Annotated in this window: 103 protein-coding genes (2 of these 103 running past the window's edge); 48 read left to right on the top strand and 55 right to left on the bottom strand. The window is 62.7% G+C overall.

Annotation, left to right across the window (positions count from 1 at the left end):
* A protein-coding gene (locus tag RLO07_RS14495; protein ID WP_462292846.1) for an NAD(P)/FAD-dependent oxidoreductase crosses the window boundary here: on the top strand, window positions 1–1,096 show its 3' portion. It extends 206 nt beyond the left edge of the window; the window shows 1,096 of its 1,302 coding nt (coding positions 207–1,302); its start codon lies off the left edge, out of view; its stop codon occupies window positions 1,094–1,096.
* Here RLO07_RS14495 and RLO07_RS14490 read toward each other — a convergent pair.
* The 4 genes from RLO07_RS14490 to RLO07_RS14475 all read right to left on the bottom strand — a co-directional run bounded on the left by RLO07_RS14490 (window position 1,093) and on the right by RLO07_RS14475 (window position 7,375).
* A complete protein-coding gene (locus RLO07_RS14490; RefSeq protein WP_462292845.1) occupies window positions 1,093–2,685 on the bottom strand; it encodes a phytoene desaturase family protein in 1,593 nt (530 codons plus the stop codon). The two genes, RLO07_RS14495 and RLO07_RS14490, sit on opposite strands and share 4 nt — an antisense overlap.
* Window positions 2,682–3,905, bottom strand: coding sequence for an MFS transporter (locus RLO07_RS14485; protein WP_462292844.1), 1,224 nt, complete (start codon window positions 3,903–3,905; stop codon window positions 2,682–2,684). The genes RLO07_RS14490 and RLO07_RS14485 overlap by 4 nt, the downstream gene beginning before the upstream one ends.
* Before the next feature lie 39 nt (window positions 3,906–3,944).
* The gene (locus RLO07_RS14480) at window positions 3,945–5,714 is read right to left on the bottom strand and encodes a sodium:solute symporter family protein (RefSeq protein ID WP_462292843.1); all 1,770 of its coding nucleotides are present in this window, start codon (window positions 5,712–5,714) and stop codon (window positions 3,945–3,947) included.
* An 80-nt stretch (window positions 5,715–5,794) separates the two neighbouring features.
* Complete coding sequence (locus RLO07_RS14475; RefSeq protein ID WP_462292842.1) at window positions 5,795–7,375, bottom strand: phytoene desaturase family protein; 1,581 nt, start codon at window positions 7,373–7,375, stop codon at window positions 5,795–5,797.
* Between the two features lie 157 nt (window positions 7,376–7,532).
* Between RLO07_RS14475 and RLO07_RS14470 the strand changes: the two genes are divergently transcribed.
* Window positions 7,533–8,915, top strand: a complete 1,383-nt coding sequence (locus RLO07_RS14470) for a glutamine synthetase family protein (protein ID WP_462292841.1) — start codon at window positions 7,533–7,535, stop codon at window positions 8,913–8,915.
* A gap of 52 nt (window positions 8,916–8,967) precedes the next feature.
* On the opposite strand, the gene RLO07_RS14465 is transcribed toward RLO07_RS14470, so the two are convergent.
* From RLO07_RS14465 to rpmH, 23 genes are all read right to left on the bottom strand, one after another.
* Window positions 8,968–11,457, bottom strand: coding sequence for a TonB-dependent receptor (locus RLO07_RS14465; RefSeq protein ID WP_462292840.1), 2,490 nt, complete (start codon window positions 11,455–11,457; stop codon window positions 8,968–8,970).
* A gap of 189 nt (window positions 11,458–11,646) precedes the next feature.
* Window positions 11,647–13,245, bottom strand: coding sequence for a tetratricopeptide repeat-containing sulfotransferase family protein (locus RLO07_RS14460; protein ID WP_462292839.1), 1,599 nt, complete (start codon window positions 13,243–13,245; stop codon window positions 11,647–11,649).
* Window positions 13,242–15,158 carry an NAD(P)-binding protein gene (locus RLO07_RS14455; protein WP_462292838.1) on the bottom strand — a complete coding sequence of 639 codons (1,917 nt, stop codon included), beginning with the start codon at window positions 15,156–15,158 and terminating at the stop codon, window positions 13,242–13,244. The genes RLO07_RS14460 and RLO07_RS14455 overlap by 4 nt, the downstream gene beginning before the upstream one ends.
* Window positions 15,159–15,511: 353 nt before the next feature.
* Window positions 15,512–17,341: a glutamine--fructose-6-phosphate transaminase (isomerizing) gene (gene glmS, locus RLO07_RS14450; protein WP_462292837.1), complete on the bottom strand. Its 1,830-nt coding sequence runs from the start codon at window positions 17,339–17,341 to the stop codon at window positions 15,512–15,514.
* Window positions 17,342–17,344: 3 nt separating this feature from the next.
* Window positions 17,345–18,712: a bifunctional UDP-N-acetylglucosamine diphosphorylase/glucosamine-1-phosphate N-acetyltransferase GlmU gene (gene glmU / locus RLO07_RS14445; protein ID WP_462292836.1), complete on the bottom strand. Its 1,368-nt coding sequence runs from the start codon at window positions 18,710–18,712 to the stop codon at window positions 17,345–17,347.
* Between the two features lie 188 nt (window positions 18,713–18,900).
* Window positions 18,901–19,329, bottom strand: a complete 429-nt coding sequence (locus tag RLO07_RS14440) for a F0F1 ATP synthase subunit epsilon (RefSeq protein WP_462292835.1) — start codon at window positions 19,327–19,329, stop codon at window positions 18,901–18,903.
* Window positions 19,330–19,353: 24 nt separating this feature from the next.
* Window positions 19,354–20,751, bottom strand: a complete 1,398-nt coding sequence (gene atpD, locus RLO07_RS14435; protein ID WP_462292834.1) for a F0F1 ATP synthase subunit beta — start codon at window positions 20,749–20,751, stop codon at window positions 19,354–19,356.
* A gap of 86 nt (window positions 20,752–20,837) precedes the next feature.
* On the bottom strand, window positions 20,838–21,701 hold the full coding sequence (gene atpG, locus RLO07_RS14430) for a F0F1 ATP synthase subunit gamma (RefSeq protein ID WP_462292833.1): 864 nt from the start codon (window positions 21,699–21,701) through the stop codon (window positions 20,838–20,840).
* Window positions 21,702–21,717: 16 nt separating this feature from the next.
* Window positions 21,718–23,262, bottom strand: coding sequence for a F0F1 ATP synthase subunit alpha (gene atpA, locus RLO07_RS14425; protein ID WP_462292832.1), 1,545 nt, complete (start codon window positions 23,260–23,262; stop codon window positions 21,718–21,720).
* Between the two features lie 16 nt (window positions 23,263–23,278).
* Window positions 23,279–23,815, bottom strand: a complete 537-nt coding sequence (locus RLO07_RS14420; protein WP_462292831.1) for a F0F1 ATP synthase subunit delta — start codon at window positions 23,813–23,815, stop codon at window positions 23,279–23,281.
* Between the two features lie 13 nt (window positions 23,816–23,828).
* Window positions 23,829–24,299 carry a F0F1 ATP synthase subunit B gene (locus tag RLO07_RS14415; protein WP_462292830.1) on the bottom strand — a complete coding sequence of 157 codons (471 nt, stop codon included), beginning with the start codon at window positions 24,297–24,299 and terminating at the stop codon, window positions 23,829–23,831.
* 72 nt (window positions 24,300–24,371) lie between these two features.
* Window positions 24,372–24,608 carry a F0F1 ATP synthase subunit C gene (gene atpE, locus RLO07_RS14410; protein WP_027949997.1) on the bottom strand — a complete coding sequence of 79 codons (237 nt, stop codon included), beginning with the start codon at window positions 24,606–24,608 and terminating at the stop codon, window positions 24,372–24,374.
* Between the two features lie 38 nt (window positions 24,609–24,646).
* A complete protein-coding gene (gene atpB, locus RLO07_RS14405) occupies window positions 24,647–25,525 on the bottom strand; it encodes a F0F1 ATP synthase subunit A (RefSeq protein WP_462292829.1) in 879 nt (292 codons plus the stop codon).
* A 35-nt stretch (window positions 25,526–25,560) separates the two neighbouring features.
* Window positions 25,561–25,950, bottom strand: coding sequence for an ATP synthase subunit I (locus RLO07_RS14400; protein WP_462292828.1), 390 nt, complete (start codon window positions 25,948–25,950; stop codon window positions 25,561–25,563).
* A gap of 239 nt (window positions 25,951–26,189) precedes the next feature.
* Window positions 26,190–27,071 carry a ParB/RepB/Spo0J family partition protein gene (locus tag RLO07_RS14395; protein ID WP_462292827.1) on the bottom strand — a complete coding sequence of 294 codons (882 nt, stop codon included), beginning with the start codon at window positions 27,069–27,071 and terminating at the stop codon, window positions 26,190–26,192.
* Window positions 27,071–27,886 carry a ParA family protein gene (locus RLO07_RS14390; RefSeq protein ID WP_462292826.1) on the bottom strand — a complete coding sequence of 272 codons (816 nt, stop codon included), beginning with the start codon at window positions 27,884–27,886 and terminating at the stop codon, window positions 27,071–27,073. The genes RLO07_RS14395 and RLO07_RS14390 overlap by 1 nt, the downstream gene beginning before the upstream one ends.
* Before the next feature lie 22 nt (window positions 27,887–27,908).
* Complete coding sequence (rsmG, locus tag RLO07_RS14385) at window positions 27,909–28,562, bottom strand: 16S rRNA (guanine(527)-N(7))-methyltransferase RsmG (RefSeq protein WP_462292825.1); 654 nt, start codon at window positions 28,560–28,562, stop codon at window positions 27,909–27,911.
* Window position 28,563: 1 nt separating this feature from the next.
* Window positions 28,564–30,462: a tRNA uridine-5-carboxymethylaminomethyl(34) synthesis enzyme MnmG gene (gene mnmG / locus RLO07_RS14380; RefSeq protein ID WP_462292824.1), complete on the bottom strand. Its 1,899-nt coding sequence runs from the start codon at window positions 30,460–30,462 to the stop codon at window positions 28,564–28,566.
* A 499-nt stretch (window positions 30,463–30,961) separates the two neighbouring features.
* Entirely contained in the window at window positions 30,962–32,341 is a 1,380-nt protein-coding gene (gene mnmE / locus RLO07_RS14375) for a tRNA uridine-5-carboxymethylaminomethyl(34) synthesis GTPase MnmE (protein ID WP_462292823.1), read from the bottom strand.
* 43 nt (window positions 32,342–32,384) lie between these two features.
* Window positions 32,385–34,112, bottom strand: a complete 1,728-nt coding sequence (yidC, locus tag RLO07_RS14370) for a membrane protein insertase YidC (protein WP_462292822.1) — start codon at window positions 34,110–34,112, stop codon at window positions 32,385–32,387.
* Between the two features lie 18 nt (window positions 34,113–34,130).
* Entirely contained in the window at window positions 34,131–34,358 is a 228-nt protein-coding gene (gene yidD, locus RLO07_RS14365; RefSeq protein ID WP_462292821.1) for a membrane protein insertion efficiency factor YidD, read from the bottom strand.
* A complete protein-coding gene (rnpA, locus tag RLO07_RS14360) occupies window positions 34,358–34,762 on the bottom strand; it encodes a ribonuclease P protein component (protein WP_462292820.1) in 405 nt (134 codons plus the stop codon). The genes yidD and rnpA overlap by 1 nt, the downstream gene beginning before the upstream one ends.
* 15 nt (window positions 34,763–34,777) lie before the next feature.
* Window positions 34,778–34,912 carry a 50S ribosomal protein L34 gene (rpmH, locus tag RLO07_RS14355; protein WP_462292819.1) on the bottom strand — a complete coding sequence of 45 codons (135 nt, stop codon included), beginning with the start codon at window positions 34,910–34,912 and terminating at the stop codon, window positions 34,778–34,780.
* Between the two features lie 542 nt (window positions 34,913–35,454).
* Between rpmH and dnaA the strand changes: the two genes are divergently transcribed.
* The 6 genes from dnaA (at window position 35,455) to RLO07_RS14325 (ending at window position 43,821) form a co-directional block, all read left to right on the top strand.
* Window positions 35,455–36,957, top strand: a complete 1,503-nt coding sequence (gene dnaA / locus RLO07_RS14350; protein ID WP_462292879.1) for a chromosomal replication initiator protein DnaA — start codon at window positions 35,455–35,457, stop codon at window positions 36,955–36,957.
* Window positions 36,958–36,982: 25 nt separating this feature from the next.
* On the top strand, window positions 36,983–38,089 hold the full coding sequence (dnaN, locus tag RLO07_RS14345; RefSeq protein ID WP_462292818.1) for a DNA polymerase III subunit beta: 1,107 nt from the start codon (window positions 36,983–36,985) through the stop codon (window positions 38,087–38,089).
* A 9-nt stretch (window positions 38,090–38,098) separates the two neighbouring features.
* The gene (gene recF, locus RLO07_RS14340; protein ID WP_462292817.1) at window positions 38,099–39,256 is read left to right on the top strand and encodes a DNA replication/repair protein RecF; all 1,158 of its coding nucleotides are present in this window, start codon (window positions 38,099–38,101) and stop codon (window positions 39,254–39,256) included.
* A gap of 77 nt (window positions 39,257–39,333) precedes the next feature.
* Window positions 39,334–41,751, top strand: coding sequence for a DNA topoisomerase (ATP-hydrolyzing) subunit B (gene gyrB / locus RLO07_RS14335; RefSeq protein ID WP_462292816.1), 2,418 nt, complete (start codon window positions 39,334–39,336; stop codon window positions 41,749–41,751).
* A 554-nt stretch (window positions 41,752–42,305) separates the two neighbouring features.
* A complete protein-coding gene (locus RLO07_RS14330; protein ID WP_462292815.1) occupies window positions 42,306–43,001 on the top strand; it encodes a PEP-CTERM sorting domain-containing protein in 696 nt (231 codons plus the stop codon).
* A 370-nt stretch (window positions 43,002–43,371) separates the two neighbouring features.
* Complete coding sequence (locus tag RLO07_RS14325; protein WP_462292814.1) at window positions 43,372–43,821, top strand: MOSC domain-containing protein; 450 nt, start codon at window positions 43,372–43,374, stop codon at window positions 43,819–43,821.
* Here RLO07_RS14325 and RLO07_RS14320 read toward each other — a convergent pair.
* The 3 genes from RLO07_RS14320 to RLO07_RS14310 are packed head-to-tail and all read right to left on the bottom strand — an operon-like array spanning window position 43,805 to window position 47,885.
* Window positions 43,805–45,094: an MgtC/SapB family protein gene (locus RLO07_RS14320; protein ID WP_462292813.1), complete on the bottom strand. Its 1,290-nt coding sequence runs from the start codon at window positions 45,092–45,094 to the stop codon at window positions 43,805–43,807. The two genes, RLO07_RS14325 and RLO07_RS14320, sit on opposite strands and share 17 nt — an antisense overlap.
* An 11-nt stretch (window positions 45,095–45,105) precedes the next feature.
* Complete coding sequence (locus RLO07_RS14315) at window positions 45,106–46,473, bottom strand: multicopper oxidase family protein (protein WP_462292812.1); 1,368 nt, start codon at window positions 46,471–46,473, stop codon at window positions 45,106–45,108.
* Complete coding sequence (locus RLO07_RS14310; protein WP_462292811.1) at window positions 46,473–47,885, bottom strand: TolC family protein; 1,413 nt, start codon at window positions 47,883–47,885, stop codon at window positions 46,473–46,475. Before RLO07_RS14310 ends, RLO07_RS14315 begins: the two co-directional genes overlap by 1 nt.
* 71 nt (window positions 47,886–47,956) lie before the next feature.
* Here RLO07_RS14310 and RLO07_RS14305 point away from each other — a divergent pair, with 71 nt between their 5' ends.
* On the top strand, window positions 47,957–48,298 hold the full coding sequence (locus tag RLO07_RS14305; protein WP_462292810.1) for a hypothetical protein: 342 nt from the start codon (window positions 47,957–47,959) through the stop codon (window positions 48,296–48,298).
* Between the two features lie 117 nt (window positions 48,299–48,415).
* Window positions 48,416–49,162 (top strand): TSUP family transporter, encoded by a 747-nt coding sequence (locus RLO07_RS14300; RefSeq protein WP_462292809.1) that lies wholly within the window; start codon window positions 48,416–48,418, stop codon window positions 49,160–49,162.
* A 12-nt stretch (window positions 49,163–49,174) separates the two neighbouring features.
* On the opposite strand, the gene RLO07_RS14295 is transcribed toward RLO07_RS14300, so the two are convergent.
* Window positions 49,175–49,582: a Zn-ribbon domain-containing OB-fold protein gene (locus RLO07_RS14295; RefSeq protein ID WP_462292808.1), complete on the bottom strand. Its 408-nt coding sequence runs from the start codon at window positions 49,580–49,582 to the stop codon at window positions 49,175–49,177.
* A gap of 2 nt (window positions 49,583–49,584) precedes the next feature.
* Window positions 49,585–50,796 (bottom strand): thiolase family protein, encoded by a 1,212-nt coding sequence (locus tag RLO07_RS14290; protein ID WP_462292807.1) that lies wholly within the window; start codon window positions 50,794–50,796, stop codon window positions 49,585–49,587.
* 327 nt (window positions 50,797–51,123) lie between these two features.
* Here RLO07_RS14290 and RLO07_RS14285 point away from each other — a divergent pair, with 327 nt between their 5' ends.
* From RLO07_RS14285 to RLO07_RS14235, 11 genes are all read left to right on the top strand, one after another.
* The gene (locus RLO07_RS14285; protein ID WP_462292806.1) at window positions 51,124–54,396 is read left to right on the top strand and encodes an LAGLIDADG family homing endonuclease; all 3,273 of its coding nucleotides are present in this window, start codon (window positions 51,124–51,126) and stop codon (window positions 54,394–54,396) included.
* 14 nt (window positions 54,397–54,410) lie between these two features.
* Window positions 54,411–55,127, top strand: a complete 717-nt coding sequence (locus RLO07_RS14280; RefSeq protein ID WP_462292805.1) for a TSCPD domain-containing protein — start codon at window positions 54,411–54,413, stop codon at window positions 55,125–55,127.
* A gap of 4 nt (window positions 55,128–55,131) precedes the next feature.
* Entirely contained in the window at window positions 55,132–56,409 is a 1,278-nt protein-coding gene (locus RLO07_RS14275) for an AAA-type ATPase lid domain-containing protein (RefSeq protein WP_462292804.1), read from the top strand.
* Window positions 56,402–56,998, top strand: coding sequence for a hypothetical protein (locus tag RLO07_RS14270; protein ID WP_462292803.1), 597 nt, complete (start codon window positions 56,402–56,404; stop codon window positions 56,996–56,998). Before RLO07_RS14275 ends, RLO07_RS14270 begins: the two co-directional genes overlap by 8 nt.
* Before the next feature lie 101 nt (window positions 56,999–57,099).
* The gene (locus tag RLO07_RS14265) at window positions 57,100–57,510 is read left to right on the top strand and encodes a response regulator (protein WP_462292802.1); all 411 of its coding nucleotides are present in this window, start codon (window positions 57,100–57,102) and stop codon (window positions 57,508–57,510) included.
* Window positions 57,511–58,071: a chemotaxis protein CheW gene (locus tag RLO07_RS14260; protein ID WP_462292801.1), complete on the top strand. Its 561-nt coding sequence runs from the start codon at window positions 57,511–57,513 to the stop codon at window positions 58,069–58,071.
* A complete protein-coding gene (locus RLO07_RS14255; protein ID WP_462292800.1) occupies window positions 58,068–59,306 on the top strand; it encodes a methyl-accepting chemotaxis protein in 1,239 nt (412 codons plus the stop codon). Before RLO07_RS14260 ends, RLO07_RS14255 begins: the two co-directional genes overlap by 4 nt.
* A complete protein-coding gene (locus RLO07_RS14250; RefSeq protein WP_462292799.1) occupies window positions 59,299–61,425 on the top strand; it encodes an Hpt domain-containing protein in 2,127 nt (708 codons plus the stop codon). Before RLO07_RS14255 ends, RLO07_RS14250 begins: the two co-directional genes overlap by 8 nt.
* 26 nt (window positions 61,426–61,451) lie before the next feature.
* A complete protein-coding gene (locus RLO07_RS14245; RefSeq protein WP_462292798.1) occupies window positions 61,452–64,592 on the top strand; it encodes a hybrid sensor histidine kinase/response regulator in 3,141 nt (1,046 codons plus the stop codon).
* Window position 64,593: 1 nt separating this feature from the next.
* Window positions 64,594–65,028, top strand: coding sequence for a hypothetical protein (locus RLO07_RS14240; RefSeq protein ID WP_462292797.1), 435 nt, complete (start codon window positions 64,594–64,596; stop codon window positions 65,026–65,028).
* Between the two features lie 195 nt (window positions 65,029–65,223).
* Entirely contained in the window at window positions 65,224–65,559 is a 336-nt protein-coding gene (locus RLO07_RS14235; protein WP_462292796.1) for a hypothetical protein, read from the top strand.
* A gap of 3 nt (window positions 65,560–65,562) precedes the next feature.
* Here RLO07_RS14235 and RLO07_RS14230 read toward each other — a convergent pair whose 3' ends face one another.
* The 3 genes from RLO07_RS14230 to glyQ all read right to left on the bottom strand — a co-directional run bounded on the left by RLO07_RS14230 (window position 65,563) and on the right by glyQ (window position 70,012).
* Entirely contained in the window at window positions 65,563–66,915 is a 1,353-nt protein-coding gene (locus RLO07_RS14230; RefSeq protein WP_462292795.1) for a DNA recombination protein RmuC, read from the bottom strand.
* A 74-nt stretch (window positions 66,916–66,989) separates the two neighbouring features.
* Complete coding sequence (glyS, locus tag RLO07_RS14225) at window positions 66,990–69,071, bottom strand: glycine--tRNA ligase subunit beta (RefSeq protein ID WP_462292794.1); 2,082 nt, start codon at window positions 69,069–69,071, stop codon at window positions 66,990–66,992.
* Window positions 69,068–70,012, bottom strand: coding sequence for a glycine--tRNA ligase subunit alpha (gene glyQ, locus RLO07_RS14220; RefSeq protein WP_462292793.1), 945 nt, complete (start codon window positions 70,010–70,012; stop codon window positions 69,068–69,070). Before glyQ ends, glyS begins: the two co-directional genes overlap by 4 nt.
* 128 nt (window positions 70,013–70,140) lie before the next feature.
* Here glyQ and djlA point away from each other — a divergent pair, with 128 nt between their 5' ends.
* Window positions 70,141–70,932 carry a co-chaperone DjlA gene (gene djlA, locus RLO07_RS14215; protein WP_462292792.1) on the top strand — a complete coding sequence of 264 codons (792 nt, stop codon included), beginning with the start codon at window positions 70,141–70,143 and terminating at the stop codon, window positions 70,930–70,932.
* A 136-nt stretch (window positions 70,933–71,068) separates the two neighbouring features.
* Here the strand turns inward: djlA and RLO07_RS14210 are convergent, their stop codons facing one another.
* The 7 genes from RLO07_RS14210 to def form a co-directional block, all read right to left on the bottom strand.
* Window positions 71,069–71,926, bottom strand: a complete 858-nt coding sequence (locus tag RLO07_RS14210) for an OmpA family protein (RefSeq protein ID WP_462292791.1) — start codon at window positions 71,924–71,926, stop codon at window positions 71,069–71,071.
* Between the two features lie 30 nt (window positions 71,927–71,956).
* A complete protein-coding gene (locus RLO07_RS14205; RefSeq protein WP_462292790.1) occupies window positions 71,957–72,355 on the bottom strand; it encodes a DUF4398 domain-containing protein in 399 nt (132 codons plus the stop codon).
* 323 nt (window positions 72,356–72,678) lie between these two features.
* Window positions 72,679–74,127 carry a TrkH family potassium uptake protein gene (locus RLO07_RS14200; RefSeq protein WP_462292789.1) on the bottom strand — a complete coding sequence of 483 codons (1,449 nt, stop codon included), beginning with the start codon at window positions 74,125–74,127 and terminating at the stop codon, window positions 72,679–72,681.
* Window positions 74,128–74,137: 10 nt separating this feature from the next.
* A complete protein-coding gene (gene trkA, locus RLO07_RS14195) occupies window positions 74,138–75,514 on the bottom strand; it encodes a Trk system potassium transporter TrkA (protein WP_462292788.1) in 1,377 nt (458 codons plus the stop codon).
* A 96-nt stretch (window positions 75,515–75,610) separates the two neighbouring features.
* Entirely contained in the window at window positions 75,611–76,900 is a 1,290-nt protein-coding gene (gene rsmB, locus RLO07_RS14190) for a 16S rRNA (cytosine(967)-C(5))-methyltransferase RsmB (RefSeq protein WP_462292787.1), read from the bottom strand.
* Window positions 76,897–77,883 carry a methionyl-tRNA formyltransferase gene (gene fmt / locus RLO07_RS14185; RefSeq protein WP_462292786.1) on the bottom strand — a complete coding sequence of 329 codons (987 nt, stop codon included), beginning with the start codon at window positions 77,881–77,883 and terminating at the stop codon, window positions 76,897–76,899. The genes rsmB and fmt overlap by 4 nt, the downstream gene beginning before the upstream one ends.
* Window positions 77,884–77,886: 3 nt before the next feature.
* On the bottom strand, window positions 77,887–78,393 hold the full coding sequence (gene def, locus RLO07_RS14180; RefSeq protein ID WP_462292785.1) for a peptide deformylase: 507 nt from the start codon (window positions 78,391–78,393) through the stop codon (window positions 77,887–77,889).
* A gap of 216 nt (window positions 78,394–78,609) precedes the next feature.
* On the opposite strand from def, the gene RLO07_RS14175 reads away from it, so the two are divergent.
* The 7 genes from RLO07_RS14175 to aroE all read left to right on the top strand — a co-directional run bounded on the left by RLO07_RS14175 (window position 78,610) and on the right by aroE (window position 84,752).
* Window positions 78,610–79,644: a LysM peptidoglycan-binding domain-containing protein gene (locus tag RLO07_RS14175; protein ID WP_462292784.1), complete on the top strand. Its 1,035-nt coding sequence runs from the start codon at window positions 78,610–78,612 to the stop codon at window positions 79,642–79,644.
* A 75-nt stretch (window positions 79,645–79,719) separates the two neighbouring features.
* Window positions 79,720–80,835: a DNA-processing protein DprA gene (gene dprA / locus RLO07_RS14170; protein WP_462292783.1), complete on the top strand. Its 1,116-nt coding sequence runs from the start codon at window positions 79,720–79,722 to the stop codon at window positions 80,833–80,835.
* 90 nt (window positions 80,836–80,925) lie between these two features.
* Window positions 80,926–81,687 (top strand): hypothetical protein, encoded by a 762-nt coding sequence (locus RLO07_RS14165; protein ID WP_462292782.1) that lies wholly within the window; start codon window positions 80,926–80,928, stop codon window positions 81,685–81,687.
* 178 nt (window positions 81,688–81,865) lie between these two features.
* Window positions 81,866–82,369 carry a 5-(carboxyamino)imidazole ribonucleotide mutase gene (gene purE / locus RLO07_RS14160; protein WP_462292781.1) on the top strand — a complete coding sequence of 168 codons (504 nt, stop codon included), beginning with the start codon at window positions 81,866–81,868 and terminating at the stop codon, window positions 82,367–82,369.
* On the top strand, window positions 82,369–82,929 hold the full coding sequence (tsaC, locus tag RLO07_RS14155) for an L-threonylcarbamoyladenylate synthase type 1 TsaC (protein WP_462292780.1): 561 nt from the start codon (window positions 82,369–82,371) through the stop codon (window positions 82,927–82,929). Before purE ends, tsaC begins: the two co-directional genes overlap by 1 nt.
* 78 nt (window positions 82,930–83,007) lie before the next feature.
* Window positions 83,008–83,919: an oxygen-dependent coproporphyrinogen oxidase gene (gene hemF, locus RLO07_RS14150; RefSeq protein WP_462292779.1), complete on the top strand. Its 912-nt coding sequence runs from the start codon at window positions 83,008–83,010 to the stop codon at window positions 83,917–83,919.
* A complete protein-coding gene (aroE, locus tag RLO07_RS14145; protein WP_462292778.1) occupies window positions 83,916–84,752 on the top strand; it encodes a shikimate dehydrogenase in 837 nt (278 codons plus the stop codon). The genes hemF and aroE overlap by 4 nt, the downstream gene beginning before the upstream one ends.
* Here the strand turns inward: aroE and RLO07_RS14140 are convergent.
* Window positions 84,749–85,312: a gamma carbonic anhydrase family protein gene (locus tag RLO07_RS14140; protein ID WP_462292777.1), complete on the bottom strand. Its 564-nt coding sequence runs from the start codon at window positions 85,310–85,312 to the stop codon at window positions 84,749–84,751. The two genes, aroE and RLO07_RS14140, sit on opposite strands and share 4 nt — an antisense overlap.
* A gap of 61 nt (window positions 85,313–85,373) precedes the next feature.
* Here RLO07_RS14140 and RLO07_RS14135 point away from each other — a divergent pair, with 61 nt between their 5' ends.
* Window positions 85,374–85,652, top strand: a complete 279-nt coding sequence (locus RLO07_RS14135; RefSeq protein ID WP_462292776.1) for a YheV family putative zinc ribbon protein — start codon at window positions 85,374–85,376, stop codon at window positions 85,650–85,652.
* A gap of 6 nt (window positions 85,653–85,658) precedes the next feature.
* On the opposite strand, the gene RLO07_RS14130 is transcribed toward RLO07_RS14135, so the two are convergent.
* Window positions 85,659–86,888: a cytochrome P450 gene (locus tag RLO07_RS14130; RefSeq protein ID WP_462292775.1), complete on the bottom strand. Its 1,230-nt coding sequence runs from the start codon at window positions 86,886–86,888 to the stop codon at window positions 85,659–85,661.
* Window positions 86,889–87,366: 478 nt separating this feature from the next.
* Here RLO07_RS14130 and coxB point away from each other — a divergent pair, with 478 nt between their 5' ends.
* The 4 genes from coxB to RLO07_RS14110 are packed head-to-tail and all read left to right on the top strand — an operon-like array spanning window position 87,367 to window position 91,685.
* Entirely contained in the window at window positions 87,367–88,521 is a 1,155-nt protein-coding gene (gene coxB / locus RLO07_RS14125; RefSeq protein ID WP_462292774.1) for a cytochrome c oxidase subunit II, read from the top strand.
* A 15-nt stretch (window positions 88,522–88,536) separates the two neighbouring features.
* Window positions 88,537–90,099, top strand: coding sequence for a cytochrome c oxidase subunit I (gene ctaD / locus RLO07_RS14120; RefSeq protein ID WP_462292773.1), 1,563 nt, complete (start codon window positions 88,537–88,539; stop codon window positions 90,097–90,099).
* 10 nt (window positions 90,100–90,109) lie between these two features.
* Entirely contained in the window at window positions 90,110–90,670 is a 561-nt protein-coding gene (locus RLO07_RS14115) for a cytochrome c oxidase assembly protein (RefSeq protein ID WP_462292772.1), read from the top strand.
* Window positions 90,671–90,713: 43 nt separating this feature from the next.
* Complete coding sequence (locus tag RLO07_RS14110) at window positions 90,714–91,685, top strand: cytochrome c oxidase subunit 3 (protein ID WP_462292771.1); 972 nt, start codon at window positions 90,714–90,716, stop codon at window positions 91,683–91,685.
* 5 nt (window positions 91,686–91,690) lie between these two features.
* Here RLO07_RS14110 and RLO07_RS14105 read toward each other — a convergent pair whose 3' ends face one another.
* Window positions 91,691–91,948, bottom strand: a complete 258-nt coding sequence (locus tag RLO07_RS14105) for a DUF2909 domain-containing protein (protein WP_462292770.1) — start codon at window positions 91,946–91,948, stop codon at window positions 91,691–91,693.
* A 92-nt stretch (window positions 91,949–92,040) separates the two neighbouring features.
* Between RLO07_RS14105 and RLO07_RS14100 the strand changes: the two genes are divergently transcribed.
* The 5 genes from RLO07_RS14100 to polA are packed head-to-tail and all read left to right on the top strand — an operon-like array spanning window position 92,041 to window position 97,778.
* A complete protein-coding gene (locus tag RLO07_RS14100) occupies window positions 92,041–92,796 on the top strand; it encodes an SURF1 family protein (RefSeq protein WP_462292769.1) in 756 nt (251 codons plus the stop codon).
* 15 nt (window positions 92,797–92,811) lie between these two features.
* Window positions 92,812–93,462, top strand: a complete 651-nt coding sequence (locus tag RLO07_RS14095) for a hypothetical protein (RefSeq protein WP_462292768.1) — start codon at window positions 92,812–92,814, stop codon at window positions 93,460–93,462.
* Entirely contained in the window at window positions 93,463–94,371 is a 909-nt protein-coding gene (gene cyoE, locus RLO07_RS14090; protein ID WP_462292767.1) for a heme o synthase, read from the top strand. It abuts the gene before it with no gap.
* Window positions 94,372–94,384: 13 nt separating this feature from the next.
* On the top strand, window positions 94,385–95,047 hold the full coding sequence (locus tag RLO07_RS14085) for an SCO family protein (RefSeq protein WP_462292766.1): 663 nt from the start codon (window positions 94,385–94,387) through the stop codon (window positions 95,045–95,047).
* A 7-nt stretch (window positions 95,048–95,054) separates the two neighbouring features.
* Window positions 95,055–97,778, top strand: coding sequence for a DNA polymerase I (gene polA / locus RLO07_RS14080; protein ID WP_462292765.1), 2,724 nt, complete (start codon window positions 95,055–95,057; stop codon window positions 97,776–97,778).
* Between the two features lie 156 nt (window positions 97,779–97,934).
* On the opposite strand, the gene yihA is transcribed toward polA, so the two are convergent.
* On the bottom strand, window positions 97,935–98,612 hold the full coding sequence (yihA, locus tag RLO07_RS14075; RefSeq protein WP_462292764.1) for a ribosome biogenesis GTP-binding protein YihA/YsxC: 678 nt from the start codon (window positions 98,610–98,612) through the stop codon (window positions 97,935–97,937).
* 113 nt (window positions 98,613–98,725) lie between these two features.
* Between yihA and RLO07_RS14070 the strand changes: the two genes are divergently transcribed.
* From RLO07_RS14070 to RLO07_RS14055, 4 genes are all read left to right on the top strand, one after another.
* Entirely contained in the window at window positions 98,726–99,019 is a 294-nt protein-coding gene (locus RLO07_RS14070; RefSeq protein WP_462292763.1) for a c-type cytochrome, read from the top strand.
* A gap of 35 nt (window positions 99,020–99,054) precedes the next feature.
* On the top strand, window positions 99,055–99,690 hold the full coding sequence (locus RLO07_RS14065; RefSeq protein WP_462292762.1) for a c-type cytochrome: 636 nt from the start codon (window positions 99,055–99,057) through the stop codon (window positions 99,688–99,690).
* Window positions 99,691–99,801: 111 nt separating this feature from the next.
* A complete protein-coding gene (locus RLO07_RS14060) occupies window positions 99,802–100,455 on the top strand; it encodes a thiol:disulfide interchange protein DsbA/DsbL (protein ID WP_462292761.1) in 654 nt (217 codons plus the stop codon).
* A gap of 53 nt (window positions 100,456–100,508) precedes the next feature.
* Window positions 100,509–101,741 carry a GGDEF domain-containing protein gene (locus RLO07_RS14055; RefSeq protein ID WP_462292760.1) on the top strand — a complete coding sequence of 411 codons (1,233 nt, stop codon included), beginning with the start codon at window positions 100,509–100,511 and terminating at the stop codon, window positions 101,739–101,741.
* A gap of 45 nt (window positions 101,742–101,786) precedes the next feature.
* Here the strand turns inward: RLO07_RS14055 and RLO07_RS14050 are convergent, their stop codons facing one another.
* Together RLO07_RS14050 and RLO07_RS14045 are read right to left on the bottom strand one after the other, a co-directional pair.
* Window positions 101,787–102,407, bottom strand: coding sequence for an NADPH-dependent FMN reductase (locus RLO07_RS14050; protein WP_462292759.1), 621 nt, complete (start codon window positions 102,405–102,407; stop codon window positions 101,787–101,789).
* Window positions 102,408–102,426: 19 nt separating this feature from the next.
* Entirely contained in the window at window positions 102,427–103,434 is a 1,008-nt protein-coding gene (locus RLO07_RS14045) for a cysteine synthase A (RefSeq protein WP_462292758.1), read from the bottom strand.
* Between the two features lie 130 nt (window positions 103,435–103,564).
* Between RLO07_RS14045 and RLO07_RS14040 the strand changes: the two genes are divergently transcribed.
* Complete coding sequence (locus tag RLO07_RS14040; protein WP_462292757.1) at window positions 103,565–104,608, top strand: GGDEF domain-containing protein; 1,044 nt, start codon at window positions 103,565–103,567, stop codon at window positions 104,606–104,608.
* Here RLO07_RS14040 and RLO07_RS14035 read toward each other — a convergent pair.
* From RLO07_RS14035 to RLO07_RS14020, 4 genes are all read right to left on the bottom strand, one after another.
* Window positions 104,574–105,794 (bottom strand): multidrug effflux MFS transporter, encoded by a 1,221-nt coding sequence (locus RLO07_RS14035; RefSeq protein WP_462292756.1) that lies wholly within the window; start codon window positions 105,792–105,794, stop codon window positions 104,574–104,576. The two genes, RLO07_RS14040 and RLO07_RS14035, sit on opposite strands and share 35 nt — an antisense overlap.
* A 56-nt stretch (window positions 105,795–105,850) precedes the next feature.
* Window positions 105,851–106,633: an SDR family NAD(P)-dependent oxidoreductase gene (locus RLO07_RS14030; protein ID WP_462292755.1), complete on the bottom strand. Its 783-nt coding sequence runs from the start codon at window positions 106,631–106,633 to the stop codon at window positions 105,851–105,853.
* Between the two features lie 111 nt (window positions 106,634–106,744).
* Window positions 106,745–107,233: an Lrp/AsnC family transcriptional regulator gene (locus RLO07_RS14025; RefSeq protein WP_462292754.1), complete on the bottom strand. Its 489-nt coding sequence runs from the start codon at window positions 107,231–107,233 to the stop codon at window positions 106,745–106,747.
* On the bottom strand, window positions 107,230–107,709 hold the full coding sequence (locus tag RLO07_RS14020; RefSeq protein WP_462292753.1) for an EVE domain-containing protein: 480 nt from the start codon (window positions 107,707–107,709) through the stop codon (window positions 107,230–107,232). Before RLO07_RS14020 ends, RLO07_RS14025 begins: the two co-directional genes overlap by 4 nt.
* Window positions 107,710–108,002: 293 nt before the next feature.
* Between RLO07_RS14020 and leuA the strand changes: the two genes are divergently transcribed.
* Window positions 108,003–109,676, top strand: a complete 1,674-nt coding sequence (gene leuA / locus RLO07_RS14015; RefSeq protein WP_462292752.1) for a 2-isopropylmalate synthase — start codon at window positions 108,003–108,005, stop codon at window positions 109,674–109,676.
* A gap of 20 nt (window positions 109,677–109,696) precedes the next feature.
* On the opposite strand, the gene cuyA is transcribed toward leuA, so the two are convergent.
* Genes cuyA through RLO07_RS14000 form a run of 3 tightly spaced genes read right to left on the bottom strand, consistent with a single transcriptional unit; the run spans window position 109,697 to window position 112,776 of the window.
* Entirely contained in the window at window positions 109,697–110,692 is a 996-nt protein-coding gene (gene cuyA / locus RLO07_RS14010) for a D-cysteate sulfo-lyase (RefSeq protein WP_462292751.1), read from the bottom strand.
* Window positions 110,693–110,695: 3 nt separating this feature from the next.
* A complete protein-coding gene (gene cuyB / locus RLO07_RS14005; RefSeq protein WP_462292750.1) occupies window positions 110,696–111,418 on the bottom strand; it encodes a cysteate racemase in 723 nt (240 codons plus the stop codon).
* 11 nt (window positions 111,419–111,429) lie between these two features.
* On the bottom strand, window positions 111,430–112,776 hold the full coding sequence (locus tag RLO07_RS14000) for an alanine/glycine:cation symporter family protein (protein ID WP_462292749.1): 1,347 nt from the start codon (window positions 112,774–112,776) through the stop codon (window positions 111,430–111,432).
* A 63-nt stretch (window positions 112,777–112,839) separates the two neighbouring features.
* Between RLO07_RS14000 and RLO07_RS13995 the strand changes: the two genes are divergently transcribed.
* The 3 genes in view from RLO07_RS13995 to RLO07_RS13985 are tightly spaced (at most 43 nt apart) and all read left to right on the top strand, a layout consistent with a single transcriptional unit that may run on beyond the window.
* Window positions 112,840–113,559, top strand: a complete 720-nt coding sequence (locus RLO07_RS13995; protein ID WP_462292748.1) for a Frag1/DRAM/Sfk1 family protein — start codon at window positions 112,840–112,842, stop codon at window positions 113,557–113,559.
* On the top strand, window positions 113,559–114,497 hold the full coding sequence (locus tag RLO07_RS13990; RefSeq protein WP_462292747.1) for a pyridoxal-phosphate dependent enzyme: 939 nt from the start codon (window positions 113,559–113,561) through the stop codon (window positions 114,495–114,497). Before RLO07_RS13995 ends, RLO07_RS13990 begins: the two co-directional genes overlap by 1 nt.
* A gap of 43 nt (window positions 114,498–114,540) precedes the next feature.
* Window positions 114,541–115,343, top strand: the 5' portion of a protein-coding gene (locus RLO07_RS13985) for a DUF6279 family lipoprotein (RefSeq protein ID WP_462292746.1). 94 nt of this gene lie beyond the right edge of the window; only the first 803 of its 897 coding nucleotides appear in the window; its start codon is at window positions 114,541–114,543; the stop codon falls past the right edge of the window.

The raw sequence follows: 115,343 nt of genomic DNA, 5'->3' as shown, positions 1-115,343 counted from the left end.
GCTCGGCTGGGGCGCTTCCGGGCGCAATGGCGGCCAGATCATTGGCGGCATCGGTCACGACCCGGAGCGGTTCCAGCGCCACATCGGCCGCAACGGCGTCCGCCGTATCTACCAGCTGGGTATCGAGGCCCGGGACATCATCCGCGAGCGGGTCGAGCGCCATGGCATCGACTGCGATCTCAAGTGGGGCTATTGCGATGTGGCTCTGAAACCGCGACATCTGCGGCAGTTCGCCGAGTGGCGGGACCACGAGGCAGCCATCGGCAACCCTCATGAATACCGACTCCTGGACCGGGAGGAATTGCGCGACTACGTCAATGCCGAAGTCTACCTGGGCGGCTTGCTCAACTACGGCAACGGCCACCTGCACCCGCTCAACCTGTGCCTTGGTGAGGCTCGGGCCGCCGCATCCCTGGGCACGCGTATCTTCGAGCAGTCGCGGGTGACCGCAGTGATACCGGGGCCACGCCCCCGGGTGGTAACGGCGCAGGGAAGCGTCCGGGCCAACAAGGTGGTGCTGTGCGGCAACGCCTACCTGGGCAACGTGGTTCCCCGCCTGGCGAGCCGTGTCCTGCCCTCGAACAGCTCCGTCATCGCCACCGAGCCATTACCTGTCGAGCTCGCTCAGGCAATTATCCCGGGGGATGTGGCGGTCTGTGATCCGCGCACAGCCCTGGACTATTTCCGTCTCTCGGCCGACAGGCGCCTGCTCTTTGGTGGCCTGTCGAACTACACGGGTCTGGAGCCACGCGACCTTGTCGGCACCCTGCATCGCAAGATGTTGCGGGTTTTTCCGGCGCTGGCGGATGTTCGTATCGATTACGGCTGGAGCGGGCAGATCGGCATCGGCCTCAACCGCATGCCACAGCTTGGGCGCCTGGACGGTAACATCATCTATATCCAGGCCTACTCGGGCCACGGCGTGGCACCGACGCATGTCATGGCGCGCATCACGGCCGCCATGATCGACGGCTCGCCGGCGGACTTCGATCTGTTCGCGCGCATCCCGCACTATCCCTTTCCCGGCGGCAAGCTCCTGCGGCGACCGGGGCTGGCACTCGGTATGGCCTGGTTCAAGTTGCGCGACGCGCTTTAGCGCCAGTCCTTGAGAATTCGCCGGGCAGCATTGTAGCCCGGGGCACCGGTAACGCCGCCGCCCGGGTGCGACCCGGAGCCACAGAGATAGAGGCCCGGCACGGGGGTGGCGTACTGCGCCGCATCCGGGTGTGGGCGCATGCTGAAGAGCTGGTCCGGTTCCATGCGGCCGTGGCAGATGTCACCACGGGGCAGGCCGAAGTCGCGCTCAAGATCCAGGGGCGTCAGGCACTGGGTGGCCACGAGAACCTGGCGCAGGTTGGGTATGAAGCGCTCGGCCCAGCTCAAAACGTCCTCGAGGACTCGGGGTTTCTCCTTGTCCCAGTGCTGCCCATCGGTGAGGTCGTAGGGCATGTATTTGCACAGCATGCTCATCACATGGGTCCCCTCGATATCCGTTAGCGTGTCGTCGATGACACTGGGGATCACCGCCTCGATGATCGGCGGCGACGCTGGCTGGCCGGCACGCGCGCTGCGGTAGGCGGCGTCCAGGTGCTCCTTGCTCTCGATGAAGGTGATGGTCGCCTCGTGCTCGGGACCGGGGCCTTCGCCACCGAGGGCCGCGAAACGCGGCAGGTCACTGAGCGCCAGATTGATGCGCAGGGAGGCGGACTCCTGGCGGAAAGCCCGCAAGTCACGGACGAACGCCTCCGGTAAATGCTCTTCCCCGAGAAATTCCAGCAGCGTACGCTTCGGCTCCGTGTTCGCAGCTACCAGCGGCGCTGAAATCTCTTCGCCACTTTCGAGCCGAACACCGCACACTTTACCGCGCGCAACCAGAATGCGTTGCACAGGCGCCTGCGTGCGGATCTCCACACCCTTGTCCCGCGCCGACGCCGCCATGGCGCTGGTGATACCGCCCATCCCGCCCCGCACGATGCCCCAGGCCCCCTTGCGACCGTCAATTTCGCCCACGGCATGATGCAGCATGGCCAGGCTTGCGCCGGGCTGGGATAGCGGCGCGAAATTCGCGGGCATGATGTGCGCGGCCACCATGGCCTTGACCTTGTCGCTCTCGAACCAGCGGTCGATGATTGTTTCCGGCGCGCCGAGGAAGAACTGCATGAGACGCCAACGCTGGTCGGCGTCCAGCCTGCGCGCACCCAGCCCGAGGCGCAGCGCGGAGAGCAGATCGCCGATGCCACCGCCGTGGAGCTTTGGCGGCTCACGCAGCCACTGGCTCGCCAACAGCTCGCCGACCACGTCCACCGACTCCTCGAAAGCAAGGTAGGCATCGTAGTCACGCGCCGAGTAACGACCAAATTCGGCTCGGTCGTGGGCCTCGTCGCCATTTAGCAGCAGGTAATCACCCCGCGAGTCGAGGTATAGCGAATTGCGCAGCAACAGCGGCTCGTAGCCGTAGCGCTGGAGCTCAAGATCGCGCACCACTTCCGGCCGCAGCAGGCTGACAACGTAGGATGCCACGGAATTGCGGAAGCCGGGGTGAAATTCCTCGCTCACGGCGGCGCCCCCAACCACGTGCCGGCGCTCAAGCACGCAGACCTTCAAGCCTCCCCGTGCGAGATAGTTGGCGGTGGTCAGGCCGTTGTGGCCCGCACCGATGACAATTGCGTCATAGGCCGCGGTCACGATGCGTCCGCCAGGGCCGGCAGTGTGTGCCGCAGACGGAGATACAGGCCTGCGTAGATCGCGAAAGCGGCCAGTGATGCTGCCGCACACAGCAGGAACACCGGGTCATAGCCATTGCCGAGGGCGAGCGCCGAAGCCGCCAGATTGGGGCCAATGATCTGACCCAGGCCCTGCGCCGCCGGCAGCAGCGAGGCAAAACGCCCCGAGTGGTCCACATTCGCCACCGTGGCCATCTGGTAGACGTCGATAAAGATCCAGAGGAAGTTGAACGTGTATACGCTAATGAAAAAAGTGATGTTGGTGATACCGAAGGCCAGCATGCCGACGACCGTGGCGTGCACCAGCAATGTCACCAGCAGCGGGCGCACCAGCCCGAAGCGATTGCTGATGACGGTGGCGACCAGGCAGCCAAGAATACTCATGAGCGATACCCAGACCAGCACACCGGAAACCCAGGATGCCTCGAGGCCGGCGCGGGCCGTGGCCAGTTCAATGTAGGTCCAGTAGGCGCCGATGTTCACATAAGTCAGCGCGATCGCGGCAAGGCACAGCCAGGGAACCATCGGCGGCACATGCCGGTGCTCGACAATCACGCCAGCCACCGGGTCCGGGACCTCGACCTCCACGTCCAGCCCCGGCTCCACCGGCCGGGCGGGCACCCAGCGCAGGAAAAGAAGCCCAAACGCATAGGCGGCGATAAAGACGCCGTAGATGCCGTCCATGGACAGGCGCGGCAATGTGTACATTTCGGCCGCCTGGGTGAAAGCAAAACAGAACAGCATGATATTGTAGGCGCGCGCGGGGCGGGAGCTGGCGCCGAGATTTGCCACCGCGATCGCCGTATAGACGCCACTGCCTGAGCCGGCCAGAAATCGCAGCCAGACAACCTGCTCGTAGTCCACAAATACCATGCACATGGCATTGGCGCCCATGGCGACCGCCGCCGCGATGACGACCAGTAAACGCCGGTTGATTCGCGCCACCAGCAGGGAAGCGAGAACGGCGCCAAAAGAGAGCCCCCCGAGGTCCGCCCCAGCTACGCGTCCCGTTTGCACATCCGTGAAGCCCAGCTGGGTCGCCCAGGCGGTACTGATAACGGGAATGCCCGCGAGCACGCCATAGCCGACGAGCGTCATGTAGAGCGAGATCGTTTGCGAACGCCAACCGTCGAACAGCGTCCGTTCATGGTGCAGCGCGGTATTGGCAGCGTTCCCTGGCATCGATTCAGGAAACCGTAGTCCGGGATTGAAGATTGATCATCATGAGGTAACAGACTTCTCCTGAGACTGAAGTGTAGACGCTGTTGCGCTGGGGCTGTAGCGGCGCCAGATCACGGCAACCGCGATCAGACCCAGCGGCACGAACAACAGTGCCGGACCGAGGGCAAACCAGGGCTCTGCCTGGCTCCAGTCAATAGTGCCATCCGCCCCCACGAGTCCTCGTCCACGCTGATACGGTAGCACGTACCAGTGCAGCAGAAGCGCCGGCATGAGTACGCCGTAGACTACCAGCAGAGCCGGCGCGACCAGCGTCAGCAGGGTCTTGCGCCGATCCCGGTCCCCCGCGGGGGTCATGTGAAGTCGCTCTCGGAAGGACTGCTCCTGCGGCGACGGTGCAGCGCGAGACGAGACAAGGTAGATGGCTGCCAAACTGGTCAGCGCGCCGAGGAGCGCGGGGTTGAGGTAGCTCGGGAGCCGGATCAGCCCGGCGTAATCAAGCGCTGCCGGGATCACATTGCCGGCAAAACCCGCAACCAGTCCCCAGAAGGCACCCGCGGCGGTGATTCGTGAACTCCAGACACTCATGAACGCCACCGGGCCCCAGGACGAAGCGAATACGGTACCGATAAAAAGCATTATCCAGAAAACATTGGCGGGAAGTGTCAGGCTCAGGGCGAGCACCACGATCGCGACGCCGCCCATGAGCAGCCGCGTTGTGCCCAGACGCGGCGCCCGGTCGCGGCTGCCCAGATCATTGCTGACACTGAAACCCACGAGAGACAGGAATGTGGAAGCGGAGGACAGCGCTGCAGCAACGATTCCCGCCAGCAGCAACGCGCCCAGGAAACCGGGCACAAGGTGCTGCGCCGCCCAGAGCAGCACCGTCTCCGACGGCGCGATGTCTGTGCGCGCGAGATTCACCAGACCACCAGCGCCGTAAATCAGATACTGCATGATGATCACGGCAAAGCAGGCGTAGATTGATGCACGCAGAACCACGTGCTCGTCACGGGCCATGAGGTGCCGGCTTGCCTGCCAGGGACTGACGGCGTAGACCACGCTCCACGACAGGTCGATAATTACGAACCAGATAAGGAAGTCCACTGCCCTGGGCCAGGGCGTGCCCTCGCCGATAGTGCCGTGCCAGGCGGCGATATCCGGCTTGATGCCCTGGCTCGCGAGCGCCTCCACCGCCGTGGCGACACCGCCAAAGCCGCCGACCAGCTTGCCCACGAAGAGCACCGTGGCCACGGTGAAAAGCAGGAACATGAGCGTATCGGTGATGATTACCCCGCGGGAACCTGCATAGAGCGTGAAAATCGTATAGCTCAACCAGGCGACCAGAACCGCTTCGACATAGTTCAGCGCCGTCAGGTCCGCGAGCAGCAGCGCTGCGCCCTGGGTGACCACCAGCAGGTAACCGCCCAGACCGAAGACGATGGTCACCCCTGCCGCCTGCTGCACCCGCCGGCTGTTGAAGCGATGGCCGAGGTAGTCGGCCACGGTGGGCGCGCGACTGCGGCGCAGGAAGGTACCAAAGAACAGCGCGCCGTAGATATACCCCGTGACGGCGATCCCCGGCAACAGCAGGTAGGGCCCCATCTGGCCATCGTAGGTGAAGCCCGCCTCGCCGAGAAACAGGGAGGTGCTGAAGACACTGGCAACCAGCGTACCCAGTATCAGCAGTGTCGGTGCGCGGCGACCGGCCACGAAGTAGTCTTCCACGGTGTGCACGCGGCGGCCGGCGTAGTTTCCCACCACAATGAAGAGCAGCACGCTGATGGCGATCGTCAGGGTATAACTATCCATGGCCTGCAGATACCCGTGCGGCACTTGGGAGGCATCGCGCTACCGCAGCTGGCTGAACTGGCTGAGAACCTCCGTGCGGATCAGCGGTCACGAAGAATCACGCGCGCGGCATTGTAGCCGGGCAGGCCGCTAACGCCACCGCCGGGATGCGCACCGGATCCGCAGAGGTATACCCCGGCCGTGGGCATGCGATAACCGGCATGACCGGGAATCGGACGCATGCAGTAGAACTGGTCCAGGTGCAGTGCACCGTGAAAGATATCACCGCCGACCATGTTCAGGTCCCGCTCGATATCCAGCGGGGTCTTGATCTGTCGACCCACTACAGATGCACCAAAGTTTGGCGCCTGGGCGTCAATGGTGGCGATGACAAGGTCTGCCACCTCGTCGCGGACCTCGTCCCAGGAGCGGCCGTCCGGGAGGTGTCGCTGGAAGTGCTGACAGAACAGGCTCGCCACATGCGCCCCGGGCGGTGCCAGACTGTCGTCCTGGGTGCTGGGAATCTGCATGGAAATGACCGGACGCTGCGACCAGCCCTGGTCGCATGCATCGCGATAGGCGTTCTGCAGGTAGGGCAGAGACGGGCAGAACTCGATGGCGCCGAGGAAATGCGAATCGTCACTGCCTTTGAGGCTGGTGAAGCGCGGCAGTTCCGACAGGGCAACGTTCATCCGCAGGGTCGCCGAGTGACTGCGATAGTTGTCGACGCGCCGTTGGTCGTCATCATCGAGGCCGTGCCCATCCAGCAGCCGCTTCAGCAGCACTTGTGGATGGACGTTAGCCGCCACCATTGGCGCGCGCAATTCACGGCCGTCTTCGGTCACAACACCACAGGCGCGGTCGTTCTCTACGAGAATCCGCGCCACAGGTGTCTCCAGCTCCATGCGCACGCCGCGGGCCCGGGCGGAAGCGGCCATGGCCTCGGTGATGGCACCCATGCCACCGCGCGCAATACCCCAGGCCCCTTCACGGCCCTTGACCTCGCCGAAGGCGTGGTGCAGGAGCACATAGGCCGTCCCGGCCTGGTACGGATCCGCAAAGTTGCCGATCACGCCCTCGAGACCGAGCACCCCCTTGAGCGCTTCGCCTTCGAACCAGGCATCAAGATGATCGCCGATAGAGCGCACCATCAGCTCCCCCAGTACCATCTGGTGCTTGCTGCTCAGGCGACGCAGGGCATTACCGCCCTTGAGCAGCGCCAGTGCATCGCGCCAGCCGCCGCCAAAATTGGGCGGTGCTTCGGTGGCCAGGGCTCGCAGTGCCCGGGCCACCGAAGCGATCTCGCTCTCGAAAGCCTCAAGGCGCTCAGAGTCTCGCCGTGAAAAGCGGGCCACCGCGGCCCGCGCCTGCTTGCTGTCCCGTGTCAGCTGCAGGTGGTCGCCGTCCAGAATACTGAGCGTGCCCGCAGGCCGCTCCATGATCTCGAGGCCGTGTTTCTCCAGCTCCAGGTCTGCGATCACCTTTGGGTGCAGCAGACTGATGGAGTAGGAGTAAACCGAGTTGCGAAAGCCGGGGTGGAATTCTTCCGTTATTGCCGCGCCGCCGACCCGGTCCCGGGCCTCGAGGACGGTAACGTTGAGACCGGCAGCCGCCAGATAGCCAGCGCAGACCAGGCCGTTATGACCCGCCCCAATGACGATGACATCCGACTGCTCGCTCACGCCTGCTCCCCCCAACCGCCAGGATTTTCGCATCAGTCTAGAATGGGCAGGGAGGAGGAACCTCCGAGCCGATGGGCTAGGAAGCGCCAATAAGGAGCGCTACTGCATAGTTCAAGGGCATCTGCCCTGCGAGGCAGGCAATCAATCGGATAGCCGCATGAACTTCGCTCAACCGCAAGAACTGGATGACTACCTCCGCGAGCACCCCGAGACACAGATGCTCGAGCTGTTGATACCCGACATGAATGGCCTCCTGCGCTGCAAGCGGATCCAGCGTCGCGAATTCGCCGACTTCTTTGCCGGTGCCTTCTCTGTGCCGCGTACTATCCCGTTCCTGGGTATTCGGGGCGACATGTATGGCGGCCAGGATCAGGCAGTGATTGGCGGCGACCCGGACCAGACCCTGCGGCCGGTTGCCGGCACTCTTGCCCCCATTCCCTGGCTGGCCTCGCCCACGGCGCAGGTGCTCACGGGCTTTGCCGACAACGATGGAAGTTTCTGCTGGACCGACCCGCGGGCACCACTGCTGCGGGTGCTGGAGCATTTTGGGGCAGACGGCCTGGCACCCGTAGTGGCCACGGAACTTGAATTCTACCTGTTGGCCGATGGCGACGGTGTGCGCCCGCAGCCGCTCATGGGCCGTGTGCCTGGCACCGGACTGCGCCAGAGCGGCATCCAGTACTGTATGCCCGATGATCTGCTGGACTGTGACGCGTTCCTGGAGGACGTGCGCCTTGCCTGCGAACTGCATTCGGTGCCACTTACCGCGATCCACAGCGAGTTCTCGCCGGGGCAATGGGAAATCAACACGCACCACCAGCAGGACGCGCTGCTCGCGTGCGATCATGCACTTCTCTTGCGCAGACTGGTGAAGGGTATCGCCCGACGCCATGGCCTTGCCGCAACGTTCATGGCAAAACCGTTCGCGGAGCTGGCCGGCAGCGGCCTGCATATTCACGCGAGCGTCTACGACGGCAAGGGGGTCAATGTATTCGCCCATCGGGAACCCGCTGAGCCACCGCAAATGACCTCGACGCTACTCGGCGGAATCGGTGGTCTTGCGAATACCGTCAACGAAGCGATGGCGATTTTCGCGCCAAATCCCAACTCCTATCGCCGCTTCAAGGCTGGCGCCTATGCGCCCGCGGGTCCCACCTGGGGTTACGATCACCGTGAAGTAGCCCTGCGTGTTCCGGTGTCGTCGGAACAGAATCGACGCATCGAACACCGCATCGCCGGTGCCGATGCGAACCCGTATCTCGTCCTCGCGGCGGTGCTCGCCGGTATCCACCATGGCATGCGCAGCGGCGCAGACCCGGGTGAGCCCGTAACACGGGAAGCAGATCTCTCCCAATCCGCTGTCAGTTTCCCCACCCGTCTCGACGGGGCGCTGGAGCTGTTTCGGGCCGGGAAAGTCATTCCCGGCTATCTGGGCGAGCGCTATGCCCAGGCCTATGCGGTACAGCGCCAGGGGGAGAGCGACCTCTATAACGGTGAGGTGCCCGACCTTGACTACGAGTGGTACCTCCGGGCGTTGTAGCTACCGCTGTGCAGCGCGAGCCTCGCTGGAACGCGAGGCTGCGGTTCATCCATCAGAACGTATAGTTCACTCTCACGCCCGCAGTCCTCGGCCGGGAGGGACCGAAGGTATGCTGCACGAAGATCGTGCTCGCACTGGGATCGTCAGCGTAATTGCCGTCGTACCAGATATCGTCGAACACATTTTCCACGTAAGCGCTCACCTGCCAGCTGGACTGGCGATAACCCACGATAATGTCGGTTTGATTCAGCGCCTTGATCCGCTGGAAGATCAAATCCTCATCTGGCCAGTCTCCACGATAGTCATCCTCCCAGGACCAGGCGATAGTGCCAAAGGCCTCGCCATCGCCCAGCGGGTAGTTGGCATCCAGAACCGCGAACGCCGTGTACTCCGGTGCCCAGGGGACAGAATTGCCCTCACAGGCATCGGCGGAACCTGTAAGCACTTCGCCCGCACCACAGAAAGCCTGGACGTTGGTTGCTTCTGAATCGAACCAGGAGCCTCCCGTCCTGAACCTCAGGTGATCGGTAAGCGCCACGCTGGCTTCCACCTCCAGCCCCCAGCCATCGACCTGGCCAACGTTGTCAACGACGGTACGTGGACCCTCGCCAAAAATCGCCTGCAGGTCTTCGTACTCGTAGTAAAACGCCGTTGTTGCCACCTGGGCTCGGCCGTCCGCCAGGGTTCCCTTGTAGCCAATCTCGTAGGAAATGACGGTTTCCGGACCGAAATCCCCAGGGCGATCGCGGCCCGGCAGGCCGACACAGAGCCCGAAGGGGCAACCCTCGCTGCCGGGTCCCTCGATATTGAAGCTGCCAAACCCGCCAGGTTTGTAACCGGTTGCAGCACTGGCAAAGAGCAGGGTATCCATATTGGGGCGCCAGTTGAGGACTGCGCGCCAGGTCACCTCGTTCCAATCCTGCTTGTCGCGTAACGCGCCTTCCGGGGTGGAAAATCCGGTCTGGACCTTGTAATTAAGCAGGGAGCCACCCGAATCGGGCAGGGCTTCCTGGGAAAAATCCTTCTCGTCGTAACTGTAGCGGACACCCAGAGAAGCGTTGAGAGTTTCGCTGAACTGGTAGCCCAGATCCAGGTAAGCTGAATACCCCTGGTATTTACCGATGACGCGGTTGCGATCATTGATCAGCCCGGTGGGCGAAGGTGTCCAGTCGCAGCTGCCAAAGTAGTAATCCAGGTAGTAGTCGCAGTAGGTGGTCTGACCGTAGTAGCTGTCCAGCCCGTTGTAGTAGTCAAACAGATCGGCGCAGGTATTGAACCAGTAACCGAGGCAGTACACATCCTCTTCCTGCTGGCCGAGAAAGATCGTGTCGATGTCCTCGTCGTAGAAGGAAGCGCCCGCGTACCAGTCCAGCGGGCCTTCACTGTTGGACGCCAGGCGGACCTCCTGCTCGAAGTACTCCCCCGACTGGCTCTGCCCGTAGTTGAAGGTGATCGTGGGCAGCCCATCGTAATCCTCTACGTACTCGTAATCGTGGTCCTTGTAGCCCGTCATCGAGGTCAGCGTTGCCCAGCCGAGATCAACGTCGACAAGCAGACCGATGAAAAAGATCTCGGAGTCATCACGGGGCGTCAGCGAATTGTCGTTGTTGACCGTGCGGCCATCCGGGGAGGTTGCGATGGGTACGCCCCCGTTGATGCGTGTCTGGTTGACCTCGAATGCCGTGCCTTCACCGGTAGCCCGGTAAACACTACCGAACTGGTTGCGGTCATCGTATTCAACAATCAAATCGGCGGTCAGTCTTTCGTTTTCATAGCGGGTAGTGATACGCAGCGACTGGTTGTCGTGGGAAATGAGGTCATCGCCGCCAGCGATATTGTCGACATAGCCGTCCTCTTCGGAATGAAACCCGGCAATGCGTACAGCGAGGTTGTCGTTAATGGGCAGGTTGACCGCACCCTCGAAGGTGAACACGCCGCGCTCACCAACGTCGACCTCAGCATAACCCTCGGTCTCTGAGACATTCGGTTTCGCGGTAATGATGTTCATGGCGCCACTCACGGAATTGCGCCCGAACAAAAAGCCCTGTGGCCCGCGCAGTACCTCAGCGCGCTCAATGTCGTAAAGGCTGGAAACGGCGGCCCCGTTTCGACCCTGGTAGAGACCGTTCTTGTAAAGGCTGACGGACGGATCGCCGCCGTTACCAAAGTCGATGGTGCGAATGCCGCGAACACTGACAAAATCGAGGAAGCTGTCCTTGCTGTTGCCGCTGATACCCGGGGTGAAGGATATCAGGTCCTTGATGTCGCTGAGATTGACCTTGCGGATTTCCGCGCCGGACATCGCCGTAATTGCAATGGGCACGTCCATCACCGACTCCGCGCGTTTCGTCGCGGTGACAATCACCTCCTCGAGCTGCTGTGCCGCCGCAGGCGTGGCGGCGGCGCCGCTCAGCATGGCGACTGCCACAGCTCGCGACAACAGACGGCGCCGCGCGCTCGGCACCTGCGATGTTGCTGCGCTGCGCCAGGCCACGCCTGTCGTGCTGGCTCCGGGAGTATACGAGGATGATTGGGGCTCCATGTCTGTCTCCTCTGCGGCTTTTGCGACACGCGCACATTATTTTCGTTTAAAAATAGCGAAAAATGGCGCTTTTACAAACTTTCCATGACTATAGTCCACAGAGAAACTCGCGCTTCGCAGCCTACAGGGGCAATATGTGCACCACATTGAGACAGCGTGCGCACCGTTCTTGCACGGCGCGCCTGTGTGTCAGAGCGTTTCCGGGACCCCGGCAGCAGCCAGCGTTTCGCGCATGATCGAAAGCCGCTCTGCATAGCGACGCCAGCGGCCGACGGAGCGCGTGTGCGCCGGCTGGCGCACCTGTACCACGCTTGCCGTGGTGACCGCGGCTTTCTGCTCGTGGAACAGAAGGCAATCGTCTTCCCAGGGCAATCCGAGAAAATCGATGAGTGCGCGCGCGTTCGGCTCGACGTTGGCGGCCGTGTCTTCGTAGGAGATGTCGAAGAAGCGGTCGCCGAAACGCTCTCGCCAGGTTGCCATGAGGTGATAGTAGCGGGCGTGATGGCGCGCCATTTCCGCCTGGTCGTAGGAATGCGGGTAGGCATCGGCAAAGAGTTGCTTGTAGCTTGCGAAGCAGGCATCCATGGGGTCGCGGCGCAAGTGCACGATCTTCGCCTGCGGCAGGGCCTTGAGGATCAAAGGCAGATAGAGATAGTTGGGCGGTAACTTGTCGACGAAGCGTGGCAATGTTCCCTGCAGCTTGCGGGTCGACTGCAAATAGGCATTGCCCAGCTGCTGCGGATCGATTGCCGCGCCGATTTCCGCGAGCTTCGCGGATTGGCGCCGCGGCTCCCGGTAATCCCCCAGGCGGCGAACACAGTGCCCGAACTGTTTCAGCTCTCCCGCCGAATGCACCTGCGAATGACTGGTGATGATGCGCTCGACGAGTGTGGTGCCGGTGCGGGGCTGTCCGATCACGAAGATCGGCGCCGGGTCGTCGTGCCCGTGAGCGCCATCGTAGAGCCAGGACTCCGTGAAGGTGTCGGCGAAGGCCGCGTACATTTCTTCCTCCGCGGCCTCATCGAAATCGATGGTCTTGCGACGCGCCCGGGCGCCGCGCTCAAAGGCCTCGAACGCCCGGTCCCAGTCCTCGAGATCCTCGAGCTCCTTGCCCAGCGCATAACAGAGAAAGGCGAGCGCACGCGGGTTTTGTGACTCATCGCCAATCAGTCGCTCGAGTTGCTCGACATGTTCCCGGTCCTGCACTCGCCTCAGGCCGGACAAAAGCCAGTGCGCATGGGGATGCGAGGGACTCTGAGCCAGCACCCGGGCCAGGTCTGCTTCGGCTTCCTCCAGGCGATCAAGGAACATGTGATTGTTGGCCCGATTGAGAAGGAAGGGAATGCTGTCGGGCCGCTTTTCGAGGGCACGGGCGATCCAGGCCCCCGCCTCCTGCTGGTCGCCCAGAAGACCATGCACAGCCCCGATCAGGTCCATCACGGTCGGGTTGCCGTCGTTGTGCTCGACTGCCATGACGAGCGCTGCATCTGCCCGCGCCGGCTGACCCGCCTGCATGAAAAGGCGGGCGAGATTGGCCCACGCCGCCGCATGATCTGGCTGTAGTTTGGTCACCGAACCAAAGGCCTGGACGGCACGCCAGGTCTGCTTGAGTTCGAGGGCGATCAGGCCGACCAGGAAGTGGGCCTCGACAAGATCTCCCTTGGCGCCAAGCAGACGTTTACAACAGGCTGATGCCTCGTTGAGACGCCCTGCGGACAAGTGTGCAAAACCCTCGTGGAGGACATCCTGCATCCAGGCTTCTGCAGGCACCTTCCCGACCGTGGTCAAGGCTGCGCAGCCTCTTCGCTGGCGTCGACGGGGCCTGGTGTCGGCAACTCCTGCACTGAGCGCCAGGCCTGCTCGATCGCAGTGTGTGTATAGGCGGTTGCGGCCGCATCGGTATTGGCAATCGCAATCCTCCCGAATGGCTTGCGCGCGATCTCATGTGGCGCCTCGCCCCGGGGCCAGTCCGGGTCCCAGAGGTCGAGATACTCATAGGCGTAACCATGCGGCCAGCGATTGACGGTAATCGCGAGGACGTCGCGCCGCACATCGAAGCCGGCGGGGCCGAGCAAGCCATCGAGCACGGTGCGCACCTCGCGCTCGTAGTCCTCAAGGGTCAAACCCAGCATGATTGCCCGGGAGGCACGCAGCTGGCTCTTGATATCCACAGCGTCCTCTGGTGGCGAAATACTGCCCCAGAAAATCAGCGATACCGAGCCGCTGTCATCGATGGCGTGTTCGTAACCCCCGGTATTGATGCCACGGAAGGTAAACAGTCGCTCCATAAGCCGACCCGGGCAGCGCACAAGGTCAACGCCAAGCCTGTCGAGAGCGTCGGTGTTTCGGATCAGCACGTTGGTCAGTAATAGGGGGTGCTTGACCTGGTATTCCAGCGCCTCGCGCTGGGACTGCGGCAACGTCGGACACAGGTGCGGAATGACACTGTGATAGCAGGCCAGCACACAGTGTTCTGCCGTAACGCGCAGCACCGTACCGTCATTGACATAGCTCACGGCAACGCCGTCTTCCGTGTTCGCGGTGTTGATTACCGTCGAATTCAGTCGCAGGCGCACGGGATTGCCTGCGCGATCGAGAGCAGCGTAGTTGAAGCGCGCCAGCGCCACGTTGGCAGCGGTGGTACCCGGTGCGACATCCGGAATCAAGGCAGCCACCTGCAACCGCGCCAGGCTGGCATTGCCGTCCGGCCACATGGCCACGGGATAACTCCAGCGCTCGCTGTCCCAGCTTTCACCCAGCAGGTGTGCACCCGGAGAACCGCTCTCCATCGCCTCCATCGCCGAGAGCGCGCGCATCTCCACCCCCCAGCCACCGTGCTCCAGCTTGGCGAACAGCTGCACGGCGTCCTCCGTGAGGCCGCCATGGCGGCGCAGGAACTCGGGGTAGGAAATGCTGCACAGGTAATCTTCGGCTTGGGCCTCGTCGAGATGTTCAAGCACATCCTCGTTAGCGGCATAAAAACGCTTGAATGACTCGCGGCCCGCCTCGGAGATCGGCATCTGATCAATGGTGGCGGCGTCGAGGCGATCGCTCAGGTCACATTTTACAACCAGGCGGTTCTCACCATACGTTGCGGCGTCGAACCACATCGCAGGGCTGTTTGTTGCGCCGTGGCCGTAACTGAACTGTTTGCGTTCGCGCATGAGTTCCACATCGACCCCATGGTCCTTGAGAAATGCCTGCACCGTTGCACCGAAATTCCACCATTCGAGGTTGTGGGTACCACCCATGGACAGCACCATGCGCCCGCTCTGGTGAAACTCGTTGCGCCGCGCATGACCACCAAAATCGTCGTGGTTCTCAAGCAGGAGAATTCGCTTGTCGGCACCGAAACGCTGCCGGTAAAAGTGTGCCGCAGCGAGCCCGGAGATACCCGCGCCGACGATCACCAGATCAAAGTGCTGATCCAGATCCACGGGCTCGGGAAAGCTGCGCCCCTCCCGGGCCAGCGCATGGGCGGACTCGAAGGCGCCCGGGTGGGACCCGCGCAAACCCGTTCTGACTGGAGGGTAATCAGTGGCAGATGGTTTGCTTGCGGCCGCGGCGCCGTCGGCCGGTGCTGCGGCAACGATACCCGGACCCAGCGCCATCGCCAGCGTGGCCACGCCCGCATCGTGGATCAGGTCGCGGCGAGTAATCACCGCATCCATACCGAGTTCAGTGTCTGTCTTTTTGCTCACCAGCCACACTCCCTCACGTCGTCCGCCAGGACATTCAGGCGAGTGTACCAGACCGCGGCCCGCCTACGGGCAGGCCCCGCCGCCCGGCCATAAAAGCCAATCGTGGCGCCGGCCTGGAGGGTGGTTATCTCGCGCATTCCCTGGTCTCAAGTAGCTCTTCGCTCCCACTCTTCGCCAAGCTCAAGCGATCGTCGCGCTGGCCTATAGGCTAGCAGAACATCGTATCTGGGCTAAAGGTGCGAGGAAGATCTTGAGAATTGCTGCTGGTGCGAAGAATCGGCTTCACTCAGGGAAACATGGTTGCAGGTACCTGGGAGTGCGAGCCCGGCACACTGCAGCTTCCCTGCAGCGCCCTACTCCACCGTCACCGACTTCGCCAGATTCCGCGGCTTGTCGACATCCGTGCCCTTCTGCACCGCGACATGATAGGCCAGCAGCTGCAGGGCAACCGTGTAGATGATCGGTTTGAGCAGTTCCGAGCAGCTGGGCAGTGCCAGTACGTGGACCCTGGCCTCGTCGGCGAAGTGGTCCTCGCTGTCGGCAAACACGTACAGTTCGGCGCCGCGGGAACGGACCTCCTCCAGATTTGACTTGAGCTTTTCCATCAGTTCGTCGCCGGGTGCTACCGCCACTACCGGCATATCGGCGTCCACCAGGGCCAGCGGCCCGTGTTTCAGCTCCCCCGCGGGGTAGGCCTCGGCGTGAATATAGGAGATTTCCTTGAGCTTGAGCGCACCCTCCATGGCGATCGGATAGTAAATACCACGCCCCAGGAACAGGGCGTGCTGGCGCTGAATGAAAGCACCCGCCATGCGCTTGATCGCCGGGTCAAGCAAAAGGGTGCGTTCCACGCAGTCTGGCAGCCGGTGCAGGGCTGAAACCAGGTCGGCCGCCGCCTCCGGTTTCAGGGCATGGCGGCGGCCGAGCACCAGGGTCAGCATCAAAAATGCAGCGAGCTGGGTGGTAAAGGCCTTGGTCGAAGCGACGCCGATTTCCGCGCCCGCCCGGGTCAGGAATACGAGGTCGGATTCCCGTACCAGTGAACTGTGATCCACGTTGGCGATCACCATCCGCGCCACAAAGGCCTCCTCGGTGGCATTGCGCAGGGCGGCCAGGGTGTCTGCCGTCTCACCGGACTGGGAGACGGTGACCAACAGGGTACCGGGATGCTGTACCCGCTTGCGGTAGCGGAACTCGGAGGCCACTTCCACCGCGCAGGGAATCCCCGCCAGCTCCTCCAGCCAGTAGCGGGCCACCATGCCCGCGTGGTAGCTGGTGCCGCAGGCGACGATCTGCACGGCCTTCACCCGGTCAAACAGGGCGCCCGCATCGGCACCAAAGACGCTGTCTTCGATCTCCCGGGTGCCCGCCACGGGAATGGTGGCCGCCAGAGCGCGGGGTTGTTCGTGGATCTCCTTGAGCATGTAATGCTCATAATCACCGAGCCCGCTGCTTTCCTCCACCGCCGAGATCAGCGACATCTTGCGCCGTACCGGCTCTCCGGCAAGGTTGGTGATTTCCAGAGAGGTGGCGGTGATCCGGACCAGGTCACCCTCTTCCAGGTAGATGAAGCGGTCTGTCACCTGTCGCAGCGCCAGCTGGTCCGAGGCGAGGAAGTACTCACCGATCCCCACCCCCACTACCAGCGGGCTACCCTCGCGGGTACCCACCACTTCGTCCGGATGCTCGACATCAATGGCAGCGAGGGCATAGGCACCCTGCAAGCGGGGCACCACCGCCAGCATCGCCTGCTGCAGACTCAGCCCGGATTCCAGTTCGCGATGCAGCAGGTGCACGATCACTTCGGTATCCGTGCCCGACTGGAATTCATAGCCGGCTGCCTGCAGCTCCCCGCGCAACTCCGCGTGATTCTCGATAATCCCGTTGTGAACGACGGCAACACGCTGGCCGGATATATGCGGGTGGGCATTGACCGCGGAAGGTGCGCCGTGGGTTGCCCAGCGGGTGTGGGCGATGCCGACGCAGCCGTACTTGGGGTCCATGGCCTGGGCCTGCTCCAGCTCTGCAACCTTGCCCTGGCGCTTGTGCAACAACAGGTTGTGGTCACTGTCGATCAGCGCCATCCCGGCGGAATCATAGCCCCGGTACTCCAGCCGTCGCAGTCCCTCAAGCAGAATTTCGGATACTTCGCGACGGGCCGCCGCGGCAACAATTCCACACATGCATCAGTCCTTGTCTGTTTTCCCGGGGCGGGTCCAGCCCTGAATATTGCGCTGTTTGCCGCGGCCAACTGCCAGCTCCGCGGTGGCAACCTGGCGGGTTATGGTGGAGCCGGCGGCGACAAAGCCGTCGGCGCCAATCTCGACCGGAGCCACCAGTGTCGCGTTGGAGCCCACGAATGCGCCATCACCGATACGGGTAATATGCTTGTTGACTCCGTCGTAGTTGCAGGTAATGGTGCCGGCGCCGATGTTCACACCGGCGCCCATTTCGCAATCGCCGACATAGGACAGATGATTGACCTTGCTGCCGGGGCCAATGGTGGCTTTTTTGGTCTCCACGAAATTACCGACCCGGGCCTCGTCGCCCAGGCAGGTGCCGGGCCGCAACCGGGCATAGGGTCCGACCGTGCAGGCACTGCCGACACTGGCGGACTGCAGGTGACTCATGGCGCAGATTTCGCTGCCGTCTCCGATGGTGGTGTCCCGGAGAAAGCAGTTGGGGCCTACGGTGACTCCGTCACCGAGCACCACGTCTCCAGTAAAGACGCAATTTACATCAATATACACATCGCGGCCGCACTGCAGGCTGCCGCGAATATCAATCCGGGCGGGGTCTGCCAGCCTGACACCCGCCCGCATCAGGGCCTCGGCACGCAGCCGCTGCAATTCGCGCTCCACCTGGCTCAACTGCAACTGGTCGTTGACTCCCATCACCTGCAGCGGGTTGGCGGCGGAGGCGGTATGAACCGCCACGCCATCGGCCACGGCAAGCGACAGCACATCGGGCAGGTAGTATTCCTGCTGCTGGTTACTGTTGCCCACACGGGGCAAATACCGCTGCAGGAGTCTGGCCGGTGCCGCGAGGATGCCGGTATTGACCTCCCCCACCGCGCGCTCGGACGCGCTGGCATCCTTGTGTTCCACCACCGCCATGAACGCGCCGTCGGCGTCGCGCAGCACCCGGCCATAGCCGGAGGGGTCCTCCAGGTTTGCTGTCAGCAGCGCCGGCGCATCCGCGGCCGCGGACACCAGGGCTTGCAGGCTGCTCGCGGACACCAGCGGCACATCGCCGTACAGCACCAGTACCGTGCTCTCCTCGCCAATGGCGGGCAAGGCCTGCAGCACGGCGTGGCCCGTGCCCAGTTGTTGTCGTTGTTCGACCCAGGACAGGGGCTGCTCGCCGAAGGCCGAGCGGACCTGATCCGCGCCGTGGCCAATGACCACATGAATGACCGCGGGGGACAGTTCCTGCGCACTGTCGATGACATGCTGCAGCAGGGGTTTGCCCGCCAGTTGATGCAGCACCTTGGGCAGGCTGGAACGCATGCGCGAGCCCTGGCCAGCGGCGAGGATGACAACTTCTAGTGACATTACAGTATCCCGTTCTCAGGCAAACCAGCGGCCCAGAACCGCTGCTACGCGCTGGTACCGGGTTTCAACACAGGGCATATTAACGCCCGGGCACAGCAAAACAACCCGATTGACAGGGTAACAGACAGAACTGTGATGCAGTACAAGCTATGCGGCCCCGCCAATCCGGGGCCGGGGGGAATGGAGCCTCAGCCGCGACCGGCGCGGTTTCTCATCTTGCGCAGGGTCGCCAGCTGGGCGGCCGCCTCCGCAAGCTGCGCAGAGGCGCGGCCGTAGTCGAAATCACCTGACTGGTTGGTCAGCGTATGCACGGCCTCGCGACGGGCTTCCTCGGCGGCGGCCTCGTCGACATCACCGGCACGCAGGGCCGTGTCGGCGAGAATGGAGACGACGCCGGGCTGGACTTCAATAAAGCCGCCGGAAACGTAGTACACCTCTTCCTCGCCGCCCTGCTTGACGATGCGCACGGGACCGGGAATCAGTGACGACAGCAGCGGGGCGTGGCCGTAGGTCACGCCCATCTCACCCAGGTCCGCGGTAGCCACCAGCATCTCGACCAGCCCGGAAAAGATTTCCTCTTCCGCGCTGACGATATCGCAGTGAATTGTCATTGTCATCTCAAGCCCCTCTGTCGCGACGCCTTACAGCTTGGCCGCTTTCTCGACCGCTTCGTCGATGCTGCCGACCATGTAGAAGGCCTGCTCCGGCAGGTGATCGTACTCACCCGCCAGAATACCCTTGAAGCCGGTGATGGTTTCCTTCAGCGACACGTACTTGCCCGGCGCACCGGTAAAGATTTCCGCAACGTGGAAGGGCTGTGACAGGAAGCGCTCGATCTTGCGCGCCCGGGCCACGGTTTGCTTGTCTTCCTCGGACAGTTCATCCATGCCCAGAATGGCGATGATGTCCTTCAGCTCCTTGTAGCGCTGCAGTACCGACTGCACGCCCCGGGCAACATCGTAGTGCTCGTGACCGATGATCAGCGGGTCCAGCTGGCGCGAGGTGGAGTCCAGCGGATCAACTGCGGGGTAGATACCCTTGGCGGCGATGTCGCGGCTCAGCACCACGGTGGAGTCAAGGTGGGCAAAAGTGGTCGCCGGCGAGGGGTCGGTCAGGTCGTCCGCCGGTACGTACACCGCCTGGATGGACGTGATGGATCCCACCTTGGTCGAGGTAATCCGCTCCTGCAGTACGCCCATTTCTTCCGCCAGGGTCGGCTGGTAGCCCACCGCGGAGGGCATCCGGCCCAGCAGCGCCGATACCTCGGTGCCGGCGAGGGTGTAGCGATAGATGTTATCGATGAACAGCAGTACGTCGCGGCCTTCGTCGCGGAACTTCTCGGCCATGGTGAGGCCGGTCAGGGCCACGCGCAGGCGGTTTCCTGGCGGCTCGTTCATCTGGCCGTAGACCATCGCCACCTTGGAGTTGCCGAGATTCTCGATATCGACAACCTTGGATTCCTGCATTTCGAAGTAGAAGTCGTTGCCTTCCCGGGTCCGCTCACCGACACCGGCAAACACGGACAGGCCGGAGTGCTCGGTGGCGATGTTGTTGATCAGCTCCATCATGTTGACGGTCTTGCCCACGCCGGCGCCGCCGAACAGGCCAACCTTGCCGCCCTTGGCAAACGGACAGACCAGGTCGATCACCTTGATGCCGGTTTCCAGCAGTTCATTGGATGCGGCAAGCTCTTCGTAGCTGGGCGCCTTGCGGTGGATCGAGGCGCGATCCTTTTCACCGATGGGGCCGCGCTCGTCGATGGGGTTGCCGAGCACGTCCATGATGCGGCCGAGGGTTTCGACACCCACAGGCACCGAAATCGGCGCGCCGGTATTCTCCACCGCCAGCTCCCGGCTCACTCCCTCGGAGGAACCCATGGCGATCGTGCGCACAACGCCGTCGCCCAGCTGTTGCTGGACTTCCAGGGTGAGGCCTTTTTCGGTAACCAACAGTGCATCGTAAATGCTGGGTACCTGGTCGCGTGGAAATTCCACATCGATAACGGCACCGATAATCTGTACGACTCGTCCGCTGCTCATGTTCGGATCCTCTGCATCAAAGTTCAATTCTGTCTGGCGCCAGCCGGACTCTCCTGCCGACACCGAATGTACTGCGATTGTGTGTGTCAGCTTATGGCCGCTGCACCGCTGACGATTTCCGACAGCTCCTGGGTAATCGATGCCTGGCGCGCCTTGTTGTAGATCAGCTGCAGGTCATCGATCAGGTCGCCGGCGTTGTCCGTCGCATTCTTCATCGCCAGCATCCGCGCAGCCTGTTCACAGGCACCGTTTTCAACCACGGCCTGGTACACCTGGGACTCGATATAACGGGTCAGCAGGCGCTCCAGCAGCACCATCGCATCGGGCTCGTAGATATAGTCCCAGTGGTGCTTCATCTCGGCGTTGTCTTCAGCCTCCAGTGGCAGCAGCTGCTCGACGGCGGGGCTTTGAGTCATGGTGTTGACAAACTCGTTGCTGACCAGGAACAGGCGGTCAATCTGCCCGTTCTCGTAGGCATCCAGCATGGTCTTGACGCTGCCAATCAGGTCCGCCAGCGTAGGCTCTTCACCGATATCACGCACCGCTGCAGTAACATTGCCACCATAACTCTTGAAAAAGGCAGCCGCCTTGGCACCGATCAGGCACAGGTCGATCCCGACGCCCTGGTCGGCCCAACCCTTCATGGCCTTGACCGTGGCTTTGAACAGGTTGATGTTGAGGCCACCACAGAGACCGCGGTCGGTAGAAACGACAACAAAGCCGACCCGCTTTACCTCGCGCTCCACCATGTAGGCGTGGCGGTATTCCGGTGCGGAGTTGGCAATGTGACCCACCACCGACCGCATGCGGCGCGCGTAGGGCTTGCCCAGAGCCATGCGCTCCTGGGCCTTGCGCATTTTGCTCGCCGCAACCATTTCCATGGCGCTGGTGATCTTCTGCGTGCTCCGGATACTGGTGATCTTGGTCCGGATTTCTTTTCCGACTGCCATCTGGTTTTCCTCGGGCTTACCAGGTTTGCGTGGCTTTGAACTTCTCCAACGCTGCTTTGAAACTCGCCCCGATGTCGTCGCTGTAATCACCGGTCTCGACGATGGTCTTCATCAGATCGCCGTGCTCCGCATGCATGTAGGACAGCAGTGCGGTTTCAAAGTCACCGATCTTGTCGACTTCGACGTCACGCAGGAAACCTTCGTTGGCCGCGTACAGCACGATACCCATCTCGGCGATGCTGAGGGGGGCGTACTGGCCCTGCTTCATCAGCTCGGTAACGCGAGCGCCCTGGTCCAGCTGGGCCTTGGTGGCTTCGTCCAGGTCAGAGGCGAACTGGGAGAATGCCGCCAGTTCACGGTACTGGGCCAGCGCGGTACGGATGCCGCCAGACAGCTTCTTGATGATCTTGGTCTGGGCCGCACCACCCACCCGGGACACGGAGATACCGGCATTCATCGCCGGGCGGATGCCGGCATTGAACATGTCCGCTTCCAGGAAGATCTGGCCATCGGTGATGGAGATCACGTTGGTCGGTACGAAAGCGGAAACGTCACCGGCCTGGGTCTCGATCACCGGCAGGGCGGTCAGCGAACCGGTCTTGCCCTTCACTTCGCCCTTGGTGAACTCCTCGACATAGGCGGCGTTGACCCGGGCCGCGCGCTCCAGCAGGCGGGAGTGCAGGTAGAAGACGTCACCGGGGTACGCTTCGCGGCCCGGAGGACGGCGCAGCAGCAGGGAGATCTGGCGATAGGCCCAGGCCTGCTTGGTCAGGTCGTCATAGATGATCAGGGCGTCTTCGCCGCGGTCGCGGTAGTACTCGCCCATGGTGCAGCCGGCAAACGGGGCCAGGTACTGCATGGCCGCCGGATCAGACGCCGTGGCCGCAACCACGATGGTATGTTCCATGGCACCGTGTTCTTCCAGCTTGCGCACCACTGCGGCGACCGAAGACGCCTTCTGGCCAATGGCGACGTAGATGCACTTGATGCCGGTGCCCTTCTGGTTGATGATCGCGTCCACAGCGATGGCGGTCTTGCCCACCTGGCGATCGCCGATAATCAGTTCGCGCTGGCCGCGGCCGATCGGCACCATGGCGTCGATGGCCTTGAGCCCGATCTGCACCGGTTGATCAACCGACTGGCGGGCAATAACACCCGGGGCAACCTTTTCCAGCGCGTCGGTCATGGCAGCGTTGATGGCGCCCTTGCCGTCGATCGGAGTGCCCAGGGCATCAACGACGCGACCCTGCAGTTCGGGGCCGACGGGCACTTCCAGAATGCGGCCGGTGCAACGGCAGGACTGACCTTCGGCGATACTCTTGTAGTCCCCCAGGACCACTGCACCGACCGAGTCGCGCTCAAGGTTCAGCGCCATCCCGAAAATGCCGCCCTCGAATTCGATCATCTCCCCGTACATGACGTCGGTGAGGCCGTAAATACGGATAATGCCGTCGCTGACCGACACCACGGTGCCTTCATTACGCGCTTCAGAAGAGACATCAAGCTGGTCGATGCGCTGCTTGATCATCTCGCTGATTTCTGACGGATTCAGTTGCTGCATGCTCTGTTCCTCAATCCTACGAATTCATCGCCGTCGCCAGCTTGTTCAGCCGACCACGCACGGAACCATCGATCACCAGATCGCCGGCTCTTATTAACACACCACCCAACAGGCTTGCGTCGGTCGTGTTGTGCACGTTCACTTCCCGTTCCAGGCGCTTGCCCAGTGCAGCCGCCAGCTTCTGGGTCATTGCATCCTCGAGTTCAAAGGCGGACACCACTTCCACATCCACCGATTTCTCGAAGTTGGCCTTGTAACCGGCAAACAGCACTGCAATCTGGGGCAACAGGCTCAGGCGGTTGTTTTCAGCCAGCACTGCCAGGAAGTTGCGGACCGATTCGCCGATAACATCGCCACACACATCTGCCAGTATGCTGGCCAGCTCCTCCCCGCTCCTGGAGGGATCCCGCAGCAGCGCCTGCACTCGACTGTCAGACGCCACAGCGGCAGCAGTCTGCAGCTGTGCATGCCAATCGCCCAGGGTCTTGCTGTCGCGGGCATATTCGAAGGCCGCCCTGGCATAGGGGCGAGCCAGTGTGGTCAGTTCCGCCATAAGGTCCTCACCATCAGAGCTCTGCAGCCAGTTTGTTGACCAGGTCAGCGTGTGCATCGTGGTCGATCGTGGCACCCAGCACCTTCTCGGCGCCGGCCAGGGACAGGGCCGCAACCTGTGACCGCAGGGTTTCCCGAGCCCGGTTGGTTTCCTGCTCGATCTCCGCTCGCGCCGAAGCTTTCACCCGTTCCGCCTCGACCATGGCCGCGGCCTTGGCTTCATCGACGATCTGGTTGGCACGCTTGTTGGCGGAATCGACGATGCCGGAGGCTTCATGCTTCGCTTCCTTCAGGCGCTCGAGGGCCTTTTCCTGCGCCAGCTCGAGATCATGACTGGCGCGGTCGGCTGCAGCCAGGCCGTCTGCAATTTTCTTTTCGCGCTCATGCATGGCCGCGATAATCGGCGGCCAGACAAACTTCATGCAGAACCACACGAAGCCAAAGAAGGCGATTACCTGTCCGATAAGCGTAAGGTTGATGTTCACGCCGTACTCCTCACAGATATGAAGGGGCGGCCAGTACGGCGGCCCCGCTCACGATGGTGTTGCAGGGCTTGCTCAGGCCATACCGGGTGCAACAACGAAGATCAGGTACATGGCCAGACCAACGCCGATGATCGGAATCGCGTCTACCAGGCCAGCGCCCAGAAAGAAGGTCACCTGCAGCTTGGGGGCCAGTTCGGGCTGGCGGGCAGAGCCTTCGATGAGCTTGCCGCCCAGCATGCCGATGCCAATCGCGGCGCCCAGACCACCGAGGCTGATCATAATTGCGGCAGCAATAAGAACTAATTCCATGATTTTCTCCTAGCGTTAATGAGCAAAGTTAAAGTGAATCAGTGGTCTTCGTGGGCCATGCTGAGATACACGATCGTCAGCACCATGAAGATAAAAGCCTGCAGGGTGATTACCAGAATATGGAAAATCGCCCAACCAATCTGCAGGAAGCCGGCAGGCACCATCCAGGCCAGACCGGCACTGAACAGGGCAGCAATCAGGATAAAGATCATCTCGCCGGCGTACATGTTGCCGAACAGACGCAGTGCAAGGGAAAAAGGCTTGGCCAGCAGGCCCACAATCTCCATGAACAGGTTCACGGGGATGAAAAGCGGATGGTTGAAGGGGTTGAGCGCCAGCTCTTTGGCAAACCCGAAGCCCTTGACCTTGATCGAGTAATACAGGATCAGGATCAGCACGCCTATGGACATGCCAAATGTGATGTTGGGATCCGTCGAGGGGACTATCTTGTGGTATTCGACTCCGAGCAGCATCATCAGCTCGGGCACGATGTCCACCGGCACCAGATCCATCAGGTTCATCAGGAAAATCCAGACGAAGATGGTCAGCGACAGGGGTGCAATCAGCGGATTGCGGCCATGAAAGGTGTCGCGGACTGTGTTGTCGACAAACTGGACGATCATTTCAATTGCATTGACGAAGCCGCTGGGGACGCCGGAGGAAGCCTTTCTGGCGACACTGTAGAACATCCAGCTGAAAACGATGCCAAGGCCGATGGACCAGGCCATGGAGTCGACGTGAATCGCGGTAAAGCCCATGGCGGCGGCTTCGGCACCGCCGTGCGCCATCACCCAGGCGCCGCCGTCGCCGATAACGGAGCCGTCATAGCGTTCGTACCCTTCCGGCAACTTGCCATAGGTCAGGTTGGTCAGGTGGTGGACAATGTAATCTGAAACGGTCTGGGTTTCGCCTGCCATCGATCACAACTCTTGTTACGGTTCGTTTCTGCGAGCTACGTTTTCAACAGCAGCCAGCTTCCTGTCATTTGTACCGCCAACATGGCGATGTACCCGCCAAACACGGCGACCGGGGCTATCGGTCTCAGCAGGGCGAACACCGCGGCGAACCCCGCCACGCTCAAGAGGAACTTCCCGATTGCTCCACCCAGTGCCGAACGCGCCAATTCCGGCGCCGACTGCGCTCCCCTTGAGCGAAACAGTCTTGCGGCAAACCACGCCTGCGGCGTCACCGCCACAGCCCCTCCACACAGGACCGACAATGCCATCGTCTGGTCCAGGGCCAGCCACACCAACAGGCATAGGGGAACAAGCGTGGCCAGTTGAGCCAGGGTTACGCGGTGGATCGGGGGGACCGGTATCGTGTTCACTTTCTCGCGAACCACAGGCCGGGCCTCTCGCCATTCGCCACGCGACAGTTCCTCGTTTTGGGCGGCGGCATTATAGGAGTATTACCGAACAGGTTCAACCACAGCCGGGGGTAACCACTGTCGAAATTTCGCTGTAGTTGCCGGCAAGATTGCGACATATTCACCAATTTTGGAGCACTGGGCGGGATTTTTCACAGTATCTGGTAGTCGTTTTACAGCAGACCACTAGATGCTGTGGTAACCACCAACCGACACTATTTAATATGGCCGAGGATGCCGTCCAGTTCATCCAGACTGTTGTAGCTCAGCACCAGCTTGCCCTTGCCTTTGGCTGTGTGCTGGATCTGGACCCTGGCGCCCAGTTTCCGCGACAGATCGTCCTGCAGCTGGCGGATATTCGGATCCAGCTGCGCCGGCGCCGGGGCGGAGGCTTCCTGCCGCTCCTGCAGATTGCGTACCAGGGCTTCCGTCTGCCGTACCGACATGCCCTTGCCGACCACCGTGCGCGCCGCCTGCGACTGCTGCATGCCGTCCAGGGCAAGCAGCGCCCGGGCGTGGCCCATCTCCAGGTCCCCGCGCTCCAACAGCAGGCGCACGTCGTCCTGCAGCGACATCAACCGCAGCAGGTTGGCGATGGTTGACCGCGACTTGCCCACTGCGTCGGCGACTTCCTGCTGGGTCAGTTCAAACTCCTGCTGCAGGCGCTGCAGGGATACCGCCTCCTCGATGGGGTTGAGATCTTCCCGCTGGATGTTTTCAATCAGGGCCATCGCGATCGCCGACTCGTCACTGACGTCGCGGATAACCGCCGGCACCTGGTCCAGCCCGGCGAGTTGAGCGGCGCGCCAGCGGCGCTCGCCGGCAATGATCTCGTACTTGCGGTCGGAAATCGGCCGCACCACGATGGGTTGCATGATGCCCTGGGCACGAATGCTCTCGGCCAGCTCCTGCAGGGACTCCGGATCGATATCGCGCCGCGGCTGGTACTTGCCGCGCTGGACGAGGTCGACAGGGATTTCTTTCAGTATCTGCTGTTCAGCAGAGCCTTCCGGCACAGCGCCTGGTGTCCGGCTGGATTCACCTGCTCCCAGCAGCGCATCCAGGCCACGGCCCAGGCCTTTTTTTCTTGCCGACATCACCCTCTCTCCTGATCAACTGCCAGCTCGCTGGCAGGAACGTACTGGCGTTTTTCTTCGCGACGGATAATTTCACCGGCGAGTGCCATGTAGGCCTTGGCGCCCCGGGAATAGCGATCATAGTACATCGCCGGGAGCCCGTGGCTCGGAGCTTCGGCCAAACGCACATTGCGCGGGATGACCGTGCGATAGACAGCGTCGCCAAAGTGCCGGTGCAACTGGGTGGAAACCTCATTGGTGAGACTGTTGCGGGGATCATACATGGTGCGCAGGATTCCCTCGATCTGCAGCTCCCGGTTCACGGACTCGCCGATCCGCCGGATGGTACTGATGAGGGCGGACAGGCCCTCCAGGGCAAAGTACTCGCACTGCATCGCTATCAGCACGCCGTCTGCCGCTACCAGGGCGTTCAGGGTGAGCATGTTCAGGGATGGGGGGCAATCAATCAGAATGTAGTCGTAGCGGTCACCGAGTTCCCGCAGGGCCACCTCGAGACGCCGCTCCCGATGCTCGAGTCCAATCAGCTCGACTTCCGCCGCGGTGAGATCGCTGTTGGCTGGGAGCACATCGAACTCCCCTTCCGGAACGCGCTGGGTGATCAGGTGTGCCGGCGCCCGGTGCACCAGCACATCGTAGACACTGCGTTCAACCGCATGCTTGTCCACCCCGCTGCCCATGGTAGCGTTGCCCTGGGGGTCGAGATCCACCAGCAACACGCGTTTTTTCATGGCCGCAAGGGATGCGGCGAGGTTCACACAGCTGGTGGTTTTACCGACCCCACCTTTCTGGTTTGCAATTGCAAGAATTCTGGCCAAAACACTTTCCCCGGTTGATCAGCTAGTGCGGGTTGAGGATATCAGTGGCGGCGAGGGAAAGCTCCACCAGATGGCGTTGTTCATCCAGCCCGGGTACCGACAACGGGTGCACGCCCTGCACCCGGTAGTCCCCCGCCAGGGCTGCAATCTCGTCATCGGGGCAAGCGCCTTTCATGGCAAGGAGTACGCCTTGCGGCTGCAGCAGATGCCGGGTGGCGGCGACCATGTCCGCCAGCGAGGCAAACGCCCGGGACAGCACCACATCGAAACGCCGCACTGGCCTGAAAGCCTCTACCCGAGTCTGATGAATGGTGATATTGGGCAGTGCCAGCCCGGTTTTCACCTGAAACAGAAACCGGGTTTTCTTGCCATTGCTGTCAAGCAGGTGAAACTCCCGTTCCGGAAACATGATCGCCAGCGGGACCCCGGGCAGTCCGGCACCGGTGCCGACATCGATGCAAAAAGAGCCATGCAGCCAGGGCGCTACCGCCAGGCTGTCGAGCAGATGGCGGGTAACCATGGCGGCGGGGTCGCGGACCGCCGTCAGGTTGTAAGCCTGGTTCCACTTGCACAACAGGGCCAGGTAGGCCAGCAATTGTGCCTGCTGCTGTGAACTGACAGCGAGACCGAGTGCAGTGGTTCCCCGGGACAGCAGAGTGTCTAGTTCAGCGTCCAAATCAGGCAGATTTGCGGTCGGTTGCGCGGTCCAGTGCACCGCGCTTTTTCAGGTAGATCAGCAACAGTGACACCGCGGCCGGGGTAACACCGGGGATACGCCCCGCTCGGGCAAGGGTATCGGGACGGGCCTCGCTCAGTTTCTGCCGCACTTCGTGGGACAGCCCATCGACCGCAGCGTAATCCAGGGAAGCGGGCAACACCGTGTTTTCATGCCGGCGCAGGCGCGCGACCTCCTCCTGCTGGCGGTCGATATAGCCCGCATACTTGGCCTGGATCTCGACCTGTTCGGCCGCCTGCGGGTCAGCCAGGGCCTCGCCCTTCAGCCCGGCGATGTCGCCATAATTGATTCCCGGGCGTTTCAGCAGATCGGCCAGCGAATACTCCCGCGTGAGCGGGGCATTGAGCTTTGGTTCCAGGGCCGCGGCTTCCGGGGTCGACGGGTGCACCCAGGTGCTGGCCAGGCGGCGGGTTTCCTGTTCAATCGCATCGCGTTTGCGGGCAAAGCGCTCCCAGCGCGCAGCGTCCACCAGCCCCAGTTCCCGGCCTTTGGTGGTCAGGCGCAGGTCGGCATTGTCTTCCCGCAGCAGTAGCCGGTATTCAGCGCGCGAGGTAAACATGCGATAGGGCTCGCGGGTACCCATGGTGATGAGATCGTCCACGAGCACACCGATATAGGCCTCATCCCTGCGCGGGCACCAGGGCTCACTGCCCCGCACCGCCAGCGCGGCGTTCAGGCCCGCAAGCAAGCCCTGTGCCGCCGCTTCCTCGTAACCCGTGGTGCCATTGATCTGGCCAGCGAAGTAGAGGCCGGGCACGGCGCGGGTCTGCAGCGAGTAGTCCAGGTCGCGAGGGTCGAAGAAATCGTACTCGATGGCGTACCCGGGGCGGGTAATGTGGGCACTCTCGAACCCGCGGATGGAGCGCACCAGAGCGTACTGGACATCGAACGGCAGGCTGGTGGAAATGCCATTCGGGTACAGCTCGCTGGTGGTAAGCCCCTCCGGCTCCACGAATATCTGGTGCGAAGTCTTGTCGGCGAAGCGGTGAATCTTGTCTTCGATACTTGGGCAGTAGCGCGGCCCGATACCTTCGATCACCCCCGAATACATGGGCGACCGGTCCAGGCCGCCGCGGATAATATCGTGGGTGGCAGCGTTGGTATGGGTAATCCAGCAGCAGCGCTGTTGCGGGCGCTGTTCAGGGCTGCCGAGGAACGACATCGACGGCGCATCGTGGTCGCCCCACTGTTCCTGCAGCTGGCTGAAATCGACGCTGCGCGCGTCGATGCGCGGCGGGGTGCCGGTTTTCAACCGTTCCACCCGCAGTGGCAACTGCCGCAGTCTCTGGGCCAGGGCTATCGAGGGAGGATCCCCGGCGCGGCCTCCGGCGCTGTTCTCGAGGCCAATGTGAATCTTGCCACCGAGGAAAGTACCTGTAGTCAAGACCACCGTCGGTGCCCGAAATACCAGGCCCATCTGGGTAATCGCACCGGCTACGCGGCCATTTTTGATCAGCAGGTCGTCCACCGGCTGCTGGAAAATGGACAGGTTGGGCTCGGATTCCAGTATTTCGCGGATGGCGTTGCGATACAGAACCCGATCCGCCTGGGCGCGAGTGGCCCTGACCGCGGGACCTTTGCGCGCATTGAGGACGCGAAACTGGATACCGGCACGGTCAGTGGCGCGAGCCATGGCGCCGCCAAGCGCATCCACTTCTCGCACCAGGTGGCTTTTGCCAATACCGCCAATGGCGGGGTTACAGGACATCTGGCCCAGGGTATCGACACTGTGGGTCAGGAGCAGGGTGCGGCAGCCCATGCGCGCGGCGGCCAGGCATGCCTCGGTCCCGGCGTGGCCACCGCCGATAACGATCACATCATATTTTTGCTGGTATTCCACGCCTGCCCGCCTCTGCTTGGCCCCGGGTAGAGTCGACCGGGTGGCGGATTATACGGCCGCAATGGCACTTGTTCAAAATTTGTTCCGGCATTTGACTGCCTGTCGGTGGATTATCTGCATCCCGTTCCAGGCAGGTCTTGCAGTCAGGTATTACTTATTTCTTGTATAGAGAGATATATAATTAATGTTATTACTAATGGGCTTGCGGAGTTCTGTGAGTATCCGTATTTTAATCAACAAAATCAATATCTTGTGGATGGCACAACCCTGCTGAAAAGCCCTGTTCCTGACGCCCGCAAACGGTGTGCGGGCTGGGGAGGGAATTCCAGGATACTGCGCCCGCTCGCCCCGATGGCTGAGTTATCCCATTGTCAACGGAGTGCTGCACACACGGCTATCCACAGTGTTATGCAGATGTGGGCTTGTGCACAGTGGATTGGGGATAAGCGGTGCGGCTGCAGCGGGCAACCTGTGTGCAGGGTGTGATCAGTGAGTTTGGCTATTTACCGATGCAGAAACTGGAAAAAATTTCACCGAGCAGTTCATCGCTGCTGATTTTTCCGGTGATTGCTCCCAGCGCTTCGTGACAGGCCCTGAGATCTTCCGCCAGTAATTCTCCAGCTCCGGCTTCTTCAAGCTGGAGCCGGCCATTCGCCAGAAAATCGGCTGCCTGCTGCAGTGCCTGCAGGTGACGGCGCCTGGCGCTGAAGGTGCCGCTATCGCCTTCGTGGTAGCCCATGCTGTCCTTGAGGTGTTGTCGCAGCAGATCAAGGCCGTGTCCCTGTTTTGCGGACAGCCGGATTACTGTGTCCTTACCCACTTGCTGCAGAGCTGGTGGCAGCGCCGCCAGGTCACACTTGTTGTGAATGACGGTGACAGGGATGGTCCCTGGCAGGCTACCTGCTTCTGTTGGCCACAGCTCGGACGGAGCTGCCTGCAAATCCTCATGCGTCATGTCCAGCACCAGTAAAACCCGGTCCGCGCTGGCAATTTCGGCCTGGGCACGGCGTATTCCCTCCTGTTCGACGGCGTCGTTGCTGTCGCGCAGGCCCGCGGTGTCGACAATGTGCAGGGGCATGCCGTCGAGCTGGATATACTCCCTCAGTACGTCGCGGGTAGTGCCGGCAACCGGTGTGACTATGGCGGTATCCTGTCCGGCCAGGGCATTCAGCAGACTTGATTTACCGGCATTGGGCCGCCCCGCAATCACCACTTTCATACCTTCCCGCAAAAGGCTGCCCTGGCGGGCACTGTCGAGGACGCCCTGCAACCGCTGGATCAATACCTGCAGTTCGCCAGCAACTCGGCCATCGGCGAGGAAATCAATTTCCTCTTCAGGGAAGTCGATGGCAGCTTCGACATAGATTCGCAGCCTGGTCACCTCCTCTACCAGCTCATTCACCAGACGCGAGAATTCGCCCTGTAGCGAGCGGTGCGCATTGCGTGCTGCCTGTTCCGTGGTGCTGTTGATGAGGTCGGCTATGGCTTCGGCCTGGGTCAGATCCAGCTTGTCGTTGAGATAGGCCCGCTCGGAGAACTCCCCAGGTCGGGCCTGGCGGGCACCCGCCGCAAGGCAAGCGCGAAGCAGGAGGTCCAAAATGACAGGTCCGCCGTGGCCCTGGAGTTCCACCACATCTTCTCCGGTGAAGGAGCGAGGGCCGGGAAAGTACAGGCTGATGCCGGTATCGAGAGCGTCACCTGCAGCGTCGCGAAAGGTACAGAAGTGGGCGTGTCGGGGCCGCAGTGTGGTGCTGGCAATGCCTTCGGCAATGGATCTGGCAGCGGAACCGGACAAGCGAATGATGCCAATGCCGCCGCGGCCGGGGGCGGTCGCGACGGCAGCGATGGTATCGTCATCCATGCCGAGTGTAGAAATCATGGTGCCAGTATAGGCTGGCCCGGGTTGGCGGCATACCGCGGTGTCAGGCTCCGGGCTTGGCGGCCCCCTTCTCGATCTGTTTCGTGATCAGGTACTGCTGGGCCATCGACAGCAGGTTGTTGACCACCCAGTACAGCACCAGCCCTGCCGGGAACCAGAGGAAAAAGAAGGTAAAGATGACAGGCAGCCATTGCATGATCTTGGCCTGCATCGGATCCGGTGGTGGCGGGTTGAGTTTTTGCATGAACCACATGCTGGCCCCCATCAACAATGGCAGCACGAAGTAGGGGTCCATGACCGAGAGATCATCGATCCAGAGCGCAAACGGTGCATGGCGCAGCTCCACACTCTCCATCAGCACCCAGTACAAGGCGATGAACACGGGCATTTGCACGAGAATGGGCAGGCAGCCGCCCATCGGGTTGATCTTTTCCTTTTTGTACAGCTCCATCATGGCCTGGGACTGCTTGGTTTTGTCATCCGCATGCTGCTCGCGGATATCCTGCATTTTCGGCGCCACCCTGCGCATATTGGCCATGGACCGGTAACTGGTGGCGGACAGCTTGAAGAAAGCGGTTTTGATCAGCACCGTGAGCGCAATAATGGCTACACCCCAATTTCCCACCAGGCTCTGGATTTTGGTCAGCAACCAGAACAACGGCTGTGCAATCCACCACAGCCAGCCGTAGTCGACACTGAGTTCCAGATAGGGCGATATCTCCTGCAGCCGATACTGGTCCTTCGGCCCGGCGTAGAAACTGGCCCCCACGGAGCCCTGTTGGCCCGGGTCCAGGACCAGGGCGGGGCTGGTAAAGCCGGCGATGTTGAAGCCGCTGGAGGTGACCCGGGTACTGTAGGTGTGGCTCTGCTCGGGATTCGGTATCCAGGCACTGAGGAAATAGTGCTGGATCATGGCAATCCACCCGCCCGGCAATTGCTTGCGGAAGGGGTCTTCGCGCATGTCCTTGAAACTGAACTTGGTGAAGCGCTCGTCGGGCTGGGTGATGGCGGCGCCGAGAAACGGTTGCAGGCCCATGCCGCTGGAATCCGCAGTGGGGTCCTTGCTGCTGTCGCGTTTGATTTGCCCGAACAGGTTGCCCTGCCAGCGCTCGCTACTCTGGTTTTCGATGATGTAGCTGACGTCCATCAGGTAATCACCGCGGCGCAGCGTGAAACGTTTGCTGACATCGATACCGTTCGATCCCTGCCAGTGGAGGTCGACAACCAAGGTGTCTTGCCCCGGGGTGAGTTCATAGTGTTGTTTGCTGGCGGTGAAGCGGGCTCTGGCATCACTGTCGATCCCGTCGGGTCCTATCAGGCCGCTCTGGGCAACGTAGGTGCGGCGGTCATTTTGCTCCAGCAGGACAAAAGGCTGGTCCGGTTGGTCGATGTCTTCCAAATGCTCGGGCAACGCCAGTTCGATGATGTCGCCGCCAACGAGATCAATGGCCAGCTCCAGTACATCCGTGCGAACCAGGACAATGCGCTGGTCCGGGGTGTCTGTCGAACCGGGACTGGCAATCGGTTCTTCGTCTGCAGATTGCGGTGCCTTGGGCAGGTCCTCGTTGTCGACGGCGGCAACTGCCGGACTGTCGAGCGCGGGCAGTTCAGGTACCGGCGCAGTAACACTGCCATCGGCGCCATTCAGCAACCGCGTAGCGGTCGGCTGGGACGCTGTGGTTTTTTCGTCCTTGAAAGCCACCCATTCGGTCAACAGCATGAATGACAGCAGGGCGAAGGCGCCGATCAACAAAGTACGTTGCAAATCCATAATAGGTGGTCAGCTTTGTCAGTGAGTGTGTTTGCAGGGTGGTACCGGGTCGACTCCACCTTCGTGCCATGGATGGCACTTGCCGATGCGACGCAGTGTCAGGTAGCTGCCCTTGAGGATCCCGTGCAGGGCAATGGCATCCTGGGCATAGTGGGAGCAGCTGGGGTAGAAACGGCAATTGTCCCCGAGGAAGGGACTTACGGTGTAGCGATACAGAGAGATGATGGAGATGAGGAGCTTGCGCATCAGTTGCCTCGCGTTTGCGGGGTTCTGGCAGCATTGCGGGCCAGCTTCTGCCATTGTTCCCCCAGGGCTGCGAACAGCGCGGTGTTGTCTAGTCCGTCCAGACCCCGACGAGCCAGCAGGACAACGTCCAGCGGTGGGTCTGCCGGGGGCAGCTGCCGGAACAATTCGCGGGCAACGCGCTTGATCCGGTTGCGTTGTACGGCCTTGCGCACGTTTTTCTTGGCAATGACCAGGCCCAGCCGGGATTGCGGATGGTCAGTGATCCGCGCCAGCAGCAGCAGGTTTCGGTGCGATACCTTGACGGCGGCATCATCGAACACTGCCCGGTACTGGCTTGCTGTGAGCAGGCGCCTGGACTTGCCAAAGGAGGCGGAAGTCCTGTCGCGGTCAGCGATGGCGCCCACGCAGCAAACAGCTCATCAGGCGGCGAGGCGCTTGCGACCCTTTGCCCGCCGGCGGCTCAGGACCAGACGGCCGTTCTTGGTAGCCATCCGCGAGCGAAAACCGTGGGTGCGCTTGCGCTTGATGACGCTGGGCTGGAAGGTTCTTTTCATGACTTGAATCCAATAGTGGGTAATAAATAGAAGGCAGAGACTTCTCTTCGCTCCATGATGCTCGCGTGGGCGGAAAAGTAAGACTGCAAAAAAGGTTGGGTATTCTAGAGAAACGCCGGGCGTAATTCAATGCGTGCGCGGCTCTTTATTTGCCTTTCCGGGGCGGGACCGGGGACCGCATCGGGGACCCTCGCGGGGGGGCTGGCGAGCGCGGGTCAAAAGCCAGCAGTGGTGCGGGTTGTGACCATCAACACACATGTTCCCCAAAAGATATAAACAGGTTATACACAGAAAAACAAACCGCCGTATATTTTCTGTTTGGGTGGTTAGAAAACGTTCAAAAATGTTCCAACCTATTGAATTAAAAAGATAAAACATCTTGTATTAAATTCGCCAGAGGTGTGGATAACTCGCCGCAAGGGGAGTATGATCAGCGCACCGGCCAGCAGAAAACCGGGTTGCTAACAGGATACAATGTTCGCGGGTCAACAAATCGTTTTGCAAGCAGGGCCAGAGTTATCGAGGGTCCCAAGGGGAAGGTTTTGCCTGATGTAGTATGGCAGCAATGCGTGAGCAGGCTTCAGGATGAATTGCCCTCGCAGCAATTCAACACCTGGATTCGTCCGCTGCAGGCGAGCCAGAGTGGACAGCAGCTCACATTGTTTGCCCCCAACCGCTTTATCAAGGATTTCGTCAACGACAAGTTTGCGCCACGTATCCACCAGTTGCTGCGGGAGCTTGACAGCGGCGCCTCGCTGAACCTGGTGCTGGAAATCGGCACTGTGCAGGGTGCCGAAGTGAGCAGTCAAAGTCGCCAGCGTTCGGTCTCTCAGGGCTACACAGCGTCAATGGCGCCCGCGGTCTCGGGCTACGCGGTAAGCGGCAGCAACATTGCCGAGTTGCGGCCAGCCGCTCCGGTGCAGGCCGTGCCTTCGGTCATGCCCAATCGTGAACGCTTTGCCGGTTCCGCAGCGGGTCGCGAAGCACTGCAGCAGCGGTCCAGGGCTGCGGACGAGCCGGGGCAACAACACCATCTGGTAGATCACTACACATTCGACAATTTCGTGGAGGGCAAGTCGAACCAGTTGGCATTGGCGGCTGCGCGGCAGGTCGCCGAGAATCCGGGTGAGTCCTACAATCCCCTGTTTCTCTACGGCGGCGTGGGCCTTGGCAAGACCCACCTCATGCATGCTGTCGGCAATGCGTTGAAGCAGCAGAATCCGGAAGCCAAGGTGGTTTACCTGCATTCGGAGCGATTCGTGGCCGACATGGTCAAGGCATTGCAGCTCAATGCCATCAGTGATTTCAAGCGCTATTACCGCTCAGTAGACGCTCTGCTGATCGACGATATCCAGTTTTTCGCGAAGAAAGATCGCTCGCAGGAAGAATTTTTCCACACGTTTAATGCCTTGCTTGAGGGCGGGCAGCAAATGATCCTCACCTGCGACCGGTATCCGAAGGAAATCGATGGCCTCGAAGAGCGCTTGAAATCCCGGTTTGGCTGGGGCCTGACGGTCGCGGTGGAGCCTCCGGAACTCGAGACCCGGGTGGCGATTCTGATGAACAAGGCCGGCCAGGCGAGGATTGACCTGCCGCCGGATGCGGCCTTTTTTATTGCGCAACGGATTCGGTCCAACGTCCGAGAGCTGGAAGGTGCGCTCAAGAGGGTGATAGCGAGTGCTCACTTCACAGGGAAACCAGTGGATGTAGAGCTGATCAAGGAGAGCCTCAAGGATCTGCTGGCCCTGCAGGACAAGCAGGTCAGCCTTGATAATATCCAGCGGACAGTGGCGGAATACTACAAGATCAAGGTGGCGGATCTGATGTCGCGCCGACGCAGCCGCTCGGTCGCCCGGCCTCGTCAGGTCGCCATGGCTTTGGCCAAGGAGTTGACCAACCATAGTTTGCCGGAAATTGGGGACAGCTTTGGTGGCAGAGACCACACGACAGTGTTGCATGCATGCCGTAAAATAAAGGAGCTTCGCGAAACCAATTCCGATATTCGGGAAGACTACAAAAATTTGCTGCGCTCGCTGACGACGTAGGCGCGTATGGAAGGAACCTGGATCTATGAAGTTCTCGATTTCACGGGATGCATTGCTGAGGCCGCTCAACCTGGTGGCGGGGGTGGTAGAGCGGCGCCAGACGCTGCCAATCCTGTCCAATGTACTTTTGGTTTTGGAGGGAGACCAGCTCTCCCTCTCGGGTACTGACCTTGAGGTAGAGCTGGTGGGGCGGGTCAAGCTTGCGGAGCCGGCGACCACCCCGGGCGAGGTGACGGTACCGGCGCGCAAACTGGTAGACATCTGCAAGTCGCTACCGGAAGGCAGCGATATCGCCTTCACCGTTGAAGAGAGCAAGGTTACGGTGCGCTCTGGCCGCAGTCGCTTCACCCTGTCCACGCTGCCCGCCCGCGATTTTCCCAGCGTGGAAGAAGGGGCAGGCACGCACCGGTTCACGATCAAGCAGGGCCAGCTCAAGCGCCTGATCGAGCGCACCGGGTTTGCCATGGCGCAGCAGGATGTTCGCTATTACCTCAATGGCATGTTGCTGGAGGTCAAGGGTGGCCGACTGCGCGTGGTTGCGACGGATGGCCACAGGCTGGCGATGTGCACACTTTCCGAACCGATTCCTGTCGAGGAGGACATCCAGGTAATCTTGCCGCGGAAGGGTGTTCTGGAACTCTCCCGCCTGTTGCTGGATGAAGCCGAGGATATTGCCGTTGTTCTCGGGACCAATCACCTGCGCGCAACGACCACCGACTTCACCTTCACATCCAAGCTGGTGGACGGCAAGTTCCCCGATTATGAGCGTGTCCTGCCGCGCGCGGCAGACAAGGTTATTATCGGCTCGCGGCTGGACCTGCGGCAGGCATTTACCCGCACCGCTATCCTGTCCAACGAAAAATACCGCGGCGTTCGGTTGAAGCTGGCGCCGGACGTTATCGAGATCGTTGCCAACAACCCCGAGCAGGAGCAGGCAGAGGAACAGGTTTCTGTCGAGTACCAGGGCGATACAGTGGAGATTGGCTTCAATGTCAGCTATCTGCTGGATGTCCTGGGTGTGCTCAGTGGAGAGAAGGTCAAGCTTTCCATGTCCGACCCAAACAGCAGCGCGCTGCTGGAAGAGTCAGACGATGGCGATTCTCTGTATGTCGTCATGCCAATGCGGCTCTGACGGGGTGTTTTGTTAACCCAACTCCAGATCCACCATATCCGGAACCTGGAGCAGATAACGCTGCAGGATCTGGCGCGCATTAACATTTTTTTTGGCGCCAATGGCAGTGGCAAGACCAGTGTGTTGGAGGCGGTTCACATGCTGGGGATGGCCCGCAGTTTTCGCCAGGGCGCCACTCGCTCCCTGATCACGCATGGCAAACAGGACTGTACGGTATATGGGGCGACCACGCCCTCCGGGAACCGAGGTCGGGTTCCTGTCGCGGTTCAGCGTTCCCTGTCGGGCGAGGTACAGATCAAACTCAGGGGCCAGGCCGTGCGGTCCGTTGCAGAGCTGCTCGAGCATTTACCTCTACAGGTTATCAACGCTGCCAGCTTTGACTTGCTTACCGGAGCCCCATCAGCGCGTCGACAATTTCTCAATTGGGGTGTGTTCCACGTGGAACAACGCTTCTTCGCGGAGTGGCAGAGATTTCAGCGTTGTCTGAAACAGCGCAACAAGCTACTCCGGCATGGTAAACTTGTCCCTTCGGAGTTGTCGGTATGGACTCGTGACCTGGCCGCCAGCGGTGAACGGATCCATGAGTTCCGGCTCCGGTATTTTGAAGCGCTGGCCCCGAGTTTCCGGGCCATTATGGAGCGCCTGGCCCCCTCACTGGGTGGGTTGGAGTTGAGATACCGAAAGGGCTGGGAGAAGTCGCTGAGTTACAGAGAGGCACTCGAGGTCGGGGCCCAAGCGGATATTGAGCAGGGTTACACCCATATTGGACCGCAGCGCGCAGACATCAAGGTCACTGCCAAAGGGTATTCTGCCGCAGAGACACTGTCTCGCGGCCAGCAGAAACTCGTGGTCTGTGGGCTCAAGCTGGCCCAGGGCCAGCTGATGTCTCTCATCCGCGAGGATGTATCAGCGTGTGTGTACCTGGTCGATGACCTGCCTGCGGAACTTGACGCACGTCATTGTGCGCTGGTCTGTGAAGCGCTGGAAGAATTGCAGGCGCAGGTGTTTATTACTTGCGTCGCGAAGTCGGATCTTGAGGGGCTGTGGCCAGCCGGCGTGGCTCCCGCCATGTTCCACGTGGAACATGGCGGTGTGCACTCGGCGGCGATTCCCGAGATTGAGGTTGGGGGTGCCGAGATTGCGACTCGAGAACACCAGGACTTATGAACGGGTTAATTGCCGCTCCCGTAGAAAAGCCGCCAACAAAGGGTTATACCACCTGAAAGCTGATGTGAGAATTTTTGATGAACGAGAATGAGCACAGTTACGATTCCTCCAGTATCAAGGTCCTCAAGGGCCTGGATGCGGTTCGCAAGCGACCGGGCATGTATATCGGCGACACCGATGACGGTACAGGCCTGCACCACATGGTGTTTGAACTTGTTGACAACTCCATCGACGAGGCTTTAGCTGGCCACTGCACCAGGATCGATATCATTATCCATCCTGATGAGTCGGTGACGGTCAGTGATGATGGCCGCGGTGTGCCCACCGAAATGCATGAGGAAGGAGTATCCGCCGCCGAGGTCATCATGACGGTGCTGCACGCCGGTGGTAAATTCGACGACAACTCCTATAAGGTCTCAGGTGGCCTGCACGGCGTTGGTGTTTCAGTGGTGAACGCCCTCTCCGAGGAGTTGACACTCACTATCCGCCGGGAAGGCAAGCGCTATGAACAGGTCTATATCCATGGTGTGCCGCAAGCTCCGCTGGCCATCATCGGCGAAACCGACGGTTCTGGCACAGCTATCCGGTTCCGGCCTTCCCCCGAGACCTTTACCAATATTGAGTTTCACTTTGACCAGCTGGCAAAGCGGGTGCGGGAGTTGGCATTTCTCAATTCCGGGGTCAATATACACCTCAAGGACGAACGCTCGGGTCGCGAGGAGAATTACCAGTATGAGGGTGGTTTGCGGGCTTTCGTCGACTATTTGAACCACAACAAGGCTACGGTCAACAAACCTTTCCACTTCCAGTTGGATACAGAAGACGGCATTGGCGTGGAAATCGCCCTGCAGTGGAATGATACCTTTGCAGAGAATATCTACTGCTACACCAACAATATCCCGCAGCGGGACGGTGGTACCCACCTCGCAGGCTTCCGCGCTGCCCTCACCCGCAGCCTGAACGGCTATATTGAACGCGAAGGTCTGGCCAAGAAGGCCAAGGTGTCGACCACAGGCGATGACGCCAGGGAAGGCCTGACCGGAATTATCTCGGTCAAAGTGCCGGACCCCAAGTTTTCTTCCCAGACCAAGGACAAGCTGGTGTCATCGGAGGTCAAAACCGCGGTGGAGCAGGCCATGAATGCCCGCTTCAATGACTACCTGCTGGAAAACCCGGGTGAGGCCAAGGCCATTGTTGGCAAGATGCTGGATGCCGCCCGCGCTCGCGAGGCGGCCCGCAAGGCTCGGGACATGACCCGGCGCAAGGGCGCACTGGATATCGCCGGTTTGCCAGGAAAGCTGGCTGACTGCCAGGAAAAAGACCCTGCCCTGTCGGAACTCTACCTGGTGGAGGGTGACTCTGCGGGTGGCTCGGCGAAGCAGGGGCGGAACAGGAAGTTCCAGGCAATCCTGCCGCTGAAAGGCAAGATCCTCAACGTCGAGAAGGCGCGGTTTGACAAGATGCTGGGTTCAGCGGAAGTCGGAACCATTGTCACCGCGCTGGGCTGCGGGATCGGCAAGGACGAGTTCAATGCCGACAAGTTGCGTTACCACAGCATCATTATCATGACTGACGCAGATGTCGACGGTTCTCATATTCGCACTCTGCTGCTGACCTTCTTTTTCCGCCAGATGCGGGAGCTGATCGACCGTGGTCATATATTCATTGCCCAGCCGCCACTCTACAAGATTTCCCGCGGCAAGCAGAGCCAGTACCTCAAGGACGACGAAGCGCTGAACAGCTATCTCACCCAGGGCGCGCTGGAGGGTGCGGCGATTATCGTCAACCCGGAGGCGCCGCCCGTGACCGGCGCGGGACTCGAGGAGCTGGTTGCCCGCTTCCGCAAGGTGGCGGCCACCATCGAACGGTTGGGTCGCCTGTACGCTCCGCCGGTACTCTGGCAGCTGGTGTACGGTGGCACCCTGATGCCGGAAGAGATGCAGGATGAAGCCGCTGTCATCGCCTTCGCAAAGCAGCTAAGTGAGCGCTTACTAGCTGTGGCGCCCAAAGGTGCCGAGTATACGGTGACCGTGCGCAAGGATCATGAGCGCCAGAGCCACTACCCGGTGGTCAAGCTCATGGCACACGGTGTGGAGACCGAGAAGGAATACCGCCACGAGTTCTTCTCTTCAGGCGAATACCGCAGCATGGTGGCCCTGGGGCAAACCCTCAATACCCTGATCGACGAGGACGGGTACTTCCAGCGCGGCGACAAGACCCTCGTCACCCGCAGTTTTGAAGAAGGGCTCAGCTGGCTGATGAGCGAGGCCCGCAAGGGCTACAACATTCAGCGCTACAAGGGCCTCGGGGAAATGAACCCGGATCAACTGTGGGAAACCACCATGGACCCGGAGGCTCGTCGCATGCTGCAGGTTACCGTGGAGGACGGCATGGCGGCTGACCTGATATTCACCACCCTGATGGGTGACCACGTAGAGCCCCGACGCGAGTTTATCGAAGAGAACGCGCTGTCGGTTGCCAACCTGGACGTTTGAGCCACGCCACTTTTCTGATCAGTTTCACGTTCAGCCGAGCTGGATCAGCTCGTAAAGTTGAGATTCAGCTGTGAGAAAGGGCAGCTTGTGAAAAAATAACTAATAGTATGGACCTAAGGTGTTCCGCTTAATGTTTTAGGTCCACACTCATTTCACACTGGACCTAAATCATGGCACCGCGGTATATAGCTCACTCTCCGTCAGCGCTGCACTTCGATAGCGGGCCTTCTAGCTCACCTAAATGTAACGACTGCAGACAGGCGATAGCGGATCTGGCCGCTTCCACCTCATAAGCGACATGGCAGGTGTCAGAAAATTTTTCACATGGAAAAGCCACTTATGCCTTCCATATAACCACATCTGAACCTTCTGGATCGATTTTGTTCGCTTTCACTATTCAGGCGCTATTTAGGGCTTTAATAAAGCTGCACTTTTGGTTAATCGTTTTATGTGAAGTGGCTATATAAGGGATTTTGTCTTATAAATTATAGGCATAACAAGTGTCAGGTTATTTTACATGCCGACAAACATTTGAAATCAAGATAGAGGACTCTATGTACATATATCTGATTTTAAAAGATTATTTACTTTTTGGCTCGATTTATGCCGATACTGAGTCACGCAATTACATAAAATGGTGGACGGGTACAGGCATGAATACAAAATTTAGATTTTTGTTTCTTTTCGTCGCACTTACTGCGTTTTCCGGAACGACGTTTGCGGCTTTAATTCTCGACATTACCGATGCTGGCAGTAGTCAAACAAGGTGGCAGTTTTCGGGTTCCGATACCATTCTCTCAGGCAACTCTAGTACGAGAAATGGATATTGGTTTGATGAAAACAACACTACCGGCTTCAACACGATTGTAGGTGCCTCGTGCATAAGCGCCGTTTCAGGGACATTTTCAGGAACATCAAACGGTATTTCGAGGAGCTTAAGCGATATTTGCGTTGAAACAGGTAGAATCGGTATTAGGGTTAGCCCCACCCCCATCGGGTTCGCTACGGGCAGTGAACTCTCATGGATTGGCGATTTAGTGATGAATGTGTCGATAACGAATTTTGCTGTAGGTGTATTTACTGGAACCACCATCGGGACCTCCAGCGATTTTCAAACGATGACACAAGGTTTTGAGTTCAGGGTTGGTCAATCTAGGCCCGATCCTGATCCAGTTCCAGTGCCTGCGACTTTAGCCCTGTTCGGCCTAGGTCTCGCCGGCCTTGGTTGGTCAAGGCGCAAGAAAGCGTAAGCAGTACTTCTGATACAAGCCCACTTCGGTGGGCTTTTTTCTTGCCTGAAATTTGTGATGGCTAATGTCTCAAAATAGGCGATAGCGGCCGCTGTAACGAGGTCAGACAACTCCACAGGTGGTTTCCGCCGGTCAGGGGCTCGGCAGCGTCTGGACAGGCGGGACCGCGGCTTTTTTCTTCCATTACCGTTTCTGGCGCCGGCTTGAGGCGGGGCGCCGAACTTGTGGCAAGCAGGCCCGTCGGGAACAACTCGCGCTGGCAGCCTGGGACGTGGTGGCTGCAGCGAAACCGGGACACTTGGTAAAAGGTGCGCGACTGGGCTTTAATAGCCGCTCTGCAACGATGACTGGCGACCGGGAGCTGATGCAGATGATAGAACTTTGTGGTATAGCCATTCGTGCCCGCTCCAGGGCGCCGATGGTGGCCTGCGACCGCGCCCTGGTGACGCCAGAGCGCGGCGTCGAGGGGGACTTCCGCGGCAAGCCTGGCCGGCGCCAGGTGACCGTGCTGAGCAGTGAGAGCTGGGCCCGGGCCTGTGCCGAGTTGGGCGAAGCGTTGCCGTGGATGACACGCCGGGCGAACCTGCTTGTCAGCGGCCTTGAGTTTACGCCAGCGCACGTGGGAAGTAGTTTGCGTATCGGCGACCTGGTGCTGCAGATTACCCGCGAAACCGATCCCTGTGAGCGCATGGATCAGGCTCGGCCCGGGCTGCGGGCCGCACTGGACCCGGATTGGCGCGGCGGAGTCTGCTGCCGGGTTATCGTCGGCGGAGAAATCACCCTCGGCCAACGCGGCGATTTGCTCAGCCCAGGGTTGTGACTGCCGCCGCCAGAGCGATGACCAGCACCGCACAGGCAATTGTTGGCAACAACACCCGGTTACCGAGCTTCGCCCCGCCCAGGATGCGGCAGTAAACCCCTTTCATCACGGTATTGCTTGCCGCCGCCAGGCAGATACACATCAGTACCAGCCCGCTAGACAGCTGTGCGTCTGCCTTCGGTGCCAGCGACAGCACTATCGGGTCGACATCGGCGACTCCGGTCACGATCGACAGCAGGTAGAGCCCCTGTTCGCCAAACCACGCCAGCAGTCCCTCAACCGCCACCATGACCACCGCGAGCAAAACACCGAACTGCAGTGCCGGCAGCAGTTGAAACGGGTTGCTGACGGTCGGTTGCCTGACCTCGCCCTTCTGCGGATGTCGCAAATGCCACAGGGCCATGCCCAGCAGCATCAGCATGCCGCTGCCGAGAGGCAGCAAGGCAGGCAACAACAGGTCGCGCTTGAGGACAAAAATAACCACCAGCACCCGGCTGAACATGGTGCTGCAGGCGACCAGTATGCCCGCCGTGAGTGCCCTGGTCTGGCTGTCGTGCTGGTGCAGGCGTGACAGGCTGACGGTCACCGCCGTTGAGGAGGCGAGCCCCCCTGCCAGCGAAGTGACCAGAATCCCGCGCCTGGGGCCGACCAGGCGCATCGCAAAGTAACCCAGCAACGACAGGCCCGAGATCAGTACCACCATCCACCACAGGCGCCAGGGGTTGATGGCGCCCCAGGGTCCGAAATCCTGGTCTGGCAGTAGCGGCAGCACGACCACGGAGACCACCAGAAACTGGAGGGTACCCGTCAGCTCCTGGCGATCCAGCACTTGTACCCAGTGGTGCAATGTCTCCTTCAGGTGCAGCAGCAGCGCCAACAGCACAGCGCTCGCCGCCGCCGGCAATGCCAGCTCAAACGCCGGCATGGCTCCCAGCCAGTAGGTCGCCATTGCCGCAACGGCCGTGGTGATACTCACATCCCCGTCGCGGCGGGACTCCTGTACATAGCCCGCGGCCAACAGCAGTCCCAGGGGAATGAATACCAGCGCACAGATCAGCGCCGCCTGCTGCGGGACCAGCGCCGTGGAGACCACCGCGACCACCGCGCCCAGTAGCGCCAGCAGGGTAAAGGTGCGGATGCCCGCGACGCGGCCGCCTTCAGAGTGGCCCCGATGGTGCCAGCCGCGTTCGCTTCCCACCAACAGGCCAATACCGAGAGCAATCCCCAGACTGCTGAACTGGCCGAGCAACTGTGAGTAGTCTGGTATGTCCATTGGTTCCTGTATCAGTGCTGGTGGCCCTGCCGTTTGGGGACCGGCAAGGTCTCGCTCTTCGGACCCGCCAGTTTACCCCGTCGTGCCGGTTGACCGTAGTCCGGATCGGCGCTGACGCGGCGGGCAACTTCGCCCTCCGGGTGCCGATACCAGCCGGGGTCCCGGAAGTCCCCTGCGGCCAGGCCGTCCCGGACCTTCACCACAGTGAACATGCCGCCCATTTCAATATTCCCGAACGGCCCCTTGCCCATCATCATCGGCAGGGTATTTGGCGGTCCGGTCATGTGCCCGCTGTCGGTATGGTCCTGGTGTTCGCCCATGCCGTGCTTGCCCATCGCCATATAGCCCGGTAACAGCGTGCGTATCTTCTCCTCTACCCCATCCTGGTTCACGCCCAGGGTGTTGGGCAGATCGTGGCCCATGGGGTTCATGGTGTGATGCGACATGTGGCAGTGGAAGGCCCAGTCACCAGGCACCCCGACAAACTCGATATCGCGCATCTGGCCGACGCCGATGATTTCCGTCACCTCGCTGCGCCACTGCTCCCGGGGCCAGCGCCCGCCGTCGCTGCCAGTCACCTGGAATTGCACGCCGTGCAGGTGGATCGGGTGGTTCCACATGGAGAGGTTGCCCAGCCGGATACGCACCCTTTCGCCGCTGGCTGCCACCAGCGTGTCTATGGCCGGGAACACCTTTGAATTCATGGTCCAGAGGTCAAACTCCACCATGACCGCCGGGTCCGGCCGGGAGGTGCCGGGATGCATCGCCCAGTTGTGCAACAGGATGGCGTAGTCGCGAGCTATGGGTTCGGGCTCACCGTCTTTGGGATGAATAATGAACAGCCCCATCATGCCCATGGCCAGTTGCACCATTTCATCCGCGTGGGGGTGGTACATGTGGGTCCCGTGCTGCTGCAGGGTGAATTCGTAGACGAAGGTTTCACCCGGCTGGATGGCGGGCTGGGTCAGGCCGGAGACGCCGTCCATGCCGGATGGCAGGATCAACCCATGCCAGTGGATACTGGTGTGCTCGGGCAGCCGGTTGCTGACATAAATCCTGACCCGGTCCCCTTCCACGGCCTCCAGGGTCGGCCCCGGGCTGGTGCCATTATAGCCCCAGCACTTCGCCCTGGAACCCGGGGCGAACTCGTGCTCGATTTCTTCTGCCACGAGGTGGAATTCCTTGACCCCGTCGACCAGGCGATGCGGTAGCGTCCAGCCGTTCGGAGTGTGCACGGGCCTGTAGCCCTGCGGGTCGCGGACGCTCGCTGAGGGCTCGCCCTGGTTGTGGTGCACGTGGCCGCTCTCGGCCATTGCCCGGGTGATGGCCAGTGCCGGCAATACGCTGCCGCTGGCCAGAAGGAAGTCTCTGCGCTTCATCAGTGGTGTCTCCCGTGGTGCTGGTGCTGTTCATGTCGCCCAGGGACCGGACTGCCAGGCTGCGGCGGCGCCACAGCCGACACATCCAGCAGGCCAGCGCCCGCCGGTGTGGCAGCGCGTCCCGCTGCGCGCGCGAGTTCTACCCGCTGTTGCCAGTATTCCCCGAGCGTGGTGACATGGTCGCGCCAGGCGTTGAGTTCGGCCTGTTTGCTGGCGAGGAGGTTGAATACGCCATCGAGCATGAAATTGACCCGGTCCTGGCGGGCTGCGACCTCCTGCGCCAACGCTGGCAGGAGCGCGTTCTCCCTGATCTCTACCGCGGCTCTGATCCGGGACAGCGCTTCCAGATGCAGGCGCAATTGCCGCGGCAACTGGTCGCGCAGGGTCGCCTCCCGTGCTGCCAGCAGCTCCAATTCAGCGGCCAGCGCCAAACGGGTGCCTGCGTTGCGGTGCCAAAGAGGCAAACGGATCGTGAGTTCGGGTCCTGTTTCCCGCTCGTCGCCAGAGCGCTCATGCTCCACGCCCACTTCCGCGCCGTCCAGCCAGCTCTCCCCTCTGGTGTTGTCACCCACGCTCAACAATCGCCGTTGTTCCCAGGCCAGTCTTTGCAGCGCGGGATGGGTATCCAGAACGTGTGTGATTAGCTGGTCCGGATCGGGATCTTCTGCCGCAGGCAGTGGCAACGAGGCAGGTACCGTCCAGTCCTCATGGGGCAGCGCCAGTTGTTGCGCAAGCAGGATTCGAGCCCGGTCCCGCTGGCGCTCGGCGTCCAGCAACTCGAGGCGAGCCTCAGCGGCGCCGCGCGCGAGTTCAGCGCGCTGCAGGGGTGTGATGTTGCCGGCAGCATCGAAGCGAGTGCCCAGTTCGTCGGCCCACAGGGCAGTGTCGGAAGCGCGGGCCTGCACCTGCAACCCCTGCTCCGCGGCAACCGCCGCGAACCAGGCTGACTCGGTGTCCAGAGCCAGCTCCTGCAGGGTCTCGGCCAGTGACAATACCGCGAGCTCGTAATCGGCCGCGGCTATCCGCTCGCGTGCGGGTCGCAGCATCGCACCCGCCAGACTCTGGGCCAGACCCAGCGTCAGCTTGTTGCTGCCACCGCTGACATCAAGCCAACTCAGGGACAGGCTCGGATTGAGCAGTTCACTGGCGCGCACGACATCGGCGGCAGCGATATCGAGGCGGGCATACTCGGCCCTGACGGAAGGGTGGAACAGGATGGCTGCCTGGACCGCCTGTGGTCGCGTCAGCTCGCCCCGGAACTGCTTCCGGGTGACACTGGCATCCAGCCCGCGGGCCAGTAGCGCCTCCCGTGCCCGCTCTGCTCCATGGTCCGGTGGCTGGCTGGCGCACGCTGCCAGGGTCGCCAGTACCAGCGCCAGCACTATTCGGCGGGCGCAGCTTGCGTGTTTCATCTGTTGGTTCTCCAGCTTAGAGAGTAGTCTCCGGCTATGTGCCGGGGATGTCAGGAAAATCAGGCTGGAGCGTGAGCGGGTGGTCTGAGCAGTGGCAATGGGTGTGGATTGAGCAGGCTGGCAACGACGCTGCCGGGGACCAGGGTAGCGGGTGGTGGGGACTCAGCGGCCTGTTGCGCGGTCAGAGGCAGGGCAATCGCGGCACAGGTCACCTTGCAGGCAAGGTCGCAGCTGCCGCAGTCTCCTGCCGGCACGAATATCGCGGGCGAATCGCTGCTGTCGACATGGTCGGCATGATGACTCTGGGCACCTGCATGATGCTGTGCGGAATCGCCGGCAACGGCTTTTGCAGCGGGCGTCGGCTCACAGCGCTGATGCTGCCCGGCCGACAGGCCGGCAGGCAGAACCAGTAACAACGCGAGTAGCAGACGAGGTATCATGTATCAATGCTAGCACGTCTATATCTGCACTCACAGCTGGCCTGGCCTCCGGCCGCGGTTGTCTAGCATATGATCCCGCTGGAGTCTCTGTTGCCACCCGCTCTGGAGCCGACAGTGGCCCTGCTGCTGGTCGCCTGTTCGGTACTCTCCTCAATGATTACCGCCAGTCTCGGCGCGGGTGGGGGCGTGTTACTGCTGTTGTTGATGGCGCTGTGGTTGCCGCCAGCGGCGCTCATCCCGGTTCACGGCATTATCCAGCTTGGCTCCAATGGCGGCAGGGTGCTGCTCACCTGGCGCCACATCGACTGGCGCCTGATAGCGTTCTTTGCGCCGGGAGTCGTCGCAGGTGCGCTGCTTGGGGCGTGGCTGCTGGTGGAGTTGCCCATGTGGCTCTGGCAGTCCACCATCGCCTGCTTTGTCTTGTATCTTTGCTGGGGGCCGCGCTTGCCACGCATGGCTCTGGGGGCTCCCGGGACCTTTGTTGCGGCGGCGCTGACGAGCTTTGCCAGCATGTTCGTTGGCGCCACCGGGCCCCTGGTCGCGGCATTCGTCAAACAGGTCCAGCGCGACCGTTTTGCCACTGTAGCGACTTTTTCTGCGGCGATGACGCTGCAGCACGCGCCCAAGGCGCTGGTATTCGGCTTTGCGGGCTTTGTCTTTCTGGATTGGCTGGTCTTTATCGCGGTAATGATCAGCGCCGGGCTGGTGGGTACCTGGAGCGGGATTCATCTGTTGCGATATATCAGTGACCGCCGCTTCGCCGTGGGGCTGAACCTGTTGCTGACGCTGCTGGCCCTGCGCCTGCTGTGGCAGGCGACCGCGGAGTTCCTGGTGTGAGTCCGCTCCGCGTCAGGCGTCTGCAGCAGTAAACAAAAGGCGCGTTGCGCCGCTGTCGTCGATCACATCGAATACCGGCCGCAATGCCATGCCGATGCGCATGGCACTCGGTTCCACCCCGACCAGCGCGCTGTTCATGTTGAAACCCTCCGCCAGGGTCACAATCGCCAGGTTCTGTGGTGCCGGCTGCGCGAACTCGGCCAGGGTGGGAACGCGTGCCAGGGTGAAACTGCAGAGGCTGGCTTGCCCTGAAATCTCTTTCCAGGTCAGCGCGGTGGAGCAGCAGCGTGGGCAATGCAGGCGTGGGCAAAAGACCCAGCTGCCGCAGTGGTCGCAGTGGGGAACGAGGATACGCCGATCCCGCAGGCCGTCCCAGAACGGCTTGCTGATGGCGGTCGGGCGGGGTACCGGTTGCTGCATGATCACGCTCCTGCCAGGACCAGGGCGCCCTGCTCGCTCATGACCCCCCCGGTGCCGGAAACGAAGGCGGTGTCGTGCACTGGCAGCTGCCGATCGCCGGCTTGACCGCGGATCTGGGTGACCGCCTCTATCAGCTGCGACATGCCCCCGGCGGTGCCCGCCTGCCCGAACGACAGCTGCCCACCGTGGGTATTCAGCGGGAAATCTCCCCGCCAGGTCAGGTCGTGCTCGCGAATAAACGCCATGCCCTCGCCCTTGCCGCAAAAGCCGGCATCTTCCAGACTCAGCAACACGGTGATGGTATAGCAGTCATAGATCTGGGCCATGTGCATGTCGGCGGGCCGCAGGCCGGACATGGCAAAGGCGCGCCGGGCCGCAGCCGCGATCGGGGTGACGGTCATGTCCCGTGCGTAACTCGGCGACTTGAAATCCAGTTGCTCGCCGCAGCCGCGAATAACCACCGGCCGCTGCGGGCAGTTGCGGGCGACATCGCTGCTGGCAACAATGAAGGCCGCGCCCCCGGCCACCGGCATGACGATTTCCAGCAAACGCAACGGATCCGCCACCAGCTTGCTTGCCAGTACGTCGTCGATGGTCAGCGGCTGGCCATGGAACAGCGCCTCGGGGTTGACCTGTGCGTTGCTGCGTTGGGCAACCGCGATTGTGGCCATGGCGACCGGGTCGTAGCCATGGCGATGGCCATACTGCTGGGCAATCATGGCATAGCCGGTATTCTGGCCGACGTGGCCATAGGGGATGTCGAACTCGGCTTCGGGTGCGCCGTACTGGTTGCTGTGGGCGCCGAAGCGCATGGCCCGGGCGCGGGCGGCTGGGTCTGCATCGGGATCCTCGGGTGCCAGGCGCGCGGGCAGCACGCAGAGCACGGCCCGGCACAGCCCCAGCTCGATCGCTGCGGCGGCGCGCCAGGCCATGGCCACCGCGCTGGTGCCGCCGAGATCGACGACTTCGGCGAAGCCGAGCCTGATCCCGAGGTACTCTGCGACTACCGCCGGCACGAACGCCGAAGCCTCGTTGAAATGGGCGCCGTTGACTGCCAGGCCATCCAGGTCCTGCAACCCCAGGCCGGCGTCCGCCAGCGCCTGGCCCGCGAGATCGGCAATCTGCTGCAGATGAAACATCCGCGGCGCGGTCGCGTATTTCTCGGGTTTGTACTGAGCGCAGCCAACGATGGCTGCCTGTCCTCTAAGTCCCACTGGCGTTCCCTGTTGATCCCGGTGTGCCGATGATGAAGCAGATTCCTGCGCAATTGAACTCCACCGCCCCAGGCGCGCTGAGGAAACCGGCAACTGGCTTGGGCGGGTAAACCAGAGCCGCCGGAGGCATCGCAGCGGTCAGCGGGTTGGGCGTTTTCTTGATCCTGCGCATGGCAATATCGGGCGCCGGTGTTACCGCGGCCGGCCCTGACACAATATCTGGTAGGCCCAGGGCAAAAAACGCCCGGTATGTGGTTGTCCGGCTTGCCACCGGCGGGGACCTTCGCGCACACTAGGACGGGTCTGCAGGTCACGGGAGCAAGAGTCATGGGGGAAGTCGTCAAGGCTTTGCACACGGTAGTCGATATTGGCCTGCAGGATGCTTCGCTGGATATCTGGGACCGGAAATATCGCCTCCAGGATCGCGCCGGCAAGCCGGTTGATCGCGATATCGCGGACACCCTGAAACGGGTCGCCCGCGCCCTGTCCGAGGTCGAGGAAACCGACAGCGCCCGCAAGCAGTGGTACCAGCGTTTCCTCTGGGCCCTGCAGCACGGCGCCCTGCCCGCGGGCCGGATCATTTCCAACGCCGGTGCCGAGGCCTGGAAACCGTCCACCTCGACCATCAACTGCACGGTCTCGGGTACCATCACCGATTCCATGGACGACATCCTGCAGAAGAACCACGAGGCCGGCATGACCCTCAAGGCCGGCTGTGGCATTGGCTATGAATTCTCCACCCTGCGGCCACGGGGCGCCTACGTCAGCGGCGCCGGCGCCTATACCTCCGGGCCGCTGTCGTTCATGGATATCTACGACAAGATGTGTTTCACCGTGTCCTCGGCCGGCGGGCGCCGCGGCGCCCAGATGGGCACCTTTGACATCCATCACCCGGATGTCATGGACTTCATTCGCGCCAAGCGCGAAGACGGCCGCCTGCGGCAGTTCAACCTGAGCCTGCTGATCACCGACGAATTCATTGAGGCCGTGAAGAGCGACGCGGACTGGTCGCTGAGCTTCCCGGTGACCGCCAGGGAAGTAGAGGAATCGGGCATGGACCTGGCCAACGACCCGCTGGTGCTCTGGCGGGCGTTCCCGGTCACCCGCGGCTATGTCAGCAATGAACGCGGCGAGGTTGCCTGCCGGGTCTACAAGACAGTGCCGGCGCGCAGGCTGTGGGACATGATCATGGCCTCCACCTACGATTTTGCCGAGCCGGGTTTTATCCTCATCGACCGGGTCAACCAGATGAACAACAACTGGTGGCTGGAGAACATCCGCGCGACGAATCCTTGCGTGACCGCCGATACCTGGGTCCAGACTGCCGACGGTCCGCGGCAGGTTGCGGACCTGATCGGCCAGCCCTTCTGCGCCCGTGTGGATGGACGCGACCATGCCACAGGCGCTGAAGGCTTCTTTCGCACGGCAACCAAACCCGTGCTGCGGCTGCAGACTCGCGAAGGCCCTGCGCTGCGGCTTACCGCTGACCATCGCGTGCGGCGGGTGTCGGCCCTGACCCGCTGGCGCCTGGAAACCGAGTGGTGTGAGGCCAGCGCGCTCGTCGCTGGCGACCAGGTGTTGCTCAACGACCATCGCAGCGGTGCGGAGTGGCAGGGAGCCTGGTCCCGGGATGAAGGCTATCTTATCGGCCTGCTGCTTGGCGATGGCACGCTGAAGGCAGACAAGGCGGTACTATCTGTCTGGCCGCGGCCCCTGGCGGTGAACGAGGGTGGTGCTGCAGACGGTGTCGAGGGTGTTATGGCGGCGGCGCTGGCGGCCGTACGCAGCCTGCCACATCGTGCAGACTTCGCCGGCTGGCAAAAAGTGGCCGGGCGCGACGAATACCGCCTGGCCACCGGCGCCCTGCGCCAGCTGGCGCTCGGCCTGGGCATGGCGCCGGGGAAAAAGACCATCACCCCGCAGGCGGAGGCGTCCTCCAGCGAATTCCACTGCGGCCTGCTGCGGGGGCTGTTCGATGCCGACGGATCGGTGCAGGGCTCGCAGGAGAAAGGCGTCAGCGTGCGTCTTGCCCTGTCCGATATGGCGACCCTCGAAGCGGCACAGCGAATGTTGCTGCGCCTGGGCATCAACTCGACGCTGTACCGCGAGCGGCGCAAGGCCGGTGCAGCGCTGCTGCCCGACGGCCGTGGGGGCAGAGCGACCTATGCCACCCGTGCACAACACGAATTGGTCATCAGTGGCGCCAACCTGGTTGGATATGCCGAGCGCATAGGGTTTGCCGATACCACCAAGCAGGCGCGACTGGACGCCGCGTTGGCGGGTTATTCCCGCAGCCTGAACCGGGAGCGGTTTGTGGCCACGGTAGTCTCTGTCGAACCGGACGGCGTCGAGGACGTCTACGATGTGCAGGTTCCCGGCATCAATACATTCGACGGCAATGGTCTGCACGCGCACAACTGTGGCGAACAGCCCCTCCCCCCCTACGGCAGCTGCCTGCTGGGCTCCATCAACCTCACCCGGCTGGTGCTGGATCCCTTTACCGACAAGGCCCGCTTCGACTGGGACCGCTACCGCGAGGTGGTCGCCGTGTTCACCCGCATGCTCGACAACGTGGTGGAAATCAACGGTCTGCCGCTGGAGCAGCAGCGCCACGAAATCCTCCACAAGCGCCGCCACGGCATGGGCTTCCTGGGTCTGGGCTCCACCATCACCATGCTCGGCATGTGCTATGGCGACGAGGCCTCGGTGGAGTTCACCGAGGAAGTGTCCCGGGAAATGGCCCTGGTAGGCTGGCAGCAGGGCATTGCCCTGGCCGAGGAGAAGGGGCCGGCGCCGATCATGGAGGAGCTGTTCGAGGTGACCCCGGAAATGCTGGCCGCGCGACCGGAAATGGCGCGGGACGGCGTCAGCGTCGGCGACCGCCTCCCCGGCAAGGTCCTGCACGCGCGCTACAGCCGCTATATGCAGCGGGTGGCGGAGGTTGCACCGGAACTGGTGGCCGAGCTGGCAGCCAAAGGCTCCCGCTTCACCCATCATTCATCCATCGCCCCCACCGGCACCATCTCCCTTTCGCTGGCCAATAACGCCAGCAACGGCATCGAGCCCAGCTTCGCTCACCACTACGCGCGCAATGTGATTCGCGAGGGCCGCAAGAGCAAGGAGAAGGTCGATGTATTTTCCTTCGAGTTGCTGGCCTACCGCAGCCTGGTGAATCCCCGGGCGATGCCCTATAGCGAACGCGAAGAAGAAAAGCTGCCGGACTATTTCATCGTCGCCGACAGCGTGAGCCCCAAACAGCACGTGGATATCCAGGCGGCCGCCCAGAAGTGGGTGGACTCCTCCATTTCCAAGACCGCCAATGTACCCACGGATTACCCCTTCGAGGATTTCAAGGATATCTATCTCTATGCCCACGCCAAGGGCCTCAAGGGTTGCACTACCTTCCGCTTCAACCCGGAGGCCTTCCAGGGCGTACTGGTGAAGGAGCAGGACCTGGAAAACACGGTATACCAGTTTACCCTCGAGGATGGTTCCGTAGTGGAACTCAAGGGCAACCAGGAAGTGGAATACGACGGTGAGATGCACACGGCGGCGAACCTGTTCGATGCACTGAAAGAAGGCTATTACGGCAAGTTCTGAGCCCGGAGAGAGCAATGACGGTAAGAATTGGCAGCAAGATTGTCAGCTACAAGGTGCTGCAGCAGGGCGCCACCCCGGAGCCGGTAGCCGGTGAGCAGGACGCGGTCCCCGCCAGCAATGTGGTGCACATGCACGAAGCCTTCCAGCGGCCTGAACGGCTGGTGGGCTCGACCTATAAAGTAAAGACGCCGATGTCGGAGCATGCCCTCTACATCACGGTGAACGATGTGATTCTCAACGAGGGTACCGAGCACGAGTTGCGGCGTCCTTTCGAGGTCTTCATCAACTCCAAGAACATGGAACACTTCCAGTGGGTGGTGGCGCTGACCCGGCTGATCTCGGCAGTCTTCCGCAAGGGTGGCGATGCCACCTTCCTGGTTGAAGAGTTGAAAGCGGTGTTCGACCCGCGCGGCGGCTACTTCAAGAAGGGCGGCGTGTTCATGCCCTCGATCGTCGCGGAAATCGGCTACGCGATCGAAGATCACATGAAGCACATAGGCCTGATAGAGTCGAAGCTGGACGAGCACCAGCAGAAATTCATCGACCAGAAACGCCGTGAACTCGCAGGCAGTGGGGACAGTATGGAGCCCGCTGGAGCGGAATCTCCGGAGAACGATGACTCGCCGTTTCCGCCGGGCGCCAGCCTTTGCTACAAGTGCAGCACTCGCGCGGTGGTCCTGCTGGATGGCTGCATGACCTGCCTGAACTGCGCAGACTCCAAGTGCGGGTAGACACTTGCTGAAAACCGGAGACAAGCTGGACGGCTATGTCCTCGACAACATGGAGGGGGCGGTCGACCAGGCTGCGTTCCTGGCGCGCACCGAGACTCCGGTCGCCATCATCGGTGCCCGCGGCACCGGCAAGATGTACATCGCCCGTATCCTTCACGCCCAGGCCGGTGGCGGCGCCGATACCCTGGTCGCGATTGACTGCCGCGAATTCCGCGGCCGGGATGATGCCAACCGCCGCATTCGCCAGGCCCTGCTGGCGGGCGCGGGGAAAACCCTGGTTTTGAAGTCACCGCAGCTGATGAGCACCGATGCCCAGCTGAAGCTGGCGCGGCAAATGGCAACCCGGCTCCTTGCGGACACGGAAAAACCCGCGTACCTGCCAGCGGTGCGTTTCGTGGCGCTGTTTCCAGACAGCCTGCAGGCGCTGGTGGCCGCAGGGGTATTGCAGCGCAAACTGGCGAGCGTGTTTGCAGCCTACCCGATTCGGGTGCCGCCAATGCGTCACCGCCAGCGGGCGATTCTGCGCTGGGCCCACAAGATTCTGTCCCAGGAATGTGCCAGCCGGAATATAACGATCAAGGGTTTTACGCCGGAAGCAGAGCAGGCCATGCGCCAGCATCCCTGGCACGGCAATATCAGTGAAATTCGCCAGCGGGTGGTGAGGGCCCTGGAGCAGAAGCCGGGAGGGGATTGGCTGACGCCGGTGGATCTCCGGCTCTATCTGGGTGACCGGGCGAGCAGTGGTAGCCTGGAGCCACCACTGCGCACTTTTGCCGGCGACGCCGCCGCCAGCGATGGCTATAGTCCCAGTGCCCGCGAAGAACTGGAGCTGGTACTGGCCGAACGGGTGAACCAGCTGTTGCTGGCGCAGACACCCCTGCCCCTGGGCACCTGGCTGGAAGACGAAATCGTCCTCGCGACGCTGCTGCGGTATCGTGGGCAGCATGCCGCCAGTGCCAATTTTCTGCAGACCAGCCGTCGCAATATCGGCCGCTGGCTGCAGGCCATCAGCAGCCGTCAAGCGTCGCGCGATGGCTGCCCGCTGTGGCAGGAACCCGCGAGGCTGGTGGCGGATTGGGTGCGTGGGCTCGGCAGCGCGGGGCCGAGCCCGTTGCTTGCCGGACAGGGCCTTTTGTTGCAGCTCCTCGAAAGCCATCGCGACGTTGCCACGGTGGAGTTGCGGGCCCGGATACTGGGAGTGTCGCGGCCCACCTATGGCAGGCGCCTGCGCGAATGGCAGGCAATGATCGCGCCCGCCGAGCAGGTAGTTGCCCATGTCTGAAGCTGATTCCGAAGCATCCACCGGCGCTAGCCCGAGTCCCGCGCAGTTGGCTGCGGAGTACCGTGAACTGCTCGCGGCAGTGGAACTGGAGCCACTGGGTTTCTCGGCCCGTCTCAACCTGCTGTTGGATCTGGCTGCGATCGTACCCTCGCGCATTGAAGGGCGCGTGCTGGGTGTGCTTGCCATCAATCCGGAGTGGAAGGAGGCGGAGGTGCGGCGCTGGCTGCAACAGGATCGTCTGCCTCCGCGCCCAGAGCTGCAGGCGCTGGTGCGATTGCTGGTCTCGCGGCTGGGATCCGGTCATGATCCGCAGCGCTGGGAGGCGTTCCTGGTCTATGGCTCGCCCCTGGTTGCCTCTCCCGTGGAGCACCTGCTGTACCGCGAAGACCCCGGCCGTCGGGATATTGCCGCGCGGATTTTTGCCCGGCTCACGGAGCGATACGAGATTTCCCCTGCCAGCTACGACGCCGAGCGGGTGTTTCAGCGTTGCCTGCAGTTGATGCAACAGTTCAACATTTACGAGTGGCAGGACTTTCAGGCGGGGCATATGGAGCCGTTCCGCAGCGTGCTATTCCCCACGGAACCCTGAATCGGCGCCTTGCGTGCAATTCGGGAAAATGGCAAATAGTACTTGCAGACCCAGCTCGACTACTAAAATACTGTCACCTGCGCCAAGGGACGAGGACGATAATGAGCGAACAGTCAGAAGACCAGGACATCAGCGGCATTCGCGTCGCGATTGTCGATGACGCCAAAACCATCCGCATGATGATGTCGCACACTCTGAAGCAGATGGGCTGTGAGGTCGAAACTGCGGAAGACGGTTACAGGGCACTGGCGCTGTTGCGACGGTTCAGGCCTGACATCGTGTTTCTGGATATCAGCATGCCGGAACTGGATGGCTACCAGACCTGCAGCCTGATCCGTCATGGTGAGGATACCCGCGACCTGCCGGTGGTCCTGCTGTCATCATCGGATGGGGTATTCGATATCGCCCGGGGCCAGGCCCGGGGCGCCACGGCCCATGTCAGCAAGATTCCCCCGGATCCTGTTCTGCGCCAGCTTATCTACGAGAATACGCGGGCGAGTGAGGTGGCATAAATGACGGCCGCCTTTGCCGTGCTGCGGGACCTGCAGGCACGTTATGCCAGCACCGGATCTGCCCTGCCCCCGGCATCGCCTGAGCCAGAGTACTGGCGTGGAGCGCTTGTCGAGATTGCCGGCACACCGCTGCTGATTGCGGCCGGCGATCTGGAAGCGGTGATTGCCGTCCCTGCCCTGACGTTGATCCCCGGTACCCGCAATTGGGTACTGGGCATTGCCAGTCACCACGGTGAACTGTTGCCGATTTATTGTGGTGACAGTCTGTTCGGCCAACGCCTGTCCCCGGGACGACGGCGGGAGTACTGCCTGGTCATCAAGCGGCCCGGGTTTCACGCCGGCATTACGCTGAGCCGGGTAGAGGGCAATATCACCCTGCTCATGGAACAGCGTGACCCCGAGACCAGCCTGGATGGCCCCCTTGCAACATGCTGTGACGGCGGTTTCTGGCAGGGTGAACGTTTTTTGGGACTGCTCGATGTCACCCGGCTGGCAACAGACAGCGCACTTTCAGACACGGCTGCACGGCCGGAAGCCATTGCCGAGGATTCAGCACAATGAGCCAGACATCTCCCTCCCTTCCCCCGGCTGTGGGCCTTGCCGCTCTCGGAGTTGGATTGCTGGGCTGTATTGCCGGCCTGGCGATCGCGCTGGGCAGTGTTGCCGATGCCTCCGGTGCGCGCGGGCTGCTGCTGCTGGTGATCGCGGTGCTGGTGCTGTTGCTGGTGGTCGTCGGCTTCTTGCTGTGGCAGGCCCGGGGCAACGCGGGTGGCGCGGCTGCCTCTGCGGGCATCACCAATGCCCTGGGCCGGCTCGCCGAGGGTGACCTCACCGGGGTTGCGAGCAGTGATTCGCCAGCGACGGCAGTCATTGCAGAGCAGCTCAATACGGCGCTTGAACGTCAGCGCGAGCTGGTGGCCAATATTCGCAGTCCCTTTGAAGGACTGGTGACCGAGTTGCACAAACTCGGCAAGAGCAGCGGCAGCGGCAGCGAGCTCAGTGCAGTCCTGGCCCGTGAGCTGCAGGACGCGAGTACATCCCTGGCGCAGGATCTGCGCGGTGCCGACAATTTGACTACGGTAAGCCAGCAGGCCCGGGAGGCAATGACCCAGCATCGCCAGCTGGTGAACCGGGGGCAGGGCCTTGCTGCAGAGATGTCCAGGGCTTCCTCGGATGTGCGCGAATCGATCCAGGGGACGTCGAAATCAGCCAAGCGCCAGGGCGAGCTGATCCAGTCGGTCACCACGGCGGCAGAGTACATCCAGTCCCTGAATACCAAGATATCCGTGGTCGCGATCAATACCCGGATCGAGGCTGAGCGCGCCGGCGAAGCCGGCAGGCCGTTCCTGGGTATCGCCGAGGCCATCGGTGACCTGCTGCGGGAGGCAGAGGAAGAAGGGCGCAAGATTACCAGCGAAGTCCGCCTGCTGCAGAACCTCTCGGCGGAAAACCTCAACAGCCTTGAACACACGGTGGGGGCTGTGGTGACCGTCCTCGATTTCGTTGAGCGTATAGATGGTGTGCTCGAGGACATAAGCCGGGGTGCCGGAAAAATGCTGGACATGGTCGATTCCATGGGCACCACAACAGTGCAATCTGCTGAAGCCGTGCGCAGGATGAACGCCCTGCTCGACAGTGTCCGGGAGCAGAATCGCGGTCTCAGTGACAGCGCCGATCTGGTGCAGCAGGGAGTCGTGGCCCTGCAGCAGACGCTCTCCACCCTGGGGCGCAGTCTGGCCAGATTCCGGATAGATGGCCACGGTTCTGCAACTGCGGGCAGCGTCACGGATGTCTGAGCAGTTGCCATCCCGGCCAGCTGCCGGGTCCATTGATATTATCGGGCTGCGCAGCCTGTTACCGCCGCTGTTGGTGTCGATCGAGCAGGTGGAAGCCGGCCTGATCGGGTACAGTCGGGACACCACCGGCAAACAGCCGCTGCTGGAATCCCTGTGGGCTGTGCACCACATCACCGCGGCTCTGGGTGCGCTCAGGTTGCACAAGGCAGAAATGCTGGCACTGGAGTTGGAGCGCGGTTTCCTGCGGCTGCTGCGCGAGCAGGTGGTTGCCGAGCGCCGCAACTTGACCATGGGCGGGTTGATGCGGGCCATCAAGACGCTGCCGGCCTATCTGGACCATGTCCAGCGAGTACGTATCGACACGGGCAGGGGTCTGGAACCCTGCGTCAACAACCTCCGCCGCTGGGAGGGTGAGCGTGTGCGGCCGCGGGCACTCTTCTTCTACATGCCGTTGCCGGAGGGGTGTGGCATCAGTAGCGGCGCCCCGGAGCTCGTTGCCGAAACCATTCGTCGCAGTGCGGCTGTATTGCTGGCACCCTACCTGCAGGGCGCAAAATCTGTCCTCGGCCCCAACCAGAACCTGGACAGCGTGCGTACCGTCGCACGCATCGCACACAAGATGCACAGCCTTTTCCGCGGCACAGTGCAGGAGAGGTTCTGGCTCCTGCTGGTTGGACTGTGTGAGGCTATTGCCGCCGAGCTGGTGGAACCGGATGAATGCGTGGCGCAGATCTTCAAGGCCGGCGCGTTCATGATCAAGTATGCGCGTGAACACGGCAGTGCCGCGGATCCCGCGATGGACTACGACAGCTACCTGCAGCAAATGCTCTACTACATGGCTTCCTGCCGGGCCCGGCCCCTGTACGTTGGCCACATCTGGCAGGTTTTTGGCATCGACGACAGCACACTCGACAACGCCGAGCGGGGTCTTATCCACAACGACGCCCTGATCGCCGCGCTGGAGGGTGCACGCTCCATGCTCAACGGCCTGGTGGATCGGCTGCAGGCCACAGATCTTCTGGCGGCCATTGCGGGCCGCTCCGAACCGCTGGCCGATGCTGCCGCGGTTATCGAGGATATCCGCCTGCGCCTGATAGCGGCGGAAGAGATCGATCATGCGGAGGATATGCAAGCTGCCAGCGACCTGCTGCAGCAGCTGTTCAGCGGTCGCTTCAGCGACAATGAGCGGCGCGGCACGCAGGTGGTCATGACGATCGCCAGGGCGATGGTTGACACCGAGATAGCACTCTCCAAGAGGCTCCGCCACAACGGTTTCATCCCGCCCGAAGTACAGGCGTTTGACCACCTTGAAGGACTGGTTGCGACCACCTGCGAGCAGTTGACCCAGATCCAGGACCAGTTGCAGCAGTCCCGGGACCCGCAAACCCTGACCGCCTGTTGCGAGACATTGGCGGGAATCGTGGAGGCTCTGGCATTTGCCCGTCTGGTTCGGGAAACCACGGTGGTGGCCGCCTGTCTTGACTGGCTGCGGGGCGCGAGCAGCAGTGGTGAAGCAGCTGTGGATACGGCGCAGTTGCGCAGCCTGGCTGACGCTTTGGTATGGCTCACTCTCTACCTGGAGAGGCGCCTGCTGGATCCGGTGGTGGACCCCCTGGTGTTGTTGGAGACAGCGGAACAGCATGCGTCCCGGCTTGCCGCGGCAACCCCGGCAGCGCCGCAAACGGACCTGCCGGCTCCGGCGCAGGGTGAAGCGCCGGAGGCAGCCGTGTCGACGGGGGAAAATATCCCGGAGGAGTTTCGGCAAGTCTTTCTGGAAGAGTCGGCGCAGATCATCGAGCGCTTGCAGGCCGTGGTACCTGCGTGGGCGGCTGGCGCCGTGAAGGACGAGCAGCTGCGGGAGATTCGCCGTCACTTCCACACCTTCAAGGGCAACGGCAATGCCGTGGGCCTCTACACCCTGGCAGAGCTCGGACGCGATGTGCAGGACATGCTGGACCGGGTGCTGGAAAGTCCGGAGCCGGTTGCCACCGAACTACCTGCGCTGCTGCGCGAGCTTGTCGCTGCCCTGCCTGAACTGGTAGCCACTTGCGGTGGTGCCGGTGACTTCAATGAAGCTACTGTGCGCGGCCTTCGCAGCCGTTGTGCTGGTTTGCGGTAGAGGCGGCGCAGATGGAGGGGACAGACGTGGATTCGACGCCCGACGCGATTTTGGCAGAGCCCTGGGCCCAGGAGCTGGTGGAGCAGTGGGGAGAGCACGCATTGCACTGGCTGCTGGCCCGGCGTCTGGATGAGCCGGAGGAGAAGGTCTTTGCCCTGGCCCGCGACCGCCTGCAGAGAACCAGCGCGACACTGACCGAAGAGGAGGTTCATCTTGGCTCGCGCCACATGCTGGGGGGCGCAGTGGCAGATGACCTGGCAGACTTCATTGATGAAGAAATTGTCCTGACCTCGGTCGATGATTCCCCGGGAATCTACGGCAATCAGCAGCGCGACGGCGAGCCCAGGCTGGAGGGCAGCAGGCATGAATTCATCGCCGTGCGCCATGTACACGCAGATAGCCGGGGCACCCGGGAAACCGACCTCAGCCACCTGGAGGGTGTTGACCTGCTGAACCTGGGACCGCCACCGGTGATGCTGTATGCGGATGCGGTTGATCAGGAAGCGGAGTTGGCCGCTGCCGTCGCCGCTGCGGGTTCCCGGGCCGGCAGCAACGAAGCGCCCCCTGCCAGCGAAAGTCCGACGTCGACCCTGGCCGGGGAGCCCGGACCCGGGCTTGAGCCTGAGCCTGAGCCTGAGCCTGAGCTTGAGCTTGAGCCTGTGCTTGAGCCTGTGCCGGAACCTGTGCTCGAACCTGTGCCCGAACCTGTGCCCGAACCTGTGCCCGAACCCGAACCCGAACCCGAACCCGAACCCGAACCTGCGCCGGCGATCTTCCAGATCGAAACCGCGGCCCCGGAGCCGGTAGCCACGGCGGCCGCAGCCGCAGACCTGTCCTGGTGTGTGCCAAGTGACATCACGTTCAACTTCAGCACCCGCGGCGGCAGCGAACTGTTCCAGGACTTCCTCGATGCGTTTATCGAGGAAGCAGGCATGGAGCTGGAAAAGCTGGAGGACGCCATCGGCGCCTGGGAGCGGGATTCCGCCGGAGTTGAGGCTCCGAAGACGGTGTCCCGGGTTCTGCATACGCTCAAGGGCATCGCCAAGGGTGTTGGCCTGCAGCGCTACGGCACGCTGATGCACAATTTCGAGACGCTGCTGGATCGTCTCCCCTGCCCGCCGGGCGACGAGCAGCAGTTCTTCCGTATCGTCAATGGGTGGCTGGATGCCGCGGTGCGGGGATACGACCATATCCAGGCTTCCCGCATTGACGTTGCCAGCGAATTGCCGACACAGGGTGGTGCCCCTGCACCCGGAGCTACCGCGCCAGCGGCTCCGCAGCTGCAACCGCTGGCAGCAAGTGATCGTCGCGACGATAAACAGATTGCCGATGCGGGCGCCCAGGCTTTGGGCGCCCAGCAAACCATACGCATCAGCCCCGACGCCCTGGACTACCTCCTCAACCTCGGCAATGAAGTGCAGAAGCTCGGTGTGCGTGCCTCGCAGAGCACTCTGCAGAGCAAGCGTGCCACCGGCGAGTTGTTGGGTCGTCTCGGCTCCCTGCGGACCCACATCGGCAGGATATCCGACCGCGCCCTGCTCAGCGTAACAGCCCATGGCGGCCCGCCCAGCAGCAATCTCGATGCGCTGGAAATGGACCAGTACTCCGACATGCACGAGGCAGCCAGTATCCTGCGTGAGGCGGTGGACGATCTCGATGAGCTGGCCCGCCTTGCCAGCCGCCACACCTCAGCCGCGGAAGTGCTGTTGAAGCAGCAGGCGGGCATGGTCGGTACCCTGGGGTCTTCCATTCGCGCGGCTCGGGTGGTGCCAGTGTCCCGCTTGATGCCAGGCCTGCGTCGTATCGTTCGCACCGTCAGTGCCGAGCTGGGCAAGGCCGTGATCTTCCGGGTCGTGAACGAGGCCGGCAAGCTGGACCGGGACAGTCACGCCTGCTGCCAGATCATACTCGAGCACATGGTGCGCAACGCGCTCGACCACGGTATCGAAGCCCCCGGCGAGCGCGTCGCTGCCGGCAAGCCCGACACCGGCGTTATCAGTATCGATGTCCGCAAGCAGGGCTCGGACTACGTTATTTCCCTGAGCGATGACGGCCGCGGCATCGATCCCCAGCGGATGCGGGAGCAGGCCCGCAAGAAAGGCCTGGACCTGGATCCCGACAGCCTCACCGACCGGGAAGCACAGCGCCTGATATTCCATCGCGGTTTCTCTACCGCGGCGGTGGTCAGCGAGATCTCCGGGCGTGGCGTCGGCATGGATATCGTGCTCGGTGAATTGCAACGCATCGGTGGCGATATCGAGATTGAGTCCCGGCCCGGCCGCGGCAGCACCTTCAGGATTCGCATCCCCTCCAATATCAGCGTCAACGGCGCCCTCCTGGTCACAGTCGCGGATACGGCCTACGCGATCCCCTTCGATGGCTTGATCGGTGTCGAACATGTTCCGGCGGCGGAGTTTCTGGAAGCGGTGGAACAGCGTGCCCAGCTGCCCCTGCTGGGCCGGCGCTGTGAACCTTCCTACCTGGGGGCCTTGTGCTCTGGCAGCCCCCTGCCCGACCGGGACCATTGGGGGGCCACGGTACCGGTCATCATCGCCGGCAGCGAACAGCGCTACATGGCAATTGCGGTCGATCGGGTCGAGCAGGCCCTGGAGCTGGTAATACGCTCCCTCGGCAGCCAGTTCGCAAATCTGCCCTGGGTGGCCGGGGGCACCACCAGTGCCGACGGTCGCGCGATAGTGGCCCTGAACCTCAACCTGCTGGTGAACAGCGAGCCGCGCCAGGGGCTGGTCTCACTGGCGCTGGAGCCGGTAGCCGATGTCAATCTGCTGGTGATGGTGGTCGATGACTCCCGCACTCAGCGCATGGTCGCCACCAGCCAATTGCAGGGTCTGGGCCTGGAGACAATCACCGCTGAAAACGGCCTCGCCGCGATGGAGCTGCTGGCCAGTTCCCATCGACTGCCGGACGTCATCCTGCTGGATATTGAAATGCCGGTGAAAGATGGTATCCAGACCTTGCGCGAGATTCGCCGCTCGGAGCGGCTGCAGTCGATTCCAGTGATCATGGTCACCTCGCGTACCGGTCCCAAGCACCGCGCGCTGGCGGAACAGGCCGGCTGTAGCGGCTACATGGGCAAACCCTTCAATTTTCCCCTGCTGGTAGAACAGATCGCGCAGCTCACCGGCCATTCCCTGCAAATGCCCTGACATGGAGCCATTGACCACCGATTCCAGCGTGCCTTGCGTGCTGTTGCCATGCAGTAACGGGGACACCTGGGCGGTTCCCCTGAACAGCGTCGCCGAAGTTCTGGTTGACGGTGAAGTACGCTCGGGACGTCTGCGCTGGCGCGGTCGCGAATTGCCGGTATATCCACCGGCGCCAGCGGAGCAGAGCAACGGCCCCCATGCGGTGATACGGGCTCTGGGGGAACTGGCAGGCGACTACTGGGCGCTGGGCCTGCGCGATCGCAGTCTGGCATACCTGCCGTTGACGGAGTCCGATCTCGCCGAGCCGACAGCGGGTGACATCGTCACGGCCGACGCCCTGGCGGTCTTTGCGCTGGGGGGAGATATCTGTGTGATACCGGATCTCGGCGCCCTGCAGGCGAGCCTCGCGGCCGGGCCCGCGCAGCTCTCCCGGTAAAATTCTGGCAGGATGGGGGCGAAATCCGGCGCCAATATCCGCTTACCTGTAAAAAAATGGCCGCCTGGAGTGGCCTCCCGTGAATCTCTGCCGAAAAACACTTGGCACCCGATTGTCAGCGCTCCAGCGCTGGCCTTAACTGTCGTCACTGTCGTTCAGACAGGGAACGGAATTCGGCAATTCAAGGGGGCCGTCATGTTGACCATCACACCAACCGCTGTGCTGGGGCGCAGCCAGAGCCAGGACCTGGAGGTCTTTGCTGTTATCGACGGGCGCAAGGTATTTTTGCCCGAAGACGCACACTACGTCATGCAGGATCGTCGTGGACTGTGGTTTTACAGCAAGCGCAAACCGCGTCTCTCCGAAGGCGATTGGACTCCGAACAAAACCAGTATTGCCTGCGTCACCGACCGGGGTTGCGTGCGGGTGCTGAAAACGGAGCCCGCCGCCACCTGGCTGGAGACCTGCCAGCGTACCATCCGCATGGTCGCCTGCGATGGTCGTCGCCGGCCGGCAGACGACGCCGCCTGAGACTCAACCGGAGGAACCCTCCGCCGACGCAGCTGGGTCCTCTCCCGCAGCTTCGGTAGCGAACGCGAGACGATCGGTATCAATATCGAGGTGCAGGGGTTCGAGCGCGGGCATGTTCTTGCTGGTAGCGGTGGATAACTGCTGGAAACGGTCGACCTTGCCGGCGAGACCCTGCTTGCCGCTCAAGCTGATGACGGTACTGTTGTAGTGATTGGCAGCCGCCTGCAGGGTATTGCCGAGGCGCTGCAGGCGCTCCGCCACGGTGCAGACCTGGTTGTAGAGGTCGCCGGCGCTGCGGCTGATTTCCCGGGCTTCCCGGTTGCTGCGTTCCACGATCCAGAGGTTGGCCACGGTGCGCAGCACGGGCATCAGGGTAGTGTGTGACACCAGTACCACGCCGCGCTGGTAGCCGTAATTGAACAGCTCGCGATTGTGCCGCATGGCCTCGATCCAGGCGGGTTCCACCGGCATGAACATGAGCACGAAATCGGGGCTGCCCAGGCCCGGCAGGTTGGCGTAGGCCTTCCCTGCCAGGTCGTCGAGATGCTGGCGCACGGCACGGACGTGGGCCTCCAGCAGCGCAAGGCGCTGCTCTTCCGATTCCGCGGCGACCGCCCGCTCGTAATCCACCAGCGATACCTTGCTGTCGATGACCAGGTGGCGGTTGTCGGGCAGTTTGATCAGTACATCCGGCAGCCGCCGCCTGCCCTCTTCATCGCGAAAGGCGGCCTGGGTCTCATAGTGCTCGCCTGCGACCAGCCCGGCCAGTTCCAGAGTCCGCTCCAGCTGTGCCTCGCCCCAGTTGCCGGTGGTCTTGTTGTCGCCTTTCAGGGCGCTGGCCAGGTTGCTGGCCTGCGAGCTCATCTGCAGCCCCACATCCAGCACCTTGCGCAGCTCTCCTTCCAGCAGGGCGTGACCTTTCAGTGATTCCGAGTGAACCTGGTCAATGCGCTGCTGAAAGCTGGTGATCTGCTCGCGAAAGGGCTGCAGGAGATCGTTCAGCGTTGCCCGACTGCTGTCATTGAACTGCCTGCCCCGGGCTTCAAAGATGCGGTTGGCCAGGTTTTCGAACTCCAGCTTCAGTTGCGTGCGGTTTTCCGTGAGCAGCTGCAGCTGTGCCTTGTGCTGGCGCTCGTGCTCGCGCTGGCGTGCCAGCAGCCGGTCGTACTCGCTGCGCAGGGCCTGGTGCCGGTTGCCGAGCTGTATCAGCCGCTGTGCCTGTTCGCTGTTTTGCTGCTGCAGTTGGCGCAGCCGCATCACCAGCGCCGCGGCTGCGCCCAGCGCCAGACCCGCGACCAGGGTTGCTGCGGGGAGAATCCAGGACGGGTCGATAACCGGAATCGGGATTTCTGGCATGCTGTCTCCTGTACCTCGCCGTCAGTACCCTGCCTGGCAGGGTACCAGTGTATCGCATCGGCGCGGCCAGCGGCTCAGCGGGCAACGACCAGTTGGGAGATATCCGCAACCTGCAGGAACGTTTGCCGCAGGGTGTAGAGCAGATTGAGCCGGTTGCTGCGCAGGGCGTCATCTTCCGTGTTTACCATGACGTGCTCGAAAAAGGCGTCGACAGGAGCCTGTAGTTCGGCCAGACAGCTCAGCGCTTCGGCATAGGCACCGTGTTGCAGATGGCCGCTGCTGACGGTCGCCAGTTCCGTCATGCGCGTCGCCAACGCCTGTTCCGCGGGATCCTGCAGTAGCCGGGCATCAACCTCACCGAACTCGAAGTCGGCATCAAGCTTGTCCAGAATGTTGCTGACCCGCTTGTTCGCTGCCGCCAGCGCGGCGGCCTCAGGCAGTTGACTGAAGGCGTGCACCGCGTGGACCCGGCGCTGGATGTCCAGCGGCCGGCTGGGACTGTTGGCGCTGACGGCGCGGAACACCTCGACCGGGATGGACTCCTCCTCGTACCAGGCGCGGAATCTCTCCAGCATGTAGGCCAGCACCTGCTCGCCGGTGCCCGGGGCCAGGGCCTTGCCGGCGTAGCCCGCGACGGCGAGACGCAGGCAGTCGCGCAGATCCAGGTCCAGCGACTTCTCCACCAGGATGCGCAGCACGGCGAGTGAGGCCCGGCGCAAGGCAAAGGGATCCCTGGAGCCGGTGGGCGGCTGGCCGATGCCGAAGATGCCGACCAGGGTGTCCAGCCGATCGGCCAGGCCGACGGCAACGGCAGTCGGGTTCTCGGGCAGACGATCGCCGGCGAAGCGCGGCCAGTACTGCTGCTCCATGGCGTCTGCAATGCCATCGGGTTCGCCGTCGTGCCGTGCGTAGTAAGCGCCCGCTATCCCCTGCATATCGGCAAACTCGAGGACCATCTCGGTACCGAGGTCAGCCTTGCAGAGCAGGCCGGCGCGCTCGGCGGCCGCCACGGGCCCGCCCAGCATGCCTGCCAGTTTGCCTGCCAGCGCGGAAATCCGCCGCGACTTGTCGTATACCGTCCCCAGTTTTTGCTGGAACACGATATTGCGCAGGCCATCGACCCGGGTGTGCAGCGGCCGCTTCTTGTCGGTTTCGAAGAAGAATGCAGCGTCACTCAGGCGCGGCCGGATGACCCGTTCATTGCCGCGAATGACCTGGATCGGGTCGCTGCTCTCGATATTGCAGATGGTGATGAAGTGCGGCAGCAGACGACCCTTGTCGTCCACCAGATGGAAATATTTCTGGTGCTCCTTCATTGAGGAGATCAAAGCTTCCGCGGGCACCGCCAGGAAGCGCTCCTCGAAATTGCCGGTCAGGGCGACGGGCCACTCGACCAGCCCGGTAACTTCATCCAGCAGGTCCGGGTCGATGACCGCGGTGGCCTTGAGTGCGCTGGCCTCCACCTCCACCTGCGCGCGAATCATCTCCCGACGCTCCTCGAAGCCGGCGATGACATGGGCCTCGGCGAGAGCGCTGGCATAGTCTTCCGGCCGTTGCAGGGTAATGGTGCCGCTGCTGTGGAAACGGTGGCCGCGGGTGGTGTTGCCGGTGGCCAGGCCCAGGATTTCGCCGTGGTCGCAGTCGCTGCCGAGCATGGCGACCACCCAGTGCACCGGGCGCACGAACTCGACCCGGGAGGCGCCCCAGCGCATGCGCTTGGCAATCGGCAGATCGCGAATGCTGTCGTGGATGATGTCGTTCAGGCAGTCGCGGGCCGCGGCGCCGCGAACGGTATTGCGCAGACACAGGCGCGGGCCCTTGGGGGTGTCCACGACGGACAGCGCTTCCGGCTCCAGGCCCTGCTTGCGGGCAAAGCCGAGGGCCGCCGGCGTCCACTCGCCGCGTTCGTCCCGGGCCTTGTCGGCCGGGGGGCCCTGAATTTCCTGCTCCCGATCCGGCGCCTGCAGGGTGACATCGCGGATCAACACCGCCAGGCGCCGGGGGGCGGCAAACCATTCCACTTCGCCGTGCCGCAGCTGCCGCTGGCCAAGGCCGGCGACGATGCCGTCGCGGAAGGCCAGTCCCAGGGCTTGCAGGGACCGGGGCGGGAGCTCTTCGGTTCCCAGTTCTACCAGCAGGGTCTCGGTATTGCTCACGCGCTTGCCTCCTTGCTCGCTGTCGCCAGGACTTCCTGCCGCAGGTGTTCCTCGGCCATGGGGAAACCGAGCGCCGCCCGGGCATCGAAATAGGCCTGTGCTACGCCCCGCGCCAGGGTGCGAACCCGCAGAATGTAGCGCTGGCGCTCGGTGACCGAAATGGCGTGGCGCGCATCCAGCAGGTTAAAGGTGTGGGACGCCTTCATCACCATCTCGTAGGCCGGCAGGGGCAGGTTCAGTTCGATCAGGCGCAGGGCCTCGCGCTCACAGTAGTCGAACTGGGCGAACAGCCAGTCGGTATCCGCCTCCTCGAAGTTGTAGCGCGACATCTCCACCTCGTTCTGGTGGTAGACATCGCCGTAGGTGACCGTGCCCGAAGGGCCACGGGCCCAGACCAGGTCGTAGATGCTGTCCACCGCCTGCAGGTACATGGCGATACGCTCCAGGCCGTAGGTAATCTCGCCGGTGACCGGATAGCACTCCAGGCCGCCGGCCTGCTGGAAATAGGTGAACTGGGTCACTTCCATGCCGTTGAGCCACACTTCCCAGCCCAGGCCCCAGGCGCCGAGGGTGGGCGACTCCCAGTTGTCCTCGACGAAGCGAATATCGTGCACCGCGCTGTCGATACCCAGGGCCTGCAGGGATTGCAGGTACAGGTCCTGGAACTCCGCCGGGGACGGCTTCATCACCACCTGGAACTGGTAGTAGTGCTGCAGGCGGTTGGGGTTCTCGCCGTAGCGTCCGTCGGTGGGCCGGCGGCTGGGTTGTACATAGGCGGCGTTCCAGCTCTCCGGGCCGATGGCGCGGAGGAACGTGGCGGGATGAAAGGTGCCGGCGCCGACTTCCATGTCCAGAGGCTGCAGGACCACGCAGCCCTGCCCTGCCCAGAATTGTTGCAGGGTGAGAATCAGATCCTGGAAAGTCGTTGGGGCTGTGGGCACGGTCACACCTGTTCGCGGTTTGCAAAAAAGCTGGGTAGTATACAGGCACTTCGGCCCGCATTGCATGCGGGCCTGACCCTTCCCCGAAGTGTACCAACGGCCCGGCATGAGCCGGCGACAGGAGCGGCATGTTCTACGGCAAACTGGTGGCGGGCCTTATCGGCCTGTTGGTCGGCGGCCCCATAGGCCTGATAATCGGTGTATTTATCGGCCACCAGTTCGACCGCGGCCTGCGCCGGACCATGGAGGCCAATTCACCGGAGAATATCGCCCGTCTCAAGGCCCGGTTCTTCGAAACCATCTTCCTGCTGCTCGGCCACATGGCCAAGGCGGACGGCCGCATCTCGCAGCAGGAAATCGATCACACCGAGATGATCATCCGCCAGATGGGCCTGGATGGCGGCCAGCGCCAGCGCGCCATCGAGCTGTTCAAGCAGGGTGCGGCGCCGGGCTTCGATGTGCGCGTCACGATCTCGGCCTTTCTCGAACTCTGTGGCCGCCAGCCCCAGTTGCGCCAGACCCTGCTCATGTTCCTCGTGTCGCTGGCACTGGTGGACCACGGGATCGAGCTGCAGGAGCGCCGGGTATTGGACAACATTGCCGGCCTGCTGGGCTTCAACCCGGCGCAGCTCGACCACCTGCTGCGCATGGCCCAGGCCCAGGAGCAGTTCCACCATCGCCCCGGCGGTGCCGGCGGCGAGAGCGGCCCCGACCGGCTGCAGGCCGCCTACGCCGCCCTCGGCGTGAGCCCGGACGTATCTGACCGCGACCTGAAGAAGGCCTACCGCAAGCTGATGAGCGAGAACCATCCGGACAAGCTGATCGCCCGGGGTGTGCCCGAGGATATGCTCAAGGTGGCTACAGAGAAGTCCCAGGAGATCACGGCGGCTTACGAGCTGGTGTCACGCAGCAGAAAGTAACGCCCGGACAAGTAACGGCCGGTGCCCTGCTTTGACTTCGGGGGGGCTGTTGGGAGGGTACCGACTGACGCCCGGTGAGTGCTGCGTCAGTCGGTTGGGCGCGGCGCCGTCAGGCGCCGACAACCCGGTCGTTGAATTACTGGATGACGATTTCCACGCGCCGGTTTTGCTGCCGGCCAGCTGGAGTATCGTTTGAAGCGACGGGCTGGCTTGAGGCCAGGCCTGTGGCTACAATGCGACTCGGCGCTATGCCGCGAGTCATCAGTGCCACGCGGACTGCATCGGCGCGTGCCTGGGACAGGTTCAGGTTGGTGGTATCGCTGCCGGTGCTGTCGGTATGCCCCTCGATCAGCACAGTCTTGTCCTGGTACTCCTCCAGATAGGCCGCCAGCCGATCCACTGAGCTCAGTGCGCCCGGCAACAGCTCGGAGCGACCAGTGGCGAACAGTACGCTACCCAGAGTCAGCACCATGCCTCGAGCGGTCTGTTTGGCCTGCATGTCGGCGAGCTGCTGCAACGCAGCCTCCTCCTTGAGACGGGCCTCCTCTGCCTTGCGACGGGCGTCCGCTTCCAGGCCGCGGGCTTCCGCTTCCAGACGACGAGCCTCTTCAAGCCTGCTGGCTGAGGTAGATAGCTCTGCTTCCCTGGCCTCCAGCTGCACACGGTCCTTGACCTTGCTGAGCTCGTTTATGCTGCTTTCCGCCGCACGCCGTTCGGCAATCGCCCGCGCCGTGGCGAGCTGGCTGCCGGCTACATAGGTAAGCGATTCGGCTTCTGCCGCGTCGCGCGCCGCGAGAGCGGCTTCCAGCGTCTTTCCTGCTCGTTCCAGGGGCTCAGACGCGTACCTGATTATTGCAGGGTCATTTTTCGCCAGTTCATAGCTTTGCTCGACTGACAGCAATGCCTCGCTCCGCTGCGGTGCTCCTGCGCATCCTGCAAGAACAATCGACGCGGCAACCGTGGCGCCGAGAAGAAACCTGTGGTGTAGTCTCATTGGATTCGTGCTCCCGTATCGCTACGCTGATTACTGTTTGGACTGCGCGCGTTCTATCTCGCTGCGCAGGACTTGTATGCTTTGTTCCAGTTCGGAAGCGGCACGAGTTGCCTTGGCGGCGTCGGTCTTGGCCCGGGCGAGCTCCGCATCGGCTTCTGCTTCTGTAGCCAGGCGACGTGCCTCGTCAAAGTTCTCCGCCCGCAGGGCGGCTTCGGCCCGCTGCAACTTGGTGCGCGCGCGATCTGCTTCGACCGCCGCATAGGTCCTTGCTTCCGTATCCGACAGCGTGCGGACCACTGCGCGAGCAGAGGCCATTTCGCCGACTGGTTCAGGTACGCTGCTGCACGCGGTGAGCAGGATTGTGGCCGCGACCACCGCGAGTAGGGAAAGCGGCTTGCCGCCCACTCTGCAATTCGACAAAGCGTTCATTTCGGTGAACTCCTGTGAGTAGTGTAATGTTGCATCGAGGCAACTTCTCGTCCGGGAGCGGCGTCCGAACTGACGGGCCAGTATTCCACGAACACGTGCTGGAACCGTTGGACAGGCCGCGTTTCACGTTACCAGCACAATAGTTGGGGGACCACCAACCCACAAGTGAATTCTACCGCTGGATTGCGTGATTAGTACGGCCGAAATCACTGGAATAAATCCGGGATACCGGGATCTTTCCCGCTACCGGTGGCAACGGCTCTGCGGGATGTCTGGGATGCCTGCCGGGGGCAGCGGCTCAGGCTGCGGTTGGCGTTGCGTGGTTAAAGCCGCCAGAACATTGGCGTAAACAGCACCAGCAGGGTAAAGATCTCCAGCCGCCCCAGCAGCATGGCCAGGCACAGCAGCCCCTTGGCGACGTCGCTGATGCCGGCGTAGTTGGCGGCCACTTCGCCCAGCCCGGGGCCGAGGTTGTTGAGGCAGGCGGCCACCGCCGAGAAAGCGGTGGTGAAGTCGAGGCCGGTGCCCAGCAGGGCCAGCATCATGGTCACGAATACGAACATGTAGACGGCGAAGAAGCTCCACACCGCGCTCACCACCGTGGCTTCCACCCGGTGGCGGCCGATCTTCAGCGGAATGACCGCTTTCGGGTGCACCAGCTGCTTGAGTTCGCGGATGCCCTGCTTGGCGATCAGCATCAGGCGCACGGATTTCATGCCCCCGGCGGTGGACCCCACACAACCGCCCATGAAGGAAAACATGATCAGCATGACCGGCAAAAAGGTGGGCCAGGCGGAGAAGTCCTGGGTGGCAAACCCCGAAGTGGTAGTGATGGAAATGGTCATGAACAGGCCGTGGATCAGGCTGTCCTCTACCGTCAGAACATCGCTCAGGATCAGGTAGCTGCAGGTGATCGCAATACCCACCAGCAGCACGCCGAGGAAAAAGCGCGATTCGGAGTCCTGCCGATAGCCGTTCAGGCTGCGCCGGCGCCAGGAGAGGAAATGCAGGCCGAAGTTGAGCCCGGAAATCACCATGAACAGGCTGCAAATCAGCAGGATGCTGTTGTTGTCGAAATAGCCCATGCTGGCATCGTGGGTGGAGAAGCCGCCGATGGCCACGGTGGAAAAGGAGTGGGCCACCGCGTCGAAGCCGCTCATGCCCGCCGCCCAGTAGGCCCCGGCGCAGACCACGGTCAGGGCCAGATAGACGAAGAACAGGGCCTTGGCGGTCTCGGCAATACGCGGGGTGAGTTTGCGGTCCTTGGTGGGGCCGGGAATCTCGGCCCGGTACAGCTGCATGCCGCCGATGCCGAGCATGGGCAGCACCGCGACCGCGATCACGATAATCCCGATACCGCCCAGCCACTGCAATAACTGCCGGTAGATGAGGATGGAGCGGGGCAGGTCGTCGAGGCCGGTGATCACCGTGGCGCCGGTTGTGGTCAGCCCGGAGATGGACTCGAAAATCGCGTCCATGGGGCTGAGCTGCAGTCCTTCGGTGAGAATGAACGGTAGTGAACCGGCGATACCGAGTACGGTCCAGAACAGCGATGTGACCAGGAAGCCGTCGCGAATCCGCAGCTCGTGACGGACATGTTGCACCGGCAGCCAGAGCAGCAGGCCGGCGAGGAAGGTCAGGCCCAGGGCACTGGCGAAACTGGTGATGGTGTGGTCGTCATCCAGCAGGGCGAATCCCATCGGCACCAGCAGGGTGCTGCTGAACAACATCAGCAGCAGCCCGAGGATACGCATCGAGATGGTCAGGTGCATGGCGGCGGCGTCAGGAAAAGAAGCCGAAGCCGACCGCGAACAGTTTCTCCACGGCCGAAATCTTGTTGCGGTCGAGCAGGAACAGCACCACGTGGTCCCCGGCCTCCACCACCACGTGCCGGTGCGCGATCAGTACCTCGTCGCCGCGGACGATGGCGCCGATGGTGACCCCGTCCGGAAGCGTGATCTCATCCAGGCGCCGCCCCACTACCCGGGAGGAGTAGGTGTCGCCGCGGGCGGTGACCTCGATGGCCTCCGCGGCACCGCGGCGCAGGGAGTGCACGTTGCTGATGTCGCCGCGCCGGACGTGGGTCAGGAGGCTGCCGATGGTAATCTGCTGGGGCGAAATGGCGATGTCGATCTCGTCCCCGACCAGGTCGGCATAGGCGGGATTGGTGATCAGGGTGATGACTTTCTTCGCGCCCATGCGCTTGGCCAGCATCGACATCATGATGTTGGACTCGTCATTGTTGGTGAGGGCGCAGAACACGTCGGTGGCCTCGATGTTCTCCGAGGACAGCAACTGCGGCTCGGAGGCGCTGCCGTGGAGGACGATCGCGTGCTTGAGGGATTCCGACAGTATCCGGCAGCGGGGATAGGACTGCTCGATGACCTTGACCTGGTAGCGCCCCTCGATGCTCTGGGCCAGGGTGGCGCCGATGTTGCCGCCACCGGCGATCATTACCCGGTGGTAGGGTTTGTCGACCTTGCGCAGCTCCGACATGACCTTGCGGATGTCCTTGCGCGCGGCGATGAAGAAAACTTCGTCATCGGCCTCCACCACCGTGTCGCCCTCGGGGATGATGGCGCGGTCGCGGCGGAAGATGGCGGCCACCCGGGTATCGACCCGGGGCATGTGCTTGCGAATGTCCTGCAGCTCGTGACCGACGATGGGGCCGCCGTGGTAGGCGCGCACGGCGACCAGCTGAATCCGGCCTTCCGCGAAGTCGAGCACCTGCAGTGCGCCCGGGTTGGCGATCAGTTCGACGATGGCCTTGGTCACCAGCTGCTCGGGGCCAATGATGACATCCACCGGCACATTGTCAGGGGTGAACAGGCGCTCCTGGTAGGCGAGGTAATTGGGTGAGCGCACCCGGGAGATCTTGGTGGGGGTGTTGAACAGCGAGTGGGCAATCTGGCAGGCCATCATGTTGATTTCGTCGCTGTTGGTAACGGCGATCAACATGTCCGCGTCCTCGGCGCCCGCCTGGTAGAGCACATCGGGATGCGAGGCGCCGCCGGTGACGGTGCCGATGTCGAGCCGGTCCTGCAGTTCCCGCAGGCGATCACCATCCGTGTCCACCACGGTAATGTCGTTCTGTTCGTTGGCGAGGTGTTCGGCAAGGGTGCCGCCGACCTGCCCCGCGCCGAGAATGATGATCTTCATTGCTGGGGTGCTTCCCCTGGGATTTTCTGCACCTTAATGAAAAGGTGGGAGGATTGTAAGTGGCGGCTGCCGAAATAGTGCACCGGGCGGCGGGCCTCAGTGGCGCCGTTGCAGGAGGCTGAAAAACAGCCCGTCCGGCCCGTCCCTCACGGGAAGCAATTGCACGCCGTGGCTGCGCGTTGCGCCCGGGATGTCGAGGGTCTGCAGTTCAGCGTCCCCGGTGGCGGCGAGGAAGCGCTGGACCACGGCGCTGTTTTCCGCTTCCAGCACCGAGCAGGTGACGTACAGCAGTGTGCCCCCGGGCTGCAACAGCGGCCAGAGACCCTGCAGAATCCACAGCTGCTGCGCCGCCAGCGCGGCGATGTCATCCGCGCGGCGCAACAGTTTGACGTCCGGGTGACGGCGAATCACACCGCTGGCGGAACAGGGTGCATCCACCAGAATCCGGTCGAATCGCCGCTCCTGCAGGGAGGCCGGCGGCGCGGTGGCATTGCCCTGCAGCACCTCCGCCTGTAGTGACAGCCGCTGCAGGTTGTCGCGGACCCGCTGCAGCCGGGAGGCATCGACATCCATTGCCGTCAGGACGATGGTGGGTTCCAGCTCCAGCAGGTGGCAGGCCTTGCCGCCCGGAGCGGCACAGGCATCCAGCACCCATTCGCCGGCACGGGCGCCCAGCAGGTGTGCCGCCAGTTGCGCGGCTTCATCCTGCACGCTGGCCTGTCCTGCGGCGAAGCCTGGCAATGCCGCCACATCGACAGCCCGCTGCAGGTAAATCGCCTCCGGCGCCAGTTGCCCCGCTGTGGCCGCAATATCAGCGGCCGCCAGTGCCGCCAGATAGTCCTCGCGGCTGCCGATGCGGCGGTTGACCCTGAGCACCATCGGCGGCTGCTCGTTGTTGGCCGCCATGATTGCATCCGCACGCTCCGGCCAGTCGCGCTGCAGGGCCTCAAACAGCCACTGCGGGTGCGCCGCGACCGCGGCAGGAGACAGCTTGCCCGCCAGCTGCTCCCGCTGCCGCAGATAGCTGCGCAGCACCGCGTTGCACAGCCCCTTGGCCCAGATCTTGTGCAATGTCCTGGTGGCGGCGACGGTGGCAGCGACCGCGGCGTGGTCCGGCACCCGGGTTTCCTCCAGCTGGTACAGGCCCAGCAGCAGCAGCGCCTCGATATCGCGGTCGCGATTCTTCAGCGGCTTGCTCAATAACTGCTGTAGCTGCGGTTGCAGTCGCGGATAGTGGCGCAGGGTTCCGTAGCACAGTTGCTGCAGCAGCCCGCGATCACGCTCGGCAACGGTTTCCAGCGCGGCCGGCAATAGCTGGTTCAGGGAGCCACCCTCCAGTACGCCGGCTATCGCGAGGGCCGCCGCCGCCCGCGTATCAGTGGTCATGAGCGGGTTTCCTGCGGTGCCGTGGGCTCAAAGCAGCTGCCGGGAACGAACAGTGCGCTCCGCGCATGGAGGAGTTCCGCGGCCGGCAGGGCCCTGCCGCCGGGCAGCTGCAACTGCCGGATGAGCAGGACGCCCTCGCCGCAGGCGACCCGGATGCCGTCGCGGTCGGCACCGAGTATGGTGCCCGGGCTGGCGCTGGCCGCCGGCGCTGCCGGGATTTCCGCGCTTGCCTCCCAGATTCGCACCCTTTCGCCGCCGAGGATGCCGTAGCAGATCGGGAACGGATTGAAGGCAGCTACCGCCCTGGCCAGTTCCGCTGCACTGCGGCTCCAGTCCAGGGCCGCTTCCGACTTGTCGATCTTGTGGGCGTAGGTGGCACCGGCCTCATCCTGCGCTCTGGCTGCCTCGCGACAGGCGGGGAGGTTGTCGAGTACCTGCAGCAACAGCGGCGGTCCGATTGCGGCGAGCTGGTCGTGCAGCATGGCGGCGCTGGTGCCGGGTGCGATCCGCAGTCTCGCCTCTGCCAGCATGGCACCGGTATCCAGTCCGGCGTCCATCTGCATGATGGTGATGCCGGTCTCGTTGTCCCCGGCCTCGATGGCGCGCTGTATGGGTGCTGCACCGCGCCAGCGTGGCAGCAGCGAGGCATGGACGTTGAGACAGCCCAGGCGGGGCGCGTCCAGCACCGCCTGCGGCAGGATCAGCCCGTAGGCCACCACCACCATGACGTCCGCAGCCCACGCCGCAAGCTCGGCCTGGACTGCGGCAGTGCGCAGGCTGGCCGGCTGCAGTACCGGGACCGCGGCTGCGAGAGCGACCTCCTTGACCGGGCTGGCGTGCAGCTTCTTGCCGCGTCCGGCGGGGCGGTCCGGCTGGGTATAGGCTGCAAGCACCTGATGCCGGCTGGCCAGCAGGGCTTGCAGGTGGGTGGCGGCAAAATCGGGAGTGCCGGCAAAGATCAGGCGTAACGGTTCATTGGCCACCACTCAGGCCTGGCGCCGCTGTTCTTTCTCCAGCTTCCTGCGGATGCGCTGGCGCTTGAGAGGCGACAGGTAGTCCACGAACAGCTTGCCGTCGAGGTGATCGATTTCATGCTGCAGGCAGATCGCCAGCAGCCCCTGCAACTCGCGGGTGAAGGGTTCGCCATTGCGGTCCAGCGCGGTGACGGAGATGCGCTGCGGTCGTTGCACGGTTTCGTAGAATCCCGGTACCGAGAGACAGCCCTCGTCATAGTCGCCCAGGTCGGGATCGAGAACGGTGATTTCGGGATTGATGAACACCAGCGGCTCGCTGTGATCCTCGCTGACGTCTATCACCAGCAGCCGCTGGTGGACGTTGACCTGGGTTGCCGCGAGTCCGATTCCCGGTGCCGCGTACATGGTCTCGAACAGGTCGTCGATGAGCGCTCGGGTGGCGTCCGTCACCGCGTCTACCGGCTTTGCCCGGGTGCGCAGCCGGGGGTCGGGGAATTCAAGAATGTCGAGTACTGCCATGGTGTTAGCTGCCTTCGGAGCTGTGCCGGCCGATGGTAAATTAGTCACATTGGGGCTTGCCACGGGCCTATGCCCACCGCAAACTGTGGCTATTATATATCTGCTGGCAAGGTAGTGCCCAGCGCCGCCAGGATCGGCTGCGCACTTGTCTGCACGGGGAGATCGCTGGCGCGGGTTTGGCGGGCGGATGATAACAGGGGCAGGCTGGACAGAATCATGAGAGCGAAGTCTTTTTCGGTTTACCTGGTATTACTCGGGAGCTTGCTGCTCAGTACCTTGCTGCAGGCCGCGGTGGAACTCAACGAGGACGTGCCGGATACCTACATTGTCAAGAAGGGCGATACGCTCTGGGGCATCTCCGGCATGTACCTGCGCGAGCCCTGGCGCTGGCCGGAACTCTGGGACGTCAATCCGCAGATAGACAATCCCCATCTGATCTATCCGGGCGATGAGCTGTACCTGACCTGGGTCGATGGCCAGCCCCGCCTGCGGGTCCGGCGCGGTCGCGATATCAAGCTCGAGCCCGGCATGCGTGTGACACCCCTGGATCTGGCCATTCCGGTGATACCGCTGGACGAGATCGGTTCCTTCCTCAAGCGGCACCGTATTCTCGCTGCTGAGGAACTGAACAGTTCGGCCTATGTGGTGGCTGGCGACCAGGGCCGCCTGATCGCCGCTCCCGGTGACCGCGTCTTCGGCCGGGGGCCATTCCCGGATGGCGAGCGCAGTTTTGGCATTTTCCGCGCCGGGGATACCTACCACGATCCCGTTACCAATGAATTCCTGGGTTACCAGGCCATGGACATCGGCAACGCGCGGCTCATCAGCAGCAATCGCGATGATGTCACTGAGCTGAACATCACCCGGGTAACCGAGGAGGTGCGGGTTGCGGACCGCCTGCTGCCCGTGCGGGAGCAGGTCCTGGATGCGACGTTCCAGCCCCGGGCGCCGGCAGTCGAGATTACCGATGGCTTCATGATCGCGGTCGACGGCGGGGTCAACCAGATCGGCCAGGGGAATATCGTGGTGCTGAACCGGGGTGAGCGAGATGGCATCGAAGTTGGTCACGTGCTGGCCATCTACCAGGCTGGTGGTCTTGTCTTCGACGAGGTCGCGCGCCAGAACGTGACCCTTCCAGATACCCGCGCCGGCCTGATGATGGTCTTCGAGGTATTTGAGAAAGCCAGCTACGGACTGGTATTGAGGGCCAGCCGCCCACTGAAGGTGCTGGACAAGGTAAAGAACCCCTGACAGGGCTGCGGCGGCCACGGAACGGTCGCTGCCTGCGGGAGAGAAACGGAACAGACATGACGTCAAGGACGATGTATGGATGCCGCTCACGCCCGGCTGTGCCTGTTGTTGCACAGCCTCCCCCGTCTCGACAAGTGCCAGCTGCGGTATTGGCTGCAGCATTTTGGCTCTCCCCAGGCCCTCTGGGAGGCGGACACCGAAGCCCTGGCCGGGACCGCTGCCGACACCGCTGCGCTCGCGGACCTGGCCATTGCTCGCCGCTACGGCCGGCATCCACAGGCGCCACGGGATATCGATCGCCAGCTTGATGCCCTGCTCGCCGTCGGCGGGCGCGTAATCGCCCTGGGGTCGCCCGGCTACCCTCCGCTGCTGGCTGCCATTCACGATCCGCCGCCACTGTTGTTTCAGCGCGGGCGCGGGGAACTGCTGCAGGCGCCCCAGCTCGCCGTCGTCGGCAGTCGCAAGGCCAGCCCGCCCGGCATCCGCTATGCCCGGGAGCTGGCCGCCGCCGCGGCCGGGTCTGGTCTGGCTGTCACCAGCGGCCTGGCATTGGGCATCGACGGCGCCGCGCATCGCGGCGCATTGGACGCGGGTGGTGGCAGCATTGCGGTCATGGCCACCGGTGTCGACACCATCTACCCCCGACGTCACGACGGGCTGGCCCGGCAGCTGCTGGAAAATGGCTGCCTGGTCAGTGAATTTGCCCCCCTGACGCCGGCGCTGCCACAGCACTTCCCCGCCCGCAACCGGATCATCAGCGGCCTGGCGCTGGGAGTGCTGGTGGTGGAGGCGGCTTTACCCAGCGGCTCGCTGATAACCGCGGGCACTGCTCTGGAGCAGGGGCGGGAAGTGTTTGCCGTGCCCTGGTTTCCCGGCCACACCGGGGGCCGCGGCTGCCTGCGCCTGCTGCGGGACGGCGCAGCCATGGTGGAGAGCATCGACGACATCCTGGCGGAGCTTGGTGCCCTGTTTCAGTGCCAACTGGAACTCGCGCCAGCCGCGTCCGCAACCACCGCGGCAGACGCGGCGGGCCAGCCCTGGCTGCTGTCTCTGGTGGGTTATGAGCCGGTGACGGTGGAAGACCTGGTGGCGACTTCGGGCCGGTCCGTGGCCGAAGTGCTGGCAGGGCTGACCGCCCTGGAGCTTGAGCGCAGCGTCGTCCGCCATGGCGGCGGGTACATCCGCTGCTGAGAACCAGATTTGCCTTGTTCATGGCTCGGGTTAGCAGTATATTCCGCAGAAACCATGCTTTTGCATGTAAATCAAGAAAAGAGGTGGGAAATGTTAAATAAACTGGGGAAGGGAGTCTTGTTCGGAGGCGTTGTCCTGTTGGGCGTCACGCTTGAGACCGCGGCGCAGTCCCGGCCCAACCTGATGTTTTGCGGCTCCAGCAGCGCAACCGGTGCTGCTCTCTATTCGGGTATCACGCCACTCACCGAGGTATCCAGTTGTGCGCCTGATGCCAATACTCAGGCGCTGCTGGTTACGCGCTCCGGCACCGTCGCCGGGAACGGGGCTGCGTGGCTGGCGTACCTCAATGCCGGCGGCATTATCATCACTGAACACACGAATCCGGAGGCTGTCTATAACGAGATTTATACCACTGCTTACACGGGTGAGTTTGTTGGTGATTGCCAGGATAACGTGATGCCATCGACCATCCTTAATCCCTCGGACCCCTTCTGGCTGGCGAATCCGCTGGCGCCGGTGGGTCCCACCGAAGACAGCTGCGGTTCCGACCTGCAGGATGTGGTGGACGGTGAAGGCGGCGCGGTGGTGGCGCTCGGGGCCCGCGACGATGGCAGCGTCTCCCTGGCCTACCGCACCCAGGGCAGCGGCGTTCTCTTCCTCTCGGGCGCCGATTGGCAGGATGGCGAAGCGTCGTTTACCGATTCATCGAGGAGCCTGTTCGGCGGTATGATTGTCGCGAGGCTGACTGCTGCTGTCAGTGCGGTTCCGGTTCCCGCGTTGCCCCTGTGGCTGCTGGGTATCATGAGCGGCCTGCTGGCGACCCTGGGACTCAGAAAATTGCGCAAGGCTTAACCGTTGCCCTGACTGCTCCTGAAAGCCCGGCACTTGCCGGGCTTTTTTTGTCCAGTGCCTGCAGGCTGTGGAGCGGGTCCTTCGCAGTGCGTCCCACCGCGCGCCCTTGTCTTGGGCGGGACAAGCCGGTAAATTCCGCTCTCTTCCCGCCAAGCGCCCAGCCCAACAGGAGCCTTTCATGAGCAAACCCTTTGTCGCCATTGTCATGGGTTCGGATTCGGACCTGCCTGTCATGGAAGCCAGCTTTGCCGTGCTGCGTTCCTTTGGCATTCCTTTCGAGGCTCGCATCACCTCCGCCCACCGCACGCCCGAAGTGACCAAGGCTTTCATCCAGGATGCCGAGGCGCGCGGCTGTGCGGTGTTTATCGCCGCGGCGGGCATGGCCGCCCACCTGGCGGGGGCGGTATCCGCCACTACCGTGAAGCCGGTTATCGGGGTGCCGATGAATGCGTCCCTGGACGGGCTCGACGCACTCCTGTCGACAGTGCAGATGCCGGCCGGGATCCCGGTGGCCTCGGTCGCCATCGGCAAGGCGGGCGCCAAGAATGCCGCCTATCTGGCGGCGCAGATACTGGCGGTCGCAGACCCGGATCTCGAGCGCCAGCTGCGGGATGAGCGCGCGGTCAATGCCGAGGCGATCCGGGTCAAGGACGAGGCCCTGCAGGAATCCCTGCGGAGTTGATGTTGCCCTCCGATCTGCAATTGCGTACCGCGGTACGCGCCCTCGCCGAGGGCGGGATGATTGCCTGTCCGACGGAGGCCGTTTGGGGCCTGAGCTGTGACCCCGACAACCCCGACGCCGTGGCGCGCCTGCTGCATCTCAAGCAGCGTCCGGTGGAAAAGGGACTGATCCTGGTGGCTGCGGGTATGGAGCAGATTGCCGGCTTGCTGGAGGGGCTGACGGAGGCCCAGCGCAGCAAACTCGCGCTGTCCTGGCCCGGCCCCTCGACCTGGCTGGTGCCCCACCACGACCGTGTGCCCCCCTGGATCCATGGCGGGCACTCCAAGGTCGCAGTGAGAGTAAGTGCTCACAAAATTGTTGCTGCCCTGTGCCGCGCCTGGGGTGGTCCGCTGGTCTCGACCTCCGCCAACCCGGCCGGTAGCCGCCCCGCTACGGCGCAGTTCCAGGTCCAGCGCTACTTTCGTGGCCAGCTTGATGCGGTGCTGCCGGGGGCGCTGGGAGGCGCCAGCAGACCCACGGTCATTCGCGACCTGCTCACGGACCAGGTGCTGCGGTCCTGAGCTCTCCCCCATGCTGGTGTTCAGCTGCGGTGGCATGCGTATAATGGCGCGCGAACAGCAGCAGTCATCGGAAAGCCCATGCAACCAGAAGCCGTAAAAGCCTACCTGCTCCAGCTCCAGCAGACGATCTGCGACACCCTGGCTGCCGAAGACGGCAGCGGCGAATTCATTGTTGACGACTGGCAGCGGCCGGAGGGTGGTGGTGGCCGCAGCCGGGTACTGGCGGGCGGGGCCGTGTTCGAGAAGGCGGGCGTGAACTTTTCCCATGTCATGGGTGACAATCTGCCGCCATCCGCCACGGCGGCGCGGCCCGAGCTGGCCGGGCGCAGCTACCAGGCGATGGGCGTGTCCCTGGTCATTCACCCGGTCAATCCCTACGTCCCCACCTCCCATGCCAATGTGCGCATGTTTGTGGCCGAGCGGGAAGGCTCGGAACCAGTCTGGTGGTTTGGTGGCGGCTACGATCTCACCCCCTACTACGGTAATCGCGAAGATTGCCGGCACTGGCACCAGGTCGCTGCGGAGGCCTGCGCGCCCTTTGGTGACGAGGTCTATCCCCGCTACAAGCAGTGGTGTGACGAATACTTTCATCTCAAGCACCGCGGCGAGCCCCGGGGGGTCGGGGGCCTGTTCTACGACGACCTCAACGAGGGCGGGTTCGAGCGCTGTTTTGGCTTCATGCGGGCAGTCGGCGATTCCTACCTGCCGGCCTACGTGCCCATTGTCCAGCGTCGCAAGGACCAGCCCTGGGGCGAACGTGAGCGCCAGTTCCAGCTGTACCGGCGCGGCCGCTATGTGGAATTCAACCTGGTGTTCGACCGCGGCACCCTCTTTGGGCTGCAGTCCGGCGGTCGCACCGAGGCTATCCTGATGTCCCTGCCGCCGCTGGTTCGCTGGGAGTACAACTATCAGCCAGAGCCGGGTTCCGCGGAGGCAGAGCTGACCGATTACTATCTCCAGCACCGTGACTGGCTGCAGGTGGATCCATGACTGCGCAGGACAAGTACGCCGTCTTCGGCAACCCGATCAAGCACAGCAAGTCGCCGGCGATTCACGCCGCCTTTGCCGAACAATGTGACCAGCACATTCAGTACCGTGCGGTACGGGTGGAGCAGGGTGACTTCCAGCGTGCCGCGGCCAGTTTCTTTGCCGGTGGTGGCAAGGGCCTGAACGTCACCCTGCCCTTCAAGCAGGACGCCTTTGCCTTTGCCGATACCGTGAGCGACCGGGCACGTCGCGCCGGTGCGGTGAACACGCTCACTGCCTGCGCCGACGGCAGCATAGCGGGCGATACTACCGACGGTATCGGCCTGGTGCGGGACATGGTCGCCAATCTCGGCTGGCAGTTGCAGGGCCGCCGGATCGCGCTGCTGGGGGCCGGTGGTGCCGTTCGGGGTGTGCTGGAGCCGCTGCTGCGGGAGCACCCGAAGTCTGTTGTGATCGTCAACCGCACCGCCGCCAGGGCCGCGGAGCTGGCGGAGCTGTTCGCCGATCTCGGCGCTGTCCAGGGCGGCGGCTATGAGCTGCTGGAAGAGCTCGAAGTGGACCTGCTGATCAACGCCACCAGCGCCGGTCTGCAGGGAGAAATGCCGGCGCTTCCCGACACCCTGTTGACCGTCCGCAGCTGCTGCTACGACATGTTGTACGGGCCGGAACCCACCCTGTTCATGCGCTGGGCAGCGCAGAACGCGGCCTGGGCGGTGGCGGACGGTCTTGGCATGCTGGTGGAGCAGGCGGCGGAGTCGTTCTACCGCTGGCGCCAGGTCCGCCCCGCGACCCGGCCGGTGATCAACCAGATGCGCAACGCAATGGCGGCCGCCTAGTACCCCGTCTCCAGTTCCGCCAGATGGCGCTCTTTCAGGCGCACATAGTTGTCTGCGCTGTAGCTGAAGTAGTCGCGCTCTGCTGCGGTCAGCGGGCGCATTTCCCGGGCCGGGCTGCCTGCGTAAAGGAAGCCACTGCGCAGCGTTTTCCCGGGTGTTACCAGGGCGCAGGCTCCGATCACGACCTCGTCTTCCACCACCGCACCGTCCATGATGGTGGCTCCCATGCCCACCAGGACCCGGCTGCCAATGGTGCAGCCGTGCAGGGTGGCGTTGTGGCCGACGGTGACCTCCGCCCCGATCAGCAGCGGCCATCCCTGCGGATTGTAGGGTCCGGCGTGAGTGATATGCAGTACGCTGCCGTCCTGGACGCTGGTGCGGGCGCCGATGCGGATGCGGTGCATGTCACCGCGGATCACGGCCTGCGGCCAGACCGAGGCATCATCTCCCAGTTCGACGTCACCCAGCACCACTGCACTGGGATCTACCAGTACCCGCTGCCCGAACACGGGGCGGTGGCCGGCAAAACTGCGAACGCTGGTTGCGGTGTAATGCTGCATTCGGGGCTCCCTCTCTGATCCTGCTACAATAGCGGCCTCAACCCCAACTGGCCAGTAGCCGATGGTTCCGGAAGACAACAGCCCGAAATCGCCGCCGCCCAGGCGCTTTATTGCCGGTGCGGTCTGTCCCCGCTGCAGCGCGATGGATACCATCGTGGTGGACCGCGAGACCGATCTGCGCGAGTGCGTGGCCTGTGGTTTCAGTGACCCGCGCCCGAAGGACAACCGGGCCCCCGCTGCAGAGCCCGTGACCCGGGTCAGTCGACCGGCCGCCCGCCGGGTGGAAACAGCGGCCGACGTCGTGCGTATCCTGGAGCCGTCGCCCAAACGCGAAGACTGAGGGCCATCAGTCTCCGCGACGGGTAAACGCCAGCGGCATGCGCTTGAACCCATCCATGAAGTTGGAGCGAAAGTGCGTCGGCTCTGCCAGCAGGCGCAGGTGGTCCATGCGCGTGAGGATTTCACGGGTCATCATTTCCAGGTTCATGCGCGCCTGGTGCTGGCCGGGGCAGACGTGCACGCCAAAGCCAAATGTGCGCATCTGGCGCCGGGTTTGTGCCGGGTCGCGGGTAATATCGAAGCTGTCGGGGTTGTCGAACAACGCGGGGTCGCGGTTTACCGAGGCCAAGAGGCATACCACCTTGTCGCCCCGCTTGATCTGCTCCCCGGCGAGTTCCACATCGCACATGGCGGTGCGGCGGGTGTAGACCACGGTATTGCGGTAGCGCAGTATCTCCTCCACGGCGGCCGGCACAAGATCGGGGTCGGCTCGCAGCAGTTCCAGTTGCCGGGGGTGGCGAATCAGCTCGTAGAGCAGCCAGGACAGGGTGTTGCGCGTGGTTTCGGTGCCGCCGATCATCAGGCCCTGGAAGATGACCCCGTACTCCTCGTCGCTGAGCCGGCGCCCGTCAATTTCGGCGTTGAGCAGTTCGTTGGTCATGTCTTCCGCGGGCTGCCGGCGCCGCTTGCTGGCGAACCCGGCAGCCCAGCCGACCATCTGCGCCGATGCCTCCCAGCCCTCGTCGCGACTGCCGGCATAGTCGGGATCGTTGGCCAGGGTTACCGTGTTGATGGTCGGTACCAGGTAGGCGTAGTCCTGCTCGGGCACGCCGAGCAGGGTGAACATCACGTGGACCGGCAGGTGCATGGCGACGTCGCTGACAAATTCGCACTCACCGCGGTCGATGATGGCGTCGATGATGGCCGTGACCTTTGCCTGCATCATCTCGCGGCGTGCTTCCAGGACCCCGGGGCGGAACGCGTAGTCCACCAGCGCCCGCCGCGAGCGGTGCTCCGGCGGGTCGAGGAAGGTCATGGCCTGGCGCTGGAGTGCCAGCAGTTCCGGCGGGAAATCTTCCAGCAACGGCCCCTGGCTGCTGGAAAACGTGGCGGGGTCGCGCAGGACTGCGTCGATATCCGGCTTGTGCAGCACCAGCCAGTGACCACCAGCGGCGAATTCATCCGCCTGCCAGACGATCCGGTGCCCGGCGCGCAGCTCGGCGATGGCTTCGCGCGGGGTACCGTGGTTGAAGTTGTCGAGGTGCAGCAAACTGCTGCTGAAAGGGCAAGTCGTCACGTTATCGTTCTGCCTGTCAACGGGTTTGCGGAAGCGCTGAGACTAGCACAGTCGCAGCGGTCAGGGACCTGTTGCAGCCGGCAAAAGCGCCGGCCGGACTGGATCCCGGGCTGGACAAATCGCCACATTTTGTGGTTATCCCGGGACCCGTCAACCATATGTAGCGCTTTGGGGATCACTGCTGCCCCCGGTTGTTGCCGCATTGTCAAACCCCCACTAAATCAGAGAGTTAGTATTTTTTGCTGGCAAGTTTCGCTATAATCGCCGCGCTCCAGACTGCGGCAGTTGGTCGCAGTCGGGCAGAAACGGCTGAAACGAGCAAAAACCTCTTTATTCTCCCTTCCCCAGACGAAGGGCCACGGCCCGGGTCGATCATGCCCGCGGCCATGCGGAAGTCGCAGACGAGTTTGCGGTGATAAATGGCGGTGGTGCAGTCTCGGTTGGGGGGAAGTCTGTGATTACGAGGGAGACACGGGAAATGTTGTTGAAAGCGAACAGGCTGTTCAAGCTGGCGCTTGGTCCTGTGCTGATGCTGCTGAGCCTGGCGAGTGCCGGTGCTTTGGCTGCGGGCAGCAAGGTAAACCAGGTAAACATGTCGCCGGGGGCCACGGAGGTTGGCCAGAGAATCTACGACCTGCACATGCTGATCTTCTGGATCTGCGTCATCATCGGCGCGCTGGTGTTCGCGGTCATGTTCTACTCCATCTATTACCATCGCAAATCCCGCGGCGTCACCCCGGCGACGTTTCACGAAAGCACCAAGGTGGAAATAGCCTGGACTGTGGTGCCGTTCCTGATCCTGATCGGCATGGCCGTGCCCGCCACCTCCACCCTGCTCGAAATCTATGATTTCGATGACGCCGAGATGGACATCCTGGTGACCGGCTATCAGTGGAAGTGGAAATACGAATACCTGAATGAAGACGGCGAAAACGTGGCCTTCTTCAGCAATCTGCGTACGCCGCAGAGTGAAATCTACAACACCGAGTCCAAGGGCGAGCACTACCTGCTGGAAGTGGATGAGCCGGTTGTCATTCCGGTGGATACCAAGGTTCGTTTCCTGGTCACTGCCAACGACGTGATCCATTCCTGGTGGGTTCCCGAACTGGCCGTGAAGAAAGACGCGATCCCTGGCTTTATCAACGAAACCTGGACCAAGGTCACTACCGAGGGCATCTACCGCGGTCAGTGCGCAGAGCTCTGCGGCAAGGACCACGGCTTCATGCCGGTGGTGGTAAACGTTGTCAGCAAGGACGAGTACGCCGACTGGATGGAAGGCAAAAAAGCCGAAGCCGCGGAAGTCCGCGAGCTGATGGCCCAGACCTTTACCATGGATGAGCTGATGTCTCGCGGCAAGGCTGTTTATGAGCGTAATTGCCTGGCCTGCCACGGCGCCAACGGTGAGGGCGGCGTCGGTACTGCGATCGCCGGTAGCGCAATTGCCACGGGCGAAGTCAGCGGTCACCTGGAAATCGGCATCAACGGCGTGCCCGGCTCTGCCATGCAGGCCTTTGGCGGTCAGATCAATGATGTGGACATGGCGGCGGTGATTACCTATCAGCGCAATGCTTTTGGCAACAACATGGGCGATATGATCCAGCCCATTGATGTCTACAACCACAAACGGGGCTAATTGGAGGAGTTAACGATGGGCGCTCATCATCACGGTCCCGCCAAGGGCCTCAGCCGGTGGCTGTTCACCACCAACCACAAAGACATCGGAACCATGTACCTGTGGTTCTCCTTTGCCATGTTCATTCTCGGCGGCTCGTTCGCCATGATCATTCGCGCCGAGCTGTTCCAGCCTGGCATGCAGCTGGTCGATCCTGCATTCTTCAACCAGATGACCACGCTGCACGGCCTGGTGATGGTCTTTGGTGCCATCATGCCGTCGTTCGTGGGCCTGGCCAACTGGATGATCCCGATGATGATCGGGGCGCCGGACATGGCCCTGCCACGGATGAACAACTGGAGCTTCTGGATTCTGCCGCCGGCATTCCTGATCCTCGCGTCCACCCTGTTCATGGAAGGTGGCGCTCCGGCATTTGGCTGGACCTTCTACGCGCCACTGTCGACGACCTACGCGCCGCCGTCGGTGACCTACTTCATCTTCTCCATTCACGTGCTGGGCCTGTCTTCGATCATGGGCTCGATCAATATCATCGCCACGGTGATGAACATGCGCGCCCCCGGCATGACCTACATGAAGATGCCGCTGTTCGTCTGGACCTGGCTGATCACCGCCTTCCTGCTGGTGGCGGTAATGCCGGTCCTGGCTGGTGCCGTGACCATGATGTTGATGGATATCCACTTTGGCACCAGCTTCTTCTCCGCGGCGGGCGGTGGTGATCCGGTACTGTTCCAGCATATCTTCTGGTTCTTCGGTCACCCAGAGGTCTATATCATCATCCTCCCGGCCTTCGGCGTGGTGTCCCAGATCATCCCGACGTTTGCCCGCAAGCCGCTGTTTGGCTATGACTCAATGGTCTACGCGACCGCGTCGATTGCCTTTCTGTCCTTTGTCGTGTGGGCGCACCACATGTACACGGTGGGCATGCCGGTCGCAGGCGAACTGTTCTTCATGTACGCGACCATGCTGATTGCCGTGCCCACCGGGGTGAAGGTATTCAACTGGGTCACCACCATGTGGCGCGGTGCCATGACCTTCGAAACCCCGATGCTGTTCTGCATGGGCTTCCTGGTCCTGTTCACCATCGGCGGTTTCACCGGCCTGATGCTGTCCATTGCCCCGGCCGACTTTCAGTACCATGACAGTTACTTCGTGGTCGCCCACTTCCACTATGTGATGGTGGCCGGTGCGGTGTTCTCCATGAGTGCCGCCGTGTACTACTGGCTGCCGAAGTGGACTGGCCGGATGTACAACGAGACCATGGGCAAGACCCACTTCTGGATCTCGTTCATCGGTTTCAACATCACCTTCTTCCCGCAGCACTTCGTCGGCCTGGCGGGCATGCCGCGCCGCATTCCCGACTATGCGCTGCAGTTTGCCGATTTCAACATGTTGTCCAGCATCGGCGCCTTCATCTACGGCGCGTCGCAGATCCTGTTCCTGTACAACGTGATTGCAACGATCGTGGCCGGCAAGCCCACCAGTGAAGAAAAGACCTGGGATGGTGCTGAAGGCCTGGAGTGGACGGTCGCCACACCGGCGCCCTATCACACCTTTGAGACGCCACCGCAGGTCAAGTGAGGTTGGTACCATGTTGAGAGTCAGCAGCAATCCGGTCCTGGACACTGTCGTCAAGCTGGTAGCGACGGCAGTCGCCATGTTCGCTTTCGTCTTCGTGGTGATGGTGCCGTTGTACGATGTGCTCTGTGACGCCCTCGGCATCAACGGCAAGACCAGCGGCCAGGCCTATACCGCGGTGCAGGCCGGGGTGGACGAATCGCGCTCGATCACGATCCAGTTTGTCGCCACCAACAATGAGGGTATGCCCTGGGAGTTTGGCCCGTCCGTGACCCGCATGGTGGTGCATCCGGGTGCCAGCAACGACACCGTGTTCCATGCCCGGAACCCGCTGCCGCGGCCGATGGTAGCGCAGGCGATCCCCAGCGTATCCCCGTCCCGTGCGGCGGCGTACTTCCACAAGACCGAGTGCTTTTGTTTCAACCAGCAGCCGCTGGACGCTGAAACTGCCACGGAAATGCCGCTGCAGTTCATTGTCGACCGGGACCTGCCCGCGGACATCAAGACGATCACCCTGTCCTACACGATGTTCGACGTAACAGACATGGTGAGCGGCTCTATTGCCGCTCGCTGACGCCCGGCCCGGGGGGGCCGAGTGATTACAACGGAGAAACACGATGACAACCCACAGTTCCACAGAGTACGAGAAGTACTACGTACCGGAAAAAAGCAAGATGGCAGTCTGTGCCACCATCGGGCTGCTCATGAGCACCTTTGGGGCTGCAACGGTCATGAACGACGTGACCTTTGGCGACGGTGCCACCACGGGCTCCTGGAGCATTTTCTGGTTCGGCCTGTTCTTCTTTTCGGCCACCCTGTTTGCCTGGTTTCGCACCGCTATCCGGGAAAACATCGCCGGCCTCAACAGCGCCCAGCTGAAAAAGTCCTATGTGCTGGGCATGTTCTGGTTCATCTTCTCCGAGGTCATGTTCTTCCTCGCCTTTTTTGGCGCCCTGTTCTACGTTCGCACCCTGGTCGGTCCCTGGCTGGCGGGTGAAGGCGAAGGCGGCAGGATGAATCACCTGCTGTGGGAAGGGTTCCAGTACGCCTGGCCCATGGCGCAAACGCCCCAGGAAGCGATGGGCGGTGTTGCCAACCAGCCCATTGCCAACATGGGCACGTTCCAGAGTTATGAAAAGAGCATGGCCTTCAGCGAGGCGGCTGCCTGGTACCTGTGGCTACCGATGTGGAACACGATTGTGCTGCTGTCATCCAGTGTGACCGTGCACATCGCCCACATGGGCATCCTGGACGGCGACAAGCGCAAGTTCAACATCTGGCTGGGCATTACCGTAGCCCTGGGGATGCTGTTCGTTGCGCTGCAGGCGCTGGAATACTATGAGGCCTACGCGCACTTTGGCCTGACCTTGAACTCCGGTATTTACGGGTCCACATTCTTCATGCTGACGGGCTTTCACGGTTTCCACGTGATCATGGGCATGACCATGCTGCTGATCCAGTGGCTGCGTTCGGTGAAGGGCGGGCATTTCACCGCCGACGACCATTTTGGCTTTGAAGCGTCCAGCTGGTACTGGCACTTTGTCGATGTGGTATGGGTGTTCCTCTTCCTGTTTGTCTATATCCTGTAGCGCGGTCAGTCGCCACTCTCCTGCTCCTGGGATGCCAGCGGACGCGGTCCGGCATCCCAGGGGTTGCGGTGGCCAAGCTGGCCACTGGCAACGCCGTAGACGATCAGGCCTGCGAGCGTGATGGCAAGGCCCAGTCTCACCCCGAGCGAGTGAAACGTCCTGCGCTTGCTCTTGTCGCCCTGGTCGACCATGAGGAAGTAGAACCCGCTTCCCAGGCTGGCAAGCAGTGCCAGCATCAATACGACGATCGCGATTTTCAACAATGGTCTTCTCCCGGTTGCAAACAGCGCAGTATAAACCAGCACAACGGTGGACGGCTGCAACCTACCTGACTTTAACTGAACGGGGCTGATACATGGCGGGATTACAGCTGGATTTCGAGTGGCGCATCACCCTGGCGACGGCATTGCTGTTGCCAGCCCTGATCGCCCTCGGATTCTGGCAACTGGAGCGCGCCGAGGAGAAGGCCGGGCTGGAGGCGCGCTGGAGTGCGCGCCAGAGCGAAGCTCCTGCGCCCCTGTCTGCGCTGGCGTCCAGTGATCCGCAACAACTGGCTTACCGCCGGGTCTCGCTGCAGGGAAGATTTCTGCCGGGACACTACCTGCTGCTGGACAACCGCATGCATCAGGGCCGTTTTGGCAACGAAGTGATCGGTCTGCTGGCGCTGGACGACAGCGACCAGGTGGTGCTGGTGAACCGGGGCTGGGTACCCAGCGATCCCGCGCGCCTGGTACTGCCAGAGGTGCCGGCACCCGAGGGCGCCGTGACGCTGACCGGGCACATCTATGTTTCCCCGGGCAAACCCTATCTGCTGGGGGAGCAGCAACTCGCGCCGCCCTGGCCGGTGCGGATTCAGGCCGTGGACACCGAGGCCCTGGCGCCACTGGTGGCGACGGTCACCGACGCCGTGCTGTACCCGCATCCGGTGCGGATCGATAGCGGCCAGCCCGGCGCGTTGACGGTTGCCTGGCAGCTGGTCAATGCCAGTCCGCAGAAACATCAGGGCTACGCCCTGCAGTGGTTTACCATGGCGGCGGTACTCGCTTTTTTCTTCCTGCTGCGCAGCTCCAACCTGTGGCAGCTGCTTACCCGCAAACGACACGAGGCCTGACCAATGCAGCAACCGGTGACAGCCCCGAATAAAGGCAGGATGGTGATGCTGCTCATCGCCGGCATTCCAGTCACGATGGTGCTGGCTGCAACCTGGCTCTGGTGGTTCGTGGTTCGCGGTGACCTCGATATCGTGGAACTGCTGGGCACCGCCAACCGCGGCACCCTGCTGGACCCGCCGCGGGAACTGGCCGCGGCGGAGCTGGCGGCGCCGTCTGGCACACCGCTGCCCTGGACCAATACCGACCTACAGTGGACCCTGCTGGTGACCAACCATGGCGCCGAATGCAGTACGGCCTGCGAATACAAGCTGTACCTTACCCGGCAGATCCACATGGCGCTCGGAAAGCAATTCCCGCGTGTGCGCCGAATGCTGGTGACTGACCGGGCGACGTCGGCTACGGACCTGGCAGTCGCGACCCTCAGTGACGGCAAGCAGGCGCCGCCAGAGTTCGGCCCGTTTCTGGCGACCGAACATGGCGGCCTGTCGGTGCTGCGCCTGGATCCCGCCGACTGGCCGGACCTGTTCCCGGAGGCGCTGGCGGACGCACGGACCTGGTACCTGGTGGATCCGGCAGGTTGGGTCATGATGGCGTATGCTGAGGACGACAGTTACAAGGACGTGATTTCCGATCTCAAATTCCTGCTGAAGAACTCCGGGGACTGAATGGGCGCTACGACAGACATGCCAGTGGCGGGCAAAGCCACCTGGCGCGACTACAAGGAGCTGACCAAGCCCAACGTGGTGCTGCTGATGATCCTGACCTCGGTGATCGGGATGTTCATGGCGGTGCCCGGCATGGTGCCACTGGATGCGCTGATCCTGGGTAACCTGGGCATTGCCCTGTGCGCGGGTGCGGCGGCCGCGGTCAATCACCTGGTCGATCAGCGTGTGGACCAGCGCATGGCCCGCACCAGCAAGCGCCCGATCGCCCAGGGTCGGGTCGGGCCCCTGCAGGCCAGCCTGTTCGCCCTGGTCCTGGGTGGATTGGGCATGGCGATCCTGTTGATCTGGGTGAATGCGCTGACCGCCTGGCTGACGTTTGCCTCCCTGGTGGGTTACGCTTTTGTCTACACCATGTTCCTGAAACGTGCCACGCCACAGAATATTGTCATCGGCGGCCTCGCCGGTGCCGCGCCGCCCCTGCTGGGCTGGACCGCCGTTACCGGCGAAATTCACGGCCATGCCCTGCTGCTGGTGCTGATTATCTTCGCCTGGACCCCACCGCACTTCTGGGCGCTGGCCATTCACCGCAAGGACGAGTACGCGGCGGTCGATATTCCGATGTTGCCGGTGACCCATGGCGATGCTTTCACCCGGCTGCATATCCTGCTCTACACCATCATCATGTTCCTCATCACCCTGCTGCCATTCGTCACCCGCCTGAGCGGACCGCTGTACCTGCTCGGTGCCGTGGTGCTGGGTGTTGGCTTCCTCTACTGGGCGGTGGAGCTGATGCGCAACAGGAATCCGCAGGCGCCGATGGAGACTTTCAAGTATTCGATTGTCTACCTGATGGCGTTGTTCGTGATAATGCTGGTGGATCACTACCTGTTCCCGATGACGACTGCCTGAGGCCCCGATACCCATGAGCAACAGCAAGACAGCCATCCAGACCCGGGGCATACGGCTCACGGTAATCGGCGTACTGGTATTTATCCTGGTGATCGTTGCCGGCTTCGTCAACCGCATCGGCCAGCCGCGGGTGATGTCGGCCGCCGAGATGCAGGCCAATGGCGCCTTTCTGCTGCAAACTCCCAGGGACATCGGCGAATTCGAGCTGATTGACCATCGCGGCCAGCCCTTCGTGCCCGCCAGCCTCGAGGGCCAGTGGTCGTTGCTCTTCTTTGGCTTTACCTACTGCCCGGATATCTGTCCGACGACCATGGCGTTTCTCGATCAGTTCGTGCAGCAGCTGGAGGGCACCGAGGCCGCGGACACCCAGGTCATCATGGTATCGGTGGACCCGGCGCGAGACACGGTGGAGCAGCTGGCCAGCTATGTGCCCTTCTTCAATCCCGACTTCATTGGTGTGACCGGCGAGTTCCTCGATATCCACCGCTTTGCGACGGCGCTCAACACCCCCTTCCGCAAAGTGCCGGGACAGGATGAAAACTACCTGGTAGACCACAGCGCCAATGTGGTGTTGATCAATCCCCGGGGCGATTATCATGCCTTCTTCAAGGCACCGCTGGACCTGGCCAAGATGAAGGTGACCTATCGCTCCATCCGCGTGTTGTGGGATCGCTGAGCCGATCATGGCTGAACCCACCGCTCCGATTGTCCTTGTAGACGGGTCGTCGTATCTCTATCGGGCGTTTCACGCCCTGCCCCCGTTGAATACCTCCACCGGCGAGCCCACTGGTGCGGTCAAGGGTGTCATCAGCATGTTGCGGCGCCTGCGCAAGGATTACCCGGACAGCCCCGTGGCGGTGGTTTTTGATGCCAAGGGCAAGACCTTTCGCGACGAGCTGTTCGCGGAGTACAAGGCCCAGCGCCCACCCATGCCCGATGAGCTGCGCAGCCAGGTCGAGCCCATCCACGCCATTGTCCGCGCCATGGGCCTGCCGCTGATCTGCGAGCCGGGCGTGGAGGCGGACGACGTCATTGGTACCCTGGCCCGCGAAGCCAGTCGCCAGGGCCGCGCGGTGGTGATATCCACCGGTGACAAGGATATGGCGCAGCTGGTGGATGCCAATACTACCCTGGTCAACACCATGACCGACAGCCGTCTGGACGAGGCCGGCGTGGAGCAGAGGTTCGGCATTCCGCCGGAAAGGATTATCGACTTTCTCGCCCTGATGGGGGACAAAGTCGACAACATTCCCGGCGTTCCCGGCATTGGCGAGAAGACCGCTTTGGCCCTGCTGCAGGGCCTCGGCGGGCTGGACCAGATTTATGCGGCGCTGGACAAGGTGGCGCAGCTGGAATTTCGCGGCGCCAAAACCATGGCGGCCAAGCTGGAGGCGGAGAAAGAGCGCGCCTATCTGTCCTACCAGCTCGCAACGATCAAGACCGACGTGCCGCTGGCGGAAACCGTGGCGGATCTGCGCAACGGCGAGCCGGACCCGGAGGCGCTGCGCGAATGGTTCACCCGCCTCGAGTTTCGCAGCTGGCTGGAAGAGCTGCTGGAGGCAGGCCCGGAGGCAGACGCGGACCTCCCCGGGCAGACTGCCGGCGCCTGGGAAATCGTCACCCGGCAGGAAGAACTGGAGCACTGGCTGGAACGCCTGCAGGGCGCCGAGCTGTTTGCCTTCGACACCGAGACCACCAGCCTCAACTACATGGAGGCGCGGATTGTCGGCGTGTCTTTCGCGGTAGCGCCGGGAGAGGCTGCCTATGTCCCTCTCGCCCATGATTATCTCGGTGTACCGGAGCAGCTGGATCGGGACTCCGTGCTGGCACAGCTGCAGCCATTGCTGGAGGACGAGCAGCGCGGCAAGGTTGGCCAGAACCTGAAATACGATGCCAGCGTGCTCGCCAGCCACGGCATTACCCTGCGCGGCATTCGCCACGACACCATGCTGGAATCCTACATCCTCGACTCCACCGCCACCCGCCACGACATGGACAGCCTGGCGCTCAAGTACCTGGGCCACAAGACCATCCATTTCGAGGACATCGCCGGCAAGGGCTCGAAACAGCTGACGTTCAACCAGGTCAAGCTGGAAGAGGCCGGTCCCTACGCGGCCGAGGACGCGGACATCACCCTGCGCCTGCACCAGACCCTGTGGCCGCGGTTGCAAGCCCTGCCTGGCCCATGTTCGGTCTACACTGACATCGAGTTGCCGCTGGTGCCGGTGCTGTCGCGGATTGAGCGCACGGGTGCGCTGCTTTCCACGGAGCTGTTGCGGTTGCAAAGCGGCGAGTTGGGCAAGCGCCTGCAGCAACTGGAGGCAGAAGCCCATGATCTCGCTGGCCAGGCGTTCAATCTCGGCTCTCCCAAGCAGCTGGGCGAAATCCTGTTCGACAAGCTGGAGCTGCCGGTCCTGCGCAAGACGCCCAAGGGTGCGCCCTCCACCGCCGAGGAAGTGCTGGCGGAACTGGCTCTGGACTATCCGTTGCCCAAGGTGCTGCTGGAATACCGCGGCCTCAGCAAGCTGAAGTCCACCTATACCGACAAGCTGCCGGATATGGTCAATCCCGCGACCGGCCGTATTCACACTTCCTACCACCAGGCGGTGACCGCGACCGGGCGGCTGTCCTCCTCCGACCCGAACCTGCAGAACATTCCTATTCGCACCGAAGAGGGTCGCCGTATCCGCCAGGCCTTCATTGCCCCTGAAGGCTACCTGATCGTCGCCGCCGACTACTCCCAGATAGAATTGCGTATCATGGCCCACCTGTCCGGGGATGCGGGTCTGCTGCGGGCGTTCCGGGACGGTCTCGATGTCCACCGGGCGACCGCGGCCGAGGTGTTCGGCGTACCGCTGGAGTCAGTGTCCGGGGACCAGCGGCGCAAGGCCAAGGCAATCAACTTCGGACTCATCTACGGCATGTCCGCCTTTGGGCTCGCACGGCAGTTGCACCTGGGACGCAATGAGGCCCAGGAATATATCGAGCGCTACTTCGAACGCTACCCGGGCGTACAGGAGTACATGGACAGGACCCGGGCCAGTGCCCGGGAGCTGGGCTACGTGGAAACCCTGTTTGGTCGCCGGCTCTATCTGCCGGAGATCAACGCCCGCAACAAGATGCGGGCCCAGGCCGCGGAGCGCACCGCCATCAACGCACCCATGCAGGGTACAGCGGCGGATATCATCAAGAAGGCCATGCTCCGGGTCGATGGCTGGCTGCAGCAGTCCGCGGTGGATGCCCGCACCATCATGCAGGTACACGACGAACTGGTGCTGGAGGTGGCGGCCGCTGCCGTCCCCGAGGTCCGCGAAACCCTCTGCGGGCTGATGAGCGAGGCGGCTGAACTGGCGGTTCCGCTGCTGGTTGAAGCCGGTGTCGGAAAAAACTGGGATGAAGCGCACTGAAATGCGGAACTTGTCGCAACAGCCCTGGTCTCAGTTACCGTAGCAAGCTGCTACAGTCCCGCAGGTCTCTCTCCATTGGCCTTTCGCGGGGCATGTCTCTTCCCCAGAGACCCAAGCTGTCCCGGTTGCCTGTCCCCCTACGGGCAACCGGGTTTTTTATGCCCCGATTTCCGGTTCGTCCCCTTCCTCTTCACTGCCGTTACCCCCGTCGGCCATGCCGGGCTGCGTGAGCCAGGCATTGAGTATGGCAATCAGCTCCTTGTGACCGCTGTGCTTGAGCGCCGAGAACAGCTGTACGCTGACCAGGTCGCCGTGCTGCCGCAGCTCCTTCTGCACCTGCAGCAGGGTATTGCGGGCCGGCCCGTTCTTGAGTTTGTCGGCCTTGGTGAGGAGGATGTGCACGGGCATGCCGGCGGTAATTGCCCAGGTGAGCATCTGCTGATCGAAGGTCTGCAGCGGGTGACGCACGTCCATCAACAGCACCAGTCCGCGCAGGCTCTGTCTTTTTTGCAGGTAATTTTCCAGTTGCCGGGTCCACTCGCGCTTCACCGCCAGCGGCACCTTGGCAAAACCATACCCGGGCAGATCCACCAGGCGCTGCTGTTCGCTCAGGGAAAAGAAGTTGATCAGCTGGGTGCGACCGGGCGTCTTGGAGGTGCGGGCGAGTTTGGTGTTTTCTGTCAAGCTATTGATTGCAGAGGATTTTCCTGCGTTGGATCGGCCCGCGAAGGCCACCTCCCAGCCGCTGTCATCCGGGCACTGGGACAGCTTGCTGGCGCTGGTAAGGAAGCTGGCGTTGCGATAATCGGGGTTGGCCGGGGCCGGGGTTTGCATCGGGGGCGTTGCCTTTTTTGCGCTGGGTAAGTCGTATATAATGCCACAGCTTTTTTACTGGCCGTGGGAAATGTCCCGGGCCAGCACAACCCGGCGATCAGCAGAGGTGTAGCATGAAGAAAATGTTAGCGGTCAGTGCAATGTTGTTTGCTGCCAGTGCCATGGCGCAGCCGCCCATGGACAAGTACAACAAGAGCTGTGCGGTGTGCCACAATGCCGGCGTAGCGGGCGCGCCCAAGACCGGTGATGCCGCCGCCTGGGCACCGAAAATGGAAAAAGGAATGGAGGCTCTGGTCGCGTCGGTCAAGACTGGCCTCAACGCCATGCCGCCCAAGGGCATGTGCTTCGATTGCAGCGATGAAGACTACGCCGCCCTGATCACCTACATGTCCTCGCCGGCAGAGTAATCTGCCGGGTTCACCTATCCCGATCTGGAAGTGTCATGAAGAAAGTTCTTGTTCTCTGCGGCGCCCTGCTGGGTTTCGCTCACACGGCTGGTGCGGCGGTACCCTTTGTAGAAGGCGATGCCGCGGCCGGGGAGTCACTGACGGCCGTATGCGCAGCCTGCCATGGCGCGGATGGCAACAGCCAGTCCCCGGCATTTCCCAAGATTGCGGGCCTGGGTGAGCGCTATCTCTACAAGCAGTTGCTGGATATCCGCGATGGCGCCCGTCCGATTCCGACCATGGCTGGTCAGGTTGACAACATGACCAACCAGCAGCTGGCTGATATTGCGGCTTTCTACGCGTCGAAACCAATCAGCGGTAGCCAGACGGATCCCGATCTGGTGGCATTGGGAGAAAAGGTCTATCGTGCCGGTGTCGCCGAGCGCAAGGTGGCGGCCTGTATCGGTTGCCACTCCCCCAACGGCAAGGGTAATGCCCCTGCCGGCTATCCGGCGCTGGCGGGCCAGCATCCGGAGTATATTGCCACTCAGCTGCGCCAGTACCGCAAGGGCTACGAAGATCCCGACGGCCGCACCAACGATGGCGATACCAGAATCATGCGCAGCAATGCCTTTGGCCTCAGCGACATGGAAATCGAAGCCGTCGCCAGCTACGCTGCCGGCCTCAGGTAGGCAATCCGTACCTTTCTCGCAAGGTGGCCCGGTGGCCACCTTTTCTGTCAGTCGGAGAACGCCGCGCCGGAATCATGGTCTGACCAACAACATCCGACAATGGAGAGTCCCATGCTCAAGCGATTCCTTGCCCTTGCCCTGATAGTGCTGGCCCCGCTGGCTATTGCCGCCGAGGACGCACAAACCTGGGAAGAAGGCACCCACTACGACCTGATTACTCCGGTTATCCGCACCGCTGATCCGACCAAGGTCGAGGTCGTCGAATTCTTCTGGTACGGCTGCGGCCATTGCTACACGTTCGAACCACTGGTGAGCCGCTGGAAGGAAACCCTGGGCGACGATGTCACCTTCCAGGGCTCGCCCGCTGTCTGGAACAAGCCCATGGAGCTGCACGCGGCCATGTACTACACCGCGGATGTGCTCGGCGTGCTCGATTCCATGCATACCGTGATGTTCCAGGCCATGAACGTCGATGGCAAGCGCCTCGCGTCGGAAGCCGAGATCCGCAAGCTGTTTACCGACAATGGCGTCAGTGCCGAGGATTTCGACAAGGCATTCGCTTCTTTCGGGGTCAGCAGCCAGGTGCGTCAGGCCAACAGCCGGGCCCGGGCCGCCAAGATCACCGGTACCCCGGAAATGATGGTGAACGGCAAGTATCGCATCAGTATTCGCAAGGCCGGCAGCCAGGCGAACATGCTGAAAGTCGCTGATTTCCTGATCGCAAAGGAACGCTCTGCGCTCGCCGCCTCGGCCGGCGCTTCCTGAGCCTGGCGGGATAGCATTCCCGCGCGTTCAATTCGCCCGGCGGCGTGCCAGCCGTGCTAGCGATCTACTTTTCGCCGATGCTGTTGGGGCTCATGCTGCTGCTGGCGATCGCCGTCGCGGCAACTGCCCTCTGGTACGTTTCCAGGCCCTATGCCGGCCCGGCCTTCTGGATGGCATCGGGCTGGACGCTCATTCTCGGGGTGATGCTGTTTATCGGCTTCATGGTGACCGGCAGCCCGGTGCTCAATGTGCTGGGCAACGCCGGGCAGCTGGCCGGGGAAGCGCTGTTCCTGCTCGGAATCTTCCGCTTTCTGGGGCGCCCCCTGCCCCTCTGGATCGTGCCCGCCAGTGTCGGCCTGATGATGGCTTTCAATATCCGCTACTGGGTGGTCGACGGTAATTCCGACTTTCTGCTCGGGGTGTATTCCACCATCGCCGGACTGCTGCCGCTGCAGGCGATCTGGCTGCTGCTGCACAGCCGCGCAGACCGCGCCACGCGGCCGGCCCAGCTTCTGGTTGGCGTCAGCCTGCTGCTGTATTCCGGGGTCACCCTGTTGCGCGGCTATCACGGCTATCATGACTGGCTTCTGGACCGTCCCTATATCCCGCCACACCAGTCCTTTAGCTACCTGCTGCCCTACAATTTTGCGCTTCCTGCCCTGGTCATGGGGTTCGTTGGCGTCACCCTGATGACCATGCAGAGAATTCTCGCGTCAAGCCGGGAGCACGAGGAGCGGGCGCAGCGCCTGGCGACGCGTGACGAGCTGACGGATCTGCTCAATCGACGGGCGTTGAATGCCATCGCTGAACGCGATCTTGCCCGTGCCCTGCGCCAGCAACAGCCACTGTGCCTGGCTTTTATCGACCTGGACCATTTCAAGCGTCTGAATGACAACCATGGTCACAGTTTCGGTGACCAGGTGTTGCGCATTTTTGCCGATAGCTGGCAGGGGCAGCTGCGCGCAAGCGATGTCCTGGCACGCTACGGTGGCGAGGAGTTCGTGCTGTTGCTGCCGGACACGGACGCCGGCGAGGCCCGGATCTTGCTGGATCGTGCCAGAGCCAGCGTCGCCGCCGCGGATATCCGCGACGGCGATGTGCCCGTGCCGCTGACCTTCAGTGCGGGGTTGGCGCAGGCGCAGGCGGGCGATGACGTCGACAGCCTGCTGGGTCGCGCGGACCAGGCTCTGTACCGGGCCAAGACCAGCGGTCGCGACCAGGTTTTCGTCTGGGAGCCGGGGGCATTTGCTGCCGCGCCCGGGACTCAGGCTTCAAGCCAGCGGTAGAGGGTCCGCCGCGTCACCCCCGGGATCCGGGGGGGATATCCTGCATCACATCCCCGTGCTGTAAACTTCCAGGGAGGCGTTGCCGCTGTCCCTTACCTGGCGCAGGGCCAGGGCATATTCCCGCAACAACCGCAGGCAATACAGAAGGCGATCGCTCAGGTACTGCTGGGATCTGGGGTCATTGTCCTTGCTGTCGGCATTGAACACGGAGCCGACATTGCGCACGATCAGGTGTTCGGGCAGGAAGCAGAGACGGTTGTTCTTGTAGCCACTCATGCGCAGTTCCGCCACCGGGTATGCGCCCCCGGCCGAGGCCGAGACCGTCACAATCAGGGCCGGCTTGTGTGCCAGTTCGCCCCCGGCTGCCCACATCAACAGAAAGTTTTTCAATCCCGCCGGCACCATGCCGTGCCACTCCGGCGAGATAATGACGAGACCGTCGCAACGGTGCAGTTCCTCCCGCAGGGGTTGCAATAGTTGTTGCCAGTGCTGGTTGTCTTCATCCCACACCCCCTCTTCCCACAGTGGCAGCGGGTTGCCACCCAGGTCATAGAACCAGCAACGGTCGCACAGCGCCTGCTGCGTCAGGGTCTGCTCAATATGGCGACCGACCTTGCTGCTCTGGGAGTCCGGGCGGTGACTGCCGCTGATAATGCCAATCTGCATTGTTTTCCTCGCGAGTTGATCAGACATTGAGCCAGGCCGGTACCGGCAGGCCCTTGTTGTGCAGGAAAGCGGGGTTGAACAGCTTGCTCTGGTAGCGGTTGCCATAGTCACAAAGGATGGTGACTATGGTGTGTCCGGGCCCCATGTGTTCCGCCAGTCGTACCGCACCGGCGATATTGATGCCGGCCGAACCACCCAGGCACAGGCCTTCGTGTTGCAGCAGATCGAACAGTAGCGGCAGGGCTTCCTGGTCGCTGATCATGAACGCGGTGTCCACTTGCGCTGCGGCGATATTGCCGGTGATGTGGTTGATGCCAATGCCCTCGACAATGGAATTGCCGGCACTGGCGGTCAGGCGACCGTCCTGGTAATAGTGGTAGAGCGAGGCGCCCTGGGGGTCGGCCAGGCCTATGGTGACGTCTGGCCGATGAGACTTGAGGGCTGCGGAGACGCCCGCCAGCGTGCCCCCGGTTCCCACCGCGCAGATGAAACCGTCGACCTTGCCTTCGGTCTGGGCCCAGATTTCCTCCCCGGTGGTGTCGCGATGCATGGCCATGTTGGCCAGATTGTCGAACTGGCGGGCCCACACGGCGCCGGCGGGTTCGGAGCCGGCGTATTTTTCCGCCAGCCGCTGGGCCGTGTGGATGTAGTGCCCGGGTTCGCTGTAGGAGGTCGCGGGCACCAGGTGCAGGTCGGCACCGAGCAATTCCAGGGTGTCGATCTTTTCCTTGCTCTGGCTGATGGGCATGACCACGGTGCTCTTGTAGCCCAGCGCATTCGCCAGCAGGGTCAGGCCGATACCGGTATTGCCCGCAGTGCCCTCGACAATGCGCCCGCCGGGGCGCAGTTCACCACTGGCTTCGGCAGCGCGGATAATGCCCAGGGCGGTGCGGTCCTTGACCGAGCCGCCCGGGTTCATGAACTCGGCCTTGCCGAAGATACGGCAGCCGGTACGCTCCGAGACCTCGCGCAGGTAAAGCAACGGTGTGTTGCCGATGAGCTGGGTGACATCTGCGGCGCTGTGCAAGGCTTGGGTCTCCGTGACGGGATGCCCCACAGTATGCCATAGCCTCCCCGTGTTTGCCGCTGCCGGGGGTGCTGTGGCATATTCGAGAGTTCGCGGCGGTCTTGCAGGCTTCAGCAATGGACAACAGGGCGTGAACTCGGGACCAAACCCCGACATCGATACCGCCGCCATGGCTTTGCACCTGGCCGACGGTCGCCGCCTTGAGCTGTCGGTAATGAATTACATCGGTGGCGTCACTGCGCTGGTTGTCACGGGCTTCGCCCTGTACCGCTACCAGACCGGCGACAGCAATGGCGCTGTCATCAATACGGTTATCGTCGCGATTCTCGTGCTCACCCTGCTACTGGGGCGCTCCCGCCGCTTCGGCCCGTATGCCCTCAATCTGTTTGGGCTGACAATAACGGCTTCGAGCCTGCTGAGTGCGCTGCTGGTCAGCAGCAACGGCCTGCTCTGGTCCTTCCTGGTTATCTGGATCAATTGCGTGATCTTGCCGCGAGCCCTGGCTGTATGCCTGAACGGTGTGATCATTGTTGCCCTCGCGGTCACTACACGGCTGTTCGATTCGGCACTGGAGCAGATCAGCTGGATAACAGTTGCACTGCTGATGACGGGATTCGGGCTGGTTTTTACCGATCAGCTGCGTCAGCAGCGTCGCCTGCTGGCAGAGCAGGCGACACTGGATCCGCTCACCGGCGCCGGCAATCGACGCCTGATGCAACAGCATCTTGAGGCCACTGTCGCCGAGCGCCGCCGCAATGCGGACTTCAGCAGCACCATCATGGTGATCGATCTGGACCTGTTCAAGCAGATCAATGACAACTATGGGCACGAGGCCGGCGACCGGGTGCTGGAGCGCTTTGCCGCCAGTGTGCGTTCTACCCTGAGGCTTGAGGATGGACTGTATCGGATGGGGGGTGAGGAATTCGTGGTCCTGTTGCGGGGCATGTCCGCCGTCACCGCGGCCACCGCCTTGCCGGAGCTGCACGAGAGACTCAGTGGCAGCGTGCCAGGCCCCGAGGGCACGATCCGGTTCTCCGCCGGGGCAGCGATACTGAAGTCGGGGGAGGACTGGTCACGCTGGCTGGCCCGGGCGGACAACGCCCTCTACGAGGCCAAGCAGGCGGGCCGCGACCGCCTGGTTATTGCCGCTGGGGAGCCTGTTCCGGGACTGTAAAATGCAGTCTGCGAACCTTCTGCCCCAGCGCCAGGGCGACCAGTGCCAGCAGCGCCATGGCGACCAGCATCGGTCGCGGTGAATCCACCAGAAAGAGGCTGACCAGGGCGCCGGCGGCAGCGGCGATTGCCATCTGGATGAATCCCAGCAGGGCCGATGCCGTGCCCGCCATCTGCGGGTAGGGCAGCAGGGCAAGACTCATGGCGTGAGGCAGGGTCAGCCCCAGCCCCGCTGTGTAGAGCATCATCGGCAGCATCAGGGCCAGTACGCTGTGCGGAAACACGGTGGCGGCCGCGCCCATGCAGACGCTTGCCGCCGCCGCGAGAACAGTTCCCAGCAGCAGCACTCGGGGAGATTCCAGACGACTCGCCAGACGGGCGCTGAGCGCGCTGCCGCTGATGTAGCCGGCGACTGTGGTCAGGAATATGGGCCCGAAGTACAGCACCGGCACATTCAGCATTTCCAGGTAGACGAACCCGGAAGAGGCCAGGTAGACCATCAGGCCGGCGTAGACCAGAGAGCTGGAGGTCACCACGGTCATGAAGGGACCACTGCGCAACAGGGTGCTGTAGTTGCGCAGAATGGTTCGCGGGTGCAGGCTCTGGGGCGCCGGCAGGGATTCGCCGAGATAGCGCTGCACCAGCAGCACCACCAGGGTGCCGTAAACCCCCAGGAAGATGAAAATACTGGGCCAGGGGAACACCAGCATCAGCAGCCCGCCGAGACTCGGTGCCACCGCCGGCGCCAGGGCCATGAGCATGGCAATCAGCGACAGCGCCCGCGCCGCCCGCCTGGGGCCAAACAGGTCGCGGGTGATGGTGCGCGCCAGGGTGGGTCCGACACAGGCGCCGACACCCTGCAAAAACCGGTACAGCAGCAATTCCTCCACCGTGGTCGCCAGGCTGCAGCCAACGCAGCCGAGCACGAACAGCAGGGTGCCGGAGGTTATCACCGGCTTGCGCCCGTAGCGGTCTGCCAGTGGCCCGCACACCAGATGGAATATCGCGAAGCCGGCGAGATAGGCGCTCAGGGTCAGCTGAATGCTGCCGACGCTGGTTTCCAGCGCTGCGCGCATCGCCGGCATGGCGGGCAGGTACATGTCCACGCTGAGCGGCCCGAGCGCAACCAGCGCCGCGAGCAGTACCAGCAGCCAGCGTGAGTCAGCAGAGAGGTGTCGGTTTGCCATGGGGCGGGAATGCTACCATGCGCACCCCCGCCAGCCTATGGCACCGGGGGCCCGGTTCAGTCCTTCTCAAACTTGAGCACAGTCTTCCACCAGAGGCGCGGGAACAGGGTGTGCCACAGCATCAGTAGTCGGGCCTCGCCCGGATAGATGATGTCCCTGTCCTTGTCGACGCCCTTTTCGATGGCATCGACAATCTTTTCCGGGTCCGAGAGGCGGCCGGATTTTTTCGCCTCGATGATGCTGCCGGGGCTGTCGGTGGCGAGGGTCTGGTCTATCAGGGGCGTGTTGACCGCGGGTGGGCAGACCAGGTGGATGCGCACACCCGAGTCCCGCAGCTCGTTCTGCAGCACTTCCATGTAGGTGTTGACCGCGGACTTGGTGGCGCAGTAGCCGCCCATGTGGGGTACCAGCGCGTGGCCGGCAATGGAGCCGAAGGCGATGACGCGGCCGCTGCGGCGTTTGCGCATCTCCGGCAGGACCGCCTGCACCATGTAGGTGGTGCCGAAATAGTTGATCCGGAACAGGCGCTCCATGCCCGCGTGGGTGTGATCGACCAGCTTGTGGCTGGGCATCAGCGCCGCGGCGTGTACCAGCAGGTCGATGGGTCCCAGGGCCTCCTGCACCTGCGCGACTTTCGCCTCCACCTCCGCCAGGTTGCCGATATCGCAGTGGAAGGGGCTGATGTTGTCGTGCGCCGCAGCCGTGGCCTCAAGACCCTCTTCGTTGACGTCGAAGATGGCCACTCGCGCACCCTTGCCTGCCAGTCGCAGGGCGATGATACGACCCATGCCACTGGCGCCGCCGGTGACCAGGGCGACCTTGTCATTCATTCCCTTCATGCCAGAGCTCCATTGGGGTTTATTCGATAATGCCCGCAAGCAGCGCGGGGCGGCAAGCCCCGCAGCGGCCAGCAAAACTGGCCGGAATGTGCCACCGCCCGCGGATCGGGCTCATACCTCGGTATCGTTGTCGATATGGTCCAGGGGCAGCGCCGTGTTTTGTACCACGCGCCGCAGTTCGAAGCTGGAGTGCACCCCGGTCACGCCGGGAATCCGCGTCAGCTTGCCGAGCAGGAACCGTTCGTAGTATTGCATATCCGGTACCACGGCCTTGAGCAGGTAATCCGCGCTCTGGCCGGTGACCACCGAGCACTCCATGACCTCGGGAAATGCGCTGACCTGGGCTTCGAAGGCATCGAACCGATCGGGGGTGTGGCGGTCCATGCTGATGCCGATGTAGGCGGTCAGCTTGAGTCCCAGCCGCGACTGATCCAGCAGGGTGGCAGTGCCGCGGATCAAACCGGATTCCTCCAGTCGCTTTACCCGCCGGGAGCAGGGTGTCGGCGACAGGCCAATACGCTCGGCCAGCTCCAGATTGCTGATGCGCCCTTCCCGCTGCAGGATGTCGAGGATGCGGCGGTCGCTGCGATCGAGTTTCATGCGCCTGCGCTCCTGTCTCCAGCGAGGGCCAGAATCAAATCCCGCTGGGCGTCGCTCACCGGCATCACCGACAGGCGGCTGCGCTTGAGCAGGGCAAAGCCCTCCAGGGCGTCGGCATGTTGCTTCAATTCCGCCAGGGGCACCGGTCGCGGCAGGTGGCGCTGGTAGCGGATATCCACCAGTACCCAGCGCGGATGATCGGTGTCGCTGCCGGCATCGAATCGGGGGGAATCGGGGTCGAACTGGCTGGGGTCCGGGCGCGGTGCGCTGGCCACCCGGGCCAGGCCGACAACCGCTGGTACCGGGCAGCTGGAGTGATAGACAAGGACCTCGTCTCCTGCCTGCATGCGGTCGCGGATGAAATTGCGTGCCTGGTAGTTGCGCACGCCGTCCCAGGGTTCGGTTTGCCGCGGGCGCGATGCCAGGTCATCAATACTGAAGGTATCCGGTTCGGTTTTGAGCAACCAGCAGGCCATTGTTTGCGCCCTCATTGGTGAATAATGTCACTAATACGTATATAGTCGCAATTATAGACTAAAGAAAGCGCAGTGTGATGGATTATTTGCAGCAATTCACCATCGGCTCAGGGCTATACTGTGCACTCGGCTGAGTCATCACCTGCTGCCGCCACACGTCGCATCACCCCGGCGCCGTGTATCAGGGCGAAGCCTCACGAGGGTCGGTCAGGTGGACGACAGTCCGCACGACCCGCAGGTGAACAGCCTCCATTTTTCAGTGCAACAGGCCAGCACCCAGAGGACAGGCGCGCATGAACCAGTTTGATTACCGCAAGTACCAGCCTTTCCAGCCGATCCGGATGAGCTCCCGGCGCTGGCCGGACCAGCAGATCACCCGCGCACCCCGCTGGTGCAGCGTGGACCTGCGCGACGGTAACCAGGCGCTGATCGAACCGATGACCGGGCGACAGAAATCCCGCCTCTGGGACCAGCTGGTGAAGATTGGTTTCAAGGAGATCGAGGTCGGCTTTCCCTCCGCCTCCAGCCACGACTTCGATTTCTGCCGCGAGCTGATTGAAAAGGGCCGGATCCCGGACGATGTCACCATCCAGGTACTGACTCAGGCCCGCCCGGAATTGATCGAGAAGACCTTCGAGGCCCTGCGCGGGGCCCGGCGCGCGATCGTGCACGTGTACAACTCCACCTCCACCGTGCAGCGGGAGCAGGTATTCGGTCTCGACCGGGCGGGGATCATCGATATCGCCGTCAAGGGCGCCAGGCTGGTGCGCGACACCGCGGCGCGCTACCCGGAAACAGAGTGGGTGTTCGAGTATTCCCCGGAAAGTTTTACCGGTACCGAGCTGGACTTTGCCGTGGAGGTGGTCGATGCGGTGACCGCGGTCTGGCAGCCAACTCCGGAAAAGCCGGTAATCATCAATCTGCCGGCCACCGTGGAGATGAGTACCCCCAACGTCTATGCGGATCAGATCGAGTGGTTTTGCGACCACGTCGCCAACCGCGAGTCCCTGCTGATTTCCCTGCATACCCACAATGACCGCGGTTGTGGGGTCGCGGCGGCGGAACTCGGTGTGCTGGCGGGTGCCGACCGGGTGGAAGGCACCCTGATGGGCAACGGCGAGCGCACCGGCAACATGGATATCGTCACCATGGCCATGAACCTCTACAGCCAGGGTGTGGACCCGGAGCTGCAGCTGGGGCACATGGACGAAATCATCCAGACCGTGAAGGAGTGCACCCAGCTGCCGATCCACCCCCGCCACCCCTATGCCGGCGAGCTGGTGTTTACCGCTTTCTCCGGCAGCCACCAGGATGCGATCAAGAAGTGCCTGGCGAAACGCGATGCGCGCGCGCCGTGGCAGGTGGCCTACCTGCCCATCGACCCGGCGGACATCGGCCGCTCCTATCAGGAGGTCATCCGTATCAACAGCCAGTCCGGCAAGGGCGGCGTGGCCTACGTACTGGAGAGTAGTTTTGGCTATGCACTGCCGCGCTGGCTGCAGATCGATTTCAGCCCGCTGGTGCAGGCCCATGCTGAAGCGCAGGAGTCAGAGCTGTCGCCGCAGGCCATTTACGACCTGTTCCAGCGCACCTACCTGTCGGGCGGCGGTCGCTGGCGCCTGGGGGACTATCAGGTCAGCCGCGCCGACAATGTCGACCAGCTGCGTGCGGAACTGCTGGAGGGCAGCAACCGCAGCAATTTGCAGGGTACCGGCAACGGCGTGGTAGCCTCGTTTGTCGACGCCATGCAGCGTTTTACCGGTCGCCAGATCGTGCTGGTGGAGTACAGCGAGCACGCCCTCAGCCAGAGCGCGGATGCAGAAGCGGTGTGCTATATCCAGCTCAATATTGATGGTGAGCGCTACTGTGGCGTCGGCCGCAGTCCGGACATCATCCAGGCTTCGCTGGACGGCATTCTGGGCGCCATCAACAAGGCCGCGGAGCAGGGTCAGACCGCCGCGGCCTGAACCTCCGCTCCAGCGGAGCTTCAGAGCAGGTCGTCGCGATAGCCGAACAGTCCCGCGGAGCCGCCGGTGTGCAGAAAGACGATGTTCTGCTCGGCCCGGAAATGGCGCTGCTGCACCAGGTCGATCAGGCCCGCCAGCGCCTTGCCGCTGTAGACCGGGTCGAACAGCAGGCCTTCCAGGCGCGCCAGCAGCACCAGCGCTTCCCGCATGGCATCGGTGGGAATGCCGTAGCCGTCACCTATGTAGTCGCAGTTGGCGACCACATCCTGGCGCCGCACACAGTCGCCGGCACCGATGAGGTCAGCGGTTGCTGCAGCCAGCTTGAATACCCGCTCTTCCTGTATCTCCCGGGGGGCGTTGACGCCAATGCCCAGTACCGGGATGTCAGAGTGGGTCGCGCGCAGGCCGGTGACCAGCCCGGCCTGGGTGCCGGCACTGCCGGTGGCATGTACCACGCAGTCAATGTGCAGCTGCGCCTGGTTGGCCTGCTGCAGCAACTCCAGGGCGCAGTCGACGTAGCCGAGGGCGCCGATCGGGTTGGAGCCGCCGCCGGGAATGATGTAGGGCACGCCGCCGCGACTGCGCACCTCGGCGGCCACCTCCTCCATCGCTGTATTCATGTCGGTGCCGCCGGGGTAATGGCGGGTCCCGGCACCGAGCAGGTGGTCGAGGAAAACGTTGCCGGAATTCAGGTAGACCTCGCTGGGTTGGGCAATGCGGTTCTCGAACAGCAGTTCGCAGGCCATGCCCAGGCGGGCGGCCGCGGCGGCGGTCTGGCGGGCGTGGTTGGATTGCACTGCCCCCTGGGTAATAACGGTATCAGCGCCCCGCTGGCGGGCATCGGCGAGCAGGAATTCCAGCTTGCGGGTCTTGTTGCCACCGCTGGCGAGGCCTGTACAGTCGTCCCGCTTGACGAAAATTTTCGGGCCTCCGAGGTGTTCGCTGAAGCGCGGCAGGTACTCCAGCGGGGTCGGCAGGTGCGCCAGTTTGATGCGGGGGAAGCGGGCCAGATGCATGGTTTACTCCTGTTGGATTGTGGGGGTGAGCGCCAGTGCCACGGTATGCCGCACCAGCAGGTCGGTTGAGGACAGCAGCCTGACGCCGGTATCGCCCTGCTCCAGGACCAGGGGTATCTCGGTACAGCCGGCAAGCAGCAGTTCCGCCCCGGCAAATTCCAGGCTGGCGGCCAGCGCCTGGAGGCCGGCGCGAACCTCGGGCCCGCGCTCACCAGCCTTGATTCGCCACAGCAGCGTCATGAACCGCTGCTGCTCCGCCGTCGTCCACAGCAGCGCTTCGCGCCCCGCCGCCGCCAGTGCCCGCTGGTACAGGCCCGCCTGCAGGCAGCCGTCCGCGGCCATTATGCCCACCGCAGCGGCCGGGTATTCCGCCACGGCCGCCATGACCACATCGACAATACTGACAAAGGGAATGCTGACTGCGGTGCGGATAGCCTCAGTATAGGCGTGCGCTGTGTTGCAGACCATGACCAGGAAGTCCGCTCCGGCAGCTTCCAGCCCCCGCGCCATTGCGGCCAACTCCGGGCCGATGTCGGGCCCGGTGCCGGCGATGGCGGCGTGGCGATCGGGAATAGCGGGGTTGTGGTCCACCAGCATGCGGATGTGCTCCTGGTCAACGCGGGCGGGAGTGGCGGCGAGCACCCGGGCCATGAAGTCAACCGTGGCCTCCGGGCCCATCCCGCCGAGGACGCCAACGGCAAGGCTGCGCCTGCGGTTTCCGGACATGTCGTGTGCTCCTAGTAGGGATGGCGGTGAAAATATTCCTTCGCCGCCGCCTTGACCCGACCCGCCAGCATCAGGGTGGCGACCATGGTGGGTATCGCCATCAGGCCGTAGGAGCCGGAAATCAGGTTGAATACCACATCGATACTGACGCTGGCGCCAAACACCACCGCCAGCACGAAAAACCAGCGGTAATAGTGCTGCAGCCGGGCGCCGAACAGGAAGCCGAAGCACTTGGCGCCGTAGTACCACATGGTGAACATGGTGGTGCTGGCGAGGATCAGGGTGACGAACAGCAGCAGGCCGGCTCCCGGCGCACCCAGGTCGGCGCGGAAGGCGTTGGCGGTGAGCGTGATGCCGGTCAGGTCGCCCGGATCGGTCCAGGTGCCCGCCAGCAGGATCACCAGCGCGGTGCAGGTGCAGACGACCAGGGTGTCCGCCACCGGTCCCATCATCGCCACCAGGCCTTCCCTGATCGGTTCATTGGTTTTGGCGGCGCCGTGGGCCATGACCTCGGTGCCCACCCCGGCCTCATTGGAGAAGGCGCCGCGGCTGACGCCGATGAGGATCACGCCCAGCAGGCCGCCGCCCACCGCCTGCGGGTTGAAGGCATCGGTGACAATGCTGGCCAACAGGCCGGGCACCTGGCTGTAGTGCAACAACAGCAGGTACAGGGTCATGCCGAGATAGGTGATGACCATGAGGGGCAGCAGCGCGATGGCGACTTTGGCGACCCGCTGCAGGCCGCCGAAAATAACCATGGCGACCACCGCGGCCATGACGCAGCCGATCAGGAAGCTGGTCAGCAGCGTGTCGCCGCCGGGGAACAGGTTTTCCCGCACCAGCGCCGTCAGCTGGTTGGCCTGGAAAATCGGCAGGGTGCCGACCAGCCCGGCCAGGGAAAACAGGACAGCCAGCGGATAAAAGCCGCGCGGCAGGGCCTCGCGGATAATGTACATGGGACCGCCCTGCAGCTTGCCTTCGCTGTCGTTGCCCCGGTACATGACCCCGAGCGTGCAGGTAAAAAACTTGGTCGCAATCCCGACCAGTGCCGACATCCACATCCAGAACACGGCGCCGGGGCCGCCGGCGACAATGGCCAGGGCCACGCCGGAAATATTGCCCAGGCCCATGGTACCGGACAGGGCCGCCGCCAGGGCCTGGGCGTGACTCAGTTCCCCGGGCTGGTCGGGGGTATCGTGGCGCCCGAGCATGATGCCGAAGGCATGGCCGAAGTGGCGGTAGGGCAGGAAACGCGAGTAGATGGCAAAGAACAGGCCCCCACCCAGCAGCAGCACCACCAGGGGGGTGCCCCATACTGCGTTGGCGAAACTCGCGGAGAGCTGCTGCAATTGCTCCATGTTGGCTGCTGATCCTCCGGCAAATAGGCGAGGATAGCACAGGGCAATGGTAGACTTGGTCCCATGAACCTGCGCATTATCGCATTGCTGGCAGCCCTGTTGCCCTTCATCTCGGTCCACCTGACCTGGCTGGTGGCGGTGGGCCATGGCCTGGTGGAGTGGTGCAACCCCTACATCCACAGCTGTACTTCGATCAGCGCCACCGGGCGTCATCCTCCGGCCAGCTACCTGTTCCGCGCCACCATGCTGCCGGCGGCGGTGGTGTTGGCGCTGTACTGGTGGTGCAACTACAGCTGGTTGCGCTGGCTGCAGCCCCCGGGAGGCAGCGACCGGAGCCTGCGCTGGATGCTGGTGCTGGGCCTGCTGGCCTGCCTGGGTCTGGTGCTGTATGTGACTGTGCTGGGAGAGGCCGGCACCGCCTGGCGGTTCCAGCGGCGCGCGGGCACGGTATTGTTCTTCTCCTTGACCTTTCTTTCCCAGTTGCTCCTCAGTGTCCAGTTGCTGGCCCTGGGGCCGCGGTTGCCGCAGGTGCGGGGACTGGCCCGGGGGATGTGGTGGATCTGCTGCCTGTTGCTGGCACTGGGGATGGCGACAGTGGTTTTGCAGGCCTGGGATGGCGTATTGTACGACTCGGTAGAGGACGCGTTTGAGTGGGTATTGAGCCTACTGCTGCAGGCCAACTTTCTGCTGGGCTACCTGGTCTGGTGCCGGGCAGGCTGGCAGCTGCAGTTCGTGTCGTCCGAACCGGCGCCGCCGACTCCATGCAACCAGGGAAAACAGTAATGACCAGCCTTGCCGATATTGAGGCCGCGCGCGAGCGTATCGCCGCCCATGTCCATCTCACCCCGGTGTACAGCAGCGAGCTGCTGGATGCGCATGCGGGTGCACGGATTCACTTCAAGTGCGAGAACCTGCAGAAGGTCGGCGCCTTCAAGGCCCGCGGTGCCAGCAATGCGGTGTTCAGCCTGTCCGCTGACGAGGCCGCCACCGGCGTCGCCACGCACTCTTCGGGCAATCACGGCGCCGCCCTCGCCATGGCGGCGCGACGGCGCGGGATCCCCGCCCATATCGTGATGCCTGCGAACGCGCCATCGGTAAAGCAGGACGCGGTGGCCGCCTATGGCGGTCTGGTCATTAGCTGCGAGCCGACGCTCGCTGCCCGCGAGGGGACTCTGGAGCGAGTGGTCGCCGGCACCGGTGCGCATGTGGTCCATCCCTACGCCGACCCGCGGGTCATCGCCGGCCAGGGCACCGTGGCCCTGGAAATCCTGGAGCAGGTGCCGGACCTGGATGTGATTGTGGTCCCGGTAGGCGGCGGCGGCCTGCTGTCCGGTGTCGCGGTGGCCATCAAGAGCCTGCGCCCGGAGGTGGAGGTAGTCGCCGCCGAGCCGGAGGGCGCGGACGATGCCTTTCGCTCCTTCGGCCTGGGGGAGTTGCAACCATCCATTGCGCCCAATACCATCGCCGACGGCTTGCTGGCCGGTCTGGGCGCGCTCAACTTTTCCCTGATCCAGCAGTACGTGGATACCATACTCACCGTGACCGACGCCAACATTGTCGCCGCCATGCGCCTGCAGTGGACCCGGCTCAAGACCGTGGTCGAGCCCTCCGGCGCAGTCAGTTTTGCCGCCCTGCTGGAGCATCCGGAGCGTTTCCGCGGCCGCCGGGTGGTGGCGGTGATCAGCGGCGGCAACCTCGATCTCGACCGGCTACCCTGGTGACCAGCATGGACATGCTGTTTGCCACCGACGGTCTCGACTATCCATGATCAGCTCATCGCTAGCTGGCGCCAGGGCGCGGCTGTGGCTTGCGGCGCTGCTGCTGGTTGTCCTGGCCGGTTGCAGCAGCACCCGGTTTGCCTACAACCGCCTGGACTTCCTGGTGCCCTGGTACCTGGGCGATTACGTCAGCCTCGACCGCGACCAGGGGCGTCTGCTCAAGACCGAACTGCAACCCTTCCTGACCTGGCACCGTCGGCATGAGCTGCCGCGCTACGTTGCTCTGCTGGACCGGATAGAGGGCAAGCTCGAGCGGGAACTGACCGTGGCGGACATGCGTATCCTGACCGGGGAGGCCGAATTGGCCATCTACCGTCTGCAGGATCGAGCCCTGAACTGGATGCTGGCTCTGGGCGAGGAGCTGCGGGACGAGCAAATGGCCGAGTTTCTTGCCGGGCTGCAGGAACAGCAGTCCGAGTACGAGGAAAAATACCTGGAACGTGACGATGCCGAGTATCGCGCCGATGCCTGTGAGCGCCTGCAGGACAATGCGCGCAAGTATGTCGGGCGTCTGCAGCGCGAGCAGAAGGCCGGGCTGGCTGCTGCCTGCGATGACCTGCGCCGGTCCGACAGTCTCTGGCTGGAAGCCCGCGCCCAATGGCTTGTAAGACTTGAGCGTATCCTGCAGCGTGAGCCCGGTTGGCAGGAAACCTTGCGCCAGGCTCTGGTGCAGCGTGACGAGACGGTGTCCGCCGATTACCGCAGCACCTACGACCACAATGCCATGGTCATCCAGTTGGCGGTGGCGAACCTGCTCAACAGCCGCAGCGAGCGCCAGGATGCGCACCT

The organism is Haliea sp., from assembly GCF_040221975.1.
Classification (GTDB): Bacteria; Pseudomonadota; Gammaproteobacteria; order Pseudomonadales; family Halieaceae; genus Haliea.
This window is presented reverse-complemented; position numbering and strand designations above follow the sequence as displayed.

What these genes read in the sequence shown, in the direction of transcription:
- mnmE (WP_462292823.1), bottom strand. Translation starts at nt 32,341, where the DNA reads ATGATTTCTACACTCGGCATGGATGACGATACCATCGCTGCCGTCGCG.
- RLO07_RS14310 (WP_462292811.1), bottom strand. Translation starts at nt 47,885, where the DNA reads ATGAAACACGCAAGCTGCGCCCGCCGAATAGTGCTGGCGCTGGTACTG.
- RLO07_RS14035 (WP_462292756.1), bottom strand. Translation starts at nt 105,794, where the DNA reads ATGGCAAACCGACACCTCTCTGCTGACTCACGCTGGCTGCTGGTACTG.
- atpA (WP_462292832.1), bottom strand. Translation starts at nt 23,262, where the DNA reads ATGCAGCAACTGAATCCGTCAGAAATCAGCGAGATGATCAAGCAGCGC.
- cuyA (WP_462292751.1), bottom strand. Translation starts at nt 110,692, where the DNA reads ATGCATCTGGCCCGCTTCCCCCGCATCAAACTGGCGCACCTGCCGACC.
- RLO07_RS14020 (WP_462292753.1), bottom strand. Translation starts at nt 107,709, where the DNA reads ATGGCCTGCTGGTTGCTCAAAACCGAACCGGATACCTTCAGTATTGAT.
- dnaN (WP_462292818.1), top strand. Translation starts at nt 36,983, where the DNA reads ATGAAGTTCTCGATTTCACGGGATGCATTGCTGAGGCCGCTCAACCTG.
- djlA (WP_462292792.1), top strand. Translation starts at nt 70,141, where the DNA reads ATGTTCTACGGCAAACTGGTGGCGGGCCTTATCGGCCTGTTGGTCGGC.
- dprA (WP_462292783.1), top strand. Translation starts at nt 79,720, where the DNA reads ATGGATGCCGCTCACGCCCGGCTGTGCCTGTTGTTGCACAGCCTCCCC.
- RLO07_RS14140 (WP_462292777.1), bottom strand. Translation starts at nt 85,312, where the DNA reads ATGCAGCATTACACCGCAACCAGCGTTCGCAGTTTTGCCGGCCACCGC.
- gyrB (WP_462292816.1), top strand. Translation starts at nt 39,334, where the DNA reads ATGAACGAGAATGAGCACAGTTACGATTCCTCCAGTATCAAGGTCCTC.
- RLO07_RS14135 (WP_462292776.1), top strand. Translation starts at nt 85,374, where the DNA reads ATGGTTCCGGAAGACAACAGCCCGAAATCGCCGCCGCCCAGGCGCTTT.
- RLO07_RS14100 (WP_462292769.1), top strand. Translation starts at nt 92,041, where the DNA reads ATGGCGGGATTACAGCTGGATTTCGAGTGGCGCATCACCCTGGCGACG.
- RLO07_RS14325 (WP_462292814.1), top strand. Translation starts at nt 43,372, where the DNA reads ATGATAGAACTTTGTGGTATAGCCATTCGTGCCCGCTCCAGGGCGCCG.
- RLO07_RS13990 (WP_462292747.1), top strand. Translation starts at nt 113,559, where the DNA reads ATGACCAGCCTTGCCGATATTGAGGCCGCGCGCGAGCGTATCGCCGCC.
- RLO07_RS14330 (WP_462292815.1), top strand. Translation starts at nt 42,306, where the DNA reads ATGTACATATATCTGATTTTAAAAGATTATTTACTTTTTGGCTCGATT.
- def (WP_462292785.1), bottom strand. Translation starts at nt 78,393, where the DNA reads ATGGCAGTACTCGACATTCTTGAATTCCCCGACCCCCGGCTGCGCACC.
- tsaC (WP_462292780.1), top strand. Translation starts at nt 82,369, where the DNA reads ATGTTGCCCTCCGATCTGCAATTGCGTACCGCGGTACGCGCCCTCGCC.
- RLO07_RS14270 (WP_462292803.1), top strand. Translation starts at nt 56,402, where the DNA reads ATGTCTGAAGCTGATTCCGAAGCATCCACCGGCGCTAGCCCGAGTCCC.
- leuA (WP_462292752.1), top strand. Translation starts at nt 108,003, where the DNA reads ATGAACCAGTTTGATTACCGCAAGTACCAGCCTTTCCAGCCGATCCGG.
- RLO07_RS14000 (WP_462292749.1), bottom strand. Translation starts at nt 112,776, where the DNA reads ATGGAGCAATTGCAGCAGCTCTCCGCGAGTTTCGCCAACGCAGTATGG.
- RLO07_RS14265 (WP_462292802.1), top strand. Translation starts at nt 57,100, where the DNA reads ATGAGCGAACAGTCAGAAGACCAGGACATCAGCGGCATTCGCGTCGCG.
- glmU (WP_462292836.1), bottom strand. Translation starts at nt 18,712, where the DNA reads ATGTCACTAGAAGTTGTCATCCTCGCCGCTGGCCAGGGCTCGCGCATG.
- RLO07_RS14200 (WP_462292789.1), bottom strand. Translation starts at nt 74,127, where the DNA reads ATGCACCTGACCATCTCGATGCGTATCCTCGGGCTGCTGCTGATGTTG.
- yidD (WP_462292821.1), bottom strand. Translation starts at nt 34,358, where the DNA reads ATGCGCAAGCTCCTCATCTCCATCATCTCTCTGTATCGCTACACCGTA.
- RLO07_RS14250 (WP_462292799.1), top strand. Translation starts at nt 59,299, where the DNA reads ATGTCTGAGCAGTTGCCATCCCGGCCAGCTGCCGGGTCCATTGATATT.
- RLO07_RS14420 (WP_462292831.1), bottom strand. Translation starts at nt 23,815, where the DNA reads ATGGCGGAACTGACCACACTGGCTCGCCCCTATGCCAGGGCGGCCTTC.
- RLO07_RS14480 (WP_462292843.1), bottom strand. Translation starts at nt 5,714, where the DNA reads ATGGATAGTTATACCCTGACGATCGCCATCAGCGTGCTGCTCTTCATT.
- RLO07_RS14395 (WP_462292827.1), bottom strand. Translation starts at nt 27,071, where the DNA reads ATGTCGGCAAGAAAAAAAGGCCTGGGCCGTGGCCTGGATGCGCTGCTG.
- glmS (WP_462292837.1), bottom strand. Translation starts at nt 17,341, where the DNA reads ATGTGTGGAATTGTTGCCGCGGCGGCCCGTCGCGAAGTATCCGAAATT.
- RLO07_RS14030 (WP_462292755.1), bottom strand. Translation starts at nt 106,633, where the DNA reads ATGAAGGGAATGAATGACAAGGTCGCCCTGGTCACCGGCGGCGCCAGT.
- RLO07_RS14240 (WP_462292797.1), top strand. Translation starts at nt 64,594, where the DNA reads ATGGAGCCATTGACCACCGATTCCAGCGTGCCTTGCGTGCTGTTGCCA.
- RLO07_RS14320 (WP_462292813.1), bottom strand. Translation starts at nt 45,094, where the DNA reads ATGGACATACCAGACTACTCACAGTTGCTCGGCCAGTTCAGCAGTCTG.
- RLO07_RS14315 (WP_462292812.1), bottom strand. Translation starts at nt 46,473, where the DNA reads ATGAAGCGCAGAGACTTCCTTCTGGCCAGCGGCAGCGTATTGCCGGCA.
- RLO07_RS14165 (WP_462292782.1), top strand. Translation starts at nt 80,926, where the DNA reads ATGTTAAATAAACTGGGGAAGGGAGTCTTGTTCGGAGGCGTTGTCCTG.
- RLO07_RS14295 (WP_462292808.1), bottom strand. Translation starts at nt 49,582, where the DNA reads ATGCAGCAACCGGTACCCCGCCCGACCGCCATCAGCAAGCCGTTCTGG.
- trkA (WP_462292788.1), bottom strand. Translation starts at nt 75,514, where the DNA reads ATGAAGATCATCATTCTCGGCGCGGGGCAGGTCGGCGGCACCCTTGCC.
- RLO07_RS14440 (WP_462292835.1), bottom strand. Translation starts at nt 19,329, where the DNA reads ATGACAATGACAATTCACTGCGATATCGTCAGCGCGGAAGAGGAAATC.
- purE (WP_462292781.1), top strand. Translation starts at nt 81,866, where the DNA reads ATGAGCAAACCCTTTGTCGCCATTGTCATGGGTTCGGATTCGGACCTG.
- rsmB (WP_462292787.1), bottom strand. Translation starts at nt 76,900, where the DNA reads ATGACCACTGATACGCGGGCGGCGGCGGCCCTCGCGATAGCCGGCGTA.
- yihA (WP_462292764.1), bottom strand. Translation starts at nt 98,612, where the DNA reads ATGCAAACCCCGGCCCCGGCCAACCCCGATTATCGCAACGCCAGCTTC.
- RLO07_RS14280 (WP_462292805.1), top strand. Translation starts at nt 54,411, where the DNA reads ATGACGGTAAGAATTGGCAGCAAGATTGTCAGCTACAAGGTGCTGCAG.
- cyoE (WP_462292767.1), top strand. Translation starts at nt 93,463, where the DNA reads ATGGGCGCTACGACAGACATGCCAGTGGCGGGCAAAGCCACCTGGCGC.
- atpD (WP_462292834.1), bottom strand. Translation starts at nt 20,751, where the DNA reads ATGAGCAGCGGACGAGTCGTACAGATTATCGGTGCCGTTATCGATGTG.
- atpG (WP_462292833.1), bottom strand. Translation starts at nt 21,701, where the DNA reads ATGGCAGTCGGAAAAGAAATCCGGACCAAGATCACCAGTATCCGGAGC.
- RLO07_RS14110 (WP_462292771.1), top strand. Translation starts at nt 90,714, where the DNA reads ATGACAACCCACAGTTCCACAGAGTACGAGAAGTACTACGTACCGGAA.
- RLO07_RS14050 (WP_462292759.1), bottom strand. Translation starts at nt 102,407, where the DNA reads ATGCAGATTGGCATTATCAGCGGCAGTCACCGCCCGGACTCCCAGAGC.
- polA (WP_462292765.1), top strand. Translation starts at nt 95,055, where the DNA reads ATGGCTGAACCCACCGCTCCGATTGTCCTTGTAGACGGGTCGTCGTAT.
- RLO07_RS14065 (WP_462292762.1), top strand. Translation starts at nt 99,055, where the DNA reads ATGAAGAAAGTTCTTGTTCTCTGCGGCGCCCTGCTGGGTTTCGCTCAC.
- RLO07_RS14085 (WP_462292766.1), top strand. Translation starts at nt 94,385, where the DNA reads ATGAGCAACAGCAAGACAGCCATCCAGACCCGGGGCATACGGCTCACG.
- RLO07_RS14070 (WP_462292763.1), top strand. Translation starts at nt 98,726, where the DNA reads ATGAAGAAAATGTTAGCGGTCAGTGCAATGTTGTTTGCTGCCAGTGCC.
- aroE (WP_462292778.1), top strand. Translation starts at nt 83,916, where the DNA reads ATGACTGCGCAGGACAAGTACGCCGTCTTCGGCAACCCGATCAAGCAC.
- yidC (WP_462292822.1), bottom strand. Translation starts at nt 34,112, where the DNA reads ATGGATTTGCAACGTACTTTGTTGATCGGCGCCTTCGCCCTGCTGTCA.
- atpB (WP_462292829.1), bottom strand. Translation starts at nt 25,525, where the DNA reads ATGGCAGGCGAAACCCAGACCGTTTCAGATTACATTGTCCACCACCTG.
- RLO07_RS14025 (WP_462292754.1), bottom strand. Translation starts at nt 107,233, where the DNA reads ATGAAACTCGATCGCAGCGACCGCCGCATCCTCGACATCCTGCAGCGG.
- RLO07_RS14465 (WP_462292840.1), bottom strand. Translation starts at nt 11,457, where the DNA reads ATGGAGCCCCAATCATCCTCGTATACTCCCGGAGCCAGCACGACAGGC.
- RLO07_RS14260 (WP_462292801.1), top strand. Translation starts at nt 57,511, where the DNA reads ATGACGGCCGCCTTTGCCGTGCTGCGGGACCTGCAGGCACGTTATGCC.
- RLO07_RS14285 (WP_462292806.1), top strand. Translation starts at nt 51,124, where the DNA reads ATGGGGGAAGTCGTCAAGGCTTTGCACACGGTAGTCGATATTGGCCTG.
- RLO07_RS14205 (WP_462292790.1), bottom strand. Translation starts at nt 72,355, where the DNA reads ATGAACGCTTTGTCGAATTGCAGAGTGGGCGGCAAGCCGCTTTCCCTA.
- atpE (WP_027949997.1), bottom strand. Translation starts at nt 24,608, where the DNA reads ATGGAATTAGTTCTTATTGCTGCCGCAATTATGATCAGCCTCGGTGGT.
- RLO07_RS14235 (WP_462292796.1), top strand. Translation starts at nt 65,224, where the DNA reads ATGTTGACCATCACACCAACCGCTGTGCTGGGGCGCAGCCAGAGCCAG.
- RLO07_RS14485 (WP_462292844.1), bottom strand. Translation starts at nt 3,905, where the DNA reads ATGCCAGGGAACGCTGCCAATACCGCGCTGCACCATGAACGGACGCTG.
- RLO07_RS14210 (WP_462292791.1), bottom strand. Translation starts at nt 71,926, where the DNA reads ATGAGACTACACCACAGGTTTCTTCTCGGCGCCACGGTTGCCGCGTCG.
- ctaD (WP_462292773.1), top strand. Translation starts at nt 88,537, where the DNA reads ATGGGCGCTCATCATCACGGTCCCGCCAAGGGCCTCAGCCGGTGGCTG.
- rpmH (WP_462292819.1), bottom strand. Translation starts at nt 34,912, where the DNA reads ATGAAAAGAACCTTCCAGCCCAGCGTCATCAAGCGCAAGCGCACCCAC.
- RLO07_RS14060 (WP_462292761.1), top strand. Translation starts at nt 99,802, where the DNA reads ATGCTCAAGCGATTCCTTGCCCTTGCCCTGATAGTGCTGGCCCCGCTG.
- cuyB (WP_462292750.1), bottom strand. Translation starts at nt 111,418, where the DNA reads ATGTCCGGAAACCGCAGGCGCAGCCTTGCCGTTGGCGTCCTCGGCGGG.
- RLO07_RS13995 (WP_462292748.1), top strand. Translation starts at nt 112,840, where the DNA reads ATGAACCTGCGCATTATCGCATTGCTGGCAGCCCTGTTGCCCTTCATC.
- RLO07_RS14255 (WP_462292800.1), top strand. Translation starts at nt 58,068, where the DNA reads ATGAGCCAGACATCTCCCTCCCTTCCCCCGGCTGTGGGCCTTGCCGCT.
- RLO07_RS14470 (WP_462292841.1), top strand. Translation starts at nt 7,533, where the DNA reads ATGAACTTCGCTCAACCGCAAGAACTGGATGACTACCTCCGCGAGCAC.
- RLO07_RS14230 (WP_462292795.1), bottom strand. Translation starts at nt 66,915, where the DNA reads ATGCCAGAAATCCCGATTCCGGTTATCGACCCGTCCTGGATTCTCCCC.
- hemF (WP_462292779.1), top strand. Translation starts at nt 83,008, where the DNA reads ATGCAACCAGAAGCCGTAAAAGCCTACCTGCTCCAGCTCCAGCAGACG.
- RLO07_RS14115 (WP_462292772.1), top strand. Translation starts at nt 90,110, where the DNA reads ATGTTGAGAGTCAGCAGCAATCCGGTCCTGGACACTGTCGTCAAGCTG.
- RLO07_RS14175 (WP_462292784.1), top strand. Translation starts at nt 78,610, where the DNA reads ATGAGAGCGAAGTCTTTTTCGGTTTACCTGGTATTACTCGGGAGCTTG.
- coxB (WP_462292774.1), top strand. Translation starts at nt 87,367, where the DNA reads ATGTTGTTGAAAGCGAACAGGCTGTTCAAGCTGGCGCTTGGTCCTGTG.